Raw genomic sequence first — 85167 nt, forward strand, 5'->3', positions numbered from 1 at the left:
CAAGGCCGGGGCGCGGTCCGTTCAGGCATCCCCGGGGGCCCGGCTATCCCGCGACCGTACGGCTCGGCGCCGGCCGGGCGGCTGCCGACGAGGCGACCACGCGGGTTGCGCGCGGCGGCGTACCGCGGTCCAGGCGAAGGGCGATCAGGCCGAGGGCGATCGCGGTGACCGTCATGGCGGCGCCCGCCCAGGCGGTGGCGGCGTAGCCGTGGCCGGCGTCGATGACGGTGCCGCCGAGCCACGGGCCGCCCGTGTTGCCGAGGTTGAACGCGGCGGTGGTGGTCGCCCCGGCCAGGGTCGGGGCGGCGCCGGCGACGTTGAACATGCGGGCGTTGAGCGCGGGGGCGGTGAAGAAGGTCGAGAACCCGATCAGGAAGGACAGGGCGACGGCCGCCGCGGCCACCGACGCCAGCAGCGCCAGCCCGACGAGGAACGCGGTCGAGGCGGTGATGCCCCAGAGCATCACCCCGAAGAGGCGCGCGTCGGCGTACCGGCCGCCGGCCGTGGTTCCGGCCAGTGCGCCCAGCCCGAACAGGACGAGCACCCACGGCACCCGGCCGGAGTCCAGTCCGGCGACGTCGGTGAGCAGCGGCGCCAGGTAGCTGAAGGTGCAGAAGACGCCGCCCGCGGCCAGGGCGGTGATGCCGATGGACAGCCACACCTGCCGGTCGCGGTAGATGCGCAGCTCCCGCCGGAGGGTGGGCCGCTCGCCGGGCAGCGGGATCCTCGGGACGAGGGCCAGGATGCCGGCCAGGGCGACCGCGGAGGCCGCGCCGACCGCCCAGAACGCGGAGCGCCAGCCGAGGTGCTCGCCGAGGAACGCGCCCAGCGGGACGCCGAGGACGTTGGCGATGGACAGCCCGCCGATCATGACGGCCATGGCGCGGGCCCGCTGGTTCCGCCGGACCATGGCGATGGCGACGGCCGCGCCGACCGCCCAGAAGCCGGCGCAGGCGAGGGCGGAGACGACGCGGGAGGCGAAGAGCAGTTCGTACGAGGGCGCGAGCGCGCCTGCGACCTGCCCGAGCCCGAAGAGGCTGATGAGCGAGATGAGGGTGGTGCGGCGGGGGAGCCGCAGGGTGGCCACGGCCAGCAGCGGCGCGCCGACGACCATGCCGATCGCGAAGGCGGAGATGAGCAGGCCGGCCTGCGGGATGCTCACGCCCATGTCGGCGGCGATGGGCGGCAGGAGTCCCGAGAGCATGAACTCGCTGGTGCCGAGGGCGAAGACGGACAGGCCGAGGACGTACACGGCGACGGGCATGCGGGTGCGGGCGGGGGGTTCGGCGGCGGTCTCGGGGGTTTTGGCGGCTTCGGGCATGTCCTTCACGAACCGGCCCGAAGTGGATCTCATTCCCGGGGCTGCGGCGGCCGGGGCCTGCTCCCGCGGCTCAGTCCCCGGAGGCCGGGTCCGTCAGGTCGGCGAGTTCCGCGGCCAGGTTGCGGCGGGCCCGGGCCTCCCAATGGGCGGTGCCGTGCGGGGTGCGGAAGAGCCGGGGCAGGTCCAGCAACTGGCGCAGGACGGCGGCCCGGCCGGCGCGGAAGGCGTCCTCGGGGACGAAGCCGTACTCCTCGCGGACGGCGGCGACGTAGGCCGCGTACGCGTCGGGGTCGCCGGCGAGGACGGCCAGGTCGGCGTCGCAGAGCACCTCGCCGTTGGTGTCGCCGGGGGCGGGATCGTGGGTGACGGTGAGCCGGACGAGGCGGGCCGTCTCGGCGGTGCGGTGCTCGGGTACGCCGAGTTCGCGCAGGGCGCGCTCGGCGAGGGCGGCGCTGCGCTCCTCGTTCTCGGAGCGGTCGGGGCGGTAGACGGCGTCGTGGAACCAGGCGGCGAGCTCGACGGCGGCGGGGTCGGCGGCGTGCGGGGCGAGGACGTCGATCCGTTCGAGTACGTCGGCCAGGTGCGCGGTGGTGTGGTAGCGGCGCTGCGGCTCCGCCCAGGCGGCGAGGAGGCGGTCGGCGTAGGGGGCGGGGTCCCGGTCGGCGGGGGCGCCGGCCGAGGCGGCGGTCGCGTGCCAGCGGTCGCGCAGGCGCGCGGTGGCGGCGGCCCCCGTGCTGCTGTGAGCGCCCGTGTCCGTGCTCCTGCCCATGTTCGCGCCCGTGTCCGTGTCCGCGCCCGTGCCCGTGTCGATGTCCATGCGGACATTGTGGGGTGGCGTGAAGGTGCTGGTGAAGGGTGGGAACGGCCCGTACTCTGGATATTGGACTAGACCTATTTTTCCCATCAGCAGCTTTCCCGAGGAGTGGGCCCAATGAGCAACCGTGCAGTCCTGGAGGTGATCGCCCTCGGCGTGGAGGACGCGATCGCGGCCCAGGCCGGTGGGGCGGACCGACTGGAACTGGTCAGCGACATGGCCGCCGACGGACTCACCCCGTCGCGCGAGACCTTCGCGGCGATCAGGGCGGCGGTCGGCATCCCCCTGCGCGTGATGCTCCGGGCGGCGGACGGCTTCTCGGCCGGCTCGGCGGAGGACGTGGACCGGCTGGCCGCGCAGGCGCGGGCGCTGCGGGCCGAGGGGGCCGAGGAGTTCGTCCTCGGGTTCCTGACCCCGGACGGCAGCCCGGACCTGGCCGCCGTCGAGGCGGTCACGGCGGAGCTGGCCGGCTGCCGGTGGACCTTCCACCGGGCGATCGACCGGGCCGCCGACCGCGACCAGCTGCGCAAGGCGCTCGCGGACCTGCCCGGGCTGGACACCTACCTGACGGCCGGGTCGGCCGCGGGCGTCGCGGAGGGCCTGCCGGTGCTGCTGGCCGAGGCGGCGCGGCGGGACGAGCCGGGGTACGCGGCGCGGCTGCTGGTCGGCGGCGGGCTGACGCTGGATCACCTGCCGGTGCTGCGCGAGGCCGGGATCGACGGCTTCCACATCGGCGGCGCGGCCCGGCCCGGCGGGTGGGCCCACCCGGTCTCGGCAGCCGCCGTCGAAGAGTGGCGCGCCGCCTTGTCCTGACCGGCCGCACCGGCCGCACCGGCCGCACCGGCTGCGTCGGCGAAGCCAGGTCCGGCGCATCCCGGCTGTATCTCCGAAGCCAGGTCCGGCGCATCCCGGCCCCACCTTCCAAGCCGAGGTCCGGCAAAATCCAGCCTCGCCGGCGTTTGAGGCGCGGGTCCGGGCAGAGCCCGGTGCCCGGCGGAGCCGGGTTCCCCGGGGCGCCGCCCCAGCCCCCGGGAAACACCGGCCCGGGCCGGGCGGCCGGGTCAGGCGGTCAGGGCCGGCGGCAGCGGGGCGGCGTGGAGGGCCGTCAGGCCCGAGACGGCCCGGGTGAGGCACACGTACAGGCGGCGCAGGCCGGTCCGCTCGTCCGGTTCGCCCGCAACGATCGCGGCGGGCTCGTCCAGCACGACGTAGTCGTACTCCAGGCCCTTCGCGAGCGACGCCGGCACCAGCGTCAGCCGGGTCCGGGCGGTGGTCTCCTCGCCCGGGGACAGCCAGGCCAACCCGGCCGCCTCCAGGGCCCCGGCCAGTTCCGGGATCCGGGCGTCGGCCGCGATCAGGCCGATGGAGCCCTCCCGTTCCAGCGAGTCCCGGCAGGCGGCCACCACGGCGGCGGTCAGTTCGGCGGCCTCCGGGACCGGCGTCACCGCCAGCGAGCCGGGCGTCTCGCGGACCGACGAGACCGCCGCCAGCCCGGGGGAGATGGCCGGCAGCAGCCGGGAGGCGTACGCGATCACCTCGCGCGGCACGCGGAAGCCCGCCGTCAGCTCCTCCAGCGCCGCCTCCGGCTTGCCCAGGTGTGCCAGGGCCTCGGCCCAGTCACGGGTGGCCCACGGCGTGGTGCCCTGCGCGAGGTCGCCCAGGACCGTCGCGGAGCCGGTGGTGCAGCGGCGGCCGACCGCCCGGTACTGCATGGGGGAGAGGTCCTGGGCCTCGTCGAGGACGACGTGGCCCAGCGAGGGCGTGCGCTCCACCAGGTCGGCCACCTCGTCGATGAGGACCAGGTCCGCCGGGGACCACGTCGCCGACTTCACGCTGCGCGCCGGCTTGGCCCACAGCAGGAGCCCCTGCTCCTCCTGCGACAGGATCCCGTCCGCGTGCGCGGCCAGGAACTCCGCGTCGGACAGCAGCCGCAGCACCAGCTTCGCCGGGTCCACGGCCGGCCAGACGGCCTTGACCAGGGCCTTCACGGCGGCGTTCCGCGCGACCGAGTCCTGCACCCGGTCGTCGGGCGCCTCGCCCGCCTGCTCCATCCGTACGAGCACGGCGTGCGCGACGCGCTGCGGCAGCGCGTCGCGGGCGGCCCCGTAGCGCATGTCCCGCCCCTGGAGCTCCGCCACGATCTCCTGGAGCTCGTACGCGGGGACCCGCCAGCGGCGCGAGCCGCGGACCACCATCAGGGGCTCGGCGGGCTCGGTGACGTGCGAGCGGACCGCGCGGCGCAGCACCTCGGCCATGCGGGCGTCGCCCTTGACGACGGCGGTGTCGGCGGCGTCGGCGCCGCGGACCTCCAGGCCGTCGCGGGTGACCAGGTCCTCCACGGTGGCCTGCTTGACCTCCAGCTCGCCCAGGGCGGGCAGGACCTGCTCGATGTACTGGAGGAAGGACCGGTTCGGGCCGATGACGAGGGTGCCGGTGCGGGCGAGCCGCTCGCGGTGCGCGTACAGCAGGTAGGCGACGCGGTGCAGGCCGACGGCGGTCTTCCCGGTGCCGGGGCCGCCCTGGACGCAGACGGAACCGGACAGCCCGGAGCGGACGATCTCGTCCTGTTCGGGCTGGATCGTGGCGACGATGTCGCGCATCGGGCCGACGCGCGGCCGCTCGATCTCCTGCTGGAGCAGCTTGCTGACGGCGGCCGCCTCGGCGGGGTCGGAGAGGTGCTCGTCCTCGTAGGCGGTGAGCTCGCCGCCGGTGTAGCCGAAGCGGCGGCGCAGGGCGACGTCCTGCGGGTCCTTCTTGGAGGCCCGGTAGAACGGCTGGGAGACGGGCGCCCGCCAGTCGATGACCATGGGGTCGCCGCCGGCGTCGTGGACGTGGCGGCGGCCGATGTAGAACTGCTCGCCCTCGGCGCCCTCGGCGAGCTCCGCGCCGGGGGCGTGGAGGTAGTCGAGGCGGCCGAAGAAGAGGGGCGTGTGGGCGAGGTCGGCCAGCGCCTTGATGCGGTCGTCGATCTGGGCCTGGAGGACGAGCGCGTTGACCCAGTTCGCGGTGACGTCGCGGATGTCGAGGGCCTCGACGTCCTCGCGCATGGCGCGCAGGGCGGCGCGGGAGGCGGCGAGGTGGGCCTGCTCGCGGGCGAGGGGGTTCGCCTCGACGGCGGCGGCCGGTGCGGTCGCGGTGGCGGTCGCGGTGGCGGCCGGGGCGGGGGCGGCGGGCTCGGGGGCGTGCGAGGGCACGGGACTGCCTCCAGCGGCTGGTCTGCGGGGGTCGGTGGCGTGATCGGTTGCGCGGCCGGCGGGCCTCGCGTGCCCGCCGGTTACCGGCCGGTGGGCGCTCTCCCCGATACGGCGGCGGGAGGCGGCAAGAGCGGAGATTGTAGTCAGGGGGCCCGCGCGGCGCGAACGGATTTCCCGGGCCGGAGGTTCCGGGCGGGCCGTCCGCCGGCCGGGTGTCGTACCCGGGTGTGTCAGACCTCGGGGTGGGGCCCTAGGGGCCGGTATGGGACGCAAGGAGGAGGCGGGGGCCCCGGGGATTCCGTCCCGGGAGCGATGCGCCGGACGGGGCCCCGAACGCACCATGGAGGCATGAGCACCGCAACCTTCACCCCGGTCCACGGTGGCCGCCCGAGCGGCGCCACCGCCACTTCCGACACCCGCCACCGCCACGTCGTCGGCAACGTCCTGCGCGCCGCGAAGGTCTTCGCCGCGGCGGCCGTGAGCGTCGTCGTCCTCGGCGAGTACGGCGAGGACGCGGGCGTCATACGCCGCTGACCGGCTGGCGGCCGGCCACACCCGCCGCGGCCGCCGTCCGAGCCGGTTCCGCTTCGGCGCACTCCGGCATCCCGGCCCGGCAGCCCGGCGAAGCCGCCCCGCTGGCCGGATACCGGCGGCCCCCGCCGGTGATCCACTAGGGTCACGCCCGTGATCCGGCGTCTCCACCCACTCCACCCCCTCCCCTCGCCGTCGCCGCTGGCCGGCGTGCTGGTCACGGGTTCGCTGCTCGCCCTGGGCGTGCTCTGCATCGTCCTGCGCATTCCGATTGCCGATGCCCTCGTCGACGCCGTCGCCGGGATCCCGGGAACCGAGTGGCGCCCGCCCGCCGCCTACCCGCCCTTCGCCGCGATCCTGTTCACCCCGGCCGCCTGGCTGCCGCCCGGTGTGCTCAAGGCCGTCTTCGTGCTCGGCAACGCCGGCCTGCTGGCCCTGCTGATCCTGCTGTCCTGCCGCCTCGCGGGCCTGCGGGCCCGGCCGGGCCCGGTCCTGGCCGCCACCATCGCCGGGCTGTGGGCCGAGCCGCTGTTCCAGGGGCTGCTGCCCGGGCAGGTCAACCTGGCGCTCGCCTGCCTGGTCCTGTGGGACCTGGGCCGCCGGGAGGCCGCCCTCGGCAAGGGCTTCGCCCTGGGCACGGCCGCCGGGATCACCCTGACCCCGGCGGTGTTCATCCCGTACCTGCTGCTGACCGGGCGGATCCGGGCGGGGCTGACGGCGCTGGCCGCGTTCGCCGGCACCGGGCTGCTGGGGCTGCTGGTGCTCCCGCAGGAATCCGCCGAGTTCGGGGACCGCCTGCTCGGCGCGGCCGGCCCGGTCCTGCTGCTGTACTGGCCGCACCTGTGGGTCTGGGCCGTCCCCCTGCTCGCCTTCCTGGCCCGCCTGGCCCGCCTGGCCCGCGCGTCCGCGCCCGTACGGGTGCCGGCGGCCGGACCCGTACGGACGGGCGGGTCCGCGCCCGGCGGCCTCCGGCCGCCCGCCCTGCCGGCCGTTCAGCCGCCGGCCGTTCAGCCTCTTGCCGTGCAGTCGCCGGCCGTGCAGTCGCCGGCTGTCCGGCCGCCGGTTCAGTCGCCGGCCAGGAGCTCGTCGGCGTCCATGATCCGGTAGGCGTAGCCCTGCTCGGCCAGGAACCGCTGGCGGTGCGCGGCGAAGTCCTGGTCGATGGTGTCGCGCGCGACGACCGAGTAGAACCGGGCCTCGTGGCCGTCCGCCTTCGGGCGCAGCACGCGGCCCAGCCGCTGGGCCTCCTCCTGGCGGGAACCGAAGGTTCCGGACACCTGGATGGCGACGGTCGCCTCGGGCAGGTCGATGGAGAAGTTCGCGACCTTCGACACCACCAGCACGCTGATCTCGCCCTCCCGGAAGGCGTCGAAGAGCTTCTCCCGCTGCACGTTGGAGGTCTCGCCCTTGATGACGGGCGCGTCCAGGTGCTCGCCGAGCTCGTCGAGCTGGTCGATGTACTGCCCGATGACGAGGGTCTGCTCGCCGCGGTGCTTGCGCACCAGGGCCTCGGTCACCTTCCGCTTGGTCGCCGTCGTCGCACAGAAGCGGTACTTCTCCTCCGTCTCGGCGGTCGCGTACGCGAGGCGCTCCGACTCGGTGAGGTTCACCCGGACCTCGACGCAGTCCGCCGGGGCGATGTAGCCCTGCGCCTCGATCTCCTTCCACGGCGCGTCGAACCGCTTCGGCCCGATCAGCGAGAACACGTCGGACTCCCGCCCGTCCTCGCGGACCAGGGTGGCGGTGAGGCCGAGCCGGCGGCGGGCCTGCAGGTCGGCGGTGAACTTGAACACCGGCGCCGGCAGCAGGTGCACCTCGTCGTAGAGGATCAGGCCCCAGTCGCGGGAGTCGAAGAGCTCCAGGTGCGGGTAGACGCCCTTCCGCTTGGTGGTGAGGACCTGGTAGGTGGCGATGGTGACGGGCCGGATCTCCTTGCGGGTGCCGGAGTACTCGCCGATCTCGTCCTCGGTCAGCGAGGTCCGCCGGACCAGCTCGTGCTTCCACTGCCGGGCCGAGACCGTGTTGGTGACCAGGATCAGCGTGGTCGCCTTGGCCTTGGCCATGGCCCCCGCGCCGACCAGCGTCTTGCCAGCGCCGCAGGGAAGCACCACCACGCCCGAACCGCCGTGCCAGAAGCCCTCCACGGCCTGCTGCTGGTAGGGGCGCAGGGCCCAGCCGTCCTCCTCCAGCTCGATGGGGTGCGCCTCACCGTCCACGTACCCGGCGAGGTCCTCGGCCGGCCAGCCCAGCTTGAGGAGGGTCTGCTTGATCTGGCCGCGCTCGGACGGGTGCACGGCGACGGTGTCGGCGTCGATCCGGGCGCCGACGAGCGGGGTGATCCGCTTGGACTTCAGGACCTCCTCCAGCACCGGCCGGTCGGTGCTCGCCAGCACCAGGCCGTGCACGGGGTGCTTGGAGAGGGTGAGGCGTCCGTAGCGCGCCATGGTCTCGGCGACGTCGACGAGCAGGGCGTGCGGGACGGGGTAGCGGGAGTACTCGACGAGCGCGTCGACGACCTGCTCGGCGTCGTGCCCCGCGGCCCGGGCGTTCCACAGGCCGAGCGGGGTGATCCGGTAGGTGTGGATGTGCTCGGGCGCGCGCTCCAGCTCGGCGAAGGGCGCGATGGCGCGGCGCGCCGCCCCGGCGAGCTCGTGGTCTACCTCCAGGAGGAGGGTTTTGTCGCTCTGGACGATGAGAGGCCCGTTCACGCACGTCCCTTTCCGGCGTCGGGTGGCCGCCCGGTCGCGGACGGCCAAACCTCCAGTCTGCCGTATCGACGGGCGGCGGGGGTGTCCCACGGGCTGCCGGGCCGCCGGTGCGCTCGTGGAAAATTCGGTGGCAGGACGCGGCGGGCCGGTGCCTAGGGTCGGAGCATGAGTGATCAAGAGGCTTTCGTGCCCGACGACTTCGACGTGCCCCTGGAGCTGGCCGGGGAGGGGTTCCGGCTGGAGCCGCTGGGCGAGCAGCACAACGAGCGGGACCTGGCCGCCTGGGGCGGCAGCATCGCGCACGTACGGGCCACGCCCGGGTTCGGGGGGAGCAAGTGGCCGCCGGAGGAGGGGATGTCCGCCGAGGACAACCGGCGCGACCTGGCCCGGCACGCGCGGGACTTCGCGGCCCGGACCGGGTTCACGTACAGCGTCCTGGACGGCGACGACGTGATCGGCTGCGTGTACATCTACCCGGCGAAGGAGGGCGGCAGCCCGCGGCCGGTGCACGTCACCTCCTGGGTGCGGGCCGACCGGGCGGCGCTGGACAAGCCGCTGTACGAGACCGTCTCCCGCTGGCTCGCGGAGGTCTGGCCGTTCGGGCCGGGGCGGGTGGTGTACGCGGCCCGCTGAGAGCAGGGGCGCGGTACGGCCGAAGGGGCCCGGCACGCTGTCGTGTGCCGGGCCCCTTCGGGTGTGGTTGCGGATCAGACCTGGGACTCAGGCCTGGGACGCGGCCTTGCGGCGGCGGGCGCCGAGCCAGACCGCGGCGCCACCGGTGGCGACCAGGGCCGCGGCCAGGGCGGAGTACAGGCCGGTGTTGGAGCTGGCGCCGGTGTTCGCGAGGGAGCCGGAGGAGCCCGTGGTGGTGGTGCCGGTGGTGCCCGTGGTGCCCGTGGTCGCCGCGGTCGTCGAGGCGGACGCCGACGGGGACGCGGAGGCCGAGGCGGACGCGGACGGAGACGGGGAGGCGGAGCCGCTCGGCGACGGCGAGGGGGAGGACGTGGTGGCCGGGGCCAGCTCGATCTTCGTGTCAACGCGGTCGAACGCCCAGGTGTTGCCCGTGGCGAGGCCCACTTCCGCGAACGCATTGATCTGGGTGGCCTTCGTCAGCTTCGCCTTCGGGCCGAGCTTGATCTGCAGGCGGGTGGTGCGCTCGCCTGAGGCCGCGCTGAAGCCCTTCTCGATCTCGGGCAGCGCGAAGCGGGAGGAGCCGGGATCGAGCTTGACGTCCTGCCAGGCGCCGCCGACCTGGGCAGCCCGCACCTGGACGTCGGGGGTGGTGCCGTCGGGGGTCTGCAGCGTCAGGTGGGTGGCAAGCGCGGTGTTGAACTCGCCGTCGTCGGTGACGCGGTACTTCACGTTCAGCTCGCGGCAGTCGGGCGCCGTGCTGCCCTGGCAGGGGCCGATGCCGTTGAGCACGGTCGTGAACTTGCCGACCCTGGCGGGCGCATCGGCCTTGAAGGTGAGGGAGGCCTTGCCGGCTGCCGGCACCTCGTTCTTGTACGACGAGGCGTCCAGCGTGAGGGCGCCCTTGTTCGTCGGGTAGTTCGCGCCGAGGCCGACGGTGACCTTCCAGGTCAGCTTGCCGGCCGCCGGCACCTCGAAGCCGCCGTCCCCGGCCTTCTTGCCGGTGGGGAAGAAGTAGCCCTGCCAGCCGCCGTTCTGCTGCCCGATGCTGGACTCCGTTGCCGGGCCGTCGCCGACCGCCTCGACCTTGAAGGTCACGTCGCTCGTCTGCAGCAGGCCGGGGCCGGCGGCCTTGCCATCGATCCACGGGTGGAAGGCACGGGCCTTGTCCGAGGGGTTGGTCACCGTCAGCTCGAAGGTCTCCGTCGCGCCGCCCCGCTTCAGCGGGCTGCTGGGCGCCAGGGGGTTCATCGTGATCTTCAGGACGCCGTTGTCCTCGGCCGGCGCGGCGTACGCCGACAGCGGCATGAAGGCGGTGCCGGCGACGGCGGCGACCACGGCGGTGGCGGCAGCGGCGCGGACGGGGCGGCGGAGGGCGGTGCGAGCGGACATGGCGGATTCCCCCCAAGGAACCAGGACGGGCAGGCGCTCCGCGAGGAACGGGCGCCGGCGGGAAGGCGACGGCAAGTGCGCGTGGCGGCCGCGGCAGCGTGCCGGGCCGGTGGGTGAGGGCGGTGCGGGTGGTGCAAGTGGTGCGGAGTGTCGTAGCGGGCCGGTGCTGCTGTCTGCTGCTCTGCTTCTGCCGCTCTCCGTGGGCCGCTACTGCGACGTACTGATCTTCACACAATGTGTACGACCACTGCATCCCCCGTGTGTCACCGCTGTGCAACAGAACACCGGGGCCTCTTGCGCCCCTTCTGACCTGCGCTAACAGGTATGAGAGGCTCCGCTTTCCGCCCCGCCCGGCTACCCCCCGAGGTGCGCCAGCGCGCCCGCCGGATAGGGCGTTTCCGCAGGCAGCAGAGCACGCGCCGCGGCCTCGTCGCCGGCCTGCACCAGGGCGTGGATCTCCCGCGCCAGCGGGGTGACATCGCGGATGGAGACCGTCCACTCGTCGGCGTACGCCCGCGAGGCCGGCCCGGCGAGGCCCAGCTGGAGCGAGCGGTACGGCAGCGGGTTCAGGTGCAGGTCCCGCTCGGGGTCCCACTGGACGCGGGCCGGGGACTCGCGCAGGGAGCGCTGCCAGGCCTCGCGGTCGGTGTGCGTGCCCGGCTCGTAGTGCGACAGGCAGGCGCGGCGCAGGGCCTCGTCGAAGCCCTCCCGGGTGATCTCGACGGCCAGGACGGTCTCCTGGTCGGTCTTCGTGGCCCAGCCGCAGCGGTACATCATCCACAGGAACGACGGCTTGATCCAGGTCATCCGCTCCCGCTTCCAGGCGGCCGGGAACCGGCCGTCGCGGGCCGCCGGGAGGCCGAGGCGGGGCGAGTACGCCTGGTAGACGGTGATCGTGGTGTCGGTGTGGGCGGCGCGGATCTGCCGGTCGGGCGCCGTCCGCGCCTCCGGGGCCCGCAAGGGCGTGCTGTCGGACATGGGGTCAGACTCTATGAGCCGCGCCGGCGTTGGCCAGCGGATTTCGCCGGCCGCGACCGCTAGAGGTGTTCCTCCTCCAGCTCCGCGACCCCGGTGATCCGGTGCAGGGCGTACGTCCGCACCTCGTCGGCCGTGTGGTCGTAGCCGGTGACGAAGCCGCCCTCCACCCGCACCGGGGCGATGACCCGCTGGCTCGCCGCCCCCTCCGCGTTCACGTAGCCGATCCACACCGACGAGCCCGTCAGTGCGGCCGCCTGCACCGTGGCCAGGGTTTCCGCCGCGCTGGTGCGCGGGAGTTCACCGGGGGCCGGCGCGGCCGCGGACCCGCCCGCGCCGGCCGGCGCGCCCGCCGGCTCCTTGCGGACCGCCGTCGCCGCGCGGTCGCCCCCGCGGATGGCCCGTACGGCCGCCCCCAGCAGGGTCTCGTCCGGCACCGGCGGCCCCTCCGGCACCGGTACGGGCTTCGCCCGCGCCGGGGTGCGGCGGGCGTCGGCACGGGCCACGAGCACGTCGCCGGTCTGGGACTCCGCGGCCGGGGCGTAGCCCATCGCCCGCAGCCCGTCGAGCAGGGCGGTGGGGTCGGCCTGCGCGGCCAGCACGGTCGGGGCGAGGCGCCGCAGGCCCAGCCCGGCGGACCGCTTGTCGGCCAGGATCTCGTTCAGCATGCCGTCGTCGTCGCAGCGCACGTACGAGGACGCGGCCCCCACCCGCAGGTGGCCGTGGCGCCGGGCCACGTCGTCGATCAGGTACGTCAGCGGCTGCGGGACCGGGGTGATGCTGTGCTCGGAGAGGAAGGCGTGCAGGTCGGAGGCGGTCCGCCCGGCGTCCAGGGCCCGCCGGACCGAGCCGGGCGTGAACCGGTACACCGTCGCCCCGCCCTTGGACTCCACCTCCGCCAGGACGGCCAGCACCTCGCCGAGCGGCCGGCGCAGCGGCCCGGGCGCCACGGCCGTCAGGTCGGCCTGGAGCAGCAGGTGGTCGACGGGCTCCGGCAGCAGCGGGGCCAGCAGCGGCGCCGGGTCGCGGTGCTCCAGCAGGGCGCGGCCGGGCGCGGAGAGCGCGCCGCGGCCGGTGACGCCGAGCGCCTCGGCCTCGGCGAGCGTGAACCGGGCCAGGCGGGCCCGCAGTTCGCTGGTGCCGCGGACCGGCCGCTCCCAGGCGAGCCGGTCGAGGAGGACCTCCGGATCGGGGGAGCCGCCCTCGGGGAGGGCGGCGAGCAGCTCCAGGACGCGGCGGCGCACCTCGGGGGCGCCGGAGCGGTCCAGGCCGGGGCCCAGGGCGGCCAGGGTGCGGCCCTTGGGGTCCTGCTCGCCGACCATGCCGGCGGTGCGGGTGGCCGGCAGCCAGGCCTCGGCGAGGGCCGACCAGCGTTCGGCGGGCGGGAGTTCGGCCCAGTCGTCGAAGGCGGGGGTGGGCGCGTACCGCTCGTCGGCCTCGCCGTCGCCGGCCAGCAGCCCGGCCGCGTAGGCGAGTTCGACCCAGAACGCGGCGGTCGCCTCGTCGGTGTCCAGGGTGGCCGCGGTCCGCTTGAGGTCGCGTACGGACAGCCCGCCCGCGCGCAGCACCGGGGGGCCGGCGTGCTCCCAGGACTTCACCAGCTCCTCGACGGTGGCGAGGGCCGCCAGGGCCTGCCCGGCCGCGTTGGCGTCCACAAGCTGTGGACGGTGCTCGTGCTGCGCCGCCACCTGCGGTGCCAGCGGCTCCGGGGTGCGGTGCGCGAGCCCGCCCCGCAGGTACAGGGCCACCTCGCGGGGCAGCACCACGGTCCGCGGCGACGCCGGCAGCAGCAGGCCGCGGTCGCGCAGCCAGCGCACCGGCGGCGCCGGGTCCGGGGTGACCTCCCCGTACGGCGGCCCCCACACCAGCCGGTCCAGCACCTGCCGGGCCTCCGGCGGAGCCGCCTCCAGCAGGGCCGCCATCCGCGCCGGGTCGGTGAACAGGCCGGTCAGCGCGGCCACCGCCGACACCGGGTCGTGGGTGGCCGGCAGCCCGGCCGCCGCGACGATCTCCTGGATCCGGGTCGGGGACATTCCGGCCGTGGCCTCGGCGACGGTCGGGCCCAGGCCGGTCGGCGAGGGGCGGGCGGCGGACGGCGCGAGGAGCTCGCGGGCGGTGCGGACCAGGCGCAGCCGGTCGTCGTCGCCCCACACGAGGGCCTGGTCGCGCAGGGTGGCCAGGGCGCGGGGGAGCTCGGCGCGGGTGCCGTTGTCCGCCGGGGCGGGGGGTTCGGCTTCCGCCGGGGTACGGGTGCCGGCCAGCAGGGACTCCAGGACCCCGTACGGGCACGGGTCCGGGGCCACCGCCAGGGCCTCGGCCGTCTGCAGCGCGAACCGGTCGAGCCGGTCCAGGGCGCGGACCACCGAAGCGCGGGTCCCGGCCCGCGTCGCCAGCTGCGTCACATCGCCCGGCACCGGGCTCAGGAGATCCGGGCGGGCGTGCAGCAAGGCGGCCAGCGCCGTGTCGTCGCGGGCGCGCAGCGCCTCGGCGAGGGAGCGCGGGGCGCTGCTGCTTGCTGTGGCGCTGCTCGGCTCAGGCACGGTCGCCTCCTGGTCGCGTCGGCCGGTCCCCATCCGGCCAACGGTATCCGCTGCGCCCTCGACGGCTCCACGGGCCGCACGCGCTACCTTTCGGAAGGGCGGTGCGGGACGGTACGGGAGGAGCCGGGCATGGGGATCGAGAGCGACCACCTCGTCTACGCGTATCTGAGCCGCGTCGGGGACCTGGCGCAGCAGCGGCAGCTGCCCTCCGGCGACCGGATGCGGCTGGTGGCGGGGCTGCGGGACGAGATCGACCGGCAGCGCGCCAGGTACGAGCCGGAGACGCCGGACGCGGTCCGCCACATCCTGGAGCGGATCGGCACGCCGGAGGACGTCCTGGACGGTACCGGCGCGCCCCCGGCCGAGGCCGCGAAGCCCAGGGCGGAGACGGGGACGGTCCCGACCCAGCGCGGCCCGCGCCGCACGGCGCCCGCGGCGGGCAGGGACGAGCCCGACTGGTGGCGCATCACCCCGAGCCCCTACGGCAGCGGGGCGCAGGTGGAGGGCTTCACGGGCGGGATCGAAATCCCGGAGCTGTTCGCACGCCCGGAGGACCCGGAGGCCGCGGAGGCGGGGTCGAAACCGTCGGGCGGGAAGGCCGGGGCGGCCGCGCCGAAGCAGACCCTCGCACGCTTCCTGCGGGAGCGGTGGCGCGCGAAGAAGACCGGCCAGGCGGCGGGGGAAGCGCCCGCCAAGGCCCAGGCGGCCGCTTCGGGCCCGGCACCGCGCCCGAAACCGCACGCCTTCCTCCTCCTGGCCGCGGGCGTCCTGGTGGCCGGAGCCGTGGCCGGCTCGTGGCTGCTGCTGGTGGGCGGCTGGGTGCTGGCGTACGCGTCCCGGGTGCTGGGGCCGACCGAGCGGAAGGCGGTCGTCTTCGGCGTGCCGGGGGCGGTGTTCGCCGGGGCGGTGGTCTGGCTGTGGGGCCGGCTGGAGGGGCGCTGGGGCGAGCCGCTGACGGACGAGGGGCTGGGCGGGGTCTTCGAGGGCATGTGGCCCTGGCTGGCCCGGGCCGCGGCCCTGGCCTCGGCCGCCTACCTCGTCTGGCGCTCCCGCCGCCGCTGACCCCCCTGCCGGGCCTGCGCCGCCCGGACCGGGCCCCCGCCGCCGTCCCCGCTGCCGGCTCCGGGCCGGGGTGTTCGTCCGGGGTTCGGGTCGGGGTCGCGGGGGGTTCAGGTTCGGCCCGGGGCGGAGTCGGCACAATGGCCGGCATGACCTCCGAGACCGCCGAGACCGCCGAGACCGCTCCGGGCTCCGCCGCCCCGCTGACCGTCGGGTTCGACCTCGATATGACGCTGATCGACTCGCGCCCCGGCATCAAGGCCGCCTACCAGGCGCTTTCGGCCGTGACGGGGACGTTCATCGACGCCGACCAGGCGGTCACCCGGCTAGGGCCCCCGCTCGACGAGGAGCTCGCCTACTGGTTCCCGGAGTCGGAGATCGAGGCCGTGGCCGACCGCTACCGGGAGCTCTACCCCGCGTACGCCATCGAGCCGACGCCGGCGATGCCCGGCGCCCGCGAGGCCATCGCGGCCGTTCAGGCGCTCGGCGGCCGGGCGATCGTCGTCACCGCCAAGCACGAGCCGAACGCCCGCCTCCACCTCGACCACCTCGGCATCCGCCCGGACGCGGTCGTCGGCTGGCTGTGGGCCGAGGCCAAGGCGGAGGCGCTGCGCGCGTACGGGGCGCAGGTCTACGTCGGCGACCACGTCGGCGACGTACGCGGCGCCCGGACCGCGGGCGCGCTGTCGGTGGCGGTGCCCACCGGCCCGTGCCCGGAGCCGCAGCTGCGGGAGGCGGGCGCGGACGTGGTGCTCCCGGACCTCACCGCTCTGCCGGACTGGCTCGCCGAGTACGTCCGCAACGGGCGGATGGTTCGGGTGTAGGGCTGCCGGGCCGGCCTCTCAGCCCTTGGCGCCCTTGGCGGCGTCGGTCGTCGTCGCGCGGGCGGCGCGGCGCTGGGCCGCCGCCGAGCGGAGCACGCCGGCCGCGGAGATCGCGAAGCCGACGCCCATCAGCATGCACACGGCCCACGCGTACGACGGCAGCGGCTCGGTGTCCAGGAACAGCGGGGCCATCGTCGCCAGGGTGGCGACGGCGCCGATGATGAAGACGATGCCACCGGCCCGCACGAGCCCGTCGCCGGGCCGCGCTTCGTCGGTGTGATGAGTAGGAGTAACAGTCACCGGGCCAGGGTAGTTCCCTGGCCTGAGCAGCCGACAGCGTGGAGCCGGCGAAGGACCGGGGATCGTCTTGTCACCTGCCCATCGCCCACTAGCCTGGAGACGGCGGGTCACACATGGCCCGCTGCGCTGTTATCCGGAGCCGCCGCGGCGGCCGCCCGGGCCCGACGAGCAAGGACAGAGGACAGACGTGCCCACCGGCAAGGTCAAGTGGTTCAACAGTGAGAAGGGCTTCGGCTTTCTCTCCCGAGACGACGGCGGCGACGTCTTCGTCCACTCGTCGGTACTCCCGGCCGGGGTCGACGCACTCAAGCCCGGCCAGCGCGTCGAATTCGGCGTTGTCGCAGGTCAGCGTGGGGACCAGGCCCTGTCGGTGACGGTGCTGGACCCCGCGCCGTCGGTGGCTGCCGCGCAGCGCCGCAAGCCGGACGAGCTGGCCTCGATCGTGCAGGACCTCACCACCCTGCTGGAGAACATCACCCCGATGCTGGAGCGCGGCCGCTACCCCGACAAGGGGCACGGCACGAAGATCGCCAACCTGCTCCGGGCGGTCGCCGACCAGCTCGACGTCTGACCAGGACGTCTGACCAGGACGTCCGACCAGGACGTCCGAGCAAGACGTCTGACGCCGCACGCGGTTCACGCTGCCCCGCCGCTCCTCCCGAGCGGCGGGGCACCGTCGTCCCCGGCCCGGCCTACGGGAAGGCCAGCGCGTCCGGGGCGATGGCCGGGACCAGCCCCTCCGCCGCGGCCCGCGTGAGCAGGCCGCGCACCGCCGCGTAGCCGTCGGCGCCGAGGTCGGCGGTGAACTCGTTCACGTACAGCCCGATGTGCTGGTCGGCGACGGCCGGGTCCAGCTCCTGGGCGTGCGCCCGCACGTACGGGCGGGAGGCCTCCGGGTCGTCCCAGGCCATCCGGACCGAGGTACGGGCGGACTCGGCCAGTGCCCGCAGGGTCTCGGCGCCCAGCGACCGCTTGGCGATGATCGCGCCGAGGGGGATCGGCAGGCCGGTGGTGTTCTCCCAGTGCTCGCCCATGTCGGCGAGGCAGTGCAGCCCGTAGTCCTGATAGGTGAACCGCGCCTCGTGGATGACGAGCCCGGCGTCCACCCGGCCGTCCCGCACCGCCGGCATGATCTCGTGGAACGGCAGCACGACCACCTTGCCGACGCCCTCCGCCGTCAGCACGTCGGCGGCCCACAGCCGGAACAGCAGGTAGGCGGTGGAGCGCTCGCTCGGCACCGCGACCGTCCGCCCGGCCAGGTCCAGGCCCGGCTCCCGGGCCAGGACGAGCGGCCCGCAGCCCCGCCCCAGCGCCCCGCCGCACGGCAGCAGCGCGTACTGCTCGAGCACCCAGGGCAGGACGGCGTACGACACCTTCAGCACGTCCAGCTCGCCGCGCTCGGCCATGCCGTTGGTGAGGTCGATGTCGGCGAAGGTGATGTCGAGGGCGGGCGCGCCCGGCACCCGTCCGTGGGCCCACGCGTCGAAGACGAAGGTGTCGTTCGGGCAGGGCGAGTAGGCGATCGTGAGCGGGTGCGCCCCGTCAGGATGCGCGGCCGTGCTCAGGTCGGTGCTCATGGCGTTCTCCCCAGTGGACGAGTACGGGCCCCAGCGCGCGGAATCCCGCGGTCAGGGCGGCCAGCGCGTCCCCGATGCGCCAGGCGGCCCGGTCCCGCGGCCCGACGGCATTGGACACGGCGCGGATCTCCAGGACGGGCAGCCCGTGCGCCGCGGCCGCCTCGGCGACCCCGAAGCCCTCCATGGCCTCGGCCCCGGCGAGCGGGTGCCGGGCGGCGAGTTCGGCGGCGCGGGCGGCGCTGCCGGTGACGGTGGAGACGGTCAGCACGGGCGCGAGCAGCGCCCCGGCGGCCTCGGCGGCGCGGGCGGCGAGCTCGGCCGGCGGCAGGTGCGCGCTGCGGCCGAATCCGAGCTCCTGCACGGTCCGGAAGCCGTCGGGGGTCTCGGCCCCGAGGTCGGCGGCGACGATCGCGTCGGCGACGACGAGGGAGCCGGGCGGTGCGGCGGGCTGGAAGCCCCCGCCGATGCCGGCGGAGACGACGAGCGTGTAGTCGGCCAGCGCGAGGGCGGTGGCCGTGGCGGCGGCGGCCGCGGCCGGGCCGACACCGGCGACGAGCACGTCGGCGGCGAGGCCGGGCAGGTCGCGGCGGATGAGGAGCCGGCCCCCCGGGAGCGCGCGCGGCTCCGGCGCGGCGGGGTCCGGGTGGGGTGTGAGTCCGGCGGCGACGGAGTCGGCCTCCGCCGCCACCGCGGTCACGATGAGCGCGCGCACGGTCGCCTGCGCGGTGCTACTTGAGCTTGATGTTGTAGGCCCAGACGGCGAGCGGCTTGCCGTCCTCGCTGACCTGGACGATGTTCAGCTTCTTCGAGGACGGGGCCTCGCCCTGGCCGCCGGTGGCGAAGATGTCGGCGCCGGGGAAGCTGCGGTAGGTGTTGGAGGACGGCTCGGTGATCGGCTGGCCGTCCAGTACGGCCTGCCAGCGGTTGCCGTCCTCGACGACCTCGGGCTCGACGCCCAGGCGCAGGGTGTCACCGCGGCCGTAGTCGATGGTCTTGGCGTCCTTCGCTTCGGTCAGGCACTCCTGGACCTTTTCGATGGACAGCTCCGCGCCGTCCCGGCAGACGGCTTCGGCGGACACCGACGAGGTGCCGACCGTCACGGTCGCCAGCGGGGTCGGCTTGTCGCAGGCGGAGAGGACGAGGAGGCCGGCGGACACGGCTCCGAGGGCCGCGACGCTGCGGCGGCCCTTACCCGAGATAAGCGGTGCGGTCATGAGCCGAAGGCTATCGGGCCCGTGGGCTCCCCCGCCGCACGGGGTCCCGCCGACCTGCGGCGCGCCGCCGCGGGCCCACCCGGCCAGGCCCGCCCGGCCCACCCCGGACCCGCCCGCGGCCCGCACCCGCCCACGCCGCGCCGCACCCGCCGCCCGCCCCTGCCCGCGTCGCCCGGTCCGCCCCTCCGCCGGCCGTCGGCCCCCGGCCCCGGTCAGGCGACGCGGGGCCGGGGGGAGCCCGTGTGGCGGTGGCGGGGGGCCGACAGCAGGCCGCGTACGGCCATCGTGGTGCCCGCGGCGACGATCGCGGCGGCCACCGCCATCCCCAGTACCCCGTTCAGCGGCAGCACGATGCCGATCGCGCCGCCCAGCACCCACGCCACCTGGAGCAGCGTCTCCGACCGGGCGAACGCCGAGGTCCGCACCGCCTCCGGAACGTCCCGCTGGATCGTCGCGTCCAGCGACAGCTTCGCCAGCGCCTGGGAGAACCCGGCCGTGGCCCCCAGCACCGCCACCATCAGGCCACTGAAGAACACCGCGGCGAGGACCGCGATCCCGAGGGCCAGCGAGAGCACGGCCGCGATGATGCCCTCCGGGGCCCGCGCCTTCAGCCAGGCGCCCACCGCCGTTCCGCTTGCATTCCCGATGCCCGCGCAGACGCCGACGATGCCCAGCGACACCGCAGCGCTCTGCCCGGACAGCGGGTGCTCGCGCAGCAGGAACGCCAGGAAGAAGATCAGGAACCCGGACAGGCCGCGCATCGACGCGTTGGCCAGCAGGCCGCACAGCACCGAGGTGCTGACCGTGCGCAGCCCCGGCTTCTTCGAGTGCGGCTCGTGCGTGGACAGCCGGGCCCGCCGCTCGCCCTTGGCCTCGTCCACCTTGTGCGGCAGCGAGAACGCCGCGAACGTACCCCCGAGGAAGATCACGCAGGCCCCGTACAGCGGCCACTGCGGCCCGATCGCGTTCAGCCCGGCCGCGACCGGGGCCGCCGCGCCCGTCGCGAGCAGTCCCGCCAGCGTGACCCGCGAATTGGCCTTCACCAGGGAGAAGGCCGGCGGCAGCAGTCGCGGCACCACCGCGCTGCGCACCACCCCGTACGCCTTGGACGCCACCAGCACGCCCAGCGCCTCCGGGTACAGCTCGAGGCCGCCCGTGGCCACCGCGCCCGACATCAGCAGCGCGAGCACCGCCCGCACCAGCATCGCCGCGGCCATCGCGGCGCGCCGCCCGTGCGGCAGCCGGTCCAGCAGCGGCCCGATCACGGGCGCCAGCACGGCGAACGGGGCCATCGTGATGGCCAGGTAAAGGGCGACACGGCCACGTGCCTCGTCCGTGGGGACCGAGAAGAACACCGTGGACGCCAGCGCCACGGTGATCATCACATCGCCGGCGCCGTTGACGGCGTGCAGCTCGATCAGCTTCCCGAGGCCCGACTCGCCCGCCCCGTGCGCGTGCGTCGCCCGCCGGATCCCGCGCGCCGTACCGGTGACGGGAAGGTGCAGGGCACGCCCGATCGCCCGGCCGGCCCGTCTGGCCGGTCCCGAGCCCTCACGCGACGACCGTGCAGGTGCCACACTCGACATAGTGCCCCACGCATCTGCCGCGGTCCCGTCCCGGCGCGCTCCGGATCCGCGGCAGGGCGGCGGCCCTCGGCGCGAGCCCGGAATCGCGTTCCGGTTACGGTCGGGTCGCAGGGTTGTCCGCGAATCGGACCTTGCATGTGGGCCACGGGCGTCGGAGGAGGTAGCGTGCGTAGCGCGCCACCGGCGGTTGCTCTTGGCCGCGCGCCTCCTCGCGATCCCGCAGAATGGATTGCAGGTGGGTGTGCCCGAGGCCGATCGGGCGCGGACGTCGACGCGGCCCCCAGGTCCGCTCCGCTCGCGCCACGTACGGACAGGACCGACGGGTCGTTGTGGACGACAGTACGGACGGCGCACTCGTGAGACGGCGTAGGAGAGAACGAGACCTGTGAGTGCTGCGACGACGCGAAGCCGTACCCCCGACCGCCTGTGCGCCGAGGCCGTGGACCTCGCCCGCGAGGCGGCCCAGGAGATCGCCGCGCCCGGAGTCGTGGGCGAGCACGTGTCCGTGATCGCGGAGGGCGACCGGGTCGTCACGCACTTCTTCGAGTGCACGGACCCCGGCTACCGGGGCTGGCGGTGGGCCGTCACCGTGACCCGCGCCTCCCGCGCGAAGAACGTCACCCTCGACGAAACGGTGCTCCTGCCCGGCTCCGACGCCCTCCTCGCCCCCGAATGGGTGCCGTGGAGCGAGCGGCTGCGCCCCGGCGACATGGGCCCCGGCGACCTGCTGCCCACCGACGCCGACGACCTGCGGCTGGAGCCCGGCTACTCCGGCGAGGACGTCCCGCCGCCGAACTCCCCGGTCTCCCACGAGATGGCCGAGCTGGTCGAGGCCGAGGACGCCGACGTCACCGACCGCACCGTCGTCCCGGCCCGCGGCTCGATCGCCGCGGTCGCCGAGGAGCTCGGCATGCGGCGCGCCCGCGTCCTGTCCCGCTACGGCCTGCACACCGCCGCCGACCGCTGGGACGAGGGCTACGGCGCCAAGACCCCGATGGCGCAGGCCGCGCCCGCCTCCTGCGTCTCCTGCGGCTTCCTCATCGCGATCGGCGGCTCCCTCGGCCAGGCATTCGGCATCTGCGCCAACGAGTTCGGCCCCGCCGACGGCCACCTGGTGTCCCTCTCCTACGGCTGCGGCGGCCACTCCGAGGCCGCGGTCATGCCGAAGCCGCTGCGGCCCGCACCGCCCGTCCTCGACTCGATGGCCGCGGACGAGTTCCCGCTGCGCCCGGCCCCCGACACCGGATCGGTGCCGTCGGCGGACCTGCCGGCCGCGGACCTCGGCCACTCGTAACCTCCGCACCTCCGCCCGGGGCGCGGCACCACAGCCCCCTGGCACACCGGCCGGCGCGGCGTACCCTCGGCGCATGGGGGACATCGCGGGGAACTTGGCGGGGGACGCGGAACGCGGCATGGTCGGGCGGGACGGCCGGGTCACCGGCACCGTCGGCCCGGGCCTGGTGGGCGAGGTCATCGTGCGGGTCCGGGGCGGCGCCGAGCACTTCCTCGCGTACCCGGCACCGGGTACGCGCCGACTGCCCGTCGGGACGATGGTCACGGTCGTCGAGTACCAGCCGCCGCGCACGGTCTACGTGATGGCGGCATACGGAAACTGAGCCGGCAACAGGGCAACGCCCTTTGTGACTCGGTACCAAGACGGCGACAACACCGCGCAGACGTCTTCTGCGCCGGGCCGGCGCAGGCGCACACTCACACCCTCGTCAGTGCCGAACGGCACTGCGCCAAGGGGGGAGTTGCCGATGGACGTCGGCGTCATCGCGGGAATCGTTCTCGCTGGGGTCCTTGCCCTGATCGGCCTGTTCAAGCTCATGTGGCGGGTGGCCGAACCCAACGAGGCACTGGTCATCTCCGGTTCGGCGCACAAGACCGAGGGACTGGGCGACGGCATGGGGTTCCGGATCGTCACCGGGCGCGGAACGCTGGTCGTTCCGGGCGTGCAGGCGGTACGGAAGCTGTCGCTGGACCTCAATGAGACGCAGCTGTCGGTGGACTGCGTCACCCACCAGGGCATCCCGCTCCGGGTGAAAGGCGTGGTGATCTTCAAGATCGGCGACGACCTGGTGTCGATCGCCAACGCCGCACGCCGCTTCCTGGACCAGCAGAAGATCATGCCCGAGCGGGTGCACATCGTCTTCGCCGGCCATCTGCGGGCCATCGTCGGCGGGTTGACGGTCGAGGACATGATCCGCGACCGGGAGAAGCTGACCGGGCAGACCCGGGCCGCCTGCGGCACGGAGATGGAAAAACTCGGCCTGATCGTCGACTCGCTCCAGATCCACGAGATCGAAGACCCGACCGGCTACATCAAGAACCTCGCGATGCCGCACGCCGCGGCCGTGCAGCGGGACGCGCGCATCGCCCAGGCCGAGGCGAACCGGCTGGCGACGGAGGCCGAGCAGACCGCGTCCGCGCGGATGGCGGAAGCCACCCGCGACAGCGAGATCCTCCAGGCCGGCTACCAGGCCGAACGGGACAAGGCCGCGGCCACCGCCCGGCAGGCCGGCCCGCTGTCGGAGGCGGCGGCCCGGCAGGAGGTCGTCGTCCAGGAGACCCGGGTCGCGGAGCTGGAGGCGTACCGGCGCGAGCAGCAGCTCCAGGCGGACGTCCGCAAGCCGGCGGACGCGGCGGCGTACGAGATCCGGACCCGGGCCGAGGCGGAACGCGACGCCCGCATCTCCGCAGCCCAGGCGCAGGCACGGGAGACCGAGCTGGCGGCGGCCGCGGAGGCGACGCGGGTGACGACCGCGGCCAAGGCGGACGCGGCCGCGACCGAGGCGCGCGGCATGGCGGAAGCGAAGGCGACCCGGGTAACCGGTGAGGCGGAGGCGGCCGCGACGGAGGCGAAGGGCCTCGCGGAGGCGGCGTCGGCCCGGGCGAAGGGCCTCGCCGAGGCCGAGGGGATCAAGGCGCGGGCCGCTGCGCTGGCGGAGAACCAGGAGGCGGTCGTCGCCCAGCAGCTCGCCGAGAACTGGCCGGCGATCGTGCAGGCGGGCGCCGGGGCCTTCGAGAAGGTGGACCACATGGTCCTGCTGAACGGGGCCGAGGGCATGTCGGAGATGTTCACCAAGGCCCTGACCATGGGCGGCGCGGGCCTGGGCCTGGCCCGCCAACTCCTGTCGACGATGTCCCCGCCGCCGGCCCCCGCTCCGGCCCCCGGCCCGGTCCCCGACCCGGCCCCGGCCCCGTCGTCGGAGGCATCCCCGACGGCCGCGACCCCGATCCCCATCGCGGACGCCTGACCCCCGGCTGCGGGCCGCCCGTGCCTCCCCTGCGGCGCCGGGGCTGCCGTCCGACTGCGGGCCGTCTGTGCCTGCCCGCGCAGTTCCCCGCGCCCCTGGGGGGCGGCCCCTGCCCGGTGGTTTGCTGCGGGCCGTGCGTGGGTGGTCGCCCAGTTCTCCGCGGCCCTGGGCCTGATCCCTCGCCCGGCGGAGCCATTCAGGGGCGCGGGGAACTGCGCGCTCGGCCACGGTCGACCCGCACTCACCCGTCGGCGGGCGGCGCTCGTCCGGTGACGGGCGGGTCCCCAGCCGGTGGCCTCGGAGTCACTGGCTGGGTCGGGGGCGCGGGGAACCGCGCGAGGGGGCGCGGCGCGGCCCGGCGGTGGGGGCCGGCGGCCCCGCGGAGCACATAGGCTCGGCGGCATGAGGCTATTCGCCGCCGTCCTGCCTCCGCCCGAGGCCCTCGAAGAGCTCCGCCGGGCCGTGGACCCCGTCCGGGACCGCCGGCTCCGCTGGACCACGGAGCCGGGCTGGCACTTCACCCTCGCCTTCATGGGCGAGGTCCGCGACGAGGTCCTCCCGGACCTCCACGCCCGCCTGGCCCGCGCCGCCCACCGCACGGAGCCGTTCCCCCTCCGCCTCCACGGCGTCGGCCATTTCGGCAACCGCACCCTGTGGACCGGCGCGGCCGGCGGGATCGACACGATGCGGCTGCTCGCCGAGCGGGCCGACGCGGCGGCCCGCCGGGCGGGCGTGCCGATGGAGCAGCACCGCCGGTACAGCGCCCACCTCACCCTGGCCCGCGGCCACGGCGGTGTCCCGATGCGCCCGTACCTGGACGCCCTCGCCGGCTTCGAGGGCACGCAATGGCAGGTCACGGAGCTCAGCCTGGTCCGCAGCAACCTGCCGGGCGGCGGCATGCCCGGGGAGCGTCCCCGCTACGAGGTCGTCGGGTCCTGGCCCCTGGGCGGCACCCCGGCCGGCTGACCCGCTGCCCCCGCCCCCGCCGTGCCGCCGCCCCTCCGTGAGGGGAACGGCGGCGGGCGCGTTAGGCTCGACGGGTGGATCCCAAGACCCGTAACCGTGTGATGGCCGGTGTGCTCGTGCTGATGTTCGTCGTCGTGGCCGTGGCGGCCGCCGTCGGACAGTAGGCACAGGAGCCCGTCCCGGCAGCGGCCGCCCCGCTACCAGGCGAATGCCTCCGGTGACGCGCCCGGCCCCGGGAACACCTCGTCGAGGCCGTCCAGCACCTCCTGCGAAAGCTCCAGCTCCACCGCCCGCACCGCGGACGCGAGCTGTTCCGGCGTACGCGGGCCCACGATCGGCCCCGTGACCCCGGGCCGGGTCAGCAGCCACGCCAGGGCCGTCTCGCCCGGTTCGAGGCCGTGCTTGTCCAGCAGGTCCTCGTACGCCTGCACCTGAGCCCGTACGGAGGTGTTGGCCAGCGCGTCCGCCGACCGCCCGGAGGCGGTGCGCCCGGACGAGGCGGCCTTGCGGAGGGCGCCGCCGAGCAGCCCGCCGTGCAGCGGGGACCAGGGGATGACCCCGAGGCCGTACTCCTGCGCGGCCGGGACGACCTCCATCTCGGCGCGCCGCTCGGCCAGGTTGTACAGGCACTGCTCGCTGACGAGGCCGAGCCGGCCGTGCCGGGCGGCGGTCTCGTTGGCCTGGGCGATCTTCCAGCCGGGGAAGTTCGAGGAGCCGGCGTAGAGGATCTTGCCCTGTTGGACGAGGACCTCGACGGCCTGCCAGATTTCCTCGAAGGGGGTCTGCCGGTCCACGTGGTGGAACTGGTAGAGGTCGATGTAGTCGGTGTTCAGGCGCTTGAGGCTGGCGTCGACGGCCCGCCGGATGTTCAGCGCCGAGAGGCGGTCGTAGTTGGGCCACGGCTCGCCCTCGGGGGCCATGCTGGCGTAGACCTTGGTGGCGAGGACGGTCTTCTCGCGGCGGCGGCCGCCCTGCGCGAACCAGGTGCCGAGGATCTCCTCGGTGCGGCCCTTGTTCTCGCCCCACCCGTACACGTTGGCGGTGTCGAAGAAGTTGATGCCGGCGTCGTGCGCGGCGTCCATGATGGCGTGGCTCTCGGCTTCCCCGGTCTGGGGGCCGAAGTTCATCGTGCCGAGCACAAGTCGGCTGACCTTGAGGCCGGTGCGTCCGAGCTGCGTGTACTTCATGGGCACCAGCCAACTGGGTGGAGTGCACTCCAGGCAAGTGCCGCGGGCGGAGGGCGTGTTGCGGGCCGTTACGCCGTGCCGGCCGGGCGGTACGGGCCGCCGATGCCCCACGCCTGGTGCAGGACGGCCGCGAACTCCCCGGCGAGGCGGTGCTCCCCGGAGGCGTTGGGGTGGGTGCCGTCGTAGGTGTCGCGGTGGATGTCGTACGCGTCCGGGCGTGCGCCGAGCAGGATGGGCGAGGCGTCGGTGGACAGGTCGGCGACGGCCTTGGCGAGGAGCTCGTTGAACCGGGCGACCTCGGCGGCGAACGGCTCGTCCTCCTCGGCCCGGACGTTCGGTATCACCGGCAGCAGGATCATCCGTATGCCGGGGCGGGCGGCCCGCGCCTCGGCGACGAACCGGCGCATGTTGGCGGCGGTTTCCTCGGCGCCGGTGTAGAAGCCGAGGTCGATGAGGCCGAGGGAGACGAGCAGGACGTCGGCCCGGTCGGCGGCGACGGCGGGGCCGATGACGGGGGCCATGTGCTGCCAGCCCTCGCCCCAGCCGGCCAGGTGGCGGCGGGCGCGTTCGGGGAAGCCGGGGTCCGCGTACGCGTGGCTGGTCGGCGTGTCGGCGTGGGTGTCGTACAGCTCGCAGCGCGGTCCGACGATCCGGTACGGGCCGCCGAGGGTGGCGTTGAGGTGCTGCCACATCCGGTAGCGCCAGGTGTAGTCGCCGGCGCGTCCGATGGTCATGGAGTCGCCGACGAACATGAAACGCATCCGGTCATCATCGCGGATCACACGCCGGACACCCCTGTGATGCCGGACACGCGGGCGGCTTTGGCAGGCTGGGGTCATGCGCCTGTCGTTGCCGTCGTTCCGGTCGTTGCCGTCGTGCCCGTCGCTCCCGTCGCCGTTCACCCTTGCCGCAGCGGGTGTCGCGGCCGCCGCCGTCCTCGCGGTGGCGCCGGGCCGGGCGGCCGCCGCGCCCTCGCCCGCGCCGGCGCCGGCGCCGGCCGGGTTCACCCTCGCCGATCCGCGGATCAAGGAGTCGAGCGGGCTGGCGGCGAGCCGGAGCCATCCGGGCGTGTACTGGACGCACAACGACAGCGACGACGGCCCCTACGTGTACGCGGTGGACTCGGCGACCGGGAAGACCGTGGCGCGCCTGACGCTGACCGGCATCGGCAAGCCGCGCGACGTGGAGGCCATCTCGGTGGGGCCGGACGGGAAGGTGTACGTCGGCGACGTCGGCGACAACCGCAACGGCACCTGGGACCACGTGTGGATCTACCGCTTCCCGGAGCCGAAGCAGCTGGCGGACGCCACGGTCGAGGGGGAGCAGTTCACGGTGAAGTACGCCGACGGGCCGCGCAACGCGGAGGCGCTGATGGTGCATCCGGTGACGGGCCGGGTGTACATCGCGAGCAAGAGCGAGGACAAGGGCGGGCTGTACGAGGGCCCGGAGCGGCTGACCGCGTCGGGGACGAACGTGTTCCGGCGGGTGGCGGACGTGCCGTGGGTGACGGACGGGGCGTTCTCGCCGGACGGGAGCCGGCTCACTCTGCGCGGCTACTTCTTCGCCCGGACGTACCCGTGGAAGGACGGCCGGCCGGAGGGCGAGGGCGAGCGGGTGGACGCGCCGTGGCAGGGCCAGGCGGAGTCGGTGGCGTACTCGCCGGACGGGTCGACGCTGCTGTTCGGGGCGGAGGGGGAGGGCAGCCGGGTGGTGGCGGTGCCGGTGAAGCCGGCAGCGGGCGGCCCGGCCGGGTCCGGGGGCCCGGCTGCCCCGCCGTCGCCGGGGACCCCGCCGGGCGCCGCGGCCCCGCAGGGCCAGGGCGGCGGCGGGTTCACGAAGGGGGCGGCGGTGCTGCTGGTGGGCACGGTCCTGGTGCTGGCGGGCAAGCGCCTGGTACGCCGCCGGCCGCGCCCCTGAGTTCGCGCAGTTCCCCGCGCCCCTGGCGTGCTCCGCCGGGCCGGGGCTCTCGCTCAGGGGCGCGGGGAACTGCGCGAACAGCCACGCACGGCCCGCGGCCGAACAGGGGCCGCACACGGCCGGCGCCTGCGGCCGTCAGGCGGCTCGCACCAGGATGCCGCCGGCGGACTTCGACGGGACGAAGGCCACCCCGTGGCGGCTGACGCTCAGCCGGAGGTTGCCGACCCGGGACAGGACCAGCGCGATGCCGGCCGCCGCGGCCAGGGACACGGCGCCGCCGGCGGCCATGCCGATCCGCGGGCCGTACGCATCGGTGATCCAGCCGACCAGCGGTGCGCCGATCGGGGTGCCGCCGGTGAACACCATCATGTACAGGGCCATCACCCGGCCCCGCATCTCGGGATCGGTGGCGGTCTGGACGCTCGCGTTGGCGGTGACGTTGACCGTCAGCCCGAACATCCCGATCGGCACGAGCAGCGCCGCGAACAGCCAGAAGCCGGGCGCGAACGCGGCAGCGACCTCCAGGGCGGAGAACAGGACCGCCGCTGCGACCAGCAGCCGCAGCCGCGAGACCCCGCGGCGCGCCGCGAGCAGGGCTCCGGCCAGGGAGCCGGCCGCGAGCAGGGTGTTGAGGAACCCGTACGTGCCCGCGTCCTCGTGGAAGACGTCCCCGACGAAGGCCGACAGCCAGATCGGGAAGTTGAACCCGAAGGTGCCGATGAACCCGACGAGCACGATCGGCCAGACCAGCTCGGGGCGCCCGGCGACGTAGCGCAGGCCCTCCCGCAGCTGGCCCTTGGCGCGCGGCTGCGGCCGGACCGGGTGCAGCTCGGCCGTCCGCATGAGCAGCAGGCCGGCGACGGGGGCGGCGAAGGACAGCCCGTTCAGCAGGAAGGCCCAGCCGGAGCCGACGGCGGTGATCAGCACACCGGCGACGGCCGGGCCGACCAGCCGCGCGGACTGGAAGTTGGCGGAGTTCAGGCTGACGGCGTTGGCGAGCTGCCCGGGGCCGACCATCTCGGAGACGAACGTCTGCCGGGCGGGGTTGTCCACGACCGTGATCAGGCCGAGCAGGAGCGCGGCCAGGTACACGTGCCAGACCTGGACGTGCCCGGCGAGGGTGAGCCCGGCCAGTGCGACGCCGGTCAGGCCCATCAGGCTCTGGGTGGCGACCAGCAGCGGCCGCTTCGGCAGCCGGTCCGCGAGGACGCCCCCGTAGAGGCCGAGGACCAGCATCGGAAGGAACTGCAGCGCGATGGTGATGCCGACGGCGGAGGCCGAGCCGGTCAGGGACAGGACCAGCCAGTCCTGGGCGATGCGCTGCATCCAGGTGCCGGTGTTGGATACGGCCTGTCCCGTGGCGAAGAGCCGGTAGTTCCGGATCCTCAGTGAGCCGAACATCGAGTTCCGCGAGTTCCTTGCGGAACCCGGGGCCCGGCTCGCGGTGCGAGTGGTAGGGGTGGGTGTATGGCCGGGTGCGGAGGATGCTCCGTTTCCCGTACTCAAGGGCCTTCGCCTCCTGATGTCGTTCCTATAGGTGGGCGAGCTTCTCCAGGACGGGCGCGGCTGCGCGCAGCTTGGCCCATTCGTCCTCGGTGAGCTCTGCCGCGAGCCCGGCCAGGAAGGCGTTGCGCTTGCGGCGGCTCTCTTCGAGCATCGCCTCGGCCTCCTCCGTCTGGCTGACCACCTTCTGGCGGCGGTCGTCCGGGTGCGGTTCCAGCCTGACCAGTCCCTTTGCCTCCAGGAGCGCGACGATGCGGGTCATCGACGGCGGCTGGACGTGCTCACGGCGGGCCAGTTCGCCCGGGGTGGCCCGGCCGCACCGGGCGAGGGTGCCGAGGACCGACATCTCGGTCGGGCTCAGCGATTCGTCGACGCGCTGGTGCTTCAGGCGTCGGCCCAGCCGCATGACGGCGGAGCGCAGGTCGTTCACGGCGGCGGCGTCGTCGCCATGGGTGAGGTCAAGCATGTCTTTAGAGTAACTCATTACTCTAGCTAAGTAACAACGGATTTTCGTCGGGCCCAGTCGCGCCCGCGTCGCGCCGGCGTCACGCACCCGTCTCTCGTCACTCGCACGCGTCACCCACCCATCACTCGTACGGGTGAGGGAGCCGGGAAAAGCGACACGCGGCCACGCCCTGTGCCAGGACTCTGTCCGCATGGGGACACAGGTGCTCAGCATGCGCATAGACGGGGAGCTGCTCGACCGCCTCCGCATCCACGCCGCCAAACGCGGAATGAGCGTCCAGGACTATGTCGTCCGGACGCTCATTCGCAATGACTTCGACGAGCGCTTCAAGGCGGCCGTCGACGAGACGGAGAAGTTCTACCGCTGATCTTGGCCAGTGCTCCGCCCAGGGCGGGCGTGAAGGCCATCCTTGTCCCGGAGGCGGGGAGCGCCGGAGTGCTCTGCGTCTCCGGGGTGGCGGCCAGACGAGCTACGGCTCGGCCTCGAAGTCGGCGCAGACCTCCCGCATGATCTCTTCGGCGCGGGTCGGCATGGCATCGGTGAACGCATTCACCCTGTACTTGGTGACGAAAACCACATGAACATGCAGGTTGCAGACAACATGGCGACCTGTTCTGGCATCGGGGTCAGGATTCCAGCGCGGTGACACAGACCAACGCTAGGCTCACGATCGTGAGTCAAGGCACCCTGGTCAGGAGGCAGTTCGGGCACCGCGCCCGGCTTGCGCTGTCGCCTGCCGGGGTGTTGAAGGCCGATGGCCAGGCGCACGCGGCCCGCACGATGTGGAACCTGCTGCACGCCTGGTGGCGGATGATGCCGAAGGAAAAGCGGACTCTCGCCAACGCAGACGCCGCGATCCGGCAGGCCCGCAAGGACATCGACTTCCTGGCCGTCCTTCCCGCGCAGGCCGCGCAAGCGGTCCTCAAGACCTACTTTCAGGCATGGAAGAACTGCTGGGAGGGCCGCGCCGACGCCCCGAACTTCAAGAGCCGACTGCGCACGGTGATGTCTGTGGACATCCCGCAGGGCCGGGACCTGAACATCGTCCGCGTGCACCGACGGTGGGGGCAGGTCAACATTCCCAAGGTGGGCAGGGTGCAGTTCCGGTGGACCAGGGACCTGCCCGTGGGCAAGCGCGCAGGCGCGGAGAACCGGATCACCGGAGCGCGGCTGGTCAAGGATGTGCTCGGCTGGCACATCGCCTTCCGCGTCCAGACCCTGGAGGTCAACCCCGCACCCCATCAGGGGCCGGAGGTCGGTATCGACGTGGGCATCACCGTGCCCCTGGCTCTGTCGGACGGTGAGACGTACGAGCACGGCGAGTGGCTGACCGGCAAGGAGAAGGCCAAGCTTCTGCGCTTGGAGCAGCGCGCCGCACGGCGCAAGGCACACCGCAAGCCCGGCGAGCGCACCAGCGGCCGGCTACACCGCACCTACGGCCAGATCGCAGGACTGCGCGCGAAAGCCAAGCGCCGGGCCCTGGACTGGCAGCATCAGACGACCAACGCCATCGCCCGCGCCTACGGCACGGTCGTGGTCGAAGCACTCACCATCACGAACATGGTCAAGTCCGCCAAGGGAACCATCGAGGAGCCGGGAAGGAACGTCGCCCGGAAATCCGGGCTGAATCGCTGCATCAGCGCAGAGGCGTGGGGCCGCACGGTCACCATGCTGGCGTACAAGACCGCCTGGCACGGCGGCACCCTGCACATGGTCCCGGCCCCCGGCACCTCCCGGCGCTGCTCAGCGTGCGGCCGCACCACGCCCGGGAGCCGGGAGTCCCAGGCCGTTTTCGTGTGCAAGAACCCGGAGTGCGGCTGGTCGGGCAACGCCGACCACAATGCGGCCCGGAACGTCTTGCACCTGTACCGGGTGGGCCTCGCGCTCGTCCCGGCTGCCGGGAGGGCAGTCGTCAGGCGCGCGAAGCGCGTCAAGCCCGCTACCGCAAGGTAAGCAGGAATCTCCCGGATTCATCCGGGAGAGCACTTCAAGGGGTCACGTGAGGCCCAGGGCGGGCATCGCGTAATAGAAGACGAACACCGCCGAGACCGCGTACATGGCCGCCGGGACCTCGCGGCCCCGCCCGGTCGCCAGCCGCAGCACGCTGAAGGTGATGAAGCCGATGCCGATGCCGTTGGTGATCGAGTAGGTGAACGGCATCGTCACCATGGCCAGGAAGGCCGGGACGGCGATGGTGAAGTCGCTCCAGTCGATGTCCTTCACCGAGCCCGCGAGGATCAGGAAGCCGACCGCCACCAGGGCCGGAGTGGCCGCCTGGGACGGGACCATCGTGGCGAGCGGGGTGAGGAACAGGGCCACGGCGAAGAGACCGCCCGTGACCACGTTGGCCAGGCCCGTGCGGGCGCCCTCGCCGACACCGGCGGTGGACTCCACGAAGCAGGTGGTGGCCGAGGAGGAGGTCGCGCCGCCGGAGGCGACGGCCAGGCCGTCCACGAGCAGGACCTTGTTGATGCCGGGGAAGGTGCCGTCCTCGTCGATCAGCCTGGCCTCGTCGCCGACGCCGAGGATGGTGCCCATCGCGTCGAAGAAGCAGGACAGCAGCACGGTGAAGACGAACAGGCAGCCGGTCAGCAGGCCGACCTTGCCGAAGCCGCCGAACAGGCTGACCTGGCCGACGAGCCCGAAGTCGGGGGCGGCCACCGGGTTGCCGGGCCACTCCGGGACGGTCAGGCCCCAGCCGGCGGCGGGCAGCTGCACCACGGCCTGGACGACGACGGCGACCACGGTCATGGCCACGATGGAGATCAGGATCGCGCCGGGCGTCTTGCGGATCAGCAGGGCGAGGGTCAGCAGCACGCCGACGGCGAAGACCAGCACGGGCCAGCCGAGCAGCTGGCCGCCGGTGCCGAGCTGGAGCGGCACGGTGGTGTGCGCCGCGTCCGGGATGCGGGTGACGAAGCCCGAGTCGACCAGGCCGATCAGCATGATGAACAGGCCGATGCCGATCGCGATGCCCTTGCGCAGGCCGAGCGGGACGGCGTTCATGACCCGCTCGCGCAGGCCGGTCGCGACCAGCAGCATCACCACGAAGCCGGCCAGGACGACCATGCCCATGGCGTCGGGCCAGCTCATGCGCGGGGCCAGCTGGAGGGCGACGACGGTGTTGACGCCGAGGCCGGCCGCGAGGGCGATCGGGACGTTGCCGATGACACCCATCAGGAGGGTGGTGAAGGCGGCCGTCAGGACGGTGGCGGTCACCAGCTGGCCGCCGTCGAGCTGGTGGCCGTACATGTCCTTCGCGCTGCCCAGGATGATCGGGTTCAGCACGATGATGTAGGCCATCGCGAAGAACGTGGCGAAACCGCCGCGGACCTCGCGGGCGACGGTCGAGCCGCGCTCGGTGATCTTGAAGAAGCGGTCCAGGCCCGACTGGGGGCCGGGGGCCGGGGGCTGCGCGGCCGGCGCGGAGGCCGGGGCGGGGGCCGACGTGCTCATGCGGTCCTCGAAATGCGGGGGGCCATTGGGGGTTCATACGATGAAATTGGGCCTGGCCCAAACCGTTTCAGTATGAACACATGAACGAAAGCCCGTCCATCTCCGCGCGTAGACCTCGAATTCCGCCGCCTAGACTTGTGGGCATGGCGAAATGGACTGCGAAACACGAGGCGCCCGAGCCCCTGGAAGGCCCGGTCGTCGCGACCATCATCGGTGGCACGGTCGTGTGGTTCGTCCTGTTCCTCGTCCAGCTCCCGTTCTACGGGTGGTTCGCCGACCGGGGCCTGCTGTGGTGGGTCTGGTGCTGCGCCGCCGGCGGCGGCCTCGGCCTGATCGGCATCTGGTACGTCCGGGGCCGCGACGCCGCGCTCAAGCGGCACGCCGCCGCGGCGGCCGAGCAGGCCGAGCAGGCCGAGCAGGCAGGGCAGGCAGGGCAGGCAGAGCAGGCAAAGCAGGCCGCGCAGGACGCCGGCGCGGCGGACGGGACGCACCCGGCTCCCGCGGCCCGCGACGCCGGATAGGGCACCGCGCAGAGAGCGCACAGCGCATCGGCGTGCCGGATGGGACATGCCGACCAGAGGACGATTTCCCTCATCCCGAAGTCGGATATCCGTCCCTCTCGGCGGGTGAACGGCACAGTCCGCCTTTACCGTCGAAAACATGACGCAGCGGGCGAAGATCGATTCGAACGGTTCCGAGCCGGGCGCCGAGTCGGGTGCCCGGCCGGGCACCGGGCCGGCCCCCGCACCCCTGGCCGGCCCGCCCGCGCCCCCGTTCAGGCCCGGCGGCCTGACCACCGCCGAGGTGGCCGAGCGCGTCGCGCGCGGAGCCGTCAACGACGTCCCGGTCCGCTCCTCCCGCTCCACCGTCGAGATCGTCCGCGCGAACGTCTTCACCCGCTTCAACGCGATCATCGGCGTCCTGTGGGTCGTCATGCTGATCGTCGCGCCGCTCCAGGACAGCCTTTTCGGCTACGTGATCCTCGCGAACACGGGCATTGGCATCATCCAGGAGCTCCGCGCCAAGAAGACCCTCGACAGCCTCGCCGTGATCGGCGAGGCCAAACCCGGCGTCCGCCGCGACGGTCGCACCGCCGTGGTCTCCACCTCCGAGATCGTCCTGGACGACGTCATCGAGCTCGGACCCGGCGACAAGGTCGTCGTCGACGGGGTCGTCGGCGAGGCCGACGGCCTGGAGATCGACGAATCCCTGCTCACCGGCGAGGCCGACCCGGTCCTCAAGAAGCCCGGCGACCCCGTCATGTCCGGGTCCTTCGTCGTCGCCGGCGGCGGCGCGTTCACCGCCACCAAGGTCGGCCGCGAGGCCTACGCGGCACAGCTCGCCGAGGAGGCCACCCGCTTCACCCTGGTCCACTCCGAGCTGCGCTCCGGCATCTCCACCATCCTCAAGTACGTCACCTGGATGATGATCCCGACCTCCATCGGCCTCATCGTCAGCCAGCTCGTCGTCAAGGACACCGGCCTCAAGGACTCCATCGCCCGGACCGTCGGCGGCATCGTCCCGATGATCCCCGAAGGCCTGGTCCTGCTGACCTCCGTGGCCTTCGCGATCGGCGTCATCCGGCTCGGCCGCAAACAGTGTCTGGTGCAGGAGCTGCCCGCCATCGAGGGTCTCGCCCGGGTCGACGTCGTCTGCCTCGACAAGACCGGCACCCTCACCGAGGGCGGGATGGACGTCACCGAGCTCCGCCCGCTCGACGGCGCGGAGCCCTCGTACGTCCGGCAGGTCCTCGGCGCCCTCGGCGAGTCCGACCCGCGCCCCAACGCCAGCCTCCAGGCGATCATCGACGCCTACCCGGACAGCGCGGACTGGCGCTGCACCGAATCGCTGCCGTTCTCCTCCGCCCGCAAGTACAGCGGGGCGAGCTTCAGCGAGGGCGACGGGGAGAGCTCCACCTGGCTGCTCGGCGCCCCGGACGTGCTGCTGCCGTCCGGCGACCCCGCCCTCGACGAGATCAACGAGCTGAACGAGCAGGGCCTGCGCGTCCTGCTGCTCGCCCGGGTCGCCCGCGAGCTCGACGACGACGCCGTCGCCGTCGGCGCCCGGCCGACCGCGCTGGTCGTCCTGGAGCAGCGGTTGCGCGCCGACGCCGCGGACACCCTGCGCTACTTCGAGGAGCAGAACGTCCGCGCGAAAGTGATCTCCGGCGACAATGCGGTGTCGGTCGGCGCGGTCGCCGGCAAGCTGGGCCTGCCCGGCGCGGAGCACACCGTCGACGCGCGCCGGCTGTCCGACGAGCAGGCCGCGATGGCCGAGGAACTCGACCAGCACGCGGTCTTCGGGCGGGTCACCCCGCAGCAGAAGCGGGACATGGTCGGCGCGCTGCAGTCCCGCGGCCACACGGTCGCCATGACCGGCGACGGCGTCAACGACGTGCTCGCCCTGAAGGACGCCGACATCGGCGTCAGCATGGGCTCGGGCTCCGAGGCCACCCGGGCCGTCGCCCAGATCGTCCTGCTCGACAACAGCTTCGCCACCCTCCCGTCGGTGGTCGCCGAGGGCCGCCGCGTCATCGGCAACATCACGCGCGTCGCCACCCTCTTCCTCACCAAGACCGCGTACTCGGTGCTGCTGGCGATCCTGGTGGTCTGCTGGCAGGTGGAGTACCCCTTCCTGCCGCGGCACCTGACGCTGCTGTCGACGCTCACCATCGGCGTCCCGGCGTTCTTCCTGGCCCTCGCCCCGAACAAGGAGCGCGCCAGGCCGCACTTCGTGAGACGCGTGATGCGGTACGCGATCCCGGGCGGGGTGATCGCGGCGGTGGCCACCTTCCTCACGTACCTGGTCGCCCGCCACCACTACACCGGCGCGGACGCCCTGAACGCCGAGACGAGCGCGGCGACGCTGACGCTGTTCCTGACCTCCATGTGGGTCCTGGCGATCATCGCCCGCCCGTACACGTGGTGGCGGATCGCCCTGGTCGCGGCGATGGGCGGGGCCTTCCTGCTGGTCCTGGCCGTCCCCTGGCTGCAGGACTTCTTCCAGCTGAAGCTGGTGGGCGCGCAGATGCCGTGGACGGCCGTCGGCATCGCCGTGGCGGCGGCCGCCCTGATCGAAGTCACCTTCCGCTGGGTGGACCGCCGCCTCCCGGAATAGCCGTGGCCGGCCGGTCAGGCCCGGCCGGCCCGGCCGAGGCCGCTTAGTCGAACCACCGGTCGCGTGCGAGTTCCGCCGTGCGGGACGGGTCCTCCAGGAGGGCCGCGACCTCGAAGCGGCGCGGCCACTGGCCCGCCGACCAGGCCAGGCCCGCCGCCACGCCCTCCAGGGTGGAGGCGTGCAGCACGCCGTCCCGGGTGACCCGCCAGTCGAGCTCGACGCCGCCCGCCACCAGCTCCTCGTGCTCCAGGTACGTCTGCGGGGTCGCCGGACCCAGCAGGATCCGTACCGCCTCCGGGACCTCGTGCTCCTCGCCCGGCGTGCTGACCTCCGCCGGGACCGTCTCCGACAGCCGGCGCACCTGGAGCAGGTCCGCCAGGTCGGCCGCGCGGGCCGGGGCCACCGGCAGCAGCGGCAGGCCCGCGGTCAGCGGCAGCAGGTCCGGGGCGTCCGCGATCACCGCATCGGAGGCGTCCACGACCACCGGCTCCCCGTCCGCCACGGCACGCAGCTCGTCGGGCAGCGTGACCTGCTCGGGCTCCAGGTCGGCCAGGGCCCCGTACAGGGCGTGCAGCTGGCGGTCCGTGACCGGCCGCTCGGGATCGGCGAGCCGGGCCAGCAGCTCGGCCGCGCCGCCGGGCTCGTCGAGCAGGGCGGCCACGGAGGTGCGTACGCCGAGGGCCCGCAGGACCTGCTCGTCGTGGAAGCCGGTGGCGTCCGCCGAGGTGTACAGGCCGGCGAGCAGCGGGTCGGTGCCTGCCGCGCGCAGCCCGGCGGGGCGGCGGCCGTCGAGCACCGGGTGGTCGCGCAGCCACCAGGCGGTGTACGGGCGCACCGCCCGGGTGGTGCCGTCGGGCAGCAGGATCCGCACGGGCTGGGTCAGGGCGTCCCGCAGCGGCGGCTGCGCCAGCATGGCCAGGGCCTGCGGCCAGCAGTCGTCGTCGACGAGGTCGAGGTCGCGCACGGCGACGATCTCGGTGGCGACCGGCGGCAGCGGGGTGTCCGGGAGCTGGTCGAGGACGTCCTCGCACCACACGTCGACCGCGTCCAGCAGGCCGACGTCGTCGGGCTCGGCGTAGTCGCCGTCGCGGGGTTCGAGTTCGTCCGGGTCGAGGACCACGTCGGTGGCGCGGACCAGCTGGAAGCCGGCGAGCACCCCGCAGGCGGTCAGCGGCTGGGCACCCCACCGGGCGGCCAGGTCGGCGTCGACGTACGGCACCTCGTCCTCGCGGATGACGGCGGCCAGCGGCGAGCCGGGCAGCAGCAGCTCGCCGGCCGGGGCCGGCTCGCCGTCCTCGTCGGGCAGGGCCAGCGCGCCCAGCCACGGCTCGTCGCCCGGCGCCAGGTCGGCGTCGCGGACCAGGCCCAGGACCACCTCGGCCAGCTCGTCGGTGTCCAGGGCGGCCTCGTCCTCGTCCCAGACCTCGCCCGCGTCGAGGGAGGCCGCCACCGCGGCCCGTACCTGCGGGGTCGTCAGGATCGCGCGGGGTGTGGCCGGGAGCGCGCCCAGCTTCTCCAGCAGCGGGTGCGCCGCGTCCGGGTGGGCCACCTTCAGGCCCAGCCGGGCCAGGTCCTTCGGGGTGTCCGCCTCGGGCAGCAGCACGTGGCGGGGGCCGATGGTGGTGCGGCCGTCGGCGAGCGGCACGGGCAGGCCGGAGAGCCGGTCCGGGTCGACGCCGGCCAGGCTGTCGTACAGCCGGTGCCACCACGCGGGGGTGCGCTCGATGCCGGCGATCCGCTCGATGGCGTCGCCCAGCGGCAGCCGGCCCACCCCGAGGGTGCGCAGTTCGGGGCGGCGTTCCAGTCCGGCGGGCAGCAGGGTCGGGAGCACCTCGGCGAGGACCCGTACGGTGTCGGCGCCCGCGCCCTCGACGACCTCGGCCTCGAAGGGGCGCAGCGCGGCCCGCTCCCCGGGCTCGGCGGTGTCCTCGGCGGGTGCGGCGGGGGCGAGGAAGGCGGTGCGGGGGAGCCGCTGGAGAACGGCGGTGCGCAGGGCGCCGTCCAGCAGGCCCTTGCCGAGCGGCCCCGGTACGAGGTCCACGAGCTCGGGGGCCACGGGCTCCCAGGTGCCCAGCAGTTCGGCGTACGCGTCGGCCGCGCGCTCCACGAGGAAGTCGGTCAGCGGCCCGGGCGCGGGGTGCCGGCGGGCGGTGTCCAGCGGCAGGGTCGCGATGAGCAGGGCGGGGATGCCGAGGGGTTCGTCGGTCGGGGTCGGGGCGTGGACGACGGGTGCGGTGGCGGGGCGTACGGGCGCGCCCGCGGCGTCGACGGGCACGGCCCAGGACACGGTCCAGGAGGGCCGCAGCCGCTCCTCGACGGGCCGGTCGGCGAGCAGGGCGGGCTCGATGGGGCCGGTGTGGCGGACGGTGCGCCAGCGGCGGGTCTGCCCGGCGGTGCCGGGGGCGCCGGGGGAGGCGGCGGTGTCGCGGGAGTCCTCGATGACGGTGTACGGGCCGTCGGTGGTGCGGCGCAGGGTACGGGTGCCCCCGGCCGGGGTGTCGACGGTGATCTCGTGCAGGCCGGGCAGGGTGAGCAGCAGCGCGTCGTCGATGCCGGCCAGCAGCCGCTGCACCAGGTCCTCGGCGGCGGGGTCGCGCAGCGGGAGGACGACGACGGTGTCGTACCCCTCGGGCGCGGTGCCCTCGGCGGGCAGCGGCAGGCGCAGCAGGGGGACGTGGCCGTCGCGGCGGCGCAGTTCGTCGCCGAGGCCGGGGCTGAAGGCGGCGGCCTCCCGGGCCAGCTCGCGGGCCTCGGCGAGGGACCAGCGCACGCCGCCGTGCCGGCCGAGGACGGCGGGCTCGTCGGACACGGCGAGGACGGCGGCGAAGCCGACGCCGAAGCGGCCGACGGTGTCGCCGGAGGCGGTGGACTCCCGCTTGGCGGAGGCGCGCAGGGTGCTCAGAGATTCCACGCCGGTGGCGTCGAGCGGGGCGCCGGTGTTGGCGGCGGCGAGGACCGGCGGTTCGCCGTTCCCGGTGTACAGGGTCAGCCGCAGCCGGCCGGGCACGCCCGCGCGGGCGGCGGCGTCGGCGGCGTTCTGGGCGAGTTCGACGACGAGCCGGTCGCGGTAGCCGCCGAGGGCCAGATCCTCCTCGGCGTTGGCGTCCTCGCGGAAGCGGGACGGGGCCGACGCCCAGGAATCGATGACCCCGCGCCGCAGCCGGGCCGTGCCGAAGGGGTCCGTGCCGTCCTGGGCCGCCGTCACTCGCACGCTCACGCCGCTTCCTCCAAGAATTGCCGAGGTCTTGAAGGTATCGCGTGCCGCGCCCGCCCTCCCCCGACACCGGAGGGAGGGCAGGCGCCGCGACGGGTCAGAGGTTCTCGATGACGTGATCGATGCAGGCGGTGAGGGCCTGCACGTCCGCCGGGTCGATCGCCGGGAACATCGCGACGCGCAGCTGGTTGCGGCCGAGCTTGCGGTACGGCTCGGTGTCCACGATGCCGTTGGCGCGCAGCACCTTGGCGACGGCGGCCGCGTCGATGTCGTCCGAGAAGTCGATCGTGCCGATCACGGAGGACCGCTTGCCGGCGTCCGCGACGAACGGGGTCGCGTACTTCGACGCCTCCGCCCAGCCGTACAGGGTGCGCGCGCTGGCCGCCGTACGGGCGGTCGCCCACTCCAGGCCGCCCTGGCCGTTGATCCACTCCAGCTGCTGGTTCAGCAGGAAGAGCGTCGACAGCGACGGGGTGTTGTACGTCTGGTTCTTCAGCGAGTTGTCGATCGCCGTCGGCAGCGAGAAGAACTCCGGGACGTGCCGGCCGGACGCGTGGACGCGCGCCGCCCGCTCCAGGGCCGCCGGGGAGAACGCGGCCAGCCACAGGCCGCCCTCGGAGGCGAAGGACTTCTGCGGGGCGAAGTAGTAGACGTCGGTCTCGGTGATGTCGACGGGCAGACCGCCGGCGCCCGAGGTCGCGTCCACCAGCACCAGCGAGCCGGCGTCGGCGCCCGCGACGCGCCGGATCGGCGCCGCCACGCCCGTCGAGGTCTCGTTGTGCGTGTACGCGTACACGTCCACGCCCGCCTCGGCCACCGGGTCGGGGTGCGTGCCCGGCTCGGAGGAGATCACGGACGGCTCGTCCAGCCACGGAGCGAGCTTGGCGGCCTTGGCGAACTTGGACGAGAACTCGCCGAACGTGAGGTGCTGGGACTTCCGCTCGATGAGCCCGGCGGTCGCGATGTCCCAGAAAGCGGTGGAGCCGCCGTTGCCCAGGATCACCTCGTATCCCTCGGGCAGCGAGAACAGGTCGCGGATGCCCTGGCGGACCGAGCCGACCAGGTTCTTGACCGGGGCTTGGCGGTGTGAGGTGCCGAGCAGGGAGGTACCGGTGGCGGCGAGGGCGTCCAGCGCCTCGATCCGCACCTTGGAGGGGCCCGCGCCGAAGCGTCCGTCGGCGGGCTTGATGTCAGCGGGAATCTGGATCTCAGCCACGAGCGGAGCGTATCCGGTCGGGGACCCAGAGCCCGACGCGCGTCCATCCGATGAGACGGACGGCCTGGTGGGAAGGTGTGCGGGTGAGTGACTCCGGGGAACTCGAACGGACATTGCGGGACGGACTGAGCGGGGAGGTCGACTTCGGGGCCGCCGCGCGGGCCCTGGTGACGATGGACGCCTCCAACTACCGGCGCGTTCCGCTCGGTGTGGTCGCCCCGCGCGACACCGCCGACGTGGCGGCCGCCCTGCGGATCTGCGCCGCGGCCGGCGTGCCCGTCGTACCGCGCGGCGGGGGCACCTCCATCGCGGGCCAGGCCACGGGGACGGGGGTGGTGCTGGACCTCACCCGGCACATGGACGCCCTCGTGTCGGTGGACCCCGCGGCCCGCACGGCCGTGGTCCGGCCCGGCCTGGTGCTCGGCCGGCTGCGGGAGGCGGTGCGCCCGTACGGGCTGACCTTCGGTCCGGACCCCGCCACCCACTCCCGCTGCACCCTCGGCGGCATGATCGGCAACAACGCGTGCGGGGCCCACTCGGTTGCCTGGGGGACCACCGCGGACAACGTGTCCGAGCTGGAGGTGGTGGCGTACGGGGGAGCCGTGCACCGGATCGGGACCGGCTGGGCGGGGGCTCCGGCGGGGCTGCGCGAACTGGTCGCGGGGAACCTGGAGGTGCTGCGGACGGGGATGGCGGGCGGGGGGCCCGGGGGACCTGAAGGCTCCGGTGCGCCTGGTGCGCCCGGTGCGCCTGGTGCGCCCGGCGGCTCCGGCGGGCCCGGCTTCGCGCGGCGGATCTCCGGCTACGGGGGCCTCGACGCGCTGCTGCCCGAGCGCGGCGTGCAGCTCGCCCGGGCCTTCTGCGGGAGCGAGGGCACCCTCGGCGTGGTCACCGAAGCGGTGGTCCGCCTGGTGGAGCTGCCGCCCGCACCCGCGCTCGCGGTCCTCGGCTACGCGGACGAGGGCGCGGCCGCCGACGCCGCGGCGGGCCTGCTGCCGCACCGGCCGCTGACGGTCGAGGGCATGGCCGAGGACCTGGTGCCCGGCGCGGCGGGGGCGGGCCTGCCGCGGGGCCGGGCCTGGCTGTTCGCGGAGACCCGGGACGAGGGCGCGGCCCGGGCGCTCGTACGGGCGGCCGACGCGCTGGACGCGGTCGTCGTCACCGAGCCGGCGGGGCAGCGGGCGCTGTGGCGGATCCGCGAGGACGCCGCCGGCACCGCGACCCGCCTGCCCGACGGCACGATGGCCTGGCCCGGCTGGGAGGACTGCGCGGTGCCGCCGGCCCGGCTGGGCGTGTACCTGCGGGAATTCCGCGCCCTGCTCGCCGCGCACGGGCTGCGCGGCACCCCGTACGGGCACTTCGGCGAGGGCTGCGTGCACGTGCGGATCGACTTCGACCTGGTGTCGGCGGCGGGCGTGGCACGCTTCCGGGCCTTCTCGCGGGAGCTCGCCGACCTGGTCGTCGCGCACGGCGGCTCGCTGTCCGGGGAGCACGGCGACGGGCAGGCACGGGCGGAGCTGCTGCCGAGGATGTACGGGCCGCGGGTGATCGACCTGTTCGGCGCGTACAAGGACGTGTGGGACCCGCAGCGCGGGATGAACCCGGGGATCCTGGTCCGCCCGGCGCGGCTGGACGAGAACCTGCGCTTCGAGCTGCTGCCGCGGACCGGCCCGGAGGGGGAGTTCGCCGCGGAGGTCGCCCGCTGCGTCGGCGTCGCCAAGTGCCGGTCGGCGCAAGGAGGCGGCCCGGCGGTGATGTGCCCCTCGTACCGGGTCACGGGCGAGGAGCGGCACTCCACCCGCGGCAGGGCCCGGCTGCTGCACGAGATGCTGGCCGGGGAGCTGCTGACCGACGGCTGGCGCTCCGCGGAGGTCGCCGAGGCGCTGGACCTGTGCCTGGCCTGCAAGGGCTGCCGCAGCGACTGCCCGGTGAGCGTGGACATGGCCGCGTACAAGGCGGAGTTCCTGCACCGCCACTGGGCGGGCCGCGTCCGGCCCCTGGCCCACTACACGCTGGGCGGCCTGCCCGACTGGCTCCGGCTCCTCGACCGGCTGCGCCTCGCCCGCGCGGCCGGCGCCCTGGCCCGGCTCCCGGGCGCGGCCCGCCTGGCCGGCCTGGACCACCGCCGCCGCCTGCCGCCCCCGGCCGCGCAGCCGTTCACCCGCTGGTGGCGGGGGCGCCGCACCCCGGCCGGGCGGGACGGGGCCGGGGTGCTGCTGTGGCCCGACACGTTCACCGAGTACCTGGCCCCCGGGGCCGGGCGGGCGGCGGTGGAGGTGCTGGAGGCGGCGGGGCTCCGGGTGGGCCTGGCCGGTACGGGTACGCGGACGGGTACGGGTATGTGGACGGGTACGGGGGGAGGGCGGGCCGGGCGGGTGTGCTGCGGGCTGACCTACCTGTCCACCGGCCGCCTCGACCGGGCCCGCGCCGTGCTGCGCCGCACCCTGGACGCGGTGGGCGACGCCGGGGACCCCGTCGTCGTCCTCGAACCCAGCTGCGCCGCGGCCCTGCGCACCGACCTGCCCGCCCTGCTGCCCGACGACCCCCGCGCGGCCCGCCTCGCCGCGGCCGTCCGCACCTTCGCCGAGGCCCTGGAGGAGTACGCCCCGCACTGGCGGCCGCCCCGCCTGGACCGGCCGGTGGCCGGGCAGACCCACTGCCACCAGCACGCGGTCCTCGGCGACGCCGCCGACCGGCGGCTGCGCGAGCGGGCCGGACTGGCCGGCGGGCTCAGCGGCGGCTGCTGCGGCCTCGCCGGGAACTTCGGCTTCGAGCCGGGCCACTACGAGGTGTCCGCGGCCTGCGCCGAGGAGCAGCTGCTGCCGTCGCTGCGCCGGGCCCCGGAGGGGGCGGTGGTCCTGGCGGACGGGTTCTCCTGCCGGACGCAGATCGCGGAGCTGGCCGGCGTCCGGGCCCGGCACCTGGCGGAGGCGCTGGCCGAGGCCCTGCGGGAGCGGCGGCGGCAGGCCTAACGGACCTGAGAGGCGGTAAGGCAGCGAGGCTGTAAGGCAGCGCACGGTGCGACGGTCCTTACGTACGCCTTAGTCTGGACAAATGCCCGCACCACCCGCAAGCAGCCCCGCCAGTACCCCCACCCCCGCCCCCGAGTCCGCCGCTCCGGCGACCCCGCCCGCCGGAACCGCCGGAGCCGCCGGAGCCGCCGGCCGCCGAGCGCGCCTCGGCCCGGTCGCGCTGGTGATCACGGCGGGGATCTCGGTGCAGTTCGGCGCCGCCCTCGCGGTCATGATCATGCCGAGGGCGGGCGCGGCGGGCGTGGTCACGCTACGGCTGGCGGCCGCCGCGCTCGTGCTGCTGCTCCTGTGCCGCCCCAGGATCCGCGGCTACTCGCGGGGCGACTGGGGCACCGTCGTGGCCTTCGGCGTGGCCATGGCCGGCATGAACGGGCTCTTCTACCAGGCCGTCGACCGGATCCCGCTCGGCCCGGCCGTGACCCTGGAGGTCCTCGGCCCGCTCGTGCTGTCGGTCCTCGTCTCGCGCCGACTGGTGAACCTGCTGTGGGCGGCCCTCGCCCTGGCCGGCGTCGCCCTGCTCGCCGGGCACGGCGGGGGCGGCTTCGGCGGCCTCGACCCGCTGGGCGCGGCCTTCGCGCTCGGAGCGGGCGCGATGTGGGCGGCGTACATCGTCTTCAGCGCGCGGACCGGCCGCCGCTTCCCGCAGGCGGACGGGCTGGCCCTGGCCATGGCGGTCGCGGCGGTCATCTCGCTGCCGCTCGGTGTGGCCGAGGCCGGCTCCGAGCTGCTGGTCCCCGGGACGCTCGCGCTGGGCGCGGCCGTGGCGGTCCTGTCCTCCGTGCTGCCGTACACCCTGGAGCTGCAGGCGCTGCGCAGGCTCCCCGCACCGACCTTCGCGATCCTGATGAGCCTGGAGCCGGCGATCGCGGCCACGGCGGGCTTCCTCGTCCTCGGGCAGGCGCTGTCGCCGCAGGACGCCCTGGCCATCGCCCTGGTCATCGCGGCCAGCATGGGCGCAGTCCGCTCCCAGTCCAAGCCCTGACCCCCCCCGGCCCCGCGGCGCGTCCGGGGTCGGGGCCTTGCGTAGTCATCCCCGCCTTCGGAGCCGGGGCCGGCAATTCCAGCCCCGCCGGCGTTTGAGGCGCGGGTCCGGGCAGAGCCCGGTGCCCGCGGAGCCGGGGTCCCGGGCCGCAGACGGCAGACGGCAGACCGGACGCGGCGGCGCCGGCCGGAGGGTGCCCGCCCGGCCGGGGGGTGGTCGGCCGGGCGGGGGCCGGGGGTCAGCCCAGGGGGAGGTCCAGGCAGGACGGCGTGGCCTCCGGGGAGGTGAAGCCCAGCGTGGCCCGCGGCAGATTGGCGTCCCCGTAGAACGGGTCACGCCCGTCGACCACCAGCATCAGCCGGTGCCCGCGCGGCACGTCGTACGCGGTGGCCTGGAGCTCGATGTCCGCGCCGACCAGGCTGTCCGGCGGCGACGTGAGGTCGGAGTACGGGGCGTGCGTGATGATGCGGCCCGTCCCGTCGGCCGCCACGTCCAGCAGGTACGCGACGAACGAGGACCTCGCGTTCGCCGCCCGGTACGTGACCCGCAGCCGCGGAACGCCCCGGAGCCGGACCGTCTCCGGCTCCGGGTCCGCGGCCCACACCGCGGCCACGGTGCGGTCGATGTCGCCGGTCCGGTAGGCCTTCGGACGGCCCGCCATCTCGTCGTACCCGGACCGGATGATCGCGTCGGCGACGGTCGCCGGCGTGTCCACCCCGCACAGCACGCGCGTGCTCCAGCCGGCCTCAGGCGTGTCGGCCAGCTCGCCGCCGTCCACCAGGTACAGCCGGCGGACGTGTTCGGTGACCGACTGCCAGGTGGGGCGGGGTTCCAGGGTGCGGCTCCACATGACCTCGCCGAGGATCTGGCCCTCGTCGGCGATGCCGTTGTCGATGCCCTTGAGGTGGTGGTCGAACCAGCGGTGGGCGGTGGTCCAGATCCGGTTGGGCAGGCCGGTCATGCCCGACATCTCGGGGCCGGAGTGGTCGCCGACGGACAGGTCGAGCCGTTTGGGCCCGGCGAGCTCGTTGAACATCTTCAGCGTCTGGTTGGTCGGGAACAGCGTCTCGTGCCAGGCGTGCGAGAAGTACACCGGCACCTGCCGCCGGCTGAGCTCCTTGGCGTGCGTGAACGGCGACCGCGGGCGGGCCCACCGCAGGGCGGCCTTGATGTCGCGGTTCGCCAGCACGTTCTCGAAGACGCTCTGCGTCTGCGGGCTCAGCCGGGCCCGGCCGGCCGCCCTGAGCAGCGCCTCCACGGCGGCGACGTGCCGGGTGCGGTTCTCGAGGAAGGCCTCCCCGAGGTCCCCCCAGGTGCTGAGCGCGACCACCGCGTCGACGCGGGCGTCGTGCGCGGCGACGAGCTGGCTGATGCCGGATCCGTAGCTGTCCCCGAGGAAGCCGATCCGGGTCACCGGGCCGGCCGTCCGCTCGATCAGGTGGTCCAGTGCCCGGCTGCCGTCGGCGGTGTCGAGCGGGCCCGCCACGTCGACCTCGCCCTCGGAGTCGGCGAACCCGCGGGCGCTGTACGCGAGGACGTTGTAGCCGCGCGCCGCGAAGACGCTGCCCTGGACGGCGTACGGGAGCCAGCCGAAGTCCGTCCACGGCGAGGGCATCACGATCACCGGTCGCGGCTCGGGGCGGGTGTGCCGCCACAGCACGGCGTCGATCAGGTCCCCCTCGGCGCCGGCGACCTTGGTGCGGGAGAACACAGCGACGGAGCGGGCCTCGGCGACCTGGGCGGCGCGGGCCGGGGCGAGGCGGCTGGTGTCGCCGCTCTCCAGGGCGGCGACGAAGGCGGTGAGGGCGGGCGCGTCGAGTTCGGGATAGAGGGAGAGGGCGGCTGAGTCCACGGCGGTTCATCCTCTGCGTCGAGTACGTCGATGACGTCGCGTGCGGTGCGTGCGGTGCGTGCGTCGAGTGATCGGAACGTCGGTGCAGTGCGGTGCCGGGACCCGGCAGGGGCCCGGAGCGGGGGGCCGAAGCGTTCAGTATCGGCGCGGCCCGCGGCGGCGTTCGCGGGTTCGCCGCGTACGGCCTGAACCGCGCCCCCGCCGGCGGCGGGCCGCGCAGGTCCGTACCTGCCGGGTCGGCCGGATCGCCCCAAGTGCCGGGCCCCGCAGGCGGATTGGCGCGCCTGGCGGGAAGGCGGCGTTCCTCGGCCAAATGATGCAAGCATGCTTGATTGTTTTGCGCGGGGCTGCCAGTCTTCCCCCACGCCGAGAGGGGAGCCCCGCCGTGCTCGATCCGTCCGCCGTGTCCGCCGTCTTCCCCGACCTGCGGGAGGAGGGACAGGACCTCGAAGCCCTGGTGTCCGAACTGCCCGCGCCCGCCTGGGCGAAGCCCACGCCCGCGCCCCGCTGGACCATCGCCCACCAGATCGCCCACCTGCACTGGACCGACCGGGCCGCGCTGCTCTCCCTCACCGATGCCGCCGGGTTCGCCCGCATGGTGGAGGACGCCGTCAAGGCCCCCGACTCCTTCGTCGACGAGGGCGCCGAGCAGGGCGCGGCCCTGCCGCCGGCCGAACTGCTGGCCCGCTGGCGGGCCGGCCGCGCCGCCCTCGACGCCGCGCTCGCCGCGGCCCCGCCCGACGCGAAGTTCCCCTGGTACGGGCCGCCGATGAAGGCCGCCTCCATGGCGAGCGCCCGGCTGATGGAGACCTGGGCCCACGGCCAGGACGTCGCCGACGCGCTGGGCGTGCGCCGGACCCCGACGGCCCGGCTGCGGCACGTGGCCCGGATCGGCGTGCGGGCCCGCGACTACGCGTTCGGGGTACGGGGACTGCCCGCGCCCGCCGAGGGGTTCAGGGTCGAACTGGAGCCCCCGGACGGCGGGGAGCCCTGGGCGTACGGGCCGCCGGACGCGGCCCAGCGGGTCACCGGGCCGGCCCTCGACTTCTGCCTGCTGGTCACCCGGCGCGCCCACCGCGCCGACCTGGCCCTGACGGCGGCCGGCCCGGACGCCGACCGCTGGCTGGACATCGCGCAGGCCTTCGCCGGCCCGGCGGGCCCCGGCCGCGCCCCCGGGACCGCCCGGTGAGCGGCTACGGCCCGGGCGGGGCGGCGGCGCGCCGGCCGCTGCGGATCGGCAACGCGTCCGGGTTCTACGGGGACCGTTTCGACGCCGTCCGGGAGATGCTGACCGGCGGCCCGCTGGACGTGCTGACGGGTGACTACCTGGCCGAGCTGACCATGCTGATCCTCGGCCGCGAACGCCTGAAGGACCCCTCCGCCGGATACGCCAGGACCTTCCTGCGCCAATGGGAGGACAGCCTCGGCCTCGCCCACGAGAAGGGCGTGCGGATCGTCGCGAACGCCGGCGGCCTGAACCCGGCGGGCCTGGCCGACGCGATCCGCGAACTGGCCGCGAAGACCGGCCTTCCGGTTTCGGTCGCCCACGTCGAGGGCGACGACCTGATGCCGTACGGCGACCGGGCGGCGGACGGGTCCCTCACGGCGAACGCCTACCTCGGCGGCGCCGGCATCACGGCCTGCCTGCGGGCGGGCGCCGACGTGGTGGTCACCGGCCGGGTGACGGACGCGGCCCTGGTCAGCGGGCCGGCCGCCTGGTGGTTCGACTGGGCGCCCGACGACTGGGACCGGCTGGCGGGGGCCGTCGTCGCGGGCCACGTCCTGGAGTGCGGCACCCAGGCCACCGGCGGCAACTACGCCTTCTTCACCGCGCACGACGTCCGCCGCCCCGGCTTCCCCCTGGCGGAGTTGGCGGAGGACGGCTCGTCGGTGATCACCAAGCACCCGGGGACGGGCGGCGCCGTCACCGTGGGCACGGTCACGGCCCAGCTGCTGTACGAGACCCAGGGTGCGCGCTACCTCGGCCCCGACGTGACCGCCCGCCTGGACACCGTCCGGCTGGCCGACGCCGGGCCCGACCGCGTCGCCGTCACCGGGACCGTGGGCGAGCCGCCGCCGGGCACGCTCAAGGCGGGCGTCACCCGGATCGGCGGCTGGCGCAACGAGGTGGTGTTCGTCCTGACCGGCCTGGACATCGAGGCGAAGGCCGCCCTGGTCCGGGCGCAGATGGCCGACGCCCTCACCGGCGTGGCCGCCGCCGACTGGACGCTGGCCCGCACCGACCACGCGGACGCCGACACGGAGGAGACGGCCAGCGCCCTGCTGCGGCTGGTGGTGCGCGACCCGTCCGCCGACCGGGTGGGCCGCGCCCTGACCGCGCAGGCCGTCGAACTCGCCCTCGCCAGCTATCCCGGCTTCCACGTGACCGCCCCGCCGGGCCCGGCCCAGCCGTACGGCGTCTTCGAGTCCGCCTCCGTACCCGCGGACGCGGTGTCCGCGGTCGCGGTCCTCCCGGACGGCACCCGCACCCCGGTCCCAGCGGGCGGCCCCGCGGCCCCCGCCCCGAACCGGGCAGCCGGTCCAGGATCCCCGGAGGCCGGAGCCCCGGACGCGGGAGCCTCGGAGGCGGGAGCCCCGGACCTGGGAACCCCGGACCCCGGAGCCCTGGACGCGGGAGCCCCGGACCCCGGAAGCGGCGGGGTGGGAGGCGGCCCCGCCGGGCCCGTCCGCCGGGCCCCGCTCGGCCTGGTGGCCGGGGCCCGCAGCGGCGACAAGGGCGGCGACGCCAACGTCGGCGTCTGGACGGAGTCCGACGCGGCCTGGGACTGGCTGCACGCCACCCTCACCGTGGAGCGGTTCCGGGAACTGCTCCCCGAGACCCGCGGCCTCCCCGTCGCCCGGCACGCGCTGCCGAACCTCCGCGCCCTCAACTTCACCGTCACCGGCATCCTCGGCGCCGGCGTCGCCTCCGCCCACCGCTTCGACCCCCAGGCCAAGGCCCTCGGCGAATGGCTGCGCGCCCGGCACCTCGACATCCCCGCCCACCTCCTGCCCGCCCCGGAGGAGACCGGCCCATGACCCGTCTCGGTACCGCCCTCGACCCCCGTTCCCCCGAGTACGCGGCCGCCCGCACGGCCGCCCTCGAACGCCTCGCCGCCCTCGACGCGGAGCACGGCAAGGCCCTCCTAGGCGGCGGCGAGAAGTACACGGCCCGCCACCGCGCCCGCGGCAAACTCCTCGCCCGCGAACGGGTCGAGCTGCTCCTCGACCCGGACACCCCGTTCCTGGAGCTGTCCCCGCTCGCCGCCTGGGGCAGCGACCACCCCGTCGGCGCGTCGATCGTCACCGGCATCGGCACCGTCGAGGGCGTCGAGTGCGTGATCACCGCCAACGACCCGACCGTCCGCGGCGGCGCCTCCAACCCGTGGACCCTGAAGAAGGCCCTGCGGGCCAACGAGATCGCCCGGCAGAACCGCCTGCCCCTCATCAGCCTCGTCGAGTCCGGCGGGGCCGACCTGCCCTCGCAGAAGGAGATCTTCATCCCGGGCGGCGCGATCTTCCGCGACCTCACCCGGCTCTCGGCCGCCGGCGTCCCGACCGTCGCCGTCGTCTTCGGCAACTCCACCGCCGGAGGCGCGTACATCCCCGGGATGTCCGACCACACCGTCATGATCAAGGACCGTTCGAAGGTGTTCCTCGGCGGCCCGCCGCTGGTCAAGATGGCCACCGGGGAGGAGAGCGACGACGAGTCCCTCGGCGGCGCCGACATGCACGCCCGTACCTCCGGCCTCGCCGACCACCACGCCGTCGACGAGCACGACGCGATCCGCCAGGCCCGCCGGATCACGGCCCGCCTCGGCCACCGCCGCGCCCATCCCGCCCCGCCCCGCGCGCCCGAGCCCCTGTACGACCCGGAGGAGCTCCTCGGCATCGTCCCCGAGGACCTCAAGACCCCCTTCGACCCGCGCGAGGTCATCGCCCGCATCGTCGACGGCTCCGACTTCGACGAGTTCAAGCCCCTCTACGGGGCCAGCCTGGTCACCGGCTGGGCCGCCCTGCACGGCCACCCGGTCGGCATCCTCGCCAACGCCCAGGGCGTGCTGTTCAGCGCCGAATCGCAGAAGGCCGCCCAGTTCATCCAGCTCGCGAACCAGCGCGACATCCCGCTGCTGTTCCTCCACAACACCACCGGCTACATGGTCGGCAAGGAGTACGAGCAGGGCGGCATCGTCAAACACGGCTCGATGATGATCAACGCGGTCTCCAACTCCCGCGTCCCGCACCTGTCCGTCCTCATCGGCGCCAGCTACGGGGCCGGCCACTACGGCATGTGCGGCCGCGCCTACGAGCCCCGGTTCCTGTTCGCCTGGCCCAGCGCCAAGTCCGCGGTCATGGGCCCCCAGCAGCTGGCCGGCGTGCTGTCGATCGTGGCCCGCCAGTCCGCCGCCGCGAAGGGGAAGCCGTACGACGACGAGGCGGACGCCGGGATGCGCGCCTTCGTCGAGGCGCAGATCGAGTCCGAATCCCTGCCGATGTTCCTGTCCGGGCGGCTGTACGACGACGGCGTCATCGACCCCCGCGACACCCGCACCGTCCTCGGCCTGTGCCTCTCGGCCGTCCACAACGCCCCCGTCGAGGGCGCCCGCGGCGGCTTCGGCGTCTTCCGGATGTGAGCCCGCCATGACCTCGACCACTTCCACCGCCGCCGCCACCCCTGCGCTCACGGCCGCGGACTCCGCCGGCTCCCCGGCCCCCCTGATCACCTCGGTCCTCGTGGCAAACCGCGGGGAGATCGCCGTCCGTGTCTTCCGCACCGCCCGCGCCCTGGGCCTGGCCACCGTCGCCGTCCACTCCGACCCCGACGCCGACGCCCTGCACGTCCGCGAGGCCGATGCGGCCGTACGCCTGCCCGGCGCGGCCCCCGCCGACACCTACCTGCGCGGCGACCTCGTCATCGAGGCGGCCTTGGCCGCCGGCGCGGACGCGGTCCACCCCGGCTACGGCTTCCTCTCCGAGAACGCCGGCTTCGCCCGGGACGTCCTCGCCGCCGGGCTGGTCTGGATCGGGCCGCCGCCGGAGGCCATCGAGGCCATGGCCTCCAAGACCCGCGCCAAGGAGCTGATGCGGGCCGCCGGGGTGCCGCTCCTCGACCCCGTCGACCCGGCCGCCGCCACCCCCGCCGACCTGCCGCTGCTGCTGAAGGCCGCCGCGGGCGGCGGCGGGCGCGGCATGCGCGTGGTCCGCGACCTGCGCGAGCTGAAGTCCGAAGTCGACGCCGCGGCCGCCGAGGCCCGGTCGGCGTTCGGCGACGGCGAGGTCTTCGCCGAGCCCTACGTCGAACGCGGCCGCCACGTTGAGGTGCAGGTCCTCGCCGACGGGCACGGCACCGTGTGGGCGCTCGGCACCCGCGACTGCTCCCTCCAGCGCCGCCACCAGAAGGTCATCGAGGAGGCCCCGGCGCCCGGCCTGCCCGACGCCCTGCGCGCCACCCTGCACGAGGCCGCGGTCGCCGCCGCCCGGGCCGTCTCCTACCGGGGCGCGGGCACCGTCGAGTTCCTCGTCACCGCCGAGGGCCGCCCGTACTTCCTGGAGATGAACACACGCCTCCAGGTGGAACACCCCGTCACCGAGGCCGTCTTCGGCCTCGACCTCGTCGCCCTCCAGATCCGTGTCGCCGAGGGCGCGGCCCTGCCCCCGGAGCCCCCGGAGCCCGCCGGGCACGCCGTCGAGGCCCGCCTGTACGCCGAGGACCCGGCGCAGGACTGGCGCCCGCAGACCGGCACCCTGACCACCTTCCACATCCCGGCTCCGCCCGCCGTCCCGCCCGCGCCCGCCGCGGTCCGCGTCGACACCGGGTACACCGACGGCGACCCCGTCGGCATCCACTACGACCCCATGCTCGCCAAGGTCGTCGCCCACGCCCCGACCCGCGCCGAGGCCGTCCGCGCCCTCGTCCGCGCCCTGTCCGCGGCCCGTATCCACGGCGTCGCCACCAACCGCGAGCTCCTCGTACGCTCCCTCACGCACCCGGAGTTCACCGCCGCCCGGCCCGACACCGGGTTCTACGAGCGCCACCTCGGCGCCCTCACCGAAGCGGCCCCGGACGCCGGCCGGGCGGCGGCGCTGGCCGCGGCCGCCGCCGCGCTGGCCGCCGCCGCTCCCGCCGCGGACGCCCCGCTCGCCGCCCGCCTCGGCGGCTGGCGCAACCTCCGCTCCGCTCCGCAGTCCCGCAGCTACCGCGTGGCCGGCGGCGGCCCCTGCGGCACCGACACCTCCGGCACCGACACCCTGTACGAGGTCCGCTACCTGCCCTCCCGCAGCGGACCCCCACAGCTCGTGGACCACCCCGGCGTCCGTGTGCTGGCCGCCGAGCCGCACCGCGTCGCCTTCGAAGCCGACGGCATCCGGCGCGTGTTCCACGTGAAACAAAAATCGAACAACTCGGGTGCGGCAGAAGCCGAGGAGGTCTACGTCGACACCGCGCCCACCCCCGCCCACCCCGCCCCGAACGCCCACACCCTCATCCCGGTCCCACGGTTCACCGACCCCCAGGACCGCACCCTGCCCGGCTCCCTGCTCGCCCCCATGCCCGGCACCGTCGTCCGCATCGCCGAGGGCCTCACCCCCGGCGACACCGTCACCGCCGGGCAGCCCCTGCTCTGGCTGGAGGCCATGAAGATGGAGCACCGCATCGTCTCGCCCGCCTCCGGCACGCTCACCGCGCTCCACGCCGGCCTCGGCCACCAGGTCGAATTCGGCGCCCTGCTCGCCGTAGTCCAGGAGGAACCGCAGCCATGAGCCCCGCCACCGCAGCCCCCCTCGAAACCGAGGAACACCGGGCCCTGCGCACCGCCGTCGCCGCCCTCGGGCAGCGCTACGGACGCGACTACCACGCCCGCGTCACCCGCGAGGGCCGCCACCCCGACGAACTGTGGGCCGACGCCGCCAAACTCGGCTACCTCGGCGTCAACCTGCCCGAGGAGTACGGCGGCGGAGGCGGCGGCATCGCCGAACTCTCCATCGTCCTGGAGGAACTCGGCGCCGCCGGCTGCCCGCTGCTGATGCTGGTCGTCTCGCCCGCCATCTGCGGCACCGTCATCGCCCGCTTCGGCACCGACGCCCAGAAGCGGGCCTGGCTCCCCGGCCTCGCCGACGGCAGCCGCACCATGGCCTTCGGCATCACCGAACCCGACGCCGGATCCAACTCCCACCGCATCACCACCACCGCCCGCCGCGACGGCGACACCTGGGTCCTGACGGGCCGCAAGGTCTTCATCTCCGGCGTGGACATCGCCGACGCGACCCTGATCGTCGGCCGCACCGAGGACGCCCGCACCGGCAGGCTGGGGCCCTGCCTGTTCATCGTCCCCCGCGACGCCCCCGGCTTCACCCGCTCGCCCATCGACATGGAACTCCAGGCGGCCGAGAAGCAGTTCGAGCTGGTCCTGGAGGACGTACGGCTGCCCGCCGACGCGCTGGTCGGCCACGAGGACGCGGGCCTGCTGCAGCTGTTCGCCGGCCTCAACCCCGAGCGCATCATGACCGCCGCCTTCGCCATCGGCATGGGCCGCTTCGCCCTCGCCCGGGCGGTCGACTACGCCCGGACCCGGCAGGTCTGGAAGGAGCCGATCGGCGCCCACCAGGCCATCGCCCACCCCCTCGCCGCGGCCCACATCGACCTGGAACTGGCCCGCCTGATGATGCAGAAGGCCGCCCGCCTTTACGACGCGGGCGAGGACCCGGCCGCCGGAGAAGCCGCCAACATGGCCAAGTACGCTGCTGCCGAGGCCTGCGTGAAGGCGGTGGACCAGGCGGTCCACACCCTGGGCGGCAACGGCCTCACCCGCGAGTACGGGCTGGCCTCCCTCGTCACCGCCTCCCGGGTGTCCCGCATCGCCCCCGTCAGCCGCGAGATGATCCTCAACTACGTCTCGCACCAGACACTGGGCCTGCCCAGGTCGTACTAGCCGCACCAGCCGGCCGGGCCGGTACGGCGACCGCCCCGGGAGCGGCCGCCCCCGGCCCCGCCGGAACCGGACCGGACCCGCTGAGAAGGAGCGGCATGGAGCCCCTCGTCAAAGCCGCGCACGCGCACGGCATCACCACCCTCACGCTCGACTCCCCGGCCAACCGCAACGCGCTCTCCGCGGCCCTCGTCGGCGAGCTGCGCGCGGCCCTCGCGGCGGCGGGCGCCGACCCCGCGGTCCGGGCCGTCCTGCTCACCCACACCGGCGGCACCTTCTGCGCCGGGGCCGACCTGAAGTCGCCCTGCGCCCCGGCCGACTTCCTCGCCCTGCTGAACGAGATCGCCGGACTGCCCCGGCCGGTCGTGGCCCGCGTCACCGGGCACGTCCGGGCGGGCGGCCTGGGCCTGCTCGGCGTCTGCGACATCGCCGCCGCCGGGCCGCAGTCCTCGTACGCCTTCACCGAGACCCACCTCGGCGTGGTCCCCGCCGTGATCTCCGCCCCCCTGCTGCCCCGCCTGGACCCGCGCGCCGCGGCCCGCTACCTGCTGACCGCGGAGGCCTTCGACGCCGCCGAGGCCGCCCGGATCGGCCTGCTCACCCTGCACGGCGAGGACGTGGACCAAGCCCTGGCCCCCGTTCTGGCCGGGCTGTGCAAGGCCGGCCCGGAGGCCCTCGCCGCCACCAAGCGGCTGGTCACCGCCCCCGTACGGGCCGCCCTGGAGCGGGACGGCGAGGCCCTGACCCGCCTCTCGGCCCACCACTTCGGCTCCGCCGAGGCCCGCGAGGGCATCGCCGCCCGCTTCGAGCGCCGGGACCCGTCGTGGGCACGGTGAGCACGGCGACGACCGGCCCGAAGCAGGCCCGCAGCAGGGCCACCCGCCACCAGCTCCTGGAGGCGGCCGTCTCCTGCCTCGCCGAACACGGCTGGGCCGGCTCCACCGTCTCCGTCGTCGCCGAACGCGCCGGGGTCTCCCGTGGCGCGGCCCAGCACCACTTCCGAACCCGCGAGGACCTGTTCACCGCGGCCGTCGAGTACGTCGCCGAGGAGCGCTCCGCCGCCCTGCGCGAGCTCTTCCAGGCCGGACCGGCCGCCCGGCCCGTCGTGGTCGCGGCCCTGGTGGAGCTCTACACCGGAGCCCTGTTCAGGGCCGCCCTCCAGCTGTGGGTGGCCGCCGCGTACGAGGAGCAGCTGCGGCCCCGGGTCACCGAGCTGGAGGCCCGCGTCGGCCGCGAGACCCACCGGATCGCGGTGGAGCTCCTGGGCGCGGACGAGTCCGTCCCCGGCGTACGGGAGACCGTGCAGGGCTTCCTGGACATGGCCCGCGGCCTCGGCCTGGCCAACGTCCTCACCGACGACACGGCCCGCCGCGGCCGCGTGACCGCCCAGTGGACGACCCTCCTGGACACCGCCCTGGGCCCACCCCGCCGCACCGCCTGATCCGCTAGGCCCATCGGATGATAGTGCCGGGTCACCTGCTGATCACTGGGCGCGCCTCTCCTGCTTGTCGCGGAGACGGGCCGAATGATGCCGGAGGGAGGGCCCGTGGATGCCTCCTTCCCGGACGCACCGCCCTCCGGCCATTCGAACCACCAAGAAAGTAGGGCACTTCATGAGTGCTGAGAGCAGAACCAGGTCCGGTCCCGTTCCGAAACGGACCAGGGCGCTCACCGGCGGTGCGACCGCGCTGGTGGCCTTCGCGATGCTGAGCCTCGCCAGCCCCGCGCTGGCGGCCGCGCCCGCCCACCCGACGCCGGACGGCGTGCAGGCGGCGGCCGACGAAACGTGCCACGGGTACCCCTCCGGCGGTGACGACGGCGACCCCTGGGGCGATGTAGGCCGCGACGGGTGCTGGGGCAGGACCGGGCCCGCCGGCCCGCCCGGACAGCGAGGACCTCAAGGACCTCCCGGAGAGAGCGTCTGCACCGACATCGACTCCGTCGACTACTTCGCTCTCGGTCTCAGTGATGATGTGCTGGGAGTGACGTTCCGTGAGGAGCTGAGCGCGGTGCTCCTCACCAACGGCGAGGTCTTCGCCGGCCAGCGCGACCTCGAGCTGAACGGAGAAGCAGGCGCGAACGTGTACGACTGGGAGCGGGTCGACGACAACGACGACTTCCCCGACGACTCCGAGCCGTGTGCGGTTTCCATTTCCGTGCCGTCGGGTGGCATCTCGGCGGCCGGGGACACCGCCTACATCAAGGTGCTGTTCCTCGACGGCGAGGTGTGGGAGCTGCCGGGCGTCCGCACCGGTCTCCTGGACACGGATGTGTTCGACTTCAGCGACAGTACGTGGGTGGAGGTCGCCGAACCGTCGCTCCTCGTGAACAACGCCAAGGCCGCGAAGGCCAAGGCCGTGAAGGCCTCCAAGGCCGCGAAGGCCTCCAAGGCCGCGAAGGCCTCCAAGGCCGTGAAGAGCCCCAAGAAGGAGAAGGCGCTCCAGGGAGCTCCGAAGAACGCCATGTGAACACGGCGGACTGACCCGACCGTGCCCTGATGTGCGGTTGGTTCTGTGGCCCCGCCGGGGAACACGAAGGGCGCTGCACCCCGGGCGGGGTGCAGCGCCCTTCGGGCGGTCGGGGGCATCAGGCCGTTGCGGCGATGTCCGCGTAGCCCTCGATCTCCTGCGGGTTGCGCTTGCCCGGTCCGATGTAGCGGGCCGACGGGCGGACCAGGCGGCCCGTGCGCTTCTGCTCCAGGATGTGCGCCGACCAGCCGGCGGTGCGGGCGCAGGTGAACATCGAGGTGAACATGTGCGCCGGGACCTCCGCGAAGTCCAGCATGATCGCGGCCCAGAACTCCACGTTCGTGGCGAGCACCCGGTCGGGGCGGCGGGCGTGCAGCTCCTCCAGCGCGGCCTTCTCCAGCGCGGCGGCCACCTCGTAGCGCGGCGCGTCCAGTTCCTTGGCGGTGCGGCGCAGCACGCGGGCGCGCGGGTCCTCGGCCCGGTAGACCCGGTGCCCGAAGCCCATCAGCCGCTCGCCCTGGTCGAGGGCCTTCTTCACGTACGCCACCGCGTCGCCGGTGCGCTCGATCTCCTCGATCATGCCGAGGACGCGGGACGGCGCCCCGCCGTGCAGCGGCCCGGACATGGCACCCACCGCGCCCGACAGGGCGGCGGCGACGTCGGCGCCGGTGGAGGCGATCACGCGGGCGGTGAACGTGGAGGCGTTCATGCCGTGCTCGGCGGCCGAGGTCCAGTACGCGTCGACGGCCTTGACGTGCTTGGGGTCCGGCTCGCCCCGCCAGCGGATCATGAACCGCTCGACGACGGACTCGGCCTTGTCGATCTCCCGCTGCGGGACCATCGGCAGGCCCTGCCCGCGCGCGGACTGGGCGACGTACGACAGCGCCATGACGGCCGCGCGCGCCAGGTCGTCGCGGGCGGTCTGCTCGTCGATGTCGAGCAGCGGTTTCAGGCCCCACACGGGGGCGAGCATGGCGAGGGCGGACTGGACGTCGACGCGGATGTCACCGGAGTGGACGGGGATCGGGAAGGGCTCGGCGGCGGGCAGGCCGGGGTTGAACGCCCCGTCGACCAGCAGGCCCCACACGTTCCCGAAGGAGACGTGGCCGACCAGGTCCTCGATGTCGACTCCGCGGTAGCGGAGCGCTCCGCCTTCCTTGTCGGGTTCGGCGATCTCCGTCTCGAACGCGACGACTCCTTCGAGTCCGGGTACGAAGTCGGACATCAGGCGGCTCCCTCAGATAGTGCGAACACGCGCGGTTCCCGGCGTGACTCGCGGCGGTCCGGCGCGGTCATCCCCGTTGATGCCCGGTACGGTCGGCGGCCACCCGTGCGGGGGCCTCCTGACCGGCCCCAAGAGTTTGGCGGCTGGGGATGCCAGGCGGAAGCGTGACATACGGCACACTCGCAGGAGCACTCCTGCGGCAGGATGGCACGTGTGACCGACATGGATCTTGATCCCTCCACCATGCGCAAGCAGTACCGCTCGGAGATCGTCCTCGAGGACAGCCTCGACGGGGACCCCATGCGGCAGTTCGCCGTGTGGTTCGGGCAGGCCGCCGATTCGCACCTCTTCGAGCCCAACGCGATGGTCGTGTCCACCGCGACGCCCGACGGCCGGCCCAGCTCCCGCACGGTGCTGCTGAAGGCCTTCGACGAACGGGGCTTCGTCTTCTACACCAACTATGGCTCGCGCAAGGGCCGCGAGCTCGACGCCAACCCGCACGTCGCCCTGCTGTTCCCCTGGCACCCCATCGCCCGCCAGGTCGTCGTCACCGGTACGGCCGAGCGGACCGGCCGCGACGAGACGGCCGCGTACTTCCGCTCCCGCCCGCACGGCTCCCAGCTGGGAGCCTGGGCCAGCGAGCAGTCCCGGGTGATCGCCTCGCGCGCCGAGCTCGACCGGCGGTACGCGGAGCTCGCGGCGCGGCATCCGGAGGGCGAGCAGGTTCCGGTGCCGCCGGACTGGGGCGGGATCCGCGTGGTCCCGCACGAGGTGGAGTTCTGGCAGGGCCACGCGAACCGGCTCCACGACCGGCTGCACTACGTCCGCGACGGGGAGAAGTGGCGCATCGAGCGCCTGTCCCCGTAGCAGCGGCGTCGCCGGGCGGCCCTTCCCGGGCCCGCCGCGTTCCCGGCCTTCCCGTGCCGGCCGCGGTCCCGGCCGTTCCGTGCCTGCCCGTCCCCGGACAGCAGACGACCCGCGGGCTCGGGTTCTCTCCTGCAGGTAAGAGAAGCCGGCCGGACGTGCCGGCGAGCCCGCGGGTCGGGTGACTGCTCGGGATTGGCGCCGGGCGGCTTCCGCCGGGCACCGCACTGGGTGCGTTGCGACGACGGGCCCTTAGCCCGCAGTCACCTCACGCGTCCGGTAGTCGTACATTTCCGGAACCACCTCCCTTCTCGTGTACCGCAGACATTAGGACGCTTCCGCGGGCGGCTCAAGTTATTTATTTCGGGACGATTCGGGGAATGCGGTGTGGGCTGCGTCACGTTCCAGTTCAATGATCTGACGTGCCGCACACGCGAACACCTGCAGGGGGTGCCAGGTGAGTGCTTCCGGACGTGGACAACCCACCGACGATCTGCTCGCAGCGCTGCTGGACGGGATGGACGCGGCACTGTGCGCGTTCGACTCCGACGGAGTGATCACCCACTGGAACCGAGAGGCCGAGCGGATCCTGGGCTGGACCGCCGCCGAGGCCGTGGGCCGCAAGGGGTTCGCCGGGTGGGCGGCCCGGGCAGCGGACGCCCAGGACGTCGAGGACCGGCTGATGGGCGTCCAGGAGGTCCCCGGCCGGCAGGTGCACGAGTTCGCCCTGCTCACCAAGGACGGCGGCCGCGTCCTGGTGCGCACCCAGTCCGCCGCGGTGCCGGGCGCCGACGGCAGGCCCGCCGGGGTGTACTGCGCGTTCAGCGAGGTGCACGCCCAGATCGACCTGGAGCGGTCCATCGCGCTCAGCGAGGCCCTGATGGACGACGCCTCCTGGGGCGTGGTCCTCGTCGACGTGGACCTGCGCCCGGCCGTGGTCAACGCGCACGCCGCCCGCGCTTTCGGCTCCGCGCGCACCGCCCTGCTCGGCCGCCCCCTGGGCGACCTGCTGACCCAGGGCGCTGAGGAGCTGGAGGGCGCCCTCCAGCACGTGCTGGCCGAGGGCTCCCCGCAGGCGCCGCTGGAGCTGTGGGTGTCCGTGCGCACCCCGGAGGGGGTGCGGCGGCGCTGCTGGCGGTGCGGGTTCCTGAGGCTGGGCTCCCCGCTCGCCGAGGAACCGGTCCCGCTCGGGGTCGGCTGGCTCTTCCAGGACATCACCGAGGCCCGCCGGACGGCGCTGGACACGGCGCAGCTGCGGTTCCGCGCCGGCCAGCTGTACCGGGCCGGGCGGTCCGCCGCCGAGTGCGAGGACCCGGGCGAGGCGGCCGCCGTACGGCTGGACTTCGCCCTCGCCGGCTTCGCCGACCACGCGCTGCTCGACGTGCTGGAGCCGTCGGCGGACCCGGACCGCCCGCCGCGGCTCGTCCGGCACGCCGTGTCACCGCCTCCGCTGTCGGGGCAGGGCGGGATTCCGGCGCCGTACCAGCCGGGGCATCCGGCGCTCCAGGCCCTGGACCGGATCGGCTCGGTGCGGGCCACCGCCCCCCGCGGGGAGGCGGCGGAGGTGTGGGCGCGGGACCGGCAGTGGCCCGAGAACGCGGCGCACGTACTGTGCGCGGTGCTGCGGAGCCGGGGGCGGACCCTGGGCGTGCTGACGTTCGTCCGGGCGTCCTCGCGGGCCGTGTTCGAGCGGGCGGACGCGGAGTACGCGGAGGAGGTCGCGGCCCGGGTCGCCGCCGACCTGGACCTGGCCCGGTCCGCCCACGACAAGCCGTAGCAGGCAGGACCGAGCGGCCTCGGCCGCTCAGTGGCGGAAGAAGATCCGGTCGCCGTACTCCTGCATGACGCGGCCGTTCCACTCGTGGCCGCCGTCGACGTTGCCCGAGCGCAGCAGCGGCGGCTCGATGCCGCGCGCGGCGAGCTCGCCGGCCGCCGCCGCCATCACCGCCTGCATGATCGCGCTGGTCACCACCGTGGAGGCGGGCGCGAAGGGGGCGGCGATGCCGTCGAGGCTCAGCTCGGCGTCACCGACCGCGATCTTGCTGTCGAGGACGATGTCGCAGTGGTCCTTGAGGAAGGTGCCGGACACGTGCCGCGACCGGGTCTCCCGCGCGTACGCCACCGAGGTCACCCCGATGACGGTGAGGCCGAGGGCGCGGGCGTTCACGGCCATCTCCACCGGCAGGGCGTTCCGCCCGGACAGGGAGATGACCACGAGGACGTCGCCGGCGCCGGCGGGGCTGCTGTCCAGGACGGCCCCGGCGAGCCCGTCGACCCGCTCCAGGGCGCTGCCGAGGGTGGCGGGCATGACGTCGACGCCGGCGGTGCCGGGGACGGCGAGGAAGTTCATCAGGGCGAGTCCGCCCGCCCGGTACACCACGTCCTGGGCGGGGAGCGAGGAGTGGCCGGCGCCGAAGGCGAAGAGCCGGTTCCCGGCGGCGACGGCGTCGGCGATCGCGGTTCCGGCCTCGGCGATGCGCTCGCCCTCCTCGTCCCGCACCCGCTGGAGCAGGCCGATCGCGGCATCGAAGAACTGACCGGCCAGCTTGCTCTCGCTCATTGCCGAGGCCCTTCCAGAGAGGCGGTGGGACGGGGGCGTCCGGGTCCGCCGCTCACCGTGCGGTCTGGACCAAGGGCCTGTCAATACGGGCGTCAATCCGGGCCCGCGGCCCCGCTGCGGCCCCGGGGCTTGGCAAAGGCGCGGGACGGTTGCCCGTGCGATGCGTCAGAATTGGGGACAGGGCCAGCGCACGATATCCGAGGGGCACGAATGTCCGGACTGATCGACACCACGGAGATGTATCTCCGCACCATCCTCGAGCTGGAAGAGGAAGGCGTGGTCCCCATGCGCGCCCGGATCGCCGAACGGCTCGACCAGAGCGGGCCGACGGTGAGCCAGACGGTGGCGCGGATGGAGCGCGACGGTCTGGTGGCCGTGGCGAGCGACCGGCACCTCGAGTTGACGGATGAGGGCCGCCGGCTGGCCACGCGGGTGATGCGCAAGCACCGGCTCGCGGAATGCCTGCTGGTCGATGTCATCGGCCTGGAGTGGGAGCAGGTGCACGCGGAGGCCTGCCGCTGGGAGCACGTGATGAGCGAGGCGGTGGAGCGGCGCGTGCTGGAGCTGCTGCGCCACCCGACCGAGTCGCCGTACGGGAACCCGATCCCGGGCCTGGAGGAGCTGGGCGAGAAGGCCGAGGCCGACCCGTTCATCGAGGACGGCATGGTGAGCCTGTCGGACCTGGAGCCGGGCACCGAGGGCAAGACGGTGGTCGTGCGCCGGATCGGCGAGCCCATCCAGACGGACGCCCAGCTGATGTACACGCTGCGCCGTGCGGGGGTGCAGCCCGGTTCGGTGGTGAGCGTGACCGAGTCGCCCGGCGGGGTGCTGGTCGGCAGCGGCGGTGAAGCCGCCGAGCTGGAGGCGGAGATCGCCTCGCACGTGTTCGTCGCGAAGGCCTGACCGGAGAAACGAGTGGTCCCGGCGCCCTGCGGCGCCGGGACCGTCCTCCCCGGTGCTGACCTGGAGCCCCGAGCTCTCAAGGTCATCCCCTTCGGACCGTCTTCCCCGAGCGGCCCGCCTCCCTGTTCAGAGGATCTCCGTCGGCAGCGGCTCCCAATCCTTGAGCAAGGTCACTCGAAAGAGCGGTGTTGACCGCGAGAAGCCGGTTTTCGAATGCGGGTTCGATAGTGTGGCGGCGAAGCGAAGGGGGTGCCTCCTCGGTGGTACGGCGCATCGATGTGACAGCGGCCGACGGCATGCGCCTGGCCGCCTGGGAGTTCGGCGAACCGGACGCCGCCCTGCCGCCGGATCTCCCGGCGCCCCGGGTGCTGTTACTCCACGGCCTGATGGGCCGCGCCCTCCACTGGGCCGGCACTGCCCGCTGGCTCGCCCGAGGCCGCCGGGTCGTGGCCCTCGACCAGCGCGGGCACGGCGAGAGCGACCGCCCGGCCGCCGGCCCCGAGGTCCAGGCCTCCCTGGGCCGTGAGGCCTTCGTCGCCGACGCCGAGGCGGCCGTCGAGCAGCTCGGCCTCGCCCCCGTCACCCTCGTCGGCCACTCCATGGGCGCCCTCACCGGCTGGCAGCTGGCCGCCCGCCGCCCGGACCTCGTCGAGGCCCTCGTCATCTGCGACATGCGTGCCTCCGCCCTCGGCGAGGCCTCCCAGCGCGAATGGGCGGAGTGGTTCCGCCACTGGCCCCTGCCCTTCCCCACGCAGGACGCCGCCCGCCGCTGGTTCGGCGAGGACGACCCCCGCGTGCAGCGGCCCGACCCCGGCCGCGGCGCCTTCTTCGCCGACGTGATGCACCGGACCCCCGACGGCTGGCGCCCTCTGTTCTCCCGCAGCGACATGCTGACGGCCCGTGAAACCTGGGTCCACGACGCGCACTGGGAGGAGCTCGCCCAGGTCCGCTGCCCCACCCTGGTCGTGCGGGGCCTCGACGGCGAGCTCGGCCGCGCGGAGGCCCAGGAGATGGTCCGCGTCCTGCCCGAGGGCCGGTACGCCGAGATCCCCGACGCCGGCCACTACCTCCACTACGACCAGCCGACCGCCTGGCGGGCCGTCCTGGAACCCTTCCTCGACGGCCTCCGCCCGACGGTGTCCCACTGACCCGGCCCCGCACACGGGAAAGGGGGTGACCGGCCTCCCCGGCCGTGTCACCCCCTCGCTGCGCATCCCGCGCTCAGCCCTTGCTGACCGCCTGCAGGATCTCCGGCAGCTTCCGGACCACGACCGGAGCCGCCAGCCGGACACCCGCCCAGGCCGCCACCGCGCCCCAGACCACGCCCAGCGGGAGCACGATCCAGGACAGGGACTGCATCCCGTCCGCCACCTTGAACCAGATCGTCAGCGCGATCACCGGCGAGCAGATCACCGCCGACGCCAGCAGTCCGCCGAAGATGCCCGTCCAGGCCAGACCGCCCTGGCCCGGGGCGACGTTCTTGAAGGCGCCGTCCGTCGGGATCGAGTACGGATAGTGGGCCGAGGCCAGCGCGCCCGTGCACAGCATGGACCCCATCAGGGCCAGTGCCATGCCCAGGCCGGCCGGGAAGGCCTGCCAGTCGTCCACCAGCGCGGCCGTGACCGCCGTGACCAGGACCGTGTACGGCACCGTGACCAGGGCCAGGGCGTACGCACGGGCGCGCAGCTCCACGAACGCGTCGCGCGTGCCCCCGATGGTCTGCGCGACCATCCAGAACGCCGAGGTGTCCTGCCCGAACTGGTTGTACATCTGCACACCCAGCATGCCCGCCCCGAAGCAGGCCAGGTACACCGAGCCCGTGCCCTGGAGCGCGTTGAACACCGGCACGATCAGGCCGACCGCCAGGGCCGATACCCAGGACATCTTGGTCTTCGGATCCCGCACCGCATAGCGCAGGGTGCGCTGGAGGGACGCGCCCGTCCGCCCCGCCGGCAGCCACGACCAGATGCCGCCGCCCGCCGACTCCCGCTTCTCCTTCGAGCCGGCCGCGGCGATCGTCGAGCCGTCCGGGGTGACCATCAGCTGGGTCAGGCTGCGCTCCCACAGCCACATCAGCAGCACCAGGGCGAGGACGGTAAGCGCCAGCTGGCCTGCGGCCGCCCCGTACGCGCCCTTGCTCACGGAGTTCACCATGCCGACGGCCGTGGCGGGCGGCAGCCACTGCACGACCTCCGCAGCCGGCTCCAGCCTGGCCAGGCCCCCGGCCTCCAACAGGCGCTGGCTCGCGAAGTTGGCGACCTGCGCGCCCACCGCGACCACCAGGCCGCTGAGCAGCGCGAGGTCGCGCCCCTTGCGGCTGGTCAGCAGCCGGACGTTGGCCGTGGCGACCGTGCGGGCCAGTGCGACGCACCCGAGCAGCAGCAGCGGTGCGGCCACCACACCGGCCACGATGCCCGCCGACCCCCGTGCGACGGCCACCACCGAGCCGACCGCCACGCACAGCGTGAACAGCGGCCCGATGCCGATGAGCGAGGAGGCCAGCAGGGCCCGCACCAGCGGGCGCGGCCGCAGCGGCAGCATGACCAGCCGGCTCGGGTCGAGCGTCTCGTCCCCGGCGGGGAAGAACAGCGGCATGAACGTCCAGCCGAGCGCCAGGATCGCGGCCAGCAGGACGACGACCGTGCCGGCGTGCGCGTGCCCGTGCAGCATGGCCAGGCCGAGAGTCACGAAGAAGGCCACCGCCAGCGAGAACGCCAGCGAGGTGAAGTAGGCGGCCTTGCGCTTCGACGACCCCTTGAGGCCGTTGCGTATCAGCGAGAGCTTCAGCCGGACGAACACGGCGGTCGGATTCACCGCGGCGGCGGCCGGGCCGGCCGCAGCGGACGCGGGAGCCGGCCCCGGCCCCGGCCCCGGCCCCGGCACGGGCGCGGAAGCGGAGGCGGATGCGGATGCGGTGGTGCTCATCGGGCGGCCTGCCCGCCCAGCCAGTCCAGCGAGTCGCCCGCGGCGCGCCCGCCGGCACCGACCAGCTCCAGGAACGCGGCCTGGAGCGAGGGCGCCGCGCCGCGTACCGCGGCCAGCGGACCCGCGGCGCGGATCCGGCCGCCGGCCATGACGGCGACCCAGTCGCACAGCGACTCGACCAGCTCCATCACATGGGAGGAGAAGACGACCGTGGCGCCCGAGGAGGTGTACCGCTCCAGTACCCCGCGGATGGTCTGCGCCGACACCGGGTCCACGCCCTCGAACGGCTCGTCCAGGAACAGCACTTCCGGGTTGTGCAGCAGGGCCGCGGCCAGGCCGATCTTCTTGCGCATGCCCGTCGAGTAGTCCACGACCAGCTTGTGCTGCGAGCCCGCGAGGTCGAGGACCTCCAGCAGCTGCGTCGCCCGCTTGTCGGTCTCCTCGCCCGGCAGGCCGCGCAGCCGGCCCATGTAGCCGAGCAGTTCACGGCCCGACAGCCGCTCGAACATCCGCAGGCCCTCGGGCAGCACGCCGATCCGGGACTTCACCTCGACCGGGTCCGTCCACACGTCGTGGCCGGCCACGACGATCCGCCCCATGTCCGGGCGCAGCAGTCCGGTCACCATCGACAGCGTCGTCGTCTTCCCCGCGCCGTTCGGGCCGACCAGGCCGATGAACTTCCCCGCCGGCAGCTCCAGGTCGATGCCCGCGACCGCGACCTGGTCGCCGAAGCGCTTCCACAGGCCTTCCACCCGTACTGCTGCCCGCTCGGTGGACGGCGCCGGTCGCGCGCCACCCGTCCCGGACGTCCCGCCCGTCGCATCACCCTGGTTCGGCATGCGTCTGCCTCTCGTTCTGGTCCCCGTGGTCCTACGTCTTCACCATAGGGCGGCCCCAAGAGGCAGGGCAGTTACGTATGTCATGACTTTCGGCCGCGAAACGCACCTGGTCCGGGCCGCGTTGGTCCGGGCCACGTTGGTCGGGGCGTGCGGCCGTCAGGGCGTGCGGCGGGCTGCCCGTTCCGCCGCGGCCTCGCGTCCGCACGCGTACGCCAGCGCGTCGATCAGCTCCTCGGCGTCCGGCAGCCAGCGGTTGGCCGGCGTGGGGCGGCGCGCCCACTGGACCGAGCCCCGGCCGCCGAAGCGGGTCGGCGGGGCGGCGACGTACTCGCCCTCGCCGCGCACCCCCAGGTCGATCGCGGCCGGCGACCAGCCGTACCGGCGGACCATCTCCGGCACCTTGGCCGAGGCGCCCGGCAGCACGAAGAACAGCATCCGGTGGTCGGGCGTCAGCGTGACCGGTCCGAGGGTGCGCTCCATGCGCTCCAGCCGGGCGAGCGCCAGGAATCCGGCGGAGTCCGGGACGTCCAGCGCGTCGAACGTACGGCCCGTCGGCAGCAGGATCGAGGCCTCGGGCCGCTTCCCCCACACCTGCCGGACCCGTACCGCGCTGCCCGTGGCGAGCGACGCCCACTCCTGCACCGCGGGGTGCGCGCCCGGCGCCGGGCAGTCCGCCGCCCCGCAGGAGCACAGCTCCCGCCCGTCCGCGTGCTCCAGCCAGGTGCCGGCGAAGACGTCCCAGTGGCGTTCTTCCGTGTACCGCACGGCATGGTCCAGCAGCAGCTCGGAGCGCTGCTTGGGGATGGATGCGGTCTCCGTGACTCCGATGGTCTCTTCCACGACCATCACAACTCCCGCGGTGAGGCGGGGTTACGGGGGCAAACCGGCCGGTGGGCGCTGCATCGATCCTGCATACGGGGCGCACTGGTGCACGGGTGGGGGCGCGTGGGAGGTCGGGCGCTGGAGTTGGGTAGCGATACGACGCAGAGCGGATGATTCTCCGCACATCAGGCGGGAAGTGATCATTCCAACGATCACCCGCGGCCTCTGGGGGTTTTCATGGCAGCCAGGCCTCTCGTCGCCCGCCAGCCGAACGAACGGCTGCAGGCACTGATTCAGGAAGCCGGGTGCTCGAACGCCGGGCTCGCCCGGCGCGTCAACATGTGCGGGGCCGAGCACGGCCTCGACCTCCGCTACGACAAGACGTCCGTGGCCCGCTGGCTGCGCGGCCAGCAGCCACGCGGCCGGGCTCCCGGAATCATTGCCGAGGCGCTCGGCCGCAAACTCGGCCGGACCGTCACCATCGACGAGATCGGCATGGCCAACGGCAAGAACCTCGCCTCCGGGATCGGCCTCCAGTTCTCCCCGACCGTCGGCGGCGCCATCGAGCAGGTCAGTGAGCTGTGGCGGAGCGACGTCGGGCGGCGGGACTTCCTGTCCGGGTCGAGCGTGGCCGCGTCCGCGCTGGTCGAGCCGAGCCGGGACTGGCTGATCACCGGCGCCGACGCGCAGGTGGCCCGCAGCGGCGGCTCCCGCGTCGGCATGTCGGACGTGGAGGCGGTACGGGCGACCACCGAGGCCCTCAAGGAGCTCGACCACCGCTTCGGCAGCGGGCACGTGAGGCCCGTCGTCGTGCACTACCTCAACTCCGTGGTGTCCGGGCTGATCGGGGGCTCGTACCGGGAGCCGGTCGGGCGCGCCCTGTTCGCGGCGGTGGCCCGGCTGACGGAGCTCGCCGGGTACATGGCGGTGGACACCGGGCAGCCGGGGCTGGCGCAGCGCTACTACATCCAGGCGCTGCGGCTGGCGCAGGCGGCCGGGGACCGCGCGTACGGCGGGTACGTGCTGGCGGCGTCCATGAGCCACCTCGCCGCGGAGCTCGGCAATCCGCGGGAGATCGCCCAGCTGGCGCGGGCCGCCCAGGAAGGGACGCGCGGGCAGGTGACCCCGCGGGTGGAGTCCATGTTCTACGCGGCCGAGGCGCGCGGGCACGCGCTGCTGGGCGATGCCCGGGCGGCGGCCGTGCTGTCCTCGCGGGCGGTGACGGCGCTGGAGCGGGCGGAACCGGAATCCGGGGACGACCCGGTGTGGATCCGGCATTTCGACCAGGCGTACTTGGCGGATGAGCTGGCCCACTGCCACCGGGACCTGGGGCAGGCGGAGCAGGCGGCCCGGCAGGCGCAGGAGGCGCTGGCCGGCCTGCCGGCCGGGAAGGAGCGGCGCCGCGCGATCGGGCTGCTGCTGCTGGCGGCGGCGCGGGTGCAGCAGCGGGAGGTGGAACAGGCCTGCCAGACCGCGGGGCAGGCGGCGGAGCTGCTGTCGGGTCTCCGCTCCAGCCGGGGCGCGGAGTACCTGGACGACTTCCGGGCGAGGCTCCAGCCGTACCGGGAGGAGGCGGCGGTCCGCGAGTTCGCGGCACGGCTGGAGGCGGTCGCCTAGCAGGAGATATGCCCGGGTATGTGGTTGATCGTCCGGGAACGTGGGCCTGACGGGGAGGGCGGGGTCCGGGTAGCGTGAGTCGGCGTTCCGTGGTTCGGAGTGTTCGGAGTAGTCGGCGAAGGAGTCCCGGTGACGGAGAACGGACAGGGGAACGCCCCGCAGGCGGCCCCGCAGCCCGGTGCGCCGTGGGGCCCCGATCCGGCGTACGCGCAGGCGCCGGCGGCCCCCGGCCAGCTGCCGCCCCCGCCCGTGCAGGCGCAGCCCGTGCAGGCGCAGCCCGGGCACGTGGTCGGGCCCGGCTGGGAGGGCCCCGGCCAGCCACACGGCTACGGCTACCCACCGCTGCCCGAGGCCGCGACCCAGTACATCCCGCCGGTCCCGGCCGACCCGGCGCCCGGCGCGCCCGGGATGCCGTACGCCCCGCCGGCCCCGGGCGCCCCGGCGCCGCCGGCGGCCCCCGCGTACGACGAGGCGGCGACGCAGTACATCCCCCCGGTCCCGGCGGCTCTCTCGCACGATGAGGCGGCGACCCAGTTCATCCCGCCGGTCACCGACGGCTTCGACGGGCTGTTCCGCGACGGCGACGGGCTCGCCGGAAGCGACGGGCACACCCAGCAGCTGCCGCCGGTCCAGGAGCCGGTGCTGCGGCAGCCGCCGCCGCGGCCGTATCCGCCGTACGGGCAGCAGCCCGTACCGCCCGGGCCGCATCCGCAGCAGCCGTTCCCCCCGGGCGCGCAGGGGCAGGGGCAGTACGCCCCGCCGCCCCCGCCCGAGCCGGCCCGGCGCGTGCCGCCGGCGGTCATCGCGGCCGTGGTGATCGGCCTGGCCGTGGTCGGGCTCGGTGTCGGCGCGCTGCTCAGCGACGGCAAGGCGCAGAACAACGACCCGGCCGCGGCGGCGGCCGCCCCCACCCCGTCCGCGGGCACCTCGGCCGCGGCGGCCGTCGAGGCGCCGGTGGACCCGGCCCGCTCCCAGGCCATCCAGCTGGACAAGCTCCTCGCGGACAGCAACGACAGCCGGTCCACCGTGATCAAGGCCGTCGACGACATCAAGAGCTGCCGCAACCTCGGCACGGCGGCGAGCGACCTGCGCGACGCGGCCCGGCAGCGCGAGGGGCTCGTCACCCGGCTCCAGGACCTGAAGCTGGACCTGCTTCCGAACAACGAGAGGCTGTCCGCGGCGCTGGGCAAGGCCTGGAAGGCCTCGGCGGACGCCGACAACAGCTACGCGGCCTGGGCGGACGACATCGCCGGGGACAAGAAGGGCTGCAAGGACGGGCGGGCCCGCAACACCGACGACGCCAACGACGGCAACAAGTCGAGCGCCGAGGCGACGCGGGCGAAGGAGTCGGCCGCATCCATGTGGAACACGATCGCGGCCAAGTACAACCTCACCAAGCGGGACAAGTCACAGCTTTAGGGCGGTCACGCGGTCACGGTCACGCGGTCACGCGGCGCGCGGCCCCGCATCACGCGTCACGCGGCGCGCGGGGCCTGCTCCAGCGTCTGCGTCATGTCCATCGGCTGCTCGCCCTGCTGGGCGACGAGCCGGCCGGACTGGACGACCTGGAAGGTGACCCGCCCGTTGACGATGCGCGGGAAGCCGGCGAGGGCGCGCATGTTCTCGTAGCGCCAGTTCAGGTCGGGGGTCAGGCCGCCGGTCCGGACCGGCTCCGCCTGGTTCAGGGCGCGCGCCACCTTGTGCGGGGTGACCGTCTCGCCGGACTTCAGGCGCTTGAGGGCCTCGCCGAGGACGGTGTACGCGATCCAGGTGGTCTGCGTCCCGCTGTCGTCGGGGTCCACGGCGTCGTTGCCGAAGGCGTGCTCGGAGATCACTTTCCGCATCGGCTGCCACAGCGGGTCGCCCGAGACGGGGTACCAGCTGGTGACGAGTGCGCCCTCGAAGGGGCTCTCGCGGCCGCCGGTGCGGTCGATGAGGGCCTGGCTGACGCTGCCCAGCACGGAGGCGATCTGCGGGTTCTTCCGCTTGTCGTCGGCCCGGCGGAAGGCGTCGAAGAACGTTTCGGTGCGCTGGCCGAGCACGGCCGCCACACAGCCGCGCTCCTTGCCGCCGGAGGAACTGGCCAGGGCCTGGCGGGCCTGCGGCATGAGGTCCGCGGAGTCCTCGGCGGCGCGGACGTCGGCGGCCTCGCCCGCCTTGCCGGCGCCGTCGGACTTCAGGCCGGCGTTCAGCAGGATCGGCATGGAGTCGCCGGCGAGGGTGTCGGGCCGGACCAGCGCCACCTGGGTGCAGGCGCGGCCCAGCTGCCGTCCGGCGCCGGCGAGGAGCACCGGCTGGCCGCCGTTGACGGGGAAGGAGAGGTTGCTCTGGAACTCCTCGGCGGAGACCCCGTACCCGCCGATGAAGGGGATGCCCTCGACCTCCAGCGGGGCCATGAAAGCGCGTCCGTGCTGGCTGTAGGAGCCGACGACGGCGACGGCCTTCTCGGCAATGGCCTTGCGGGCGCAGTCGCCGGCGCCCGACGGGGTGTTCTTCTCGTTGCAGGTGATCACGCGCAGTTTGTGGCCGTTGATCCCGCCCGCGGCGTTGACCCAGTTCTCGTAGGCCTTGGCCATACCGGTCATTCCCGGCATATTGGTGGCTCTGGTGTCCTGCGGGGCGAAGGTCATGACCGTGATGGTGTCCGTGGGGCCGCCCGAGCCTCCGGGGAGGATGCCGCAGCCGACGAGGAGGCATGCGCCCATCGTGGCAGCAACGGCGGTTCGGAAGCGGGGAGTTGTGCGTCGCCGATCGGTCATGTCCCAGCACCATTCCGTCCCGCGGGTAACTGGGCAGTGAGATGGACGCAACAGTGGGTGACATCCAGGTGAATGACAGGGATGTGATCCTGCACAGGTGCTTCAAGATCGCTCCAGACCGGAACGTACGATCGAAAGCGTGACATTCGCCCAAGGTTCGAAGAACTCTTCCCGACGCGGCGGCCGCTCCTCCACCATGGGCGGCATGCCCCTGAACGACATGCCGTGGTGGCGCTGGCGCAGCAATGTGCGCTCGGCGCTGCACATGCTTTCCGATCCGGCCTTCCAGGAAGAGGTCTGGCTCGCGGGCGCCGAGGGATACGGGGACGTCACCGACGCCGTGTACCGGCTCGTCGAGGACACCTGGCTGGACAGCTGGTCCGCCGAGAAGTACGTCGGGACGATCTTCCGCGACGTGCAGGAGGCCACCCTCGTCGACGCCGTCGTCCTGCGCGTGCTGCGCATCCTGCACCAGGTCGGCCCCGACGCCCCCGTCTCCGCCTACCTGGAGCACCAGGCCTGGCCCGAGGCGGTGCACGCCGCCCGCGAGGCACACGTACGGCTCGCGCAGGCCGACGGCGAGGACCCGGATGCGGCGCCCCGCTCGCTGGAACTGCTGAGACTCCTCACCCGCCCGGTGTGAAAGGCTGTGGTGCCATGAGCGACGACCCGCAGCCCCAGGCACCCCAGCAGTACGTACTGACCCTGTCCTGCCCCGACAAGCAGGGCATTGTGCACGCCGTGTCCAGTTACCTGTTCATGACCGGATGCAACATCGAGGACAGCCGGCAGTTCGGCGACCGCGACACCGGTCTCTTCTTCATGCGGGTGCACTTCTCGGCCGAGCCGCCCGTCTCCGTGGAGAAGCTGCGGGCCAGCTTCGCCGCCATCGGCGACTCGTTCCGGATGGACTGGGAGATCCACCGCTCCGACGAGCGCATGCGGGTCGTGCTGATGGTCTCGAAGTTCGGCCACTGCCTGAACGACCTGCTGTTCCGCACCCGGATCGGGGCCCTGCCGGTGGAGATCGCCGCCGTCGTCTCGAACCACACCGACTTCGAAGAGCTGGTGCGCTCGTACGACATCCCCTTCCGCCACATCCCGGTGACGAAGGACACCAAGGCGGACGCGGAGGCGCAGCTGCTGGAGCTGGTCCGCGCCGAGAACGTGGAGCTCGTCGTCCTGGCGCGCTACATGCAGGTGCTGTCGGACACCCTGTGCAAGGAGCTCAGCGGCCGCATCATCAACATCCACCACTCCTTCCTGCCGAGCTTCAAGGGCGCCAAGCCGTACCACCAGGCGCACGCCCGGGGCGTGAAGCTGATCGGCGCCACCGCGCACTACGTGACGGCCGACCTCGACGAGGGGCCGATCATCGAGCAGGAGGTCGAGCGGGTCGGCCACGAGGTCACCCCGGACCAGCTGGTGGCCATCGGCCGCGACGTCGAGTGCCAGGCGCTGGCGCGCGCCGTGAAGTGGCACAGCGAGCACCGCGTCCTGCTGAACGGCACCCGCACGGTCGTCTTCGCCTGACCCGTCCGGAGGCCCGCCGGCCCCACCCCCCCCCCCGCGTCCGAGGACGGTCCCCGACCGGACGGGGCGGGGGCGGGCCTCACTTCACCGAGGCCGCTTAGAGGTGGCTGAGGGAGGCGGCGGCGAAGAGCACGTCGCGGATCGCCTCCCGGTCGCCGTGCTGCCCGACGGCCGCCTCCTCCGGCGAGATGTGCCCGGCGGCCAGCTGGCAGAACTCCGCCCCGTCCAGCGCGATCCGCGCCACCGTGTGCTCCGCCGACGGCTTCGCGGCCGGCGAGTCCAGGGCGATGTCCCAGCTCCCGCCGCCCGAGCCCTCGATCTCCAGGTGCAGGGTCCGGCCGGGCGCCCCGGCCGCGACCAGTCCCCGCGCCGGAGCGGCCAGCCCGGCCCTCCGGCGGTGCGCCAGCGCGCTCGGCAGGAGCCTGGCCGCCAGGTCGATCATCCGGTGCAGGTCCTGCCCCGACGGCGGGTCGTACGGGTAGTCCACCGCCTCCGCGATGTCCCAGGCGTGCACCCAGCACTCGAAGGCCCGCTCCAGGAACGCGTCCCCGAGCGGCAGCGCGAAATGCCCGTAGTCCACGGACAGCTCCGCCACGCCCCGGCCCGCGAACGACACCGTCCGCACCAGCGTGTGGCCCTGCTCCCGCCACGGCTCGCGCACCTGCCGGGTGATCGGCTGCACCGCGGAGTTCCAGTACAGCTCCGTACGGGCCGCCGGGCCGCGCTCCTGCGCCGCCTCCGGGCCCAGCGGGTCGTCCAGGCCCAGCGCGCTCGCGATCATGCCGTCCACCGTGAGCAGGTGCCCGATCACCCCGGCGACCGTCGTGCGGCGGGTCTGCCGACGCTCCTCCTCGAACCACTTCAGCCGGACGGGGGTCTCCCACTCGGCGTCGCCGAAGTCCCGCAGCAGCGCGTCCAGCCGTGCGGTCTCCGTGTCGTACGGGCTCGCCCACGCCGGGACCGGGATCCGGGCGGGCCGCTTGCCCAGGCAGTCCTCCAGCACCCGCGACCGCAGCAGCGGCTTGAGGTCCAGGCTCTCCTCCGGGTGCAGCAGCCCCACCGCGTCGCGCAGCCGCAGCGCCTCCTCCGCGCACGGCGCGCACTCGGTGAGGTGCTCCTCCACCGCCTGGATCTCCTCGGCCGAGCAGGCGGCCAGCGCCCACGCACCGAGCAGGGATTTCAGCACGGCGTGCGAGCGGCGCTCGGGGGCCCGCTCGGGCGGCGTGGGAGACGGCGGCTCGGGCCGCGGCCGGGGGAGCGGCCGGGGCGCGCTCCGCGGGTCGAGGTCGTCGGCGGGCCCGCGCGGACCCGGTATCCGGGGCGCCCCGCCGACCTGCCGCTCCTCGTGACCGCCGGGTCCGCCGTGTCCGCCGCGTCCGCCGTGCTCGTCGCGTCCGTCGCGTCCGTCGTCGGGACCGTTCATCGGGGCGTTCCATATCCGGGCGGGCCGTAGCCGGGCGGGGCGGAGTCCCCCGGCGGGAGGACGTTGGCGGTCGACAGCAGCTGAAGGCCCAGGCGCAGCCGGCGCCGTGCCTCGTCCTCGCTGATCTTCAGGTCGGCAGCGGCCTGCCGGTAGTTGCGCCGCTCGAAGTACGCGAGTTCCAGGGCGGCGCGCAGCGGCGCGGGCATCGAGGTGACGATGTAGTCGGCGCGGGCGGCGGCGCTGGCGCTGCGCACCTTCTGCTCCAGTTCCTCGTGCGAGCCGCGGCCCAGCTCGGACTGGCGCAGCCGGGCGACGGCCTGGGCCTGGGTGATCCGGGCCACCCAGGAGCGCATGGAGCCCTGTTTGGGGTCGTAGGCGTCGGGGTTCTCCCAGATGTAGCCGAACACCTCGCGCGTGATCCGGTTGGCGGCCCTCTCGTCGCCCAGCACCCGGTGCGCCAGGCTGTGCACGAGCGAGGCGAAGCGGTCGTACAGCTCGCCGAGCGCGGCGGCCTCGCCGCGGGCCAGCCGCTGCTGCATACGGCGGTCCCAGCGCGGTGGTGCGTCCTTCGGCATCGTGCCCCCAGCCGTGTGTCGACGCATCGAATGTAATGGGCACGGGCCGGTGTCCGCCTGTTTTGCCGCAACCTCGCCCTGGAAGAGTGGCCTGCCGCGGACGGGTCGTGACGGGGTGTGAACGCAGGGACGCGGCGCGGCACATGAGCCCGGCACATGGGCACGGATGCGCGCGCCCCGCCGCGCTTCCCGTGCGCGGGTTCGATGCGGCCGCCTCCTTGACGCCTTCGCTTAACGCGCGGGCCACAAAGGCCTTACGCTCCCGCTTGTCTTGAACTGCACCCCACCGCACATGTGAAGGCGGAACCCCCGATATGGACAGCGCAGAATACGAGCGCAAGATCGCCAGCCGATTCGCCACCTTCGACCAGGACGGCAACGGATATATCGACCGCCAGGACTTCAGCGCGGCCGCCAAGGCGGTGCTGGCCGAATTCGGCACGGCCCCGCGGTCGGACAAGGGCCAGGCCGTGTTCGCGGGCGCGGAGGCGTTCTGGCAGGGGATGGCCGGCATCGCGGACGTCGACGGCGACCAGCGGGTGACCCGCCAGGAGTTCATCACCGGGGCGGCGAAGCGGCTGCGGGACAACCCGCAGCGGTTCGCGGAGATCGCGCGGCCGTTCCTGCACGCGGTGATCGCGGTGATCGCAGCAGCCGACGGGGGCGGCGGGGGCGTGACCACGGCCGAGGCGGCCCGCGTCCTGCGCGTCCTGGGCACCCCGGCGGAGGTGGCCGGCCCGGTGGCGGCGGCCCTGGACACGGACGGCGACGGCCGCCTCTCGGAGGACGGCCTCCTCGCCGCCTTCGCGTCGTACTGCGGCGTGGAAGCCCCGGACGCCTGACGCCGGCTGTCCGACCCGCAGCCGGTCCGCCCGGCAGGCCCCGCTTCCCACGCGGACGCGGGGCCGCGGGCCACGGCACCTGCGCCCCCCTCGCGGCCAGGCCCTGGCCCAGGCCCCGGCCCAGGCCCCGGCTAGGCGAAGCGTTCGCGGAGCCGGTATTTGAGGATCTTGCGGAGCGCCTCGTTGCGGGGGAGGGCGTCGAGGAGTTCCAGCTGCTCCGGGAGTTTGTGGGGGGCCAGGCCCTGGGCGCGCAGATGGTCCGCCAGCCGGTGCAGGGTCAGGGGGGCGGCGCCCGGCGGCTGTTCGACGACGGCGCAGACGCGTTCGCCGCGCTCCGGGTCCGGCAGGCCTATGACGGCGACGTCGCCGACCTCCGGGAGCAGGTGGACGAGGTCCTCGATCTCCTTCGCCGAGATGTTCTCGCCCTTGCGGATGATGACGTCCTTGCTGCGGCCGGTGAGGACCAGGTAGCCGTCGGGGGTCAGCCGGCCGAGGTCGCCGGTGATCAGGTAGCCGTCCGCGTCGAAGGGCCCCGCCGGGCCGTCCTGGTTCAGGTAGCCCTGGCAGACCGCCTCGCCGCGCAGCCGGACCTCGCCGTCCGAGCCGGCGGGCAGCGGGGTGCCGTCGGGGGCCGTGATGCGGATCGACATGCGGGCCGGCGGGCGGCCCTCGGTGGTGGCGAGGTGTTCGGCCGTGTCGTCCGGGGAGCCCATGGTGATCATCGGGACCTCGGTCATGCCGTAGCCGTGGGTGAGCTGGCAGCCCAGCTCGCGGACCACCGCGTGGTACAGCTCCGGCGGCTTCGGGGCGCCGCCTCCCGCGAGCAGCCGGAGGGTGGGGACGACGGGCTCGGACGGGTTCTTGCGCTGCTCGGCGAGGAACATCGAGTAGAAGGCGGTCGAGCCGCCCGCGACCGTGACCCCGTGGCGCCGGTAGCCGTCCAGCGCGTCCGGCATCGCGAACTTCTCGAAGAGCACCGCCGGGAACCCGTACAGCAGCAGCATCACGGTGTAGTCGGGGCCGGCGATGTGCGCGAAGGGGAACGCCATCGAGCCGACGTCCTGTGGGCCGAGCCGCAGGGCGTGGGCGAGGCAGGAGCCGCCCGCGATCAGCGAGCGGTCGGTGTGCAGGACGCCCTTGGGGTCCGAGGTGGTGCCGGAGGTCCAGTAGATCCAGCGTACGGAGGTCCCGTCGGCGGGCGGCGCGGGCAGGACGGCCGGGTCCCCGTCCGGGAGGTCGGCGGCCTCGTAGGCCCGGAAGACGCCGCGCGCCCCGAGCCGCCCGGCCATCGCCGTGTGGTCGAAGCCCCGCCAGAGGCCGGGGACGGCGAAGAACTCGGCCTTGGACTCGCGCAGCGCGAAGCCCACCTCGCGGTCCCGGTAGAAGGGGATCACGGGTGACTGCACGGCCCCGATCCGGGCCAGGGCGAGGGAGAGCAGGACCGTCTCGATCCGGGTGGGCAGCTGCCAGGCGACGACCGTGCCGGGGCGCACCCCCATGGTGTACAGGCCCGCCGCGACCCGTTCGGAGCGGTCGCGCAGCGCGCCGAAGGTGATCGTCCGGTCGTCGGCGGGGTCCGGGGCCGCCTGGATCAGGACGGGGGCGTCGGGGGTCAGCTCCGCCCGGCGGGCGACCAGCGCCCAGAGGGTGGGGGAGCCGTCCAGTTCCCGCGCGGTGTCGGCCGGCGTCCGCGTCGCTCCCGGCATGGCAGCCCTCCGTTCGATCGGTTCGCCCCGAAACAATTGCTGACGGATAGTCAGATGGCGGGGAGAGCCTATTGCCGGGGCGCTTGTCGGTCCAGGGGCGGCGGGGCTAGCGTGGAGCGACCGCACTATCTGACGGTCCATCAGATCAATCGGCTCGATCCGGCTCGCGGTGAGGGGAAGCCATGGAACTGCCTCGGATCATCAGCGTCGACGACCACGTCATCGAACCGGCGCACCTCTTCGACGTCTGGCTGCCCGCCAAGTACCGCGACCGCGGCCCCAAGCCGCTCACCGCCGGCATCGGCGAGCTGGAGTACCGCGGCGGCAAGTACGTGATCTCCATGGACCCCGACGGCCCGCCGACCGACTGGTGGATCTACGAAGACCTGAAGTTCCCGTACAAGCGGAACATCGCCGCCGTCGGCTTCGACCGCGACGACATGACCCTGGAGGGCATCACCCGCGCCGAGATGCGCCGCGGCTGCTGGGACCCCGGGGCCCGGCTCGCCGACATGGACCTCAACCACGTCGAGGCCTCCCTCTGCTTCCCCACCTTCCCCCGCTTCTGCGGGCAGACCTTCGCCGAGGCCCGCGACAAGGAGGTCGCCCTCGCCTGCGTGCGCGCGTACAACGACTGGATGGTCGAGGAGTGGTGCGGCGACAGCGGCGGCCGGCTGATCCCGCTGTGCATCATCCCGCTCTGGGACATCGACCTGGCGGTCGCGGAGATCCGCCGCAACGCCGCCCGCGGGGTGCGCGCCGTCACCTTCTCCGAGATCCCCACCCACCTCGGCCTGCCCTCCATCCACTCCGGCTACTGGGACCCCTTCTTCGCCGTCTGCCAGGAGACCGGCACCGTCGTCAACATGCACATCGGGTCCTCGTCCCAGATGCCGGCCGCCTCCCCCGACGCCCCGCCCGCCGTCCAGGCCTCGCTCAGCTTCAACAACGCCATGGCCTCGATGATGGACTTCCTCTTCAGCGGGGTCCTGGTGAAGTTCCCGCAGCTCAAGCTCGCCTACAGCGAGGGCCAGATGGGCTGGATCCCCTACGCCCTGGAACGCGCCGACGACGTCTGGCAGGAGCACCGCGCCTGGGGCGGGGTCCGCGACCTGATCCCGGAGCCGCCGTCCACGTACTACTACCGGCAGGTGTTCTGCTGCTTCTTCCGGGACAAGCACGGCATCTCCGCCCTCGACGCCGTCGGACGCGACAACGCCACCTTCGAGACCGACTACCCGCACGTCGACTCGACCTTCCCGCACACCAAGGAGGTCGCCCTCGACCACGTCGAGGGCCTCGACGAGGAGACGGTCTACAAGCTGATGCGCGGCAACGCCATCCGCATGCTCGGCCTCGACCTCGACAAGGGCCGCCGCTAGTGGACCTCGCGTACACGCAGGAAGAGCAGGAGTTCCGCGCCCGGCTGCGCGAGTGGCTCGCCAAGACGCTGCCCGAGCTGCCGCCCGGGCCCTCCCCCGACGACTGGCCCGGCCGCCGCGCCTACGACCTCGGCTGGCAGCGCAGGCTGTACGACGCCGGATACGCGGGCCTGCACTGGCCCGTCGACGCCGGCGGGCGCGGCGCCACCCCCACCCAGCACCTGATCTTCCTGGAGGAGACCGAGCGCGCCGGGGCGCCCTACGTCGGCGCGAACTTCGTCGGGCTGCTGCACGCCGGCCCCACCATCGCCGCCGAGGGCACCGCGGAACAGCGGGCCCGCTGGCTGCCGCCCGTCCTGCGCGGCGACGAGGTGTGGTGCCAGGGCTTCAGCGAGCCCGGCGCCGGCTCCGACCTGGCCTCCTTGCGCACGCGCGCGGTCCGCGACGGCGACGCGTACGTCGTCACCGGGTCGAAGACGTGGACCTCGCACGCCGAGATCGCCGACTGGTGCGAACTCCTCGTCCGCACCGACCCCGGCGCCCCCCGCCACCGGGGGATCTCCTGGCTGGCCATGCCCATGGACGCGCCCGGGGTGACGGTCAGGCCGCTGCGCACCCTGGCCGGGAGCACCGAGTTCGCCGAGATGTTCCTCGACGAGGTGCGCGTCCCCGTCGCCAATCGGGTCGGGGCGGAGAACGACGGCTGGCGGGTCACCATGGTCACCCTCTCCTTCGAGCGGGGCACGGCCTTCGTCGGCGAGGTGGTGGCCTGCCGGCGCACCTTGGGCGAGCTCGCCCGCGCGGCCAGGGCCAACGGCCGCTGGGACGACCCGGTGCTGCGGCGCCGCCTCGGGCGGCTGCACGCGGAGTTCGGCGCGCTGTGGCGGCTCACCCAGTGGAACGTGAGCGAGGCGCAGAGGTCCGGCGGGATCCCCGGGACCGGCGGGTCGGTGTTCAAGCTCGCCTACTCGCACGCGCGGCAGGAGCTGTACGACGCGGCCGCCGAGGTGCTGGGCGCGGGCTCGCTCGCGCTGGACGAGGAGTGGGTGCGCGAGCGGCTGTCCTCCCTGTCGTACACGATCGCCGCGGGCACCTCGCAGATCCAGCGCAACATCGTCGCCGAGCGGATCCTCGGCCTCCCGAAGGGCCGGTGAGGGGCATGGACTTCCAGCCGACGCAGGACCAGCGCGACCTGCGGGCGGGCGTACGGGAACTGCTGGCGCGGCGGTACGGGCGCGAGGTGCTGCGGGCAGCCGTGGACACCCCGGCGGGCGGCGGCGGTACGGCTGCGGGGGTCGACCGGGGGCTGTGGCGGGAGCTGGGCGAGGCCGGGTTCTTCGCGCTGCGGCTGCCGGAGGCGGCCGGCGGGGTGGGGCTCGGGCTCGCGGACGCTGTGCTCGTCTTCGAGGAGGCCGGGCGGGCGCTGCTGCCGGGGCCGCTGGTGGCGACACACCTGGCCGCCGGGACGGTCCCGGGCGCGGCACAGGGCACCGCGGTGGTCACGGCCCTCGACCTGGGCGGGTCGGGAGGGTCGGGAGGGTCGGGCGGGGCCGACGGGCCAGGCAGGTCGGGAGGGCCAGGAGGGCCAGGAGGGAGGGGCGGGGTGCTCGTGACGCATCTCGGCGAGGCGGACGCGGTCCTCGGGTCGGCGGTGCCCCCGGCGGTACTGCTCCGCTCGGGTGAGCCGGTCCGTTCGGCGGACCCCCTGACACCGCTGCACCGCGTGCGCCCATCCGCGGACGCCGCCGGGGCGGAGTGGCCCGAGGCGCAGGCGGCTCCGTACCGTGACGAGGCGGCGCTGCTGACGGCGGCCCTCCAGCTCGGCAGCGCCCTGCGCACCCTGGACCTGGCGGTGCGCCACGCGAAGGAGCGCGAGCAGTTCGGGCAGCCGATCGGGGCGTTCCAGGCGGTCAAGCACCTGTGCGCGGCGATGCTGGTGCGCGCGGAGGTGGCCCGTACGGCGGTCTACGCGGCGGCGGTGACGGCGGACCCCGCGGAGGTCGCGGGGGCGAAGCTGCTCGCGGACGAGGCCGCCGTGGGCAACGCGCGGGACTGCCTCCAGGTGTACGGCGGGATGGGCTTCACCTGGGAGGCAGACGTCCACCTGCACCTGAAGCGGGCCTGGCTGCGGGCCGAGCAGTGGCGGACGGCGGGAGAGGCGGAGGAGGCGCTGGCGGCCGATCTGCTGGCCACCGCCGGGGCCTGACGCGGGACGCATGTCCGATTACGGAGAGTTGATATCGGTTTGTGTCCTTGGTTGGGCCCCATACGGCCCGGATGCGGGGGACTGCTCCGGTACGCTCCCGGGAATGCGAGCGGTAGCGCGGCGCGAGCGCCGCACAGTATGCACCACGCCTCCTTCGTCGCGCTGGAATATGCCCGAAGCGCTTGTTGTGGTGACTGTGTGTCAACCATGCTGCTGCGAAGAAGGGTCACGTTCGGTGATCCTGTCCTGTCACAAGGCGACGTGTCCGCCGGTTCGGATGGTGTGAACGGTGCAGGTGCTTCAGGTGCAGCTGGAGGTAGGACCGGACCCCGCGGAGGTCGGCCGGGCCCGCCGGTGGGCGCGTTCCCGCCTGGCGGGGTGCGGGATAAAAGACGACGAGCCTCTCGCCGAGACGCTGATCCTGTTGATCTCCGAGCTGGTCACCAACGCCATCGTGCACACCGGGTGTCCGGCCGTGCTGCGGATGCTGTTCGGGGGGCCGGGCGTGCGGGTGGAGGTCGCCGACGTCAGCGACCGTGCCCCGGCCCGGCGGCAGGCTTGCGCGGAGGACGCCGGCGGGCGCGGGCTGGAGCTGGTCGACGGGCTGGCCGACCGGTGGGGCTGGCAGCGTGAGGGCGCGGGCAAGCGGATCTGGTGCGAGGTCGACCGCGCGGACGAGACCGCCGACCACGCCCCGACCTGTACGGACGGCTCGCGCGAAACTTTCGGGTCGATCCGGGAACCGCGCATGTACCTCTAACGAGGTGTTGACGGTTCGTCAACTGTTGATCACCCTGGTGTGGAGCGATTCGTCGCGAGGGGACGCCAAGGGAAGGCCTTGACGAGTGCGGGTCGCGGGGGTGGCGGCTGCCGTGCCGCGCTCGGGGCGTGCGCGACTGTACGCCGCCACCCGCTGTTCCGCGCCCGGGCGCGCCCGGCCCCACGCCTGCTGCCGGCTCCCCGGCCGATGTCACCGAGGCGGGCTGACCAGCCCCATCTCATAGGCCTTGATCACCAATTGGACCCGGTCGCGGGCGTCCAGCTTCGTCAGCAGCCGCGCCACATGCGATTTGGCGGTGGCCACCGAGATGAACAGGCTCTCCGCGATCTCGCTGTTCGACAGGCCGCGCCCCACCAGCGTCAGCACCTCCTGCTCCCGCTCGGTGACGGCCGGCACGCGCTCCGGGGCGGGCGCCGGGCCCGCGGCGAAGTCCGCTATCAGGCGGCGTGTGACGCCCGGCGCGAGCAGGGAGTCGCCGGAGGCGACGACGCGGACGGCCGCCAGGATGTCGTCCAGCGCCATGTCCTTCACGGCGAAGCCGCTCGCGCCGGCGCGCAGCGCCCCGTAGACGTGGTCGTCCTCGTCGAAGGTGGTGAGGATCAGGACGCGGGCGCCGTCCGCCGCGCCGGTCCGGCCGGGACGGCCGCCGGGGCGGGCGGCGGTGATGCGCCGGGTGGCTTCGATGCCGTCCATCTCCGGCATCCGGATGTCCATCACCACCACGTCGGGATCGAGCTCGGCGGTGAGGCGGACCGCCTCGGCGCCGTTCGCGGCCTCGCCGACGACCTCCAGGTCCGGGGTGTCGGCCATCAGGACCCGCAGCCCGGACCGCACCAGCGGCTGGTCGTCGGCCAGCAGGACGCGGATGCTGCCGTTCATGCCTTCCCCTCCTTCACGTACGCGTGCTCGTGCCTGCGCTCGCGGTCCTGCGCGTCGGGCGAATCGGGAAGTGCGACGGGCAGGCCGGCCGCCACCCGGAAGCCGCCCCCGGCCATGGGCCCGGCTTCGAACCGGCCGCCGAGCAGGGCGGCGCGCTCCCGCATGCCGGTGATCCCGAATCCGCTGCCGGCGTGCCCCGCCCGCGTCCCCCGCCCGTCGTCGGTGATCTCCAGGGCCAGTTCCCCGGGCCCGTACCCGACGGCCACCCGGCAGGTGGCGGCCCCGGCGTGCCGGACGACGTTGGTCAGGGACTCCTGCACGATCCGGAACGCTGCCAGCTCGATGTCCTGCGGCAGCGGCCGCCGCTCTCCCGACCGGACCACCTCGATCCGGACCCCGGTGTCGCTCGCGGTCGCGGCGGCGAGCTGCTCCAGCCCTTCGAGGCCGGGCGTGGGGGCCAGTGGGGCGGGCTCGCTGCGGCGCAGCGCGACCAGCGTGCGCCGCAGGCTCGCCAGGGTTTCCCGGCTCGTGGCCTCGATGGCCTCCAGCGCCTCGCGGGCCTGCCCGGGCCGCTTGTCGATGACACGGCTGCCGACGCCGGCCTGGATGGCGATGATGCCGATGCTGTGGGCGACCAGGTCGTGCAGTTCGCGGGCGATGCGCAGCCGCTCCTCGGCGAGGGCCTGCTCGGTGGCGCGGGCCTGCTCCTGTGCGGCGGACTCGCGGCCGCGCCGCACCGAGTCGCCTATCAGCCAGGCCAGTACGACGATCGGCAGCTGGCTCTGCGCGAGCACGAGGGCGGGGCCGCCGAGGACGGGCCTGGCGAGCTGCCCCAGGAGCACGGCCAGCACCGTGACGGCGACCGCCGTCAGCGCGACACGCCGCGGCCGGGAGGAAGCGACGCGGCCGAGCGCGACGGCGCCGGCCAGCACCGGGACGAACGTCATCTCCGGCGTGTTCGTCACGAATATCAGCGCGCACGCGGTGACCAGCATCAGCGAAAGGGTGACGAGCGGCGCCCGCCGCACCAGCACCGCGGCGACCGCGAGCCCGATCACGACGACCATCGGTGCCGGTCCGAATACCTGGTCACCGACCCCGAGCGGCACGCGCAGCACTATGTTCGAGAGCACGAGCGTGACCAGCCCGGCCCCTACCCAGAGCGCCGCCGTCTGCCACCGGTGCACGGCCCCGACCTGCCGCTCACCGCCTTCTGCCTTCCCCCGTGAGATTTCCATGCCCCGAACTTAACCACCGCCCCACAGGCGGGACATCGGCCCGCGGGCTGCATCCCCCAGGCTGATCGTCCACCGGTCAGCAGTCGGGGCCGGTCGTCAGGGCGAGGTAGCAGACGGGCGTGATGCGCCACTCGGGACGCCGCCCGTCGCACAGCACGATGCTGAAGCCGGTGCGTTCGCCCCGGTGCAGGGCGGCGAGGGCCTGGACCCGGCCGCCGCCGTCGGCCCAGGCGAGCGCGCGGTCCACCTCGGCGGGGGACAGGGCGAAGGGGTGGGTGGTCCGGATCTGCATCCTGACCAGCCGGACCGCCCTCTCGGGCGTCTCCAGCATGGTCCGGTATAGCAGTTCGGGGTTCTGGTCGTGGCTGTCCCGGTGACAGACGGCCTCGAACCAGTACCCGGTGTGGATCCCCGCCGTGCAGTCGCGCGGTGTCCGGGGAGAGGGTGAGGGCGAGTGGTCATGGCTGGTGCGGCACATGCGCGGTACTCCTGCCCGTGCGACGGATTGCCCCCTCCGAGCCGGTGCGAGCAGCGGGAGGGGGCAACGGTGCGCCCTCCCCAACTGGCGCAGGGTTGAGGAGGGTTGCGCGGCTCCGGGTCGGCCCGGACGGCGCGCGTCAGACGCTAACGCTGGCGACAGACAGGTATCAAGCGTTTGACGTCTAACGGGTGAGACTGGCATATGCCACGATGACGGGAGAGGTGAAAACTCGACCCCCTGGCCTGGGGGCAGGGGGTCGGGGGTACGGCGTCGCGCCGTTTAGGCGCAATGCCGTTGATTTACGGCGGCAGGATCGCGATGGCGTCGTGTGGAGGTCGGGTGGGCTGGGGCCAGTCGCGGTGGCGGCTGGCCTTGGCCTTG

71 protein-coding genes and 1 pseudogene are annotated in these 85167 nt (G+C 74.1%); 39 read left to right on the forward strand and 33 right to left on the reverse strand.

The genetic code is table 11. The features are described from left to right. Nucleotides 1–43: 43 nt before the first annotated feature. Together AC068A_RS11655 and AC068A_RS11660 are read right to left on the reverse strand one after the other, a co-directional pair. The gene (locus AC068A_RS11655; RefSeq protein ID WP_478583947.1) at nt 44–1264 is read right to left on the reverse strand and encodes a Cmx/CmrA family chloramphenicol efflux MFS transporter; all 1221 of its coding nucleotides are present in this window, start codon (nt 1262–1264) and stop codon (nt 44–46) included. A 127-nt stretch (nt 1265–1391) separates the two neighbouring features. Next, complete coding sequence (locus tag AC068A_RS11660; protein WP_478583948.1) at nt 1392–2090, reverse strand: HD domain-containing protein; 699 nt, start codon at nt 2088–2090, stop codon at nt 1392–1394. A 162-nt stretch (nt 2091–2252) separates the two neighbouring features. On the opposite strand from AC068A_RS11660, the gene AC068A_RS11665 reads away from it, so the two are divergent. Beyond that, nucleotides 2253–2948 carry a copper homeostasis protein CutC gene (locus AC068A_RS11665; RefSeq protein ID WP_478583819.1) on the forward strand — a complete coding sequence of 232 codons (696 nt, stop codon included), beginning with the start codon at nt 2253–2255 and terminating at the stop codon, nt 2946–2948. Nucleotides 2949–3196: 248 nt separating this feature from the next. On the opposite strand, the gene AC068A_RS11670 is transcribed toward AC068A_RS11665, so the two are convergent. Next, nucleotides 3197–5182, reverse strand: coding sequence for a HelD family protein (locus tag AC068A_RS11670; protein ID WP_478583950.1), 1986 nt, complete (start codon nt 5180–5182; stop codon nt 3197–3199). 495 nt (nt 5183–5677) lie between these two features. On the opposite strand from AC068A_RS11670, the gene AC068A_RS11675 reads away from it, so the two are divergent. Beyond that, nucleotides 5678–5863 carry a hypothetical protein gene (locus AC068A_RS11675; protein WP_478583821.1) on the forward strand — a complete coding sequence of 62 codons (186 nt, stop codon included), beginning with the start codon at nt 5678–5680 and terminating at the stop codon, nt 5861–5863. 150 nt (nt 5864–6013) lie between these two features. Then, the gene (locus AC068A_RS11680) at nt 6014–6967 is read left to right on the forward strand and encodes a glycosyltransferase family 87 protein (protein ID WP_478583823.1); all 954 of its coding nucleotides are present in this window, start codon (nt 6014–6016) and stop codon (nt 6965–6967) included. Here AC068A_RS11680 and AC068A_RS11685 read toward each other — a convergent pair. Further along, complete coding sequence (locus AC068A_RS11685; protein ID WP_478583824.1) at nt 6925–8568, reverse strand: DNA repair helicase XPB; 1644 nt, start codon at nt 8566–8568, stop codon at nt 6925–6927. The two genes, AC068A_RS11680 and AC068A_RS11685, sit on opposite strands and share 43 nt — an antisense overlap. Before the next feature lie 165 nt (nt 8569–8733). Between AC068A_RS11685 and AC068A_RS11690 the strand changes: the two genes are divergently transcribed. Beyond that, nucleotides 8734–9201 carry an N-acetyltransferase gene (locus tag AC068A_RS11690; RefSeq protein ID WP_478583826.1) on the forward strand — a complete coding sequence of 156 codons (468 nt, stop codon included), beginning with the start codon at nt 8734–8736 and terminating at the stop codon, nt 9199–9201. 87 nt (nt 9202–9288) lie between these two features. On the opposite strand, the gene AC068A_RS11695 is transcribed toward AC068A_RS11690, so the two are convergent. The 3 genes from AC068A_RS11695 to AC068A_RS11705 form a co-directional block, all read right to left on the reverse strand. Next, nucleotides 9289–10590 carry an LPXTG cell wall anchor domain-containing protein gene (locus tag AC068A_RS11695; protein ID WP_478583827.1) on the reverse strand — a complete coding sequence of 434 codons (1302 nt, stop codon included), beginning with the start codon at nt 10588–10590 and terminating at the stop codon, nt 9289–9291. 354 nt (nt 10591–10944) lie between these two features. Then, complete coding sequence (locus AC068A_RS11700) at nt 10945–11568, reverse strand: DUF4291 domain-containing protein (protein WP_478583828.1); 624 nt, start codon at nt 11566–11568, stop codon at nt 10945–10947. A gap of 59 nt (nt 11569–11627) precedes the next feature. Further along, nucleotides 11628–14138, reverse strand: a complete 2511-nt coding sequence (locus AC068A_RS11705) for a helicase-associated domain-containing protein (protein ID WP_478583830.1) — start codon at nt 14136–14138, stop codon at nt 11628–11630. A 96-nt stretch (nt 14139–14234) separates the two neighbouring features. On the opposite strand from AC068A_RS11705, the gene AC068A_RS11710 reads away from it, so the two are divergent. Together AC068A_RS11710 and AC068A_RS11715 are read left to right on the forward strand one after the other, a co-directional pair. Beyond that, nucleotides 14235–15167, forward strand: coding sequence for a hypothetical protein (locus tag AC068A_RS11710; RefSeq protein ID WP_478583831.1), 933 nt, complete (start codon nt 14235–14237; stop codon nt 15165–15167). 137 nt (nt 15168–15304) lie between these two features. Next, nucleotides 15305–15988: an HAD family hydrolase gene (locus AC068A_RS11715; RefSeq protein ID WP_478583832.1), complete on the forward strand. Its 684-nt coding sequence runs from the start codon at nt 15305–15307 to the stop codon at nt 15986–15988. 18 nt (nt 15989–16006) lie between these two features. Here the strand turns inward: AC068A_RS11715 and AC068A_RS11720 are convergent, their stop codons facing one another. Further along, a complete protein-coding gene (locus AC068A_RS11720; protein ID WP_478583834.1) occupies nt 16007–16288 on the reverse strand; it encodes a hypothetical protein in 282 nt (93 codons plus the stop codon). 187 nt (nt 16289–16475) lie between these two features. Here AC068A_RS11720 and AC068A_RS11725 point away from each other — a divergent pair, with 187 nt between their 5' ends. Next, nucleotides 16476–16859 carry a cold-shock protein gene (locus AC068A_RS11725; RefSeq protein ID WP_189809581.1) on the forward strand — a complete coding sequence of 128 codons (384 nt, stop codon included), beginning with the start codon at nt 16476–16478 and terminating at the stop codon, nt 16857–16859. Nucleotides 16860–16980: 121 nt separating this feature from the next. On the opposite strand, the gene AC068A_RS11730 is transcribed toward AC068A_RS11725, so the two are convergent. The 4 genes from AC068A_RS11730 to AC068A_RS11745 form a co-directional block, all read right to left on the reverse strand. Further along, nucleotides 16981–17865 (reverse strand): 1,4-dihydroxy-6-naphthoate synthase, encoded by an 885-nt coding sequence (locus AC068A_RS11730; RefSeq protein ID WP_478583836.1) that lies wholly within the window; start codon nt 17863–17865, stop codon nt 16981–16983. Next, on the reverse strand, nt 17831–18577 hold the full coding sequence (locus AC068A_RS11735; RefSeq protein ID WP_478583838.1) for a futalosine hydrolase: 747 nt from the start codon (nt 18575–18577) through the stop codon (nt 17831–17833). Before AC068A_RS11735 ends, AC068A_RS11730 begins: the two co-directional genes overlap by 35 nt. A 16-nt stretch (nt 18578–18593) precedes the next feature. Beyond that, entirely contained in the window at nt 18594–19079 is a 486-nt protein-coding gene (locus AC068A_RS11740) for a DUF2771 domain-containing protein (RefSeq protein ID WP_478583840.1), read from the reverse strand. Between the two features lie 212 nt (nt 19080–19291). Further along, a complete protein-coding gene (locus AC068A_RS11745; protein WP_478583841.1) occupies nt 19292–20665 on the reverse strand; it encodes an MFS transporter in 1374 nt (457 codons plus the stop codon). A 385-nt stretch (nt 20666–21050) separates the two neighbouring features. On the opposite strand from AC068A_RS11745, the gene AC068A_RS11750 reads away from it, so the two are divergent. The 4 genes from AC068A_RS11750 to thpR all read left to right on the forward strand — a co-directional run bounded on the left by AC068A_RS11750 (nt 21051) and on the right by thpR (nt 24891). Next, nucleotides 21051–21959 (forward strand): DUF3027 domain-containing protein, encoded by a 909-nt coding sequence (locus AC068A_RS11750; RefSeq protein WP_478583843.1) that lies wholly within the window; start codon nt 21051–21053, stop codon nt 21957–21959. Nucleotides 21960–22077: 118 nt separating this feature from the next. Further along, complete coding sequence (locus AC068A_RS11755) at nt 22078–22281, forward strand: hypothetical protein (RefSeq protein ID WP_478583952.1); 204 nt, start codon at nt 22078–22080, stop codon at nt 22279–22281. A 144-nt stretch (nt 22282–22425) separates the two neighbouring features. Next, nucleotides 22426–23925, forward strand: coding sequence for a flotillin family protein (locus AC068A_RS11760; RefSeq protein ID WP_478583844.1), 1500 nt, complete (start codon nt 22426–22428; stop codon nt 23923–23925). A 402-nt stretch (nt 23926–24327) separates the two neighbouring features. Then, the gene (gene thpR / locus AC068A_RS11765; RefSeq protein WP_478583846.1) at nt 24328–24891 is read left to right on the forward strand and encodes an RNA 2',3'-cyclic phosphodiesterase; all 564 of its coding nucleotides are present in this window, start codon (nt 24328–24330) and stop codon (nt 24889–24891) included. A gap of 197 nt (nt 24892–25088) precedes the next feature. Here thpR and AC068A_RS11770 read toward each other — a convergent pair whose 3' ends face one another. Next, nucleotides 25089–26078 carry an aldo/keto reductase gene (locus AC068A_RS11770; RefSeq protein WP_478583848.1) on the reverse strand — a complete coding sequence of 330 codons (990 nt, stop codon included), beginning with the start codon at nt 26076–26078 and terminating at the stop codon, nt 25089–25091. A 68-nt stretch (nt 26079–26146) separates the two neighbouring features. Further along, nucleotides 26147–26839, reverse strand: a complete 693-nt coding sequence (locus AC068A_RS11775) for a GDSL-type esterase/lipase family protein (protein ID WP_478583850.1) — start codon at nt 26837–26839, stop codon at nt 26147–26149. 76 nt (nt 26840–26915) lie between these two features. Here AC068A_RS11775 and AC068A_RS11780 point away from each other — a divergent pair, with 76 nt between their 5' ends. After that, nucleotides 26916–27995 (forward strand): WD40 repeat domain-containing protein, encoded by a 1080-nt coding sequence (locus tag AC068A_RS11780; protein WP_478583852.1) that lies wholly within the window; start codon nt 26916–26918, stop codon nt 27993–27995. Between the two features lie 135 nt (nt 27996–28130). Here AC068A_RS11780 and AC068A_RS11785 read toward each other — a convergent pair whose 3' ends face one another. Together AC068A_RS11785 and AC068A_RS11790 are read right to left on the reverse strand one after the other, a co-directional pair. Then, nucleotides 28131–29501, reverse strand: a complete 1371-nt coding sequence (locus tag AC068A_RS11785; RefSeq protein WP_478583853.1) for an MFS transporter — start codon at nt 29499–29501, stop codon at nt 28131–28133. Nucleotides 29502–29526: 25 nt separating this feature from the next. Next, complete coding sequence (locus tag AC068A_RS11790) at nt 29527–29964, reverse strand: MarR family winged helix-turn-helix transcriptional regulator (RefSeq protein ID WP_478583855.1); 438 nt, start codon at nt 29962–29964, stop codon at nt 29527–29529. A gap of 190 nt (nt 29965–30154) precedes the next feature. Here AC068A_RS11790 and AC068A_RS11795 point away from each other — a divergent pair, with 190 nt between their 5' ends. Further along, nucleotides 30155–30331 carry a ribbon-helix-helix protein, CopG family gene (locus AC068A_RS11795; protein ID WP_478583857.1) on the forward strand — a complete coding sequence of 59 codons (177 nt, stop codon included), beginning with the start codon at nt 30155–30157 and terminating at the stop codon, nt 30329–30331. A gap of 108 nt (nt 30332–30439) precedes the next feature. On the opposite strand, the pseudogene AC068A_RS11800 reads toward AC068A_RS11795, so the two are convergent. Then, nucleotides 30440–30613 (reverse strand): annotated as a pseudogene (locus AC068A_RS11800) (transposase); the annotation flags it as partial. A gap of 23 nt (nt 30614–30636) precedes the next feature. On the opposite strand from AC068A_RS11800, the gene AC068A_RS11805 reads away from it, so the two are divergent. After that, a complete protein-coding gene (locus AC068A_RS11805) occupies nt 30637–31917 on the forward strand; it encodes an RNA-guided endonuclease InsQ/TnpB family protein (protein WP_478583858.1) in 1281 nt (426 codons plus the stop codon). A gap of 42 nt (nt 31918–31959) precedes the next feature. On the opposite strand, the gene AC068A_RS11810 is transcribed toward AC068A_RS11805, so the two are convergent. Then, the gene (locus AC068A_RS11810) at nt 31960–33420 is read right to left on the reverse strand and encodes an NCS2 family permease (protein ID WP_478583860.1); all 1461 of its coding nucleotides are present in this window, start codon (nt 33418–33420) and stop codon (nt 31960–31962) included. A gap of 143 nt (nt 33421–33563) precedes the next feature. On the opposite strand from AC068A_RS11810, the gene AC068A_RS11815 reads away from it, so the two are divergent. Further along, nucleotides 33564–33941, forward strand: a complete 378-nt coding sequence (locus tag AC068A_RS11815) for a DUF2530 domain-containing protein (protein ID WP_478583862.1) — start codon at nt 33564–33566, stop codon at nt 33939–33941. A 139-nt stretch (nt 33942–34080) separates the two neighbouring features. After that, complete coding sequence (locus AC068A_RS11820) at nt 34081–36537, forward strand: HAD-IC family P-type ATPase (RefSeq protein WP_478583863.1); 2457 nt, start codon at nt 34081–34083, stop codon at nt 36535–36537. Between the two features lie 43 nt (nt 36538–36580). Here AC068A_RS11820 and AC068A_RS11825 read toward each other — a convergent pair whose 3' ends face one another. Both AC068A_RS11825 and serC read right to left on the reverse strand, forming a co-directional pair. Then, a complete protein-coding gene (locus tag AC068A_RS11825; protein WP_478583865.1) occupies nt 36581–39754 on the reverse strand; it encodes a sacsin N-terminal ATP-binding-like domain-containing protein in 3174 nt (1057 codons plus the stop codon). 94 nt (nt 39755–39848) lie between these two features. Beyond that, on the reverse strand, nt 39849–40967 hold the full coding sequence (serC, locus tag AC068A_RS11830) for a phosphoserine transaminase (RefSeq protein WP_478583867.1): 1119 nt from the start codon (nt 40965–40967) through the stop codon (nt 39849–39851). A gap of 50 nt (nt 40968–41017) precedes the next feature. Here serC and AC068A_RS11835 point away from each other — a divergent pair, with 50 nt between their 5' ends. After that, a complete protein-coding gene (locus tag AC068A_RS11835; RefSeq protein ID WP_478583869.1) occupies nt 41018–43939 on the forward strand; it encodes an FAD-binding and (Fe-S)-binding domain-containing protein in 2922 nt (973 codons plus the stop codon). An 82-nt stretch (nt 43940–44021) separates the two neighbouring features. Beyond that, a complete protein-coding gene (locus tag AC068A_RS11840; RefSeq protein WP_478583871.1) occupies nt 44022–44981 on the forward strand; it encodes an EamA family transporter in 960 nt (319 codons plus the stop codon). Between the two features lie 238 nt (nt 44982–45219). Here the strand turns inward: AC068A_RS11840 and AC068A_RS11845 are convergent, their stop codons facing one another. After that, nucleotides 45220–46833 carry an alpha/beta fold hydrolase gene (locus AC068A_RS11845; RefSeq protein WP_478583873.1) on the reverse strand — a complete coding sequence of 538 codons (1614 nt, stop codon included), beginning with the start codon at nt 46831–46833 and terminating at the stop codon, nt 45220–45222. Between the two features lie 385 nt (nt 46834–47218). Here AC068A_RS11845 and AC068A_RS11850 point away from each other — a divergent pair, with 385 nt between their 5' ends. From AC068A_RS11850 to AC068A_RS11885, 8 genes are all read left to right on the forward strand, one after another. Continuing rightward, the gene (locus AC068A_RS11850; protein WP_478583875.1) at nt 47219–48022 is read left to right on the forward strand and encodes a TIGR03084 family metal-binding protein; all 804 of its coding nucleotides are present in this window, start codon (nt 47219–47221) and stop codon (nt 48020–48022) included. A 95-nt stretch (nt 48023–48117) separates the two neighbouring features. Then, complete coding sequence (locus tag AC068A_RS11855) at nt 48118–49872, forward strand: acyclic terpene utilization AtuA family protein (RefSeq protein WP_478583954.1); 1755 nt, start codon at nt 48118–48120, stop codon at nt 49870–49872. Then, nucleotides 49869–51467, forward strand: coding sequence for an acyl-CoA carboxylase subunit beta (locus tag AC068A_RS11860; RefSeq protein ID WP_478583877.1), 1599 nt, complete (start codon nt 49869–49871; stop codon nt 51465–51467). Before AC068A_RS11855 ends, AC068A_RS11860 begins: the two co-directional genes overlap by 4 nt. A gap of 82 nt (nt 51468–51549) precedes the next feature. Beyond that, the gene (locus tag AC068A_RS11865; RefSeq protein WP_478583955.1) at nt 51550–53592 is read left to right on the forward strand and encodes an acetyl/propionyl/methylcrotonyl-CoA carboxylase subunit alpha; all 2043 of its coding nucleotides are present in this window, start codon (nt 51550–51552) and stop codon (nt 53590–53592) included. Further along, nucleotides 53589–54761 carry an acyl-CoA dehydrogenase family protein gene (locus AC068A_RS11870; protein WP_478583879.1) on the forward strand — a complete coding sequence of 391 codons (1173 nt, stop codon included), beginning with the start codon at nt 53589–53591 and terminating at the stop codon, nt 54759–54761. The genes AC068A_RS11865 and AC068A_RS11870 overlap by 4 nt, the downstream gene beginning before the upstream one ends. A 95-nt stretch (nt 54762–54856) precedes the next feature. After that, nucleotides 54857–55594 carry an enoyl-CoA hydratase family protein gene (locus AC068A_RS11875; RefSeq protein WP_478583881.1) on the forward strand — a complete coding sequence of 246 codons (738 nt, stop codon included), beginning with the start codon at nt 54857–54859 and terminating at the stop codon, nt 55592–55594. Then, the gene (locus AC068A_RS11880; protein WP_478583883.1) at nt 55582–56199 is read left to right on the forward strand and encodes a TetR/AcrR family transcriptional regulator; all 618 of its coding nucleotides are present in this window, start codon (nt 55582–55584) and stop codon (nt 56197–56199) included. Before AC068A_RS11875 ends, AC068A_RS11880 begins: the two co-directional genes overlap by 13 nt. A gap of 172 nt (nt 56200–56371) precedes the next feature. Beyond that, a complete protein-coding gene (locus AC068A_RS11885) occupies nt 56372–57226 on the forward strand; it encodes a hypothetical protein (protein WP_478583884.1) in 855 nt (284 codons plus the stop codon). A gap of 118 nt (nt 57227–57344) precedes the next feature. Here AC068A_RS11885 and AC068A_RS11890 read toward each other — a convergent pair whose 3' ends face one another. Continuing rightward, on the reverse strand, nt 57345–58451 hold the full coding sequence (locus AC068A_RS11890) for a citrate synthase 2 (protein WP_478583886.1): 1107 nt from the start codon (nt 58449–58451) through the stop codon (nt 57345–57347). Nucleotides 58452–58655: 204 nt separating this feature from the next. Here AC068A_RS11890 and pdxH point away from each other — a divergent pair, with 204 nt between their 5' ends. Both pdxH and AC068A_RS11900 read left to right on the forward strand, forming a co-directional pair. Further along, on the forward strand, nt 58656–59318 hold the full coding sequence (pdxH, locus tag AC068A_RS11895) for a pyridoxamine 5'-phosphate oxidase (RefSeq protein WP_478583887.1): 663 nt from the start codon (nt 58656–58658) through the stop codon (nt 59316–59318). Nucleotides 59319–59772: 454 nt separating this feature from the next. After that, on the forward strand, nt 59773–61092 hold the full coding sequence (locus AC068A_RS11900) for a PAS domain-containing protein (RefSeq protein WP_478583889.1): 1320 nt from the start codon (nt 59773–59775) through the stop codon (nt 61090–61092). A 27-nt stretch (nt 61093–61119) separates the two neighbouring features. Here the strand turns inward: AC068A_RS11900 and AC068A_RS11905 are convergent, their stop codons facing one another. Continuing rightward, nucleotides 61120–61875: an SIS domain-containing protein gene (locus AC068A_RS11905; protein ID WP_478583891.1), complete on the reverse strand. Its 756-nt coding sequence runs from the start codon at nt 61873–61875 to the stop codon at nt 61120–61122. Nucleotides 61876–62085: 210 nt separating this feature from the next. Here AC068A_RS11905 and AC068A_RS11910 point away from each other — a divergent pair, with 210 nt between their 5' ends. Both AC068A_RS11910 and AC068A_RS11915 read left to right on the forward strand, forming a co-directional pair. Beyond that, on the forward strand, nt 62086–62778 hold the full coding sequence (locus tag AC068A_RS11910; RefSeq protein ID WP_179176561.1) for an iron-dependent transcriptional repressor DtxR: 693 nt from the start codon (nt 62086–62088) through the stop codon (nt 62776–62778). A 260-nt stretch (nt 62779–63038) separates the two neighbouring features. Beyond that, nucleotides 63039–63926 carry an alpha/beta fold hydrolase gene (locus tag AC068A_RS11915; RefSeq protein ID WP_478583893.1) on the forward strand — a complete coding sequence of 296 codons (888 nt, stop codon included), beginning with the start codon at nt 63039–63041 and terminating at the stop codon, nt 63924–63926. 73 nt (nt 63927–63999) lie between these two features. On the opposite strand, the gene AC068A_RS11920 is transcribed toward AC068A_RS11915, so the two are convergent. The 3 genes from AC068A_RS11920 to AC068A_RS11930 all read right to left on the reverse strand — a co-directional run bounded on the left by AC068A_RS11920 (nt 64000) and on the right by AC068A_RS11930 (nt 67382). Next, nucleotides 64000–65703 carry a transporter gene (locus AC068A_RS11920; protein ID WP_478583894.1) on the reverse strand — a complete coding sequence of 568 codons (1704 nt, stop codon included), beginning with the start codon at nt 65701–65703 and terminating at the stop codon, nt 64000–64002. Beyond that, complete coding sequence (locus AC068A_RS11925; protein WP_478583896.1) at nt 65700–66542, reverse strand: ABC transporter ATP-binding protein; 843 nt, start codon at nt 66540–66542, stop codon at nt 65700–65702. Before AC068A_RS11925 ends, AC068A_RS11920 begins: the two co-directional genes overlap by 4 nt. Before the next feature lie 156 nt (nt 66543–66698). Further along, on the reverse strand, nt 66699–67382 hold the full coding sequence (locus tag AC068A_RS11930; protein WP_478583957.1) for a bifunctional DNA primase/polymerase: 684 nt from the start codon (nt 67380–67382) through the stop codon (nt 66699–66701). A 219-nt stretch (nt 67383–67601) separates the two neighbouring features. Between AC068A_RS11930 and AC068A_RS11935 the strand changes: the two genes are divergently transcribed. Together AC068A_RS11935 and AC068A_RS11940 are read left to right on the forward strand one after the other, a co-directional pair. Next, a complete protein-coding gene (locus AC068A_RS11935) occupies nt 67602–68981 on the forward strand; it encodes a transcriptional regulator (protein WP_478583898.1) in 1380 nt (459 codons plus the stop codon). Between the two features lie 129 nt (nt 68982–69110). Further along, nucleotides 69111–70400 carry a hypothetical protein gene (locus AC068A_RS11940; protein WP_478583900.1) on the forward strand — a complete coding sequence of 430 codons (1290 nt, stop codon included), beginning with the start codon at nt 69111–69113 and terminating at the stop codon, nt 70398–70400. Between the two features lie 56 nt (nt 70401–70456). Here AC068A_RS11940 and AC068A_RS11945 read toward each other — a convergent pair whose 3' ends face one another. After that, on the reverse strand, nt 70457–71740 hold the full coding sequence (locus AC068A_RS11945; RefSeq protein ID WP_478583902.1) for an ABC transporter substrate-binding protein: 1284 nt from the start codon (nt 71738–71740) through the stop codon (nt 70457–70459). 196 nt (nt 71741–71936) lie between these two features. Here AC068A_RS11945 and AC068A_RS11950 point away from each other — a divergent pair, with 196 nt between their 5' ends. Next, complete coding sequence (locus tag AC068A_RS11950) at nt 71937–72383, forward strand: SCO4402 family protein (RefSeq protein ID WP_478583959.1); 447 nt, start codon at nt 71937–71939, stop codon at nt 72381–72383. Between the two features lie 14 nt (nt 72384–72397). Then, nucleotides 72398–73273, forward strand: coding sequence for a formyltetrahydrofolate deformylase (gene purU, locus AC068A_RS11955; protein ID WP_478583904.1), 876 nt, complete (start codon nt 72398–72400; stop codon nt 73271–73273). Nucleotides 73274–73370: 97 nt separating this feature from the next. On the opposite strand, the gene AC068A_RS11960 is transcribed toward purU, so the two are convergent. Beyond that, complete coding sequence (locus AC068A_RS11960) at nt 73371–74696, reverse strand: zf-HC2 domain-containing protein (RefSeq protein WP_478583906.1); 1326 nt, start codon at nt 74694–74696, stop codon at nt 73371–73373. Then, nucleotides 74693–75271 (reverse strand): sigma factor, encoded by a 579-nt coding sequence (locus tag AC068A_RS11965; protein ID WP_478583908.1) that lies wholly within the window; start codon nt 75269–75271, stop codon nt 74693–74695. Before AC068A_RS11965 ends, AC068A_RS11960 begins: the two co-directional genes overlap by 4 nt. Before the next feature lie 314 nt (nt 75272–75585). Between AC068A_RS11965 and AC068A_RS11970 the strand changes: the two genes are divergently transcribed. Beyond that, the gene (locus AC068A_RS11970; protein ID WP_478583909.1) at nt 75586–76113 is read left to right on the forward strand and encodes an EF-hand domain-containing protein; all 528 of its coding nucleotides are present in this window, start codon (nt 75586–75588) and stop codon (nt 76111–76113) included. A gap of 131 nt (nt 76114–76244) precedes the next feature. Here AC068A_RS11970 and AC068A_RS11975 read toward each other — a convergent pair whose 3' ends face one another. After that, nucleotides 76245–77819 carry a class I adenylate-forming enzyme family protein gene (locus AC068A_RS11975; RefSeq protein ID WP_478583910.1) on the reverse strand — a complete coding sequence of 525 codons (1575 nt, stop codon included), beginning with the start codon at nt 77817–77819 and terminating at the stop codon, nt 76245–76247. A 182-nt stretch (nt 77820–78001) separates the two neighbouring features. On the opposite strand from AC068A_RS11975, the gene AC068A_RS11980 reads away from it, so the two are divergent. From AC068A_RS11980 to AC068A_RS11995, 4 genes are all read left to right on the forward strand, one after another. Further along, complete coding sequence (locus tag AC068A_RS11980) at nt 78002–79201, forward strand: amidohydrolase family protein (protein WP_478583911.1); 1200 nt, start codon at nt 78002–78004, stop codon at nt 79199–79201. Next, complete coding sequence (locus AC068A_RS11985) at nt 79201–80355, forward strand: acyl-CoA dehydrogenase (RefSeq protein WP_478583913.1); 1155 nt, start codon at nt 79201–79203, stop codon at nt 80353–80355. The genes AC068A_RS11980 and AC068A_RS11985 overlap by 1 nt, the downstream gene beginning before the upstream one ends. Nucleotides 80356–80360: 5 nt before the next feature. Further along, nucleotides 80361–81407 (forward strand): acyl-CoA dehydrogenase family protein, encoded by a 1047-nt coding sequence (locus AC068A_RS11990; protein ID WP_478583915.1) that lies wholly within the window; start codon nt 80361–80363, stop codon nt 81405–81407. Nucleotides 81408–81696: 289 nt separating this feature from the next. Further along, nucleotides 81697–82167 carry an ATP-binding protein gene (locus AC068A_RS11995; protein ID WP_478583917.1) on the forward strand — a complete coding sequence of 157 codons (471 nt, stop codon included), beginning with the start codon at nt 81697–81699 and terminating at the stop codon, nt 82165–82167. A gap of 210 nt (nt 82168–82377) precedes the next feature. On the opposite strand, the gene AC068A_RS12000 is transcribed toward AC068A_RS11995, so the two are convergent. The 3 genes from AC068A_RS12000 to AC068A_RS12010 form a co-directional block, all read right to left on the reverse strand. Then, a complete protein-coding gene (locus tag AC068A_RS12000) occupies nt 82378–83067 on the reverse strand; it encodes a response regulator (RefSeq protein ID WP_478583919.1) in 690 nt (229 codons plus the stop codon). Then, the gene (locus AC068A_RS12005; RefSeq protein WP_478583921.1) at nt 83064–84305 is read right to left on the reverse strand and encodes a sensor histidine kinase; all 1242 of its coding nucleotides are present in this window, start codon (nt 84303–84305) and stop codon (nt 83064–83066) included. Before AC068A_RS12005 ends, AC068A_RS12000 begins: the two co-directional genes overlap by 4 nt. A 76-nt stretch (nt 84306–84381) precedes the next feature. Next, nucleotides 84382–84783 (reverse strand): hypothetical protein, encoded by a 402-nt coding sequence (locus tag AC068A_RS12010; protein ID WP_478583923.1) that lies wholly within the window; start codon nt 84781–84783, stop codon nt 84382–84384. Between the last annotated feature and the right edge of the window lie 384 nt (nt 84784–85167).

The organism is Streptomyces sp. NPDC043854, from assembly GCF_056436005.1.

Excerpts from the sequence above, each read along its gene's own strand:
- purU (WP_478583904.1), top strand. The coding sequence starts at position 72,398 with ATGAGCGACGACCCGCAGCCCCAGGCACCCCAGCAGTACGTACTGACC.
- AC068A_RS12005 (WP_478583921.1), bottom strand. The coding sequence starts at position 84,305 with ATGGAAATCTCACGGGGGAAGGCAGAAGGCGGTGAGCGGCAGGTCGGG.
- AC068A_RS11810 (WP_478583860.1), bottom strand. The coding sequence starts at position 33,420 with ATGAGCACGTCGGCCCCCGCCCCGGCCTCCGCGCCGGCCGCGCAGCCC.
- AC068A_RS11820 (WP_478583863.1), top strand. The coding sequence starts at position 34,081 with ATGACGCAGCGGGCGAAGATCGATTCGAACGGTTCCGAGCCGGGCGCC.
- AC068A_RS11770 (WP_478583848.1), bottom strand. The coding sequence starts at position 26,078 with ATGAAGTACACGCAGCTCGGACGCACCGGCCTCAAGGTCAGCCGACTT.
- AC068A_RS11755 (WP_478583952.1), top strand. The coding sequence starts at position 22,078 with ATGGTCGGGCGGGACGGCCGGGTCACCGGCACCGTCGGCCCGGGCCTG.
- AC068A_RS11920 (WP_478583894.1), bottom strand. The coding sequence starts at position 65,703 with ATGAGCACCACCGCATCCGCATCCGCCTCCGCTTCCGCGCCCGTGCCG.
- AC068A_RS11870 (WP_478583879.1), top strand. The coding sequence starts at position 53,589 with ATGAGCCCCGCCACCGCAGCCCCCCTCGAAACCGAGGAACACCGGGCC.
- AC068A_RS11835 (WP_478583869.1), top strand. The coding sequence starts at position 41,018 with ATGAGACGGACGGCCTGGTGGGAAGGTGTGCGGGTGAGTGACTCCGGG.
- AC068A_RS11960 (WP_478583906.1), bottom strand. The coding sequence starts at position 74,696 with ATGAACGGTCCCGACGACGGACGCGACGGACGCGACGAGCACGGCGGA.
- AC068A_RS11890 (WP_478583886.1), bottom strand. The coding sequence starts at position 58,451 with ATGTCCGACTTCGTACCCGGACTCGAAGGAGTCGTCGCGTTCGAGACG.
- AC068A_RS11705 (WP_478583830.1), bottom strand. The coding sequence starts at position 14,138 with ATGGGGACCGGCCGACGCGACCAGGAGGCGACCGTGCCTGAGCCGAGC.
- AC068A_RS11840 (WP_478583871.1), top strand. The coding sequence starts at position 44,022 with ATGCCCGCACCACCCGCAAGCAGCCCCGCCAGTACCCCCACCCCCGCC.
- AC068A_RS12010 (WP_478583923.1), bottom strand. The coding sequence starts at position 84,783 with ATGTGCCGCACCAGCCATGACCACTCGCCCTCACCCTCTCCCCGGACA.
- AC068A_RS11950 (WP_478583959.1), top strand. The coding sequence starts at position 71,937 with ATGGGCGGCATGCCCCTGAACGACATGCCGTGGTGGCGCTGGCGCAGC.
- AC068A_RS11925 (WP_478583896.1), bottom strand. The coding sequence starts at position 66,542 with ATGCCGAACCAGGGTGATGCGACGGGCGGGACGTCCGGGACGGGTGGC.
- AC068A_RS11980 (WP_478583911.1), top strand. The coding sequence starts at position 78,002 with ATGGAACTGCCTCGGATCATCAGCGTCGACGACCACGTCATCGAACCG.
- AC068A_RS11935 (WP_478583898.1), top strand. The coding sequence starts at position 67,602 with ATGGCAGCCAGGCCTCTCGTCGCCCGCCAGCCGAACGAACGGCTGCAG.
- AC068A_RS11815 (WP_478583862.1), top strand. The coding sequence starts at position 33,564 with ATGGCGAAATGGACTGCGAAACACGAGGCGCCCGAGCCCCTGGAAGGC.
- AC068A_RS11740 (WP_478583840.1), bottom strand. The coding sequence starts at position 19,079 with ATGACCGCACCGCTTATCTCGGGTAAGGGCCGCCGCAGCGTCGCGGCC.
- AC068A_RS11885 (WP_478583884.1), top strand. The coding sequence starts at position 56,372 with ATGAGTGCTGAGAGCAGAACCAGGTCCGGTCCCGTTCCGAAACGGACC.
- AC068A_RS11970 (WP_478583909.1), top strand. The coding sequence starts at position 75,586 with ATGGACAGCGCAGAATACGAGCGCAAGATCGCCAGCCGATTCGCCACC.
- AC068A_RS11905 (WP_478583891.1), bottom strand. The coding sequence starts at position 61,875 with ATGAGCGAGAGCAAGCTGGCCGGTCAGTTCTTCGATGCCGCGATCGGC.
- AC068A_RS11675 (WP_478583821.1), top strand. The coding sequence starts at position 5,678 with ATGAGCACCGCAACCTTCACCCCGGTCCACGGTGGCCGCCCGAGCGGC.
- AC068A_RS11910 (WP_179176561.1), top strand. The coding sequence starts at position 62,086 with ATGTCCGGACTGATCGACACCACGGAGATGTATCTCCGCACCATCCTC.
- AC068A_RS11965 (WP_478583908.1), bottom strand. The coding sequence starts at position 75,271 with ATGCCGAAGGACGCACCACCGCGCTGGGACCGCCGTATGCAGCAGCGG.
- AC068A_RS11945 (WP_478583902.1), bottom strand. The coding sequence starts at position 71,740 with ATGACCGATCGGCGACGCACAACTCCCCGCTTCCGAACCGCCGTTGCT.
- AC068A_RS11730 (WP_478583836.1), bottom strand. The coding sequence starts at position 17,865 with ATGAGCACCGACCTGAGCACGGCCGCGCATCCTGACGGGGCGCACCCG.
- AC068A_RS11790 (WP_478583855.1), bottom strand. The coding sequence starts at position 29,964 with ATGCTTGACCTCACCCATGGCGACGACGCCGCCGCCGTGAACGACCTG.
- AC068A_RS11780 (WP_478583852.1), top strand. The coding sequence starts at position 26,916 with ATGCGCCTGTCGTTGCCGTCGTTCCGGTCGTTGCCGTCGTGCCCGTCG.
- AC068A_RS11875 (WP_478583881.1), top strand. The coding sequence starts at position 54,857 with ATGGAGCCCCTCGTCAAAGCCGCGCACGCGCACGGCATCACCACCCTC.
- AC068A_RS11665 (WP_478583819.1), top strand. The coding sequence starts at position 2,253 with ATGAGCAACCGTGCAGTCCTGGAGGTGATCGCCCTCGGCGTGGAGGAC.
- AC068A_RS11660 (WP_478583948.1), bottom strand. The coding sequence starts at position 2,090 with ATGGGCAGGAGCACGGACACGGGCGCTCACAGCAGCACGGGGGCCGCC.
- thpR (WP_478583846.1), top strand. The coding sequence starts at position 24,328 with ATGAGGCTATTCGCCGCCGTCCTGCCTCCGCCCGAGGCCCTCGAAGAG.
- AC068A_RS11795 (WP_478583857.1), top strand. The coding sequence starts at position 30,155 with ATGGGGACACAGGTGCTCAGCATGCGCATAGACGGGGAGCTGCTCGAC.
- AC068A_RS11715 (WP_478583832.1), top strand. The coding sequence starts at position 15,305 with ATGGCCGGCATGACCTCCGAGACCGCCGAGACCGCCGAGACCGCTCCG.
- AC068A_RS11760 (WP_478583844.1), top strand. The coding sequence starts at position 22,426 with ATGGACGTCGGCGTCATCGCGGGAATCGTTCTCGCTGGGGTCCTTGCC.
- AC068A_RS11710 (WP_478583831.1), top strand. The coding sequence starts at position 14,235 with ATGGGGATCGAGAGCGACCACCTCGTCTACGCGTATCTGAGCCGCGTC.
- AC068A_RS11690 (WP_478583826.1), top strand. The coding sequence starts at position 8,734 with ATGAGTGATCAAGAGGCTTTCGTGCCCGACGACTTCGACGTGCCCCTG.
- AC068A_RS11860 (WP_478583877.1), top strand. The coding sequence starts at position 49,869 with ATGACCCGTCTCGGTACCGCCCTCGACCCCCGTTCCCCCGAGTACGCG.
- AC068A_RS11700 (WP_478583828.1), bottom strand. The coding sequence starts at position 11,568 with ATGTCCGACAGCACGCCCTTGCGGGCCCCGGAGGCGCGGACGGCGCCC.
- AC068A_RS11695 (WP_478583827.1), bottom strand. The coding sequence starts at position 10,590 with ATGTCCGCTCGCACCGCCCTCCGCCGCCCCGTCCGCGCCGCTGCCGCC.
- AC068A_RS11975 (WP_478583910.1), bottom strand. The coding sequence starts at position 77,819 with ATGCCGGGAGCGACGCGGACGCCGGCCGACACCGCGCGGGAACTGGAC.
- AC068A_RS11775 (WP_478583850.1), bottom strand. The coding sequence starts at position 26,839 with ATGCGTTTCATGTTCGTCGGCGACTCCATGACCATCGGACGCGCCGGC.
- AC068A_RS11670 (WP_478583950.1), bottom strand. The coding sequence starts at position 5,182 with ATGCGCGAGGACGTCGAGGCCCTCGACATCCGCGACGTCACCGCGAAC.
- pdxH (WP_478583887.1), top strand. The coding sequence starts at position 58,656 with ATGGCACGTGTGACCGACATGGATCTTGATCCCTCCACCATGCGCAAG.
- AC068A_RS11855 (WP_478583954.1), top strand. The coding sequence starts at position 48,118 with ATGCTGACCGGCGGCCCGCTGGACGTGCTGACGGGTGACTACCTGGCC.
- AC068A_RS11745 (WP_478583841.1), bottom strand. The coding sequence starts at position 20,665 with ATGTCGAGTGTGGCACCTGCACGGTCGTCGCGTGAGGGCTCGGGACCG.
- AC068A_RS11990 (WP_478583915.1), top strand. The coding sequence starts at position 80,361 with ATGGACTTCCAGCCGACGCAGGACCAGCGCGACCTGCGGGCGGGCGTA.
- AC068A_RS12000 (WP_478583919.1), bottom strand. The coding sequence starts at position 83,067 with ATGAACGGCAGCATCCGCGTCCTGCTGGCCGACGACCAGCCGCTGGTG.
- AC068A_RS11655 (WP_478583947.1), bottom strand. The coding sequence starts at position 1,264 with ATGCCCGTCGCCGTGTACGTCCTCGGCCTGTCCGTCTTCGCCCTCGGC.